General features: G+C 57.8%; 89 protein-coding genes, 3 tRNA genes and 3 pseudogenes (1 of these 95 running past the window's edge). 26 read left to right on the top strand and 69 right to left on the bottom strand.

Annotated features, from left to right (window positions below; translation table 11 throughout):
* From ATC04_RS10405 to ATC04_RS10415, 3 genes are all read right to left on the bottom strand, one after another.
* Positions 1-1,252, bottom strand: the 5' portion of a protein-coding gene (locus ATC04_RS10405) for a DUF222 domain-containing protein (RefSeq protein ID WP_060617016.1). The gene continues 665 nt to the left of window position 1, outside the view; the window shows 1,252 of its 1,917 coding nt (coding positions 1-1,252); it begins with the start codon at positions 1,250-1,252; its stop codon lies off the left edge, out of view.
* 68 nt (positions 1,253-1,320) lie between these two features.
* Positions 1,321-2,148, bottom strand: a complete 828-nt coding sequence (locus tag ATC04_RS10410) for a hypothetical protein (RefSeq protein ID WP_047118961.1) — start codon at positions 2,146-2,148, stop codon at positions 1,321-1,323.
* Complete coding sequence (locus ATC04_RS10415) at positions 2,141-2,971, bottom strand: hypothetical protein (RefSeq protein WP_047118960.1); 831 nt, start codon at positions 2,969-2,971, stop codon at positions 2,141-2,143. The genes ATC04_RS10410 and ATC04_RS10415 overlap by 8 nt, the downstream gene beginning before the upstream one ends.
* Positions 2,972-3,602: 631 nt before the next feature.
* Here ATC04_RS10415 and efeU point away from each other — a divergent pair.
* The 4 genes from efeU (at position 3,603) to ATC04_RS10435 (ending at position 8,297) form a co-directional block, all read left to right on the top strand.
* Positions 3,603-4,502: an iron uptake transporter permease EfeU gene (efeU, locus tag ATC04_RS10420; protein WP_047118959.1), complete on the top strand. Its 900-nt coding sequence runs from the start codon at positions 3,603-3,605 to the stop codon at positions 4,500-4,502.
* Between the two features lie 46 nt (positions 4,503-4,548).
* Positions 4,549-5,700 carry an iron uptake system protein EfeO gene (gene efeO, locus ATC04_RS10425; RefSeq protein WP_047118958.1) on the top strand — a complete coding sequence of 384 codons (1,152 nt, stop codon included), beginning with the start codon at positions 4,549-4,551 and terminating at the stop codon, positions 5,698-5,700.
* Positions 5,701-5,710: 10 nt separating this feature from the next.
* Entirely contained in the window at positions 5,711-6,976 is a 1,266-nt protein-coding gene (gene efeB, locus ATC04_RS10430) for an iron uptake transporter deferrochelatase/peroxidase subunit (RefSeq protein ID WP_047118957.1), read from the top strand.
* Positions 6,977-7,112: 136 nt separating this feature from the next.
* On the top strand, positions 7,113-8,297 hold the full coding sequence (locus ATC04_RS10435; protein WP_047118956.1) for a thiolase family protein: 1,185 nt from the start codon (positions 7,113-7,115) through the stop codon (positions 8,295-8,297).
* A gap of 3 nt (positions 8,298-8,300) precedes the next feature.
* On the opposite strand, the gene cls is transcribed toward ATC04_RS10435, so the two are convergent.
* The gene (cls, locus tag ATC04_RS10440) at positions 8,301-9,788 is read right to left on the bottom strand and encodes a cardiolipin synthase (protein WP_231735960.1); all 1,488 of its coding nucleotides are present in this window, start codon (positions 9,786-9,788) and stop codon (positions 8,301-8,303) included.
* Between the two features lie 586 nt (positions 9,789-10,374).
* On the opposite strand from cls, the gene ATC04_RS19335 reads away from it, so the two are divergent.
* The 3 genes from ATC04_RS19335 to ATC04_RS19875 all read left to right on the top strand — a co-directional run bounded on the left by ATC04_RS19335 (position 10,375) and on the right by ATC04_RS19875 (position 11,798).
* On the top strand, positions 10,375-10,548 hold the full coding sequence (locus tag ATC04_RS19335) for a hypothetical protein (RefSeq protein ID WP_157359285.1): 174 nt from the start codon (positions 10,375-10,377) through the stop codon (positions 10,546-10,548).
* A 21-nt stretch (positions 10,549-10,569) separates the two neighbouring features.
* Positions 10,570-11,148 carry a hypothetical protein gene (locus tag ATC04_RS10445; RefSeq protein ID WP_047118955.1) on the top strand — a complete coding sequence of 193 codons (579 nt, stop codon included), beginning with the start codon at positions 10,570-10,572 and terminating at the stop codon, positions 11,146-11,148.
* Between the two features lie 482 nt (positions 11,149-11,630).
* Positions 11,631-11,798, top strand: coding sequence for a hypothetical protein (locus tag ATC04_RS19875; RefSeq protein WP_157359286.1), 168 nt, complete (start codon positions 11,631-11,633; stop codon positions 11,796-11,798).
* Here the strand turns inward: ATC04_RS19875 and ATC04_RS10450 are convergent.
* The gene (locus ATC04_RS10450) at positions 11,795-12,664 is read right to left on the bottom strand and encodes a VOC family protein (RefSeq protein ID WP_047118954.1); all 870 of its coding nucleotides are present in this window, start codon (positions 12,662-12,664) and stop codon (positions 11,795-11,797) included. The genes ATC04_RS19875 and ATC04_RS10450 overlap by 4 nt on opposite strands.
* Positions 12,665-12,894: 230 nt before the next feature.
* Between ATC04_RS10450 and ATC04_RS10455 the strand changes: the two genes are divergently transcribed.
* Positions 12,895-14,604, top strand: a complete 1,710-nt coding sequence (locus ATC04_RS10455; protein WP_047118953.1) for an AMP-binding protein — start codon at positions 12,895-12,897, stop codon at positions 14,602-14,604.
* A 171-nt stretch (positions 14,605-14,775) separates the two neighbouring features.
* Positions 14,776-16,488, top strand: coding sequence for an AMP-binding protein (locus ATC04_RS10460; RefSeq protein ID WP_047118952.1), 1,713 nt, complete (start codon positions 14,776-14,778; stop codon positions 16,486-16,488).
* An 85-nt stretch (positions 16,489-16,573) separates the two neighbouring features.
* Here ATC04_RS10460 and ATC04_RS10465 read toward each other — a convergent pair whose 3' ends face one another.
* The 7 genes from ATC04_RS10465 to ATC04_RS10495 form a co-directional block, all read right to left on the bottom strand.
* On the bottom strand, positions 16,574-17,764 hold the full coding sequence (locus tag ATC04_RS10465; protein WP_060617017.1) for a hypothetical protein: 1,191 nt from the start codon (positions 17,762-17,764) through the stop codon (positions 16,574-16,576).
* 99 nt (positions 17,765-17,863) lie between these two features.
* Positions 17,864-19,090: a hypothetical protein gene (locus tag ATC04_RS10470; RefSeq protein WP_047118950.1), complete on the bottom strand. Its 1,227-nt coding sequence runs from the start codon at positions 19,088-19,090 to the stop codon at positions 17,864-17,866.
* Entirely contained in the window at positions 19,077-20,639 is a 1,563-nt protein-coding gene (ffh, locus tag ATC04_RS10475) for a signal recognition particle protein (RefSeq protein WP_047118949.1), read from the bottom strand. Before ffh ends, ATC04_RS10470 begins: the two co-directional genes overlap by 14 nt.
* Before the next feature lie 167 nt (positions 20,640-20,806).
* Complete coding sequence (locus tag ATC04_RS10480; protein ID WP_082123882.1) at positions 20,807-22,336, bottom strand: peptidoglycan DD-metalloendopeptidase family protein; 1,530 nt, start codon at positions 22,334-22,336, stop codon at positions 20,807-20,809.
* 242 nt (positions 22,337-22,578) lie between these two features.
* Positions 22,579-23,769, bottom strand: a complete 1,191-nt coding sequence (locus tag ATC04_RS10485) for an ammonium transporter (protein ID WP_353580009.1) — start codon at positions 23,767-23,769, stop codon at positions 22,579-22,581.
* 297 nt (positions 23,770-24,066) lie between these two features.
* Positions 24,067-24,381, bottom strand: a complete 315-nt coding sequence (locus ATC04_RS10490) for a hypothetical protein (RefSeq protein WP_052772345.1) — start codon at positions 24,379-24,381, stop codon at positions 24,067-24,069.
* A gap of 72 nt (positions 24,382-24,453) precedes the next feature.
* On the bottom strand, positions 24,454-24,663 hold the full coding sequence (locus ATC04_RS10495) for a hypothetical protein (protein WP_152666831.1): 210 nt from the start codon (positions 24,661-24,663) through the stop codon (positions 24,454-24,456).
* 108 nt (positions 24,664-24,771) lie between these two features.
* On the opposite strand from ATC04_RS10495, the gene ATC04_RS10500 reads away from it, so the two are divergent.
* On the top strand, positions 24,772-25,422 hold the full coding sequence (locus tag ATC04_RS10500) for a DNA-3-methyladenine glycosylase (RefSeq protein ID WP_047118946.1): 651 nt from the start codon (positions 24,772-24,774) through the stop codon (positions 25,420-25,422).
* Between the two features lie 27 nt (positions 25,423-25,449).
* Here the strand turns inward: ATC04_RS10500 and ATC04_RS20030 are convergent, their stop codons facing one another.
* From ATC04_RS20030 to ftsY, 3 genes are all read right to left on the bottom strand, one after another.
* Positions 25,450-26,898, bottom strand: a complete 1,449-nt coding sequence (locus ATC04_RS20030) for an acyltransferase family protein (protein ID WP_286158846.1) — start codon at positions 26,896-26,898, stop codon at positions 25,450-25,452.
* Positions 26,804-27,583: an acyltransferase gene (locus ATC04_RS10510; RefSeq protein WP_082123881.1), complete on the bottom strand. Its 780-nt coding sequence runs from the start codon at positions 27,581-27,583 to the stop codon at positions 26,804-26,806. Before ATC04_RS10510 ends, ATC04_RS20030 begins: the two co-directional genes overlap by 95 nt.
* A gap of 132 nt (positions 27,584-27,715) precedes the next feature.
* On the bottom strand, positions 27,716-28,906 hold the full coding sequence (ftsY, locus tag ATC04_RS10515; RefSeq protein WP_047118943.1) for a signal recognition particle-docking protein FtsY: 1,191 nt from the start codon (positions 28,904-28,906) through the stop codon (positions 27,716-27,718).
* Between the two features lie 168 nt (positions 28,907-29,074).
* On the opposite strand from ftsY, the gene ATC04_RS10520 reads away from it, so the two are divergent.
* A complete protein-coding gene (locus ATC04_RS10520) occupies positions 29,075-30,307 on the top strand; it encodes an MFS transporter (protein WP_197413530.1) in 1,233 nt (410 codons plus the stop codon).
* A 68-nt stretch (positions 30,308-30,375) separates the two neighbouring features.
* On the opposite strand, the gene ATC04_RS10525 is transcribed toward ATC04_RS10520, so the two are convergent.
* Positions 30,376-31,818: a glycosyltransferase gene (locus tag ATC04_RS10525; protein WP_082123880.1), complete on the bottom strand. Its 1,443-nt coding sequence runs from the start codon at positions 31,816-31,818 to the stop codon at positions 30,376-30,378.
* Between the two features lie 68 nt (positions 31,819-31,886).
* Complete coding sequence (gene smc, locus ATC04_RS10530; protein WP_047118942.1) at positions 31,887-35,456, bottom strand: chromosome segregation protein SMC; 3,570 nt, start codon at positions 35,454-35,456, stop codon at positions 31,887-31,889.
* Positions 35,457-35,640: 184 nt separating this feature from the next.
* Between smc and ATC04_RS10535 the strand changes: the two genes are divergently transcribed.
* A complete protein-coding gene (locus ATC04_RS10535) occupies positions 35,641-36,423 on the top strand; it encodes a serine hydrolase domain-containing protein (RefSeq protein WP_231735961.1) in 783 nt (260 codons plus the stop codon).
* A gap of 3 nt (positions 36,424-36,426) precedes the next feature.
* Here the strand turns inward: ATC04_RS10535 and mutM are convergent, their stop codons facing one another.
* Genes mutM through ATC04_RS18805 form a run of 4 tightly spaced genes read right to left on the bottom strand, consistent with a single transcriptional unit; the run spans position 36,427 to position 38,797 of the window.
* On the bottom strand, positions 36,427-37,356 hold the full coding sequence (gene mutM, locus ATC04_RS10540; protein WP_047118940.1) for a bifunctional DNA-formamidopyrimidine glycosylase/DNA-(apurinic or apyrimidinic site) lyase: 930 nt from the start codon (positions 37,354-37,356) through the stop codon (positions 36,427-36,429).
* An 11-nt stretch (positions 37,357-37,367) separates the two neighbouring features.
* Positions 37,368-38,066, bottom strand: a complete 699-nt coding sequence (gene rnc, locus ATC04_RS10545) for a ribonuclease III (protein WP_047118939.1) — start codon at positions 38,064-38,066, stop codon at positions 37,368-37,370.
* Between the two features lie 3 nt (positions 38,067-38,069).
* The gene (gene rpmF / locus ATC04_RS10550; protein ID WP_013348816.1) at positions 38,070-38,273 is read right to left on the bottom strand and encodes a 50S ribosomal protein L32; all 204 of its coding nucleotides are present in this window, start codon (positions 38,271-38,273) and stop codon (positions 38,070-38,072) included.
* A gap of 2 nt (positions 38,274-38,275) precedes the next feature.
* The gene (locus ATC04_RS18805) at positions 38,276-38,797 is read right to left on the bottom strand and encodes a DUF177 domain-containing protein (RefSeq protein ID WP_082123879.1); all 522 of its coding nucleotides are present in this window, start codon (positions 38,795-38,797) and stop codon (positions 38,276-38,278) included.
* A gap of 295 nt (positions 38,798-39,092) precedes the next feature.
* Here ATC04_RS18805 and ATC04_RS10560 point away from each other — a divergent pair, with 295 nt between their 5' ends.
* Together ATC04_RS10560 and ATC04_RS10565 are read left to right on the top strand one after the other, a co-directional pair.
* Positions 39,093-40,322 carry a CDP-glycerol glycerophosphotransferase family protein gene (locus ATC04_RS10560; RefSeq protein ID WP_047118937.1) on the top strand — a complete coding sequence of 410 codons (1,230 nt, stop codon included), beginning with the start codon at positions 39,093-39,095 and terminating at the stop codon, positions 40,320-40,322.
* Between the two features lie 313 nt (positions 40,323-40,635).
* A complete protein-coding gene (locus ATC04_RS10565; protein WP_047118936.1) occupies positions 40,636-40,824 on the top strand; it encodes a helix-turn-helix domain-containing protein in 189 nt (62 codons plus the stop codon).
* Positions 40,825-40,842: 18 nt separating this feature from the next.
* Here ATC04_RS10565 and ATC04_RS10570 read toward each other — a convergent pair whose 3' ends face one another.
* Together ATC04_RS10570 and ATC04_RS18810 are read right to left on the bottom strand one after the other, a co-directional pair.
* Positions 40,843-41,073 carry an ATP-binding protein gene (locus ATC04_RS10570; protein WP_047118935.1) on the bottom strand — a complete coding sequence of 77 codons (231 nt, stop codon included), beginning with the start codon at positions 41,071-41,073 and terminating at the stop codon, positions 40,843-40,845.
* A 16-nt stretch (positions 41,074-41,089) separates the two neighbouring features.
* Positions 41,090-41,318 (bottom strand): annotated as a pseudogene (locus ATC04_RS18810) (IS21 family transposase); the annotation flags it as partial.
* Between the two features lie 115 nt (positions 41,319-41,433).
* On the opposite strand from ATC04_RS18810, the gene istA reads away from it, so the two are divergent.
* Positions 41,434-42,261 carry an IS21 family transposase gene (gene istA, locus ATC04_RS10575; protein WP_052772342.1) on the top strand — a complete coding sequence of 276 codons (828 nt, stop codon included), beginning with the start codon at positions 41,434-41,436 and terminating at the stop codon, positions 42,259-42,261.
* Positions 42,262-42,627: 366 nt separating this feature from the next.
* On the opposite strand, the gene ATC04_RS18815 is transcribed toward istA, so the two are convergent.
* The 12 genes from ATC04_RS18815 to coaD form a co-directional block, all read right to left on the bottom strand.
* A complete protein-coding gene (locus ATC04_RS18815) occupies positions 42,628-43,764 on the bottom strand; it encodes a glycosyltransferase (protein ID WP_160309077.1) in 1,137 nt (378 codons plus the stop codon).
* Positions 43,765-43,796: 32 nt separating this feature from the next.
* Complete coding sequence (locus ATC04_RS18820; RefSeq protein WP_160309076.1) at positions 43,797-46,568, bottom strand: CDP-glycerol glycerophosphotransferase family protein; 2,772 nt, start codon at positions 46,566-46,568, stop codon at positions 43,797-43,799.
* A gap of 58 nt (positions 46,569-46,626) precedes the next feature.
* Entirely contained in the window at positions 46,627-47,088 is a 462-nt protein-coding gene (locus tag ATC04_RS10585) for an adenylyltransferase/cytidyltransferase family protein (protein WP_047118933.1), read from the bottom strand.
* 159 nt (positions 47,089-47,247) lie between these two features.
* Positions 47,248-48,582, bottom strand: coding sequence for a stealth conserved region 3 domain-containing protein (locus ATC04_RS10590; RefSeq protein ID WP_052772341.1), 1,335 nt, complete (start codon positions 48,580-48,582; stop codon positions 47,248-47,250).
* A 252-nt stretch (positions 48,583-48,834) separates the two neighbouring features.
* A complete protein-coding gene (locus ATC04_RS18825) occupies positions 48,835-49,725 on the bottom strand; it encodes a glycosyltransferase (protein ID WP_082123876.1) in 891 nt (296 codons plus the stop codon).
* Positions 49,726-49,763: 38 nt separating this feature from the next.
* Positions 49,764-50,585 carry a CDP-alcohol phosphatidyltransferase family protein gene (locus ATC04_RS10600; RefSeq protein ID WP_342352858.1) on the bottom strand — a complete coding sequence of 274 codons (822 nt, stop codon included), beginning with the start codon at positions 50,583-50,585 and terminating at the stop codon, positions 49,764-49,766.
* Positions 50,582-51,619 carry a glycosyltransferase family 2 protein gene (locus tag ATC04_RS10605; RefSeq protein WP_047118932.1) on the bottom strand — a complete coding sequence of 346 codons (1,038 nt, stop codon included), beginning with the start codon at positions 51,617-51,619 and terminating at the stop codon, positions 50,582-50,584. The genes ATC04_RS10600 and ATC04_RS10605 overlap by 4 nt, the downstream gene beginning before the upstream one ends.
* Positions 51,620-51,626: 7 nt before the next feature.
* The gene (locus ATC04_RS10610) at positions 51,627-52,346 is read right to left on the bottom strand and encodes an ABC transporter ATP-binding protein (RefSeq protein WP_047120699.1); all 720 of its coding nucleotides are present in this window, start codon (positions 52,344-52,346) and stop codon (positions 51,627-51,629) included.
* Between the two features lie 148 nt (positions 52,347-52,494).
* The gene (locus ATC04_RS10615; protein WP_047120698.1) at positions 52,495-53,343 is read right to left on the bottom strand and encodes an ABC transporter permease; all 849 of its coding nucleotides are present in this window, start codon (positions 53,341-53,343) and stop codon (positions 52,495-52,497) included.
* A gap of 141 nt (positions 53,344-53,484) precedes the next feature.
* Entirely contained in the window at positions 53,485-54,552 is a 1,068-nt protein-coding gene (locus tag ATC04_RS10620; protein WP_047118931.1) for an LCP family protein, read from the bottom strand.
* A 114-nt stretch (positions 54,553-54,666) separates the two neighbouring features.
* A complete protein-coding gene (gene galU / locus ATC04_RS10625; protein ID WP_047118930.1) occupies positions 54,667-55,566 on the bottom strand; it encodes a UTP--glucose-1-phosphate uridylyltransferase GalU in 900 nt (299 codons plus the stop codon).
* An 83-nt stretch (positions 55,567-55,649) separates the two neighbouring features.
* Positions 55,650-56,120: a pantetheine-phosphate adenylyltransferase gene (gene coaD, locus ATC04_RS10630; protein WP_047118929.1), complete on the bottom strand. Its 471-nt coding sequence runs from the start codon at positions 56,118-56,120 to the stop codon at positions 55,650-55,652.
* A gap of 112 nt (positions 56,121-56,232) precedes the next feature.
* Here coaD and ATC04_RS10635 point away from each other — a divergent pair, with 112 nt between their 5' ends.
* Positions 56,233-57,441 (top strand): aminotransferase class I/II-fold pyridoxal phosphate-dependent enzyme, encoded by a 1,209-nt coding sequence (locus ATC04_RS10635; protein WP_052772340.1) that lies wholly within the window; start codon positions 56,233-56,235, stop codon positions 57,439-57,441.
* A complete protein-coding gene (locus ATC04_RS10640) occupies positions 57,438-58,220 on the top strand; it encodes a fused MFS/spermidine synthase (protein WP_047118927.1) in 783 nt (260 codons plus the stop codon). The genes ATC04_RS10635 and ATC04_RS10640 overlap by 4 nt, the downstream gene beginning before the upstream one ends.
* On the opposite strand, the gene rsmD is transcribed toward ATC04_RS10640, so the two are convergent.
* Genes rsmD through ATC04_RS10660 form a run of 4 tightly spaced genes read right to left on the bottom strand, consistent with a single transcriptional unit; the run spans position 58,188 to position 63,027 of the window.
* Entirely contained in the window at positions 58,188-58,781 is a 594-nt protein-coding gene (gene rsmD / locus ATC04_RS10645; protein WP_047118926.1) for a 16S rRNA (guanine(966)-N(2))-methyltransferase RsmD, read from the bottom strand. The two genes, ATC04_RS10640 and rsmD, sit on opposite strands and share 33 nt — an antisense overlap.
* A gap of 18 nt (positions 58,782-58,799) precedes the next feature.
* On the bottom strand, positions 58,800-60,989 hold the full coding sequence (locus ATC04_RS10650; RefSeq protein WP_047118925.1) for an ATP-dependent DNA helicase RecG: 2,190 nt from the start codon (positions 60,987-60,989) through the stop codon (positions 58,800-58,802).
* The gene (locus ATC04_RS10655; RefSeq protein ID WP_052772339.1) at positions 60,979-61,947 is read right to left on the bottom strand and encodes a DAK2 domain-containing protein; all 969 of its coding nucleotides are present in this window, start codon (positions 61,945-61,947) and stop codon (positions 60,979-60,981) included. Before ATC04_RS10655 ends, ATC04_RS10650 begins: the two co-directional genes overlap by 11 nt.
* Positions 61,948-61,968: 21 nt before the next feature.
* Complete coding sequence (locus ATC04_RS10660; protein ID WP_047118924.1) at positions 61,969-63,027, bottom strand: LCP family protein; 1,059 nt, start codon at positions 63,025-63,027, stop codon at positions 61,969-61,971.
* 135 nt (positions 63,028-63,162) lie between these two features.
* Between ATC04_RS10660 and ATC04_RS10665 the strand changes: the two genes are divergently transcribed.
* Entirely contained in the window at positions 63,163-63,615 is a 453-nt protein-coding gene (locus ATC04_RS10665; RefSeq protein ID WP_047118923.1) for a DUF3515 domain-containing protein, read from the top strand.
* A gap of 109 nt (positions 63,616-63,724) precedes the next feature.
* Here the strand turns inward: ATC04_RS10665 and ATC04_RS10670 are convergent, their stop codons facing one another.
* The 6 genes from ATC04_RS10670 to leuC form a co-directional block, all read right to left on the bottom strand.
* A complete protein-coding gene (locus ATC04_RS10670; protein WP_047118922.1) occupies positions 63,725-64,837 on the bottom strand; it encodes a D-alanine--D-alanine ligase family protein in 1,113 nt (370 codons plus the stop codon).
* On the bottom strand, positions 64,837-65,871 hold the full coding sequence (locus tag ATC04_RS10675) for an NAD(P)H-dependent glycerol-3-phosphate dehydrogenase (RefSeq protein WP_286158847.1): 1,035 nt from the start codon (positions 65,869-65,871) through the stop codon (positions 64,837-64,839). The genes ATC04_RS10670 and ATC04_RS10675 overlap by 1 nt, the downstream gene beginning before the upstream one ends.
* A gap of 46 nt (positions 65,872-65,917) precedes the next feature.
* Entirely contained in the window at positions 65,918-66,682 is a 765-nt protein-coding gene (locus ATC04_RS10680; RefSeq protein WP_231735962.1) for a lysophospholipid acyltransferase family protein, read from the bottom strand.
* A gap of 13 nt (positions 66,683-66,695) precedes the next feature.
* Positions 66,696-68,015: a UDP-N-acetylglucosamine 1-carboxyvinyltransferase gene (gene murA, locus ATC04_RS10685; protein ID WP_047118921.1), complete on the bottom strand. Its 1,320-nt coding sequence runs from the start codon at positions 68,013-68,015 to the stop codon at positions 66,696-66,698.
* Between the two features lie 300 nt (positions 68,016-68,315).
* Positions 68,316-68,921 (bottom strand): 3-isopropylmalate dehydratase small subunit, encoded by a 606-nt coding sequence (gene leuD, locus ATC04_RS10690; protein ID WP_047118920.1) that lies wholly within the window; start codon positions 68,919-68,921, stop codon positions 68,316-68,318.
* Positions 68,922-68,935: 14 nt separating this feature from the next.
* Complete coding sequence (gene leuC / locus ATC04_RS10695) at positions 68,936-70,384, bottom strand: 3-isopropylmalate dehydratase large subunit (RefSeq protein ID WP_047118919.1); 1,449 nt, start codon at positions 70,382-70,384, stop codon at positions 68,936-68,938.
* A gap of 113 nt (positions 70,385-70,497) precedes the next feature.
* Here leuC and ATC04_RS18830 point away from each other — a divergent pair, with 113 nt between their 5' ends.
* Positions 70,498-71,223 carry an IclR family transcriptional regulator gene (locus ATC04_RS18830; protein WP_082124047.1) on the top strand — a complete coding sequence of 242 codons (726 nt, stop codon included), beginning with the start codon at positions 70,498-70,500 and terminating at the stop codon, positions 71,221-71,223.
* A 19-nt stretch (positions 71,224-71,242) separates the two neighbouring features.
* Here ATC04_RS18830 and thiL read toward each other — a convergent pair whose 3' ends face one another.
* The 12 genes from thiL to ATC04_RS10760 all read right to left on the bottom strand — a co-directional run bounded on the left by thiL (position 71,243) and on the right by ATC04_RS10760 (position 82,873).
* A complete protein-coding gene (gene thiL / locus ATC04_RS10705; RefSeq protein ID WP_052772338.1) occupies positions 71,243-72,274 on the bottom strand; it encodes a thiamine-phosphate kinase in 1,032 nt (343 codons plus the stop codon).
* Positions 72,275-72,280: 6 nt separating this feature from the next.
* On the bottom strand, positions 72,281-73,924 hold the full coding sequence (locus ATC04_RS10710) for a GTPase (protein WP_047118917.1): 1,644 nt from the start codon (positions 73,922-73,924) through the stop codon (positions 72,281-72,283).
* Positions 73,921-75,690: a dynamin family protein gene (locus ATC04_RS10715; protein WP_047118916.1), complete on the bottom strand. Its 1,770-nt coding sequence runs from the start codon at positions 75,688-75,690 to the stop codon at positions 73,921-73,923. The genes ATC04_RS10710 and ATC04_RS10715 overlap by 4 nt, the downstream gene beginning before the upstream one ends.
* Before the next feature lie 95 nt (positions 75,691-75,785).
* Positions 75,786-75,861: transfer RNA gene (locus tag ATC04_RS10720), tRNA-Glu, on the bottom strand.
* Positions 75,862-75,895: 34 nt separating this feature from the next.
* A tRNA-Glu gene (locus ATC04_RS10725) sits at positions 75,896-75,971 on the bottom strand.
* A gap of 49 nt (positions 75,972-76,020) precedes the next feature.
* A tRNA-Gln gene (locus ATC04_RS10730) sits at positions 76,021-76,092 on the bottom strand.
* Between the two features lie 109 nt (positions 76,093-76,201).
* Positions 76,202-76,966: an HAD family hydrolase gene (locus ATC04_RS10735; RefSeq protein WP_060617019.1), complete on the bottom strand. Its 765-nt coding sequence runs from the start codon at positions 76,964-76,966 to the stop codon at positions 76,202-76,204.
* 17 nt (positions 76,967-76,983) lie between these two features.
* Positions 76,984-78,489, bottom strand: a complete 1,506-nt coding sequence (gene gltX, locus ATC04_RS10740; RefSeq protein ID WP_047118914.1) for a glutamate--tRNA ligase — start codon at positions 78,487-78,489, stop codon at positions 76,984-76,986.
* Positions 78,490-78,650: 161 nt separating this feature from the next.
* The gene (locus ATC04_RS10745) at positions 78,651-79,415 is read right to left on the bottom strand and encodes a fumarylacetoacetate hydrolase family protein (protein ID WP_047118913.1); all 765 of its coding nucleotides are present in this window, start codon (positions 79,413-79,415) and stop codon (positions 78,651-78,653) included.
* A 47-nt stretch (positions 79,416-79,462) separates the two neighbouring features.
* Complete coding sequence (gene galE, locus ATC04_RS10750) at positions 79,463-80,530, bottom strand: UDP-glucose 4-epimerase GalE (RefSeq protein WP_047118912.1); 1,068 nt, start codon at positions 80,528-80,530, stop codon at positions 79,463-79,465.
* A gap of 75 nt (positions 80,531-80,605) precedes the next feature.
* The gene (locus tag ATC04_RS10755; RefSeq protein ID WP_047118911.1) at positions 80,606-81,700 is read right to left on the bottom strand and encodes a branched-chain amino acid aminotransferase; all 1,095 of its coding nucleotides are present in this window, start codon (positions 81,698-81,700) and stop codon (positions 80,606-80,608) included.
* Positions 81,701-81,814: 114 nt separating this feature from the next.
* Entirely contained in the window at positions 81,815-82,873 is a 1,059-nt protein-coding gene (locus tag ATC04_RS10760; protein ID WP_047118910.1) for a 3-isopropylmalate dehydrogenase, read from the bottom strand.
* Positions 82,874-83,075: 202 nt separating this feature from the next.
* On the opposite strand from ATC04_RS10760, the gene ATC04_RS10765 reads away from it, so the two are divergent.
* On the top strand, positions 83,076-84,296 hold the full coding sequence (locus ATC04_RS10765; protein WP_052772337.1) for a histidine kinase: 1,221 nt from the start codon (positions 83,076-83,078) through the stop codon (positions 84,294-84,296).
* Positions 84,297-84,302: 6 nt separating this feature from the next.
* Positions 84,303-84,995, top strand: coding sequence for a response regulator transcription factor (locus ATC04_RS10770; protein ID WP_047118909.1), 693 nt, complete (start codon positions 84,303-84,305; stop codon positions 84,993-84,995).
* 88 nt (positions 84,996-85,083) lie between these two features.
* Here ATC04_RS10770 and metG read toward each other — a convergent pair whose 3' ends face one another.
* From metG to ATC04_RS18835, 5 genes are all read right to left on the bottom strand, one after another.
* Positions 85,084-86,634: a methionine--tRNA ligase gene (gene metG, locus ATC04_RS10775; protein WP_047118908.1), complete on the bottom strand. Its 1,551-nt coding sequence runs from the start codon at positions 86,632-86,634 to the stop codon at positions 85,084-85,086.
* A 57-nt stretch (positions 86,635-86,691) separates the two neighbouring features.
* Complete coding sequence (locus ATC04_RS10780) at positions 86,692-87,702, bottom strand: NYN domain-containing protein (protein WP_047120692.1); 1,011 nt, start codon at positions 87,700-87,702, stop codon at positions 86,692-86,694.
* 413 nt (positions 87,703-88,115) lie between these two features.
* Positions 88,116-89,552, bottom strand: coding sequence for an IS1380 family transposase (locus ATC04_RS10785; protein WP_047118907.1), 1,437 nt, complete (start codon positions 89,550-89,552; stop codon positions 88,116-88,118).
* Between the two features lie 48 nt (positions 89,553-89,600).
* Positions 89,601-90,908 carry an ISL3 family transposase gene (locus ATC04_RS10790; RefSeq protein WP_047118906.1) on the bottom strand — a complete coding sequence of 436 codons (1,308 nt, stop codon included), beginning with the start codon at positions 90,906-90,908 and terminating at the stop codon, positions 89,601-89,603.
* 952 nt (positions 90,909-91,860) lie between these two features.
* The gene (locus tag ATC04_RS18835) at positions 91,861-94,578 is read right to left on the bottom strand and encodes a CDP-glycerol glycerophosphotransferase family protein (protein ID WP_152666827.1); all 2,718 of its coding nucleotides are present in this window, start codon (positions 94,576-94,578) and stop codon (positions 91,861-91,863) included.
* A 155-nt stretch (positions 94,579-94,733) separates the two neighbouring features.
* Here ATC04_RS18835 and ATC04_RS19345 point away from each other — a divergent pair, with 155 nt between their 5' ends.
* The gene (locus ATC04_RS19345) at positions 94,734-96,815 is read left to right on the top strand and encodes a hypothetical protein (protein ID WP_152666826.1); all 2,082 of its coding nucleotides are present in this window, start codon (positions 94,734-94,736) and stop codon (positions 96,813-96,815) included.
* A 44-nt stretch (positions 96,816-96,859) separates the two neighbouring features.
* On the top strand, positions 96,860-98,590 hold the full coding sequence (locus tag ATC04_RS19350) for a hypothetical protein (protein WP_152666825.1): 1,731 nt from the start codon (positions 96,860-96,862) through the stop codon (positions 98,588-98,590).
* A gap of 718 nt (positions 98,591-99,308) precedes the next feature.
* Here ATC04_RS19350 and ATC04_RS18840 read toward each other — a convergent pair.
* Positions 99,309-100,324, bottom strand: a pseudogene (locus ATC04_RS18840) (integrase core domain-containing protein); the annotation flags it as partial.
* A gap of 56 nt (positions 100,325-100,380) precedes the next feature.
* On the opposite strand from ATC04_RS18840, the gene ATC04_RS10810 reads away from it, so the two are divergent.
* Positions 100,381-101,591, top strand: a protein-coding gene (locus ATC04_RS10810) for an IS3 family transposase (RefSeq protein WP_152666824.1) whose coding sequence is annotated in 2 segments (ribosomal slippage) — positions 100,381-100,627 and positions 100,627-101,591 — 1,212 coding nt in all. Because the reading frame shifts where the segments join, the coding sequence is not laid out codon by codon here.
* A 36-nt stretch (positions 101,592-101,627) separates the two neighbouring features.
* Here ATC04_RS10810 and ATC04_RS10815 read toward each other — a convergent pair.
* The 4 genes and pseudogenes from ATC04_RS10815 to ATC04_RS10825 all read right to left on the bottom strand — a co-directional run.
* Positions 101,628-102,065: pseudogene (locus ATC04_RS10815) on the bottom strand (IS481 family transposase); the annotation flags it as partial.
* Positions 102,066-102,720: 655 nt separating this feature from the next.
* A complete protein-coding gene (locus tag ATC04_RS19355) occupies positions 102,721-105,162 on the bottom strand; it encodes an accessory Sec system protein Asp2 (RefSeq protein WP_152666823.1) in 2,442 nt (813 codons plus the stop codon).
* Between the two features lie 119 nt (positions 105,163-105,281).
* Entirely contained in the window at positions 105,282-106,880 is a 1,599-nt protein-coding gene (gene serA, locus ATC04_RS10820; RefSeq protein ID WP_047118901.1) for a phosphoglycerate dehydrogenase, read from the bottom strand.
* A 488-nt stretch (positions 106,881-107,368) separates the two neighbouring features.
* Positions 107,369-108,328: an IS481 family transposase gene (locus ATC04_RS10825; RefSeq protein ID WP_060617020.1), complete on the bottom strand. Its 960-nt coding sequence runs from the start codon at positions 108,326-108,328 to the stop codon at positions 107,369-107,371.
* Between the two features lie 592 nt (positions 108,329-108,920).
* Here ATC04_RS10825 and ATC04_RS10830 point away from each other — a divergent pair.
* Both ATC04_RS10830 and ATC04_RS10835 read left to right on the top strand, forming a co-directional pair.
* Positions 108,921-111,383 carry a right-handed parallel beta-helix repeat-containing protein gene (locus tag ATC04_RS10830; RefSeq protein ID WP_047118900.1) on the top strand — a complete coding sequence of 821 codons (2,463 nt, stop codon included), beginning with the start codon at positions 108,921-108,923 and terminating at the stop codon, positions 111,381-111,383.
* A gap of 30 nt (positions 111,384-111,413) precedes the next feature.
* Positions 111,414-112,589 (top strand): glycosyltransferase, encoded by a 1,176-nt coding sequence (locus tag ATC04_RS10835; protein WP_047118899.1) that lies wholly within the window; start codon positions 111,414-111,416, stop codon positions 112,587-112,589.
* Here ATC04_RS10835 and ATC04_RS10840 read toward each other — a convergent pair.
* On the bottom strand, positions 112,552-113,826 hold the full coding sequence (locus ATC04_RS10840) for an O-antigen ligase family protein (RefSeq protein WP_052772334.1): 1,275 nt from the start codon (positions 113,824-113,826) through the stop codon (positions 112,552-112,554). The two genes, ATC04_RS10835 and ATC04_RS10840, sit on opposite strands and share 38 nt — an antisense overlap.
* Positions 113,804-115,240, bottom strand: coding sequence for a polysaccharide biosynthesis tyrosine autokinase (locus ATC04_RS10845; RefSeq protein ID WP_082123871.1), 1,437 nt, complete (start codon positions 115,238-115,240; stop codon positions 113,804-113,806). Before ATC04_RS10845 ends, ATC04_RS10840 begins: the two co-directional genes overlap by 23 nt.
* Positions 115,241-115,343 lie beyond the last annotated feature (103 nt).

Consider the following 115,343-nt stretch of genomic DNA (forward strand, 5'->3'; position numbering starts at 1 on the left):
TTTCCGCACCCCCGGAATCCTGGCCGTGCTGGCCCTCGAAGGACCCCTGGGCGTGCTGGCTCTTCGAGGACTCCGGGGAATCGTGGCCCTCCGAGGAGCCCGGGGAGCTATCGCCGGCAGCTTGCCACGCGTCGAAACCGAGGAGGTTCTCCCGGCCTTCTTCCGCCGGGCGATGCCCGAACCCGGCATCAGGGCCGGCATCAGCACTGGTATCGAGGCCTGCCCAGTCGGGAGCCGGGGCATCCGAACTGAACAACGGATCGGTCTGCACCTCGCCCTGGTCCGCAGCCTCCGCAGCCGAGCGGTCGGGGTTCGAGGAACCAGGCCGGGCGGCCCGGGCGGCCCGGGCGGCCTTGCCGGCCTGCGTCCGCGGGTTATCGGCCTGCCCCATCAACGAGCGCAACTGCTCGGCCTGCTCCCCCGCCGCACGCAGGTCGTAGCAGTCCACCCCGGCCCGGGTGCCACGGAAGAAGATCCCGGTCTCCGGGGCCCGCTGCTTGCCGTGCTCGCGCCGGTAGTCGGAAATCAAGGTGGAAACCTGTTTCTCGCTGGTGGTGCGGTTCGGCTCGGCCAAGGCGGCGAGCACGTGCTCTTCCATGAGTGCCCCGTCGGCGTGCCGGGCGGTCGCCGGCAACGGAAGCCCCTCGAAGCAGGTGTCGGCCGGTTCGAACTTGTCCAGCGCCCGGGCCGCCTGCGCGATCCGGCGCGGGTCCACGGCCCCCGGCTCCTGGTACAGCCGGGCCAGCCCGGCCAGCCGCGGGGTCAGCGTGCCGCCGCCCATGGCGCGGCGGGCGATCAGCAGGTGCGCATCGTGCAGCCGGGACGCGGCCCCGTAGTAGTTCAACCCCAGCCAGGCCGCGGCGAAGTCCGCGGTGCTGGTGTAGTGGGCGCGGCCCGCGTACAGGCGCGGGGCCGTTGCCAGGTCCAGCTGCCGGTAGGCGTGCTGCGCCCCGGCTTGGCGCAGGGCGTCCAGCTCGTCGTCTTCGAGCAGGTGCGCGCCGGTGGATTCCAGATGGATCTGGCTGCGCAGCTGTTCGCGCTGGGTGTAGTGGAACAGCTGCTCGATCAGGTGGGCGTGGGCGGCGGCGACCCGAGGGTCCTCGATGCCGTGCAGGGCTTCGGAAAGCTTGGCCAGCAGGGCGCAGCACGAGGCCATGACCTCGAGCACCGCGGCGGCCGCGCCGCGCGGGATGCTCGTGGTGATGGCGTTGCGCAGGACCTGTAGTGCTGCGGCTAGCTGGTGGATACTCATGGCCCCAGCCTGCGCCGGGTCTACGGGTGGCGGGGGGAGCTGGTTGCGGGGTGTGGATAAACCTGAATCTAGTTCTCTGACAGCTGGTCCCCAGCTGCCCAGTCGTTGCTCCTCGAACGGACCAGCAGCCACGCAGCTACAAGCAGTAGCAGCCCGGAAATTCCCGTGGACAGGGCCACCACTGTCTCTGTGCCCGGGGTGGTGTCATGCGAGGAATAGAACGTGAGCAGCGGGGCGACGATGTAGCAGGCGAAGATGTACCCGTGGACATTGGTGCCCAGGGTGAAGAAGACCGCGAGGCTGAGTGCCGGACAGCGCCTGGCGCACAGCAGGCACAGACCGATCGCCGCAAAGAACCCCAGCGTCAACAGCGTGTCGGCGAGCGCCGTGCTTCCCGACTCGTGGGGCGGTGTCCCGTTGCGGAAGGTGAGCAGGGATTCGTAGCCGACGATCGCGCAACTGGCGGAAAGCAGCAGTCCCAGGATCAGCTGCAACGAACCGCGCCGGAAGCTTTGCCGCGGTCGCAGGGACAGCAGGCACATGGTCAGCAGCACCACCCCGGCAGCCTGCAGCAGCATTCCGATTCCGAAGGGTCCGCTGGTGCCGGGAATCATCAGGAAGGGTTCGGAGGCCAGGTAGTAGTCGTACAGGTGGTCTTCCATGGACAGGTCGCTGGGGTCGAGGCCCGCGGGAAATGTGATCCAGCGGGCATGGGCCGCTGACAGCTGGAACCAGCAGGAGGCAACGAAGAACAGCGCGGCACCCGAGGCGAAGATCACCGCGGCCCAGCTCTGTGGCGTAGCGGCGCTGGTTCCGCCTAGCCACCTCGGGGTGGATTTGAGGGCGGTCCAGCTCGATGCACGTAGCTGGCGCAGGTCGGTGGCGAACTCACTCATTGTTCCTGTCCCTTCCACTCAGTCTCTTTCGGATCAACTGCACGGCGGCCAGGAGCGCTGCGGCTCCCGCGGCGGCGCTGCCGATCGCCACGATGGTCTCAGTCCCGGGGGTTGCATCGTACGGGGCGTATCCGGTGATCGCCGGAGCAAAGAGCACGGCGATGGCCAGGTAGCCGATCGGGCTGGCGCACTGGGCGAACAGCATCGCGATCCCCACAGCCGGGACCCGCAGCCAGGCCATGATGCCCAGCGCCAGCAGCGCAGGAGACGTCAAGAAGACGATCGCAACCACCAGCCAGTCGGTGGCGGACGCCTCGCTGATCTGGCCGGTGGCCGCGATGCGCAGCGAATCGGCCCCGATCAAGGCGAATCCGGCGGCGACGGCAGCGCCGAGCAGCAGCTGGGCGCGGCGCACCGCGGCGCTGGCCCGCGGGCGCAGCATCAGCACGGCGGCCGTCAGGAAAGCCAAGCCGGCGGCCTGCAGCAGCATGCCGATGCCGAAGGGCAGGTGGGTGCCGGGCAACAGGATCACCGGGTCCGCGGCCAGGTAGTAGTCGAAACGGTTGTCCTCGATGGCGTAGTCCCCCACCCCCGCTGCGTGTGTGATCCAGCGGGAGTTGGAGGCAGCCAGCTGGAATCCGGAGGACACCAGCAGAAGCAGTCCGGAAGCCAGCGCGCAGCCGATAGCCGGGAGCGGGGCCCGGTGAATGCCGGAGGAGCTCGCCACGTGTTTTCCCGCCGCAGCCAGTGACCGCTGCAGGAGCTTCATCGCCGCGCCCACATCCGCCGCCAGCCCGCGGGCGTCCGCGGCGAAGTCACCCATGGCGGGCCTGCGCAGTGCAGAGCCCTACGCCGAAGGAGGCGAACAGCATCAGCGCGGCCGCCACAGGGTTGATCGGCAAGCGGATCGCCCTCCGAACGGTGTCCGGGCCGCCCGGTGTTGCGCCCGTTGCCGCGCGCCGCGGTTCGGTGTGCGCGGCGTAGTTCCCAGTTCACTCATGCGCAGAGATTAGCAAGCCGGAATATGAAGCAGAAAGAGGCGAGAATCACCGCACAAATCGCTGAAACTTCCATCGGGTACCGCTGGGTGGGACCGAAAGAAGCGAAATAAGGAAAATGACAGAAGAAGCTTTGCCTTTCTCCGGAGGCTGATGAAAGAAACTGCGGGTCAGCGGGCGGTGCTCGCCTTCTACTTGCTTTCACTGCGCCTGGCATCGCCACGCGGTGCGTCCAAAACGTTGATGACGACAGGTGAAGCGCAGCTGTTGAGCTAATGCGCTTGACGGCATTTCTGGGAAAGCTAATCTGCTCTGATCGTTTTTCGCAGGTAGTTGTTTAGGCTAACCTTAGACTGATCGACCTGTGGCCCGCATCGCAATCGCGGGTTCCGGCGGTCACCCGCGATCGACAAATACCCCTTCGCGGGAGCGCCAAGAAGATGAAGGCAGCACAAGATGATCGGAAACTACCTGATCGGTCTGCGCGAGGGACTGGAAGCGGTCCTGATCGTGGTCCTGCTGATCGCGTACCTGACCAAAACGAACCGCCGGCACCTGCTGCCGCGCATCTACGCCGGCGTGGGCGTCGCGGTCGCGGTGTCGCTGGGCTTCGGCGCGCTGCTGACCTTCGGCCCGAGCGGGCTGACCTTCCAGGCGCAGGAGATCATCGGCGGCACGCTGTCCATCTTGGCCGCGGGCCTGGTGACCTGGATGATCTTCTGGATGGCCAAGACCTCCAAGACGCTGAACAAGGACCTGCAGCAGCAGGTGGACAAGGCGGCCGACGGCCCGGCCTGGGGGCTGGTCATCGTCGGCGCGCTGTCGGTGGGCCGCGAGGGCCTGGAGACGGCGCTGTTCATCTGGGCCGCGGCGCGCACCAGCGACCAGACCTGGGAGCCGCTGCTCGGGGCGGGGCTGGGCATCGCCACCGCGATCCTGCTCGGTGTGCTGCTGCACCGCGGCATCGTGAAGATCCAGCTGTCCAAGTTCTTCGCCTACACCGGCGTGCTGCTGGTGGTGGTCGCCGCGGGCGTGCTCGCCTACGGCGTGCACGACCTGCAGGAAGCCGCCGTGCTGCCGGGCATCAACAACCTCGCCTTCGACCTCAGCGCGCAGCTGCCGCCCTCGGGCGTGGCAGCCACCTTGCTCCAGGGCATCTTCAACTTCACCCCGGCGATGACCGTGCTGCAGGTGGCCGCCTGGGCGCTCTACATCGTGCCGGTGATGTTCTTCTACCTGCGCGCCCTGCGCTCCGGGACCACGGCAGGCGCCAAGCCCGCGCCGAAGCCGGCGGCGACGCAGTCGTCCGCGCAGTCACCAGCGCAGTCACCAGCGCAGTCTCCGGAAAACGCCTGAGCGGCGCACCGCACCAACCATTCGCACTACCGAGGATCCACCACCCATGACCAAGTTCCTGGCACCCGCCGCCCTGCTCGCGCTCGGCGCCCTGGCCCTGACCGGCTGCACCGACAACAACGCCACCGCCAGCGCGGACGGCTCCATCGCCGTCACCGCGAGCGACGACGCCTGCACCCTGGCCACCGGCACCGCCGCCGGCGGCACCCTGAAGTTCTCCGTGAAGAACGAGGGCACCAAGGTCAACGAGTTCTACCTGCTGGCCGAGGACGGCCTGCGCATCGTGGGCGAGGTGGAGAACATCGGCCCCGGCGTGACCCGCGACCTGGTGGTCATGGCCCCCGAGGGCAGCTACTTCGCCGCCTGCAAGCCGGGCATGGTCGGCGATGGCATCCGTTCGCCGTTCACCGTGACCGCCGCGGCCGCCGGCCAGGAGGTCTCCGCGGACCGCGCCGCGCTGCAGCAGACCGCCGTGGTCCAGTACGCCGCCTACGTCAAGGACCAGTCGCAGCAGCTGCTGGCAGGCACCGAGGACTTCGCGGCGGCCTTCGCGGCCGGCGAGGAGGCCAAGGCGAAGGAGCTCTACCCGCAGGTGCGTATGCACTGGGAGCGCATCGAGCCGGTGGCCGAGTCCTTCGGCGACCTGGACCCGATCCTCGACGCCCGCGAGGCGGACCTTGAGGAGGGCCAGGAGTTCACCGGCTGGCACCGCGCGGAGAAGGATTTGTGGGCCCCGAAGGGCTACACCAAGATGAGCCAGGCGCAGCGCCAGCAGATCGCGGATGGGCTCGTAAAGCACACCACCGAGCTGGTCACGCGCGCCCAGGCGCTGGAGTTCACCCCAGACAAGCTGGCCAACGGCGCCAAGGAGCTGCTGGACGAGGTCGCCACCGGCAAGGTCACCGGCGAGGAGGAGGCCTTCTCCCACACCGACCTGTGGGACTTCCAGGCCAACCTGGAGGGCGCGAAGATCGCCTACGAGGACCTGGCCCCGCTGCTGGAGGGCACCGACGACGAGCTGGATGCGCAGCTGAAGGAGAACTTCGAGAAGCTGCAGGCGCAGCTGGACGCCTACCGCGTGGGCGAGGGCTTCAAGTACTACGATCAGCTGGGCACCGAGCAGGTGCAGGAGCTGGCCGCCGGGGTCGATGCCCTGTCCGAGCCGCTCTCCCGCCTGACCGCCGCGGTGGTCAAGTAGGGCGGGCACCATGGGCGAAGAGAAGAAGGCCGGGATCTCCCGGCGGCTGCTGCTCACCGGGGCCGGCGCCGGCGGCGCGGGCCTTGCCGTGGGCGCGCTGGCCACCGCGGCCTTCGGCGGGCAGCTGCCCGAGAAGCAGGCAACCGACACCATCGAGTTCTACGGCGAGCACCAGGCGGGCATCACCACCGAGGCCCAGGACCGCATGCACATCGTCGGCTTCGACGTGACCACGCAGGACCGCGGCAAGCTCGTCGCGCTGCTCAGGGACTGGACCGCGGCGATCGAGCAGATGGCCGCCGGGCAGCCGGTGGGCGGCGCCGACACCGGCTCCTACGACGCCCCGCCGGCGGACACCGGGGAGGCCGAGGGCCTGGGCGCCGCGCACCTGACGGTGACCGTGGGCTTCGGCCGCTCGCTGTTCGTCGACGAGCACGGCAAGCCGCGCTTCGGACTGGAGGGCAAGCTGCCCGAGGCGCTGATCGAGCTGCCGCATTTCTCCGGGGACATGGTGGAGGAACAGCGCAGCGGCGGGGACATCGTGGTGCAGGCCTGCGCCAACGACCCGCAGGTGGCGGTGCACGCGATCCGCAACCTCTCGCGGCTGGGCTTCGGCACGGTGCGGGTGCGCTTCAGCCAGATCGGCTTTGGCCGCACGGCCAAGACCACCCAGGCGCAGCAGACCCCGCGCAACCTGTTCGGCTTCAAGGACGGCACCGCCAACATCCTGGCCGAGGACGCCGACGCGCTGGCCAAGCACGTCTGGGTGGGCAAGGATTCGACCGACCAGCCGTGGATGGCCGGGGGCACCTACATGGTGGCCCGGCGCATCCGCATGCAGATCGAGACCTGGGACCGCTCCGCGCTGCGCGAGCAGGAGAACGTGGTGGGCCGCATCAAGTCCACCGGCGCTCCGCTGTCCGGCGGCGAGGAGTTCAGCGAGCCGGACTTCGCGATGGCCGGGTCGGCCGGGCCGATCATCCCGGTGGACTCCCACGTGGCGGTGCTGCATCCCAGCGCGCACAACGGGGCGCGGATGCTGCGCCGCGGCTTCAACTACACCGACGGCTCGGACGGGCTGGGCCGGCTGGACGCCGGCCTGTTCTTCATCGCCTTCGTGATCGACGCGCGCACGCACTTCGTGCCGCTGCAAAAGGCCATGAGCGCCAATGACGCGATGAACGAGTACCTGCGCCACACCTCCTCCGGGCTCTACGCGATCCCGCCGGGCATCCAACCCGGACAGTACCTGGGCCAGCAGCTCTTCGAGGGCTGAAGACCTGAGCAGGCTGCGGGCCCGCGCGATCTTTCCCCATGCGATCGCGCGGGCCCGCTGTTGCCTGCGCCGCGGCGTGCCTAGACTGGGTCGAACATCGGCAGGACGGAACAGCTGTTTCGAAGCGGAGGGTCCCATGAGCACGGTACTGCAGCAGCACAAGATCACCATCCTGGCCGGGGCGCGCACCGCGGTGGGCAGATTCAACGGCATGTACCGGGAGCTTGAATCCGCGCAGCTCGGCGCGGCGGCCGTCCGCGGCGCCCTGGAGCGCAGCGGGCTGGAGCCCGAGGCGGTGGACGAGGTCGTGATGGGCTGCATCGGCCAGGTGGGCCCGGAGTCCTACAACGCCCGGCGGGTGGCGCTGGGCGCCGGCCTGCCGCAGTCGACCACCGCGTTCAACGTGAACCGGTTGTGCGGCAGCGGGCTGCAGGCGGTGTTCAGCGCCGCCCAGTCGCTGGTGGTGGGCGCCAGCCAGGTTGCAGTGGCCGGCGGCAACGAGTCGATGACCACCCTGCCGTACCTCGACTACTCGGCCGGGCAGGCCCGCTCGCTGGCCCCGCGCACGCTGCGCCACGGCACCTTGGCCATGCTGACCGACCCGTTCAGCAACAAGCACATGGGCACCACCGCGGATGCGGTGGCCCGCAAGTACCAGGTGGGCCGGGCGGCGCAGGACGAGTTCGCGCTGCGCTCCCAGCAGCTGGCCGGCAGCCAGATCGCCCGCCAGGCCTTCGCGCAGGAGATCATCGAGCACAGCCTGGTAGGCGGCCAAGGCCGGGATGTCGACGAGCACCCGCGGCAGGGCGTGAGCCTGGATTCCCTGGCCGCGCTGACACCGGCCTTCTCCCCCGAGGGCACGGCCACCGCGGGCAATTCCTCGGGCGTGAACGACGGGGCGGCGGCGCTGGTGCTGGCCAAGGGCGAGTACGTGCGGGCGCACGGGCTGCCGGCGCTGGCCACGGTGGAGCATGTGGTGGTGACCGCCATGGATCCGGCCTACATGGGGTACGCCCCGACCTTCGCGCTGCGCAAGCTGTTCGCCGAGACCAAGCTGGGCCCGAAGGACATCGACGTGTTCGAGCTGAACGAGGCGTTCGCCGCGCAGGCGCTGGCGGTGATCCGCGACGCGCAGCTGGAGCCCTGCAAGGTCAACCCCTATGGCGGGGCCATCGCGCTGGGCCACCCGGTGGGCGCCACCGGCGCGATCCTCGCACTGCGCGCGGCGCTGGACCTGCAGCGCCGGGACCTGGAATACGCGGTGGTGACGCTGTGCATCGGCGGCGGGCAGGGCATCGCGGCGCTGCTGAAGCGGGCCTGAGGGCTACTGCAGGGCGGAGGTGAGCCGGGCCAGCGAGTCCAGGATCTTCTCGCGCCACGGCCGGCGCTTCCAGCGCTGCAGGTCGATGGGCAGGCTGAGCTCCCGGTAGCCGTCCTCGACCTTGCGCATCTCGGCGACGAACTGCGCCCCGCGCACCAGGAGCGAAACCTCCATGTTCAGGCTGAAGGAGCGCATGTCCATGTTGCTGGAGCCGATGACCGCGACCTCGTCGTCGATGGAAAAGTGCTTGGAGTGCAGCACGGTGGGCGAGGGGTACTGGTAGATCTTCACCCCGGCGGCCAGCAGGTCGGTGTAGTAGGAGCGCTGCGCGTGGTAGACCATCGCCTGGTCGGCGACCTCGGAGACGAACAGCTCCACCGCCAGCCCGCGGGAGGCGGCGGTGATGATGGCCTGCAAGGTGGCCTCGTCCGGGACGAAGTACGGGCTGGTGATGCTCACCCGGTGCCGGGCATTGTGGATCAGCGAGACGAAGAGCTTGAGGTTATTGTCGTTCTCGAAGCTCGGGCCGCTGGGGATCACCTGGGCGTCCAGCCCGTGCACGGTGCGCGACTGGTGGGCGCTGGGCGTTTCATGGTGGATGCTCGCCTCGCGCACCCGGTACTTCTCCCCTTCGAGCAGCTCGTCGGTTTCGCTGAACCAGTCGGTGATGAACACCGCGTCCAGCTCGCTGACGATCGGGCCTTCCAGCCGCACCATCAGTTCCTTCCAGTGCAGGCCGCGGCGCAGGTTCCCGGGCTTGAGGTAGGTCGAGTCGATCAGGTTCTGCGACCCGGTGAAGCCCACTTCCCCATCCACGATCAGCAGCTTGCGGTGGTTGCGCAGATCCGGACGCTGCCATTGGCCCTTCAGGGGCTTCAGCGGCAGCATGTGGTGCCATTGGATGCCCAGCCGGTCCAGCTCTTGGATGGTTTCCTTGCGCCGCGGCAGGGTCAGGGTGGCGACGTGGTCGAAGAGCACCCGCACCGCGACCCCGCGGGCGGCGGCGCGGCCCAGCGCGGCGATGAGCTCTCCGGTGGTCTGGTCGCTGACCAGGATGTAGAACTCCACGTGGATGAATGACTGCGCCTTCTCGACCGCGCGGACCATGGAGGCGATGGACTGCTCGTAGCCGCCGATCAGCGTGGCGGAGGTTCCCGAGACCATGCCCAGCGCGCCGAGCTTCTCGTTCATCGCCACGGTCGGACCCAGCCAGTCCGGGGAGTCGAACTGCGCCCGGTGCCCGCTGAGCCCGGAGGCGGCGTGCATCAGCTCGTTGACCTGCCGCTGCTTCTCCCGGCGGTGGCGCGGAAGCCGGCCGAAGCCGATCAGGAAGAAGGCGATGGCGCCCAGGTACGGGATGAAGATGATCGTCATGATCCAGGCGATGGCCGTGGTCGGCTTGCGCCGCGAGGAGATGACGATGGCAGCGGTCAGGCCGATGACCAGGTGCAGGATCAGGAAAACCACGCCAACTTCGTCAGCTGTATTCAATGCGCTGCCTCTCAGTTCCACGATGCGCAACCGGACAGGCCGCGGAAGGCCAACAGCGGCCCCGTACGAAATCCTATGTCTACGTGCGCGCTTTCCCGCAGATTACGCGCAACCGGAGGGTGTTCAACCTCTCAGCCGGTGCCTTGGCCTCTGAGAACCGCGTGATTGGCACATAGATATATTGAGGATGCAGATAACTTGAATAATGCCCGGTGCCCCGATCTTTGCGATCAGGACTCCGGGCAGCGATTTCTTCCGAACCGATTTCCACTCCAGCCGGTGTCCTATTTATCCACCGACCAGAGACAAGGCCCAATTCGCCCCTAGGATCAATATCGTCGCGGTACGCCACGATGACAATCAGACTTCAACATCTGTGGGGAGAGGCCATCATTTCCATCACCCGCCGGTTCACGGCCGCCTCGGCCGCCCTGCTCTGGGCCTTGCACTCAGCTCATGGTCCATATCGCCGTCGCAGCCTTCGCCGGACCCCTCGCCTGCAGCTTCCGCCTCGCCCACAACTTCCGCGTCTGCTTCGCCGACCAATTCCGTAGCGGCGAGCGCCACGGCGCAGGCCGCTGGGACAGTGAAGCACAAGGTGGGCAACGGGCATGTCGAACTTGAGGTGCCGGCGGACTGGAGACTTGTGGGGACCGGCGAATATTTCGAAGGCCAGATACACGAGGACCTCAAGTCGACCTACAGCACCCGCAATGCCAAGGGAGCGGAAATGGCGGTGCTGAGCACCGGCATCGAATAATATCCGCATGGCGAGCCGCCCATGACGCAGGTGCACAATGAGATCATCGATTTCAGCGACCAGGCAGTGAATGGCCAGTCGCATGTTTTCGCCACTTCCGAGGGCAGCACAGGGACCTCCATCAGCTTGGCTATGGGGAAGAAGAACCAGCTTGAATTCGCTAACGCCCTCCCATGGGTCTTCGGCCCTTCGCAGTCCAGCGGCGCCACCTTCTACCGGGTGATTGGCGACGCTGAGCGGCTCACCGGAGTTGACCCAGGCCCGACCGGGGCTGCCCGTGCCAAGGCCTACGCCCAGACCGAGGCGTACAGGGTACTGAAGGCAACCATGCTGTCGCTGAAGGAAACCAAGAAGTTCACGGCTCCGCCTTTGGGCGAAGCAAACTCGTGCGTCGGTGCGAAGTACACCTATGAACTAGGGAATTCCCAGCTCGGCCGCGACGAGCTGAAGGCTTTCCTGGAACGGCTGTTGCAGGAGCGCCCGAGCACGGGTGGTGTGGAGATCATCGGTTTTGGTGCCTGCATGCTGGCCGTGTTAAAGGAGCCCGGTTTTTGCCTGGTTGATTCGACCGAGGGACGTTTCGAATTCAGGGTGGAATAGCCCGGGCTCCCCGCCACCACCCCCGGGCGAAAATCCGTTCCAGTGGGCGTCGCCATGTCGCGCCGCATAGTCACCTGATCGAAGTCGCCAAGCTGCGAATCAATTCCGGCGAAACATCTTAAGGATTGCGACTGCACATGTTCAGATAGAACGCTTCGATGTATGCAGGGTGACTTGACAGGCGGAACATGAAATCGGCGGCATGGCCGCGGTATGCCTCTAGCACGCAGCGGCATTTGTTGAAGGGGGCGGGCATGCTTGCTTGGTGCCATTTAACGCGGATCCCCCTATCCCGAATTACCGCCATGCCTGCGCGAACGAGGGAAGCTGTCGACGAAGATCTGCCTTGCGGATTTCTTCTATTGCTTGACCAAGCATCTTCTGAAACCACAGGCCATGCCCGCAGCGGCGAAGTCCGTTTCGAAGCCCACGGATTCCCGGGTCGAGTCCAGCATTGGTTGCCTCGTCTCGGACTGTGCAGTATGCAGCGAACACAGCTGGATGGATCCGGAGCGCCGTTCGTGACTGCCGACAACAACCCGTCCTTCAAGCGTGGCTGGTACCTGCCTGAGAATGCACCCGGGCAGCGCTTCGCTGAGAGCGTTGCCCGGGTGGCTCGGATTCAAGCTGCGCGACAGGCTGGTGCCTAGCGCACGGCGACGCGCAGCTGGTTGTTCCACGGATCCTTGAACTGCAGCTCGGATCCGGTGTGATGGTTCTGCACACCCGCGAAGTCCAGGCGTTCGGCGATCTTGCCGATCTCGTCCTGGGTCGGGACGTTGATCAGCACCTCGCCCAGGCCCAGGGTGTCCTTGCGAGGTCCTGCGCCGCGGGAATTCCAGACGTTCATGGCCATGTGGTGGTGGTAGCCGCCGGCGGAGACGAACAGCGCCTGGTTGCCCAGCGCCGCGGTCTGGTCGAACCCCAGGGTCTGGACGTAGAACTGGTGGGCCGTCGCGACGTCGCCGACCTGCAGGTGGACGTGGCCTACCTCGGCGCCAGCCCGCTTCTGCCCGGCGACAGCTTCCTCGGTCAGGTGGGTGTTCAGGAAGTTGTTCGGGTCCAGGTAGATGGTGTCCATGGAGACCTGGTCTCCGGTCCAGGTCCAGGTGTCGCGCGGGCGGTCGAAGTAGAGCTCGATGCCGTTGCCTTCCGGATCGGTGAAGTAGAAGGCTTCGGAGACCAGATGGTCCGAGCTGCCCACGAAGCTGCTCTGGTTGTACTTCGCGGCGGACAGCACGGTGGCGGCCAAATCGGCTTGGGTCTTGAAGAGCAGGGCGGTGTGGAACAGGCCCGCTTCGCCGCGAGCCGGCAGCCGCAGCCCGGGGGCAGGCGTGAGCTGGACCAGGGTTTCGGCGCCGCGTCCAAGGCTGGTGCCGGCGGCGCTTTCCTTGAGCACTTCCAGACCCAGGGCCTGCTGGTAGTAGGTGCTCATGGCGTCCAGGTCGCCGACCTTGAGCTGCACGGCATTCATCGACAGTTGCGCGGAGAGCCTGTCTTCCTTCAGGGGTGCCATGGTCGGCGTCCTTTCTGCGGGCGGGTTGTCTTGCTTGATTCCAGAGTACGCCTCTTTAGTTGAAGCTTCAATCTTTTAATTCAAATGTGCCCCACATCCCAATTTTGTGGCCGCGGCACGACACCCCGGCAGCGGAAACCCTTCCCCTTTGATAGGACGTCAAAGTATATTAGCCAGTGACCGTCATCACAAAGGAAATGGGCGGCGAATCTGCGAGCTGGAGGATGCAAATGGGTGTGACTGAAGAATTCCGCACGGTACGGGATCAGCTGATCGCGTGGCGCGAGAACTACCAGCACGCCTGCGAGCATTTCTCCTGGCCGCGTTTCACCCATTTCAATTTCGGCTTCGACTGGTTCGACCAGGTTGCCGCCGACCCGCAGCGCGTCGACACCCCGGCACTGGTGATCACCGAGCTGGACGGCTCCTCGACCCGGCGCACCTGGCGCGAGCTGTCCGAGCGCTCGACCCAGCTGGCCCGCTGGCTCAGCGATTCCGGGGTGCGCCGCTCGGATTCCATCGCGGTGATGCTGGGCAACCAGGTGGAGCTGTGGGAAACCATGCTGGCAGGCATCAAGCTCGGCGCCATCCTGGTCCCCTGCACCACGCAGCTGACCCCTGCGGACCTCAGCGACCGCATCCAGCGCGGACACGTCACCTGGGTCATCACCAACGAAGCCGAGACCCCGAAGTTCGCCTCGCTGGAGGAGGACTTCACGCTGGTGCAGATCGGCGGCACCCCGGCCGAGGGAATCCTGTCCTATGCGGATTCATTCACCGCGCCAACGGAGTTCACCCTGGAATCCCCGACCCGCGCCGAAGAACCGCTGCTGCGCTACTTCACCTCGGGCACCACCTCGCGGGCGAAACTCGTGGAGCACACCCACGTGTCCTACCCGGTGGGGCACCTGAGCACCATGTTCTGGATCGGCCTGGAGCCAGGCGACGTGCACCTGAACGTCGCCTCCCCCGGCTGGGCCAAACACGCGTGGTCCAACCTGTTCACCCCGTGGATCGCCGAGGCGACGGTCTTCGTCTACAACTACGAGCGCTTCGACGCCGGAGCGCTGATGGAGCAGATGGCCCGCGAGAAGGTCACCAGCTTCTGCGCCCCGCCCACCGTCTGGCGGCTGCTGATCCAGGCGGACCTGACCCAGCTGGCAACTACCCCGGCCAAGCTCGTCTCGGCCGGCGAACCGCTGAACGCCGAGGTCATCGACCAGGTGCAGCGCGCCTGGGGCCAGGTGATCCGCGACGGTTTCGGGCAGACCGAAACCACCGTGCAGATCGCCAACCCGCCCGGCGAGCGGATCGTCATCGGCGCCATGGGCCGCCCGATGCCCGGCTACCAGGTGGTGCTGCGCGACCCGCTGACCGGGCAGGAATCGGACACCGGGGAGATCTGCCTGGTGACCGATCCGCGGCCGCTGGGGCTGATGAACGGCTATTTCGAGGACGAGGAGAAGACCGCGCAGGCATTCCACGGCGGGGTCTACCACACCGGGGACATTGCCGAGCGGGACGAGCACGGGGTGCTCACCTATGTGGGGCGGGCGGATGACGTATTCAAGTCCAGCGACTACAAGCTCAGCCCCTTCGAGCTGGAGTCGGTGCTGATCGAGCATCCGGGGGTCGGCGAGGCGGCGGTGGTTCCCGCGCCGGACGACCTGCGGCTGTCCGTGCCCAAGGCCTATGTGGTGCCGGCCGCCGGCTACACCGCCGGGGCTCAGCTGGCAGAGAGCATCCTTGCCTACTGCCGCGAGCACCTGGCCGCCTACAAGCGGATCCGCCGCCTGGAATTTGCGGAGCTGCCCAAAACCATCTCGGGCAAGATCCGCCGGGTGGAGCTGCGCCGGGCGGAGGAGGAACGCCACCGCGGCGGCACCGCGCCGGGCACCGAATACCGGGACACCGACTTCCCGGGATTGAAATCCAGATGACACCGGGAGTGCTGGCGGCAGGGTGTCGTATTGATCAATATTGCACGTGTTGCGCAAGTCGACCGCACAACCTGACGCAACAATTCGTCCAAAGTGAGCACCAGAGTATATTGATCAAGGAAACGTTCACCCTGTTCACCGTGCAGTCCAGCTGCCGCCGAAAGGACTCTGATGAGTAACACCGAGAAGTTCCGTGCGGCGCGCGACCTCCTCCTGGCCCACCGCGACGACTACGCCGGTGCGCGCAAGGCCTTCAGCTGGCCGCAGTTCGAGGACTTCAACTTCGCCTACGACTGGTTCGACGCGGTGGCCAAGGATCCGGCCCGCGCGGACACCCCGGCGCTGATCCTCACCGAGCCGGACGGCAGCAGCGCCCGCTACAGCTGGGCCGAGCTGTCGCGGCGCTCCACCCAGGTGGCGCGCTGGCTCTCGGAGAACGGGTTCAAGCGCCAGGACACCATGATCGTGATGCTCGGCAACGAGGTCGCGCTGTGGGAGATCATGCTCGCGGGCATGAAGCTGGGCGCCATCATCATCCCCTCCACCACGCAGCTGACCAGCGTGGACCTGGCCGACCGCATTGAACGCGGCAAGGCCAACTGGATCGTCACCAGCTACGAGCAGCTGCCCAAGCTTGAGCAGGTGCCCGGCGACTACACCACCGTCCAGGTCCGCGGCGAAGCACGTGAAGGCACCCTGCACTTCGACGACTCGCGCCAGGCCCCGGCGGACTTCGCGCTGGACACCCCGACGCGCGCGGACGAGACCTTGCTGCTCTACTTCACCTCCGGCACCACCTCGCAGGCCAAGCTGGTGCAGCACACCCACGTGTCCTACCCGGTGGGCCACCTGGCGACCATGTACTGGATCGGACTGGAACCGGGCGACGTGCACCTGAACGTCGCCTCCCCGGGCTGGGGCAAGCACGCGTGGTCCAACTTCTTCGGCCCGTGGATCGCCGAGGCCACGGTGTTCGTCTACAACTACGAGCGTTTCGACCCCAAGGCGCTGATGCACCAGATGGATGTCGAGAACGTCACCAGCTTCTGCGCCCCGCCCACCGTGTGGCGCTACCTCATCCAGGCCGACCTTTCGATGCTGCGCACTCCCCCGCGCAAGCTCGTCTCCGCCGGCGAGCCGCTGAACCGGGAGGTCATCGAGCAGGTGCGCAGCGCCTGGGGCCAGGTCATCCGCGACGGCTACGGGCAGACCGAAACCACCGTGCAGATCGCCAACCCACCGGGAGAGCCGGTCAAGGTGGGCGCCATGGGGCGCCCGATGCCCGGGTACGAGATCGAGCTGCGCAACCCGACCACCGGCCAGCTGGCGGAGGTCGGCGAGATCTGCCTGCGGCTGGACCCGCGGCCGGTGGGCCTGATGAAGGGCTACTTCGAGGACCCGGCGAAAACCGATCAGGCCACCCGAGGCGGGGTCTACCGCACCGGGGACATCGCCGAACGCGACGCCGAGGGTGTGCTGACCTATGTGGGGCGCGCGGACGACGTGTTCAAGTCCAGCGACTACAAGCTCAGCCCCTTCGAGCTGGAATCGGTGGTGCTGGAGCACCCGGCGGTCGCCGAGGCCGCCGTGGTCCCCTCCCCGGATCCGATGAAGCTGTCGGTCCCGAAGGTGTTCGTGGTGCTGGCGCCGGGCCATGAGCCGACCGCCGAAACCGCCGAAAGCATCCTGGGCTACTGCCGCGTGAACCTGGCCCCGTACAAGCGCATCCGCCGCCTGGAATTCTCCGAGCTGCCCAAAACCATCTCTGGCAAGATCCGCCGCGTGGAGCTGCGCCTGGCCGAAAGCGACCAGCACGCCAAGGGCCAGGTGCCGCCGAAGGAATACCGGGACACCGATTTCCCGTCGCTGAAGTCCCTGGGCTGAGCCCGGGACGACGCAAAACCCGAGGGGCTCGGACAGCCACGCTGTCCGAGCCCCTCGGGTTTTGAATGCGAAATTCGGGGTGCGGCTACTTGCCGCGCGCCTTCACCGCGCCCAGGATTCCCTTGCCCAGGTAGAACAGGCCGTCGGCGTACCAGGCGATCATCAGCAGGTTGCGCAGCGGCTTGGGTACCGAGGAAAGCTTGGAGCACTTGGCCAGCGCCAGGTGGGTCAGCGCCCCGGAGCCCAGCACCGCCAGGCTGGAGGTGATCAGCGCCTTCGGGCCCCAGCTGCTGCGGTAGAGCAGCTTGGCCAGGCCGCTGGCCTCGCGTTCGTGCTCGGCCAGGGCGGCCTTGATGGTCTTGACCGGGCCGCCGGTGGCGACCACGCGGATGTTCTCCGGCAGCGGCTTGCCCGTCAGGTAGTCCACGCTGCGCGGATCGAAGCCCAGCAGGGCCACGAAGCGCTTGAAGTTCTTCAGGCTGCCCGGCGCCTTGACCAGCGCGAGCGCCTCCTGCAGCTGTGGCTGGTCGCTGAGGAATTCGCCCAGGGTCTGGTCGTCCACCGCTTCCCAGCCCAGCAGCGAGAATTCCAGCTCGGCCAGCCGCTGCGCGGCCGGGCTGCCGGCTTCCGGCTCGATGATCGTGGTGCGTTCCAGATCCACGTGGTAGTGCACGGCCTTCGGGAAGAAGTCGCGCCGGGAGCCGGCGCCGGTGACCAGGGCGCTGAGCGTGTTCCCGTTGCGGGTCAGCGAGAGGAACGGGCGGTTTGAGCGCGCGATGGTCGCGGTGGACACCGGCTCGGCGGACATGGCCATCAGCCCGGTGCCGTGGTTCCACAAGGTGAGCACGTTCTCCTCCAGCCCGGAGGCGGCCACGAGCTCGGAGCCCTTGAGCTTGCGCCCGTGGACCAGCTCGGTGGTGGCCCCGTAGTCGCCCAGCAGGTCCTCTTCAGGGGTCGGGCCGTCGATTTCCTCGCCGTCCAGCAGCACGTAGTCGGCTTCGGTGGAGTTCTTCAGCTCGTGCACCAGCTTGGTGACCCGGGAGCCTTCGCGCAGCTTGCCCTTGGCGTCCACGCGGTAGAGCACCGCGTCGCGGGCCGGGCTGACCGTGGCGATCTGCGCGCAGACCTCGGTAGCGTGCTCGCGTTCAACGGTGCCGCCGACAAAGCCCAGCAGGCGCCGGTCGGCCAGGGCGGTGCGCACCACCTCGGCCGCCTCGGGCCTGTCGCCCAGGAAAATGAACTCGATGTTGAGGTAGCTGAACTCGCTGGAATCCACGAAGGTAAACCCCTTTGGGATGGGTGGGACTGGTGCTTAGCTTCAATCATAGGCGCGCGGCGGGCGCCCGCCGCGGATTTGCCCCGCCGCAGGCCGCCGCTAGCGCCGGCGCATACCCCGCACCCAGCGCACCGCGCCGAACACCACGTTGCCCGCGGCATCCACATAGCCGACCGCAAGGATTACGACAACCAGCCAAGCCGCCACCCAGGGCCGGTCCCAGTCGGTGCCGGCGAGCATCAGCGAGAAGACCAGCACCTCGATAAGGCCCCAGCACAGCTGCAGCCACGGTTTCCAGGACATCGAATTGAACCAGCGCGGGGTGGCACTGCTCTTGCGGGCTTCCATCGCCACGGCCCGGCCCAGGGCCTTGCCGAAGCCCATCGGTTGAATCAATCTCGAGCCCTCGGGCAAGCCGGCCTGGGAAAGGTACCGGGCCGCCTCGGGGTCGTGGCCGAAGGCGGCGAGCACCTGCTCAGCAGCCTGCTGGCTTCCGGCGCCGGTGAGCACGCGCTTGAGGATCTCGATATTCTCCGCCGAGACCTTCATGAAGGCCAGGTCGTCCAGTTCCGCGGGGTCGGTGGCGAAATAGTGGGTTTCCAGCACCTGCAGCTGCGCCCGGGCGGCGGTTCCGGCCGCGGGCTGCACGGCCGGTCCGGCGGCCACCGGCCAGATATGCACCCAGGCCGGTTCCCCAGAGAGCTTGGAGCTCTGCTGCGGGAACCAGAAGCTGGCCGTATAGCGCGGGCCGCAGCGGCTGATCATGACGGCCGGATACTGGTCAGCGCCGGGGTACCCGCCGACCAGGAACCCGTCATGCACGGCGATGGAGGTGCACTCGGGGTCCTCGGAGAGCAGCAGGTTCCACTCGGTCTTGGAGGCCGCGGCCAGCAGCTGCATGTCAGCCTCGGTCAGCGCCCCGGCAAGCAGCGTGCGCCCGGGCGGCATCTGCTCGAGGCGCTCATCCTGGATCGGTTCCCCGCTTTGGACCTCATAGTCGTCCTGGTCCGCGTACAGCGCACCGGTGCCGAGCTTCAGCGCCAGGGCGAAGTCCTCCACCTGCTGCCCCAACCGGGTGCTCCCGTCGGCGTTGGCCAGCAGGATCAGCCCCTCGGGATCCACCGCGATGCCGACCTCGATGAGCACCAGCCCGTTCCACGGCACTGCTTCGGAGACCAGGGAAATGACCTCCCGCTCCGCCAGGACGCGGCGCACCGTGCCTCCGGCATCCAGGCCTTCGGTGTCCTCGAAAATAAGAGTCAGGGCGGCGACCAGCGTTTCGGACTGGACGCCGCCCTGTGGCGACTCGTGGCTACTTCTTGCCAAGGTACTTCTCGAAGCCTGCCGGCAGGTTCAGGCTCGACGGGTCGAAGTCCTGGGCACCCTGGCCGAAGGCGGCGCCGGACGGCGCGGAGGCCTTCTTCTGCTGGGATTCCAGCTGGGCCTGCGCGGCCTTGGCAGGGTTGCCGTACTTGACCTGCTTCTTGCCCTTGCCTTTGGCCTTCGCCTTGCGGGCGGCGCCCTTGCCTGCACCCGGCATGCCCGGGATGCCGCCGCCGGCGGCCATCTTCTTCATCATCTTCTGGGCTTCGGCGAAGCGCTCAAGCATCTGGTTGACCTCGGAGACGGCGACACCCGAACCCTTGGCGATGCGGGCGCGGCGCGAGCCATTGATGATCTTCGGGGCCACACGCTCGTGCGGGGTCATCGAGCGGACGATGGCCTCCACGCGGTCGATCTGGCGTTCGTCGAACTGCTCCAGCTGCTGGCGGGAGATCTGCGCGCCGGGCATCATGCCCAGCAGCTTCTTCATGGAGCCCATCTTCTTGATCTGGGCCATCTGGGCGAGGAAGTCGTCCAGGGTGAAGTCTTCCTGGTCGGCGAACTTCTTCGCCATCCGCTCGGCTTCGCCCTTGTCCCAGTTCTTCTCGGCCTGCTCGATCAGGGTGAGCACGTCGCCCATGTCCAGGATGCGGCTGGCCATGCGGTCCGGGTGGAAGATCTCGAAGTCGTCCAGGTTCTCGCCGGTGGAGGCGAACATGACCGGCTTGCCGGTCACCGAGGCCACCGACAGGGCGGCGCCGCCGCGGGCGTCGCCGTCCAGCTTGGACAGCACCACGCCGGTGAAGTCCACGCCCTCGTGGAAGGCCTGAGCGGTGTTGACCGCGTCCTGGCCGATCATGGCGTCGATGACGAAGAGTACTTCGTCGGGGTTGATGGCGGCGCGGATGTTCGCGGCCTGGGCCATCATCTCGGTGTCGACACCCAGGCGGCCGGCGGTATCGACAATGACGATATCGTGCAGCTTGGCCTTGGCCTCCGCCACGCCGTCACGGGCAACGGCTACCGGATCACCGGTGGGGGTGTCGAATTCGGAGGAGACGCCCGGGTGCGGTGCATAGACCGGCACGCCGGCGCGTTCGCCGTTGATCTGCAGCTGCTTGACCGCGTTCGGGCGCTGCAGGTCGCAGGCCACCAGCATCGGGGTGTGGCCCTCGGACTTCAGGTGCTTGGCCAGCTTGCCGGCCAGGGTGGTCTTGCCGGCGCCCTGCAGGCCGGCGAGCATGATCACCGTGGGAGGGTTCTTGGCCAGGTTCAGCCGGCGGGTTTCGCCGCCGAGGATCGCCACGAGCTCCTCGTTGACGATCTTGACGACCTGCTGGCCCGGGTTCAGCGACTCGGAAACCTCGATGCCGAGCGCGCGTTCCTTCACCTGGGCCACGAAGGCGCGGACCACCGGGACGGCAACGTCAGCGTCCAGCAGGGCGCGACGGATTTCGCGGACGGTACCGTCGATGTCTGCCTCGGACAGGCGGCCCTTGCCGCGCAGGTTCTTGAAGGTTGCTGTCAGGCGATCGGAAAGTGAATTAAACACGTGCCGGGCACTTCTTTCGATAGGTCTTGTGGTGCGCAAACAAAATCGCACAGGACTCGACTACCAAGAATATCAACAATCCGCCCCATGGCTAACCGGCGGCGCACCCAACATCGTGTGATCTCGGATTTCCGGCGCTCGGAACCGCCGCAGCCCGCGGCCCGGGCTTATTCCCCGTCCACGCGGCCGGCAGTGGCAGCGTCTAATTCCGGTTGCACCGCGGCGACGGGCTCCATGGCCTTGGCCGTCGTGGCGGCGGGAGGTTCAGCCGCGGCGCTGCTGCCTGCGGACTCACTCGGCTCGCTGGCCGGCTTGGAGTCCGGCACCGGGGCCTTCGGCGTGCTCGGCGCCTTGGTGGAGCGCGGCGGGGTGCCCTCCTGCCCGGCCGGAGGCGTAGCAGGAACGGTCGGCGCAGCCGATTCGGTGGGCTTCACGCTGCCCGGCGGCGTGGCCGGCTGCGTCGGCTTCCCAGTCGCATCGGGTGTCGCCGTTTCGGTGGGCTTCGCCGGCTTGGTCGGCTTGGCCGGTTTGCTCGGCTTGGCTGGTTTGCTCGGCTTGGCGGACCCGGTGGGCTTCGGCGTAGGGCTGGCCGAAGGCTTGTCGCTGGCCTTCGGTGTGTCCTTGGAGGGTTTGTCCGTGGAAGGTTTGTCCTTGGACGGGGGCTTGCGGGTCGGCGAGGGGCTCGGCGTGGGAACCATCGGGGTGTCGTCCTCGGGCACCACGACATCCGGGTTGTTGTTGGTCTCCTTGGCCGGCTTCTGCTCCTTCGCGGGCGCCGAAGGCTTGCTGCCCTTGGGTGCGCTGTTGGCGCTGACCGTCAGCCGGCGGGAATCGACCATGGCCTGGGCCTGGCCCGGGTTCAGCGGCAGGTAGTTGCGCGGATCGTGCCAGCGGCCGTTGATAATGACCTCGAAGTGCACGTGGCAGCCGGTGGAGTTGCCGGTGGTTCCCGCGCGGGCAATCAGCTCTCCGCGCTTGACCCGCTGCCCCACCGCGGCGATGAGCACCGAATTGTGGCTGTAGCCGGTCTGCACGTTGTGCCCGTGGTCGATGGTGATGCGCTTGCCCGAGTGCCCGGCCCAGGAGGACACCGTGACGATGCCGTCCTCGCTGGCGTACACCGGGGATCCGCAGGCGATGGGATAGTCCTGGCCGATGTGGATCTGGTTGCCCGGGCCGGTGGGATTCGCGCGCCAGCCGTAGGGGCTGGAGATCCGCCGGGTCTTGACCGGGGGCATGAGTTCCAGCCCGCCGGGAAGCTGGCCGATCTGCCCTACCTCTCCGACCAGCAAGGTGGAGGCGTTTTCTGCGCTGATCCGCGCCCCGGGAACCTGGGTGCCGCCGACCAGCTGTTCCTGCTGCCCGGCGATAGCGCCGGGACGCTGCGCGTTCTTCATCATGGAGGACGGGCGCCCGTCGATGTCCAGGAGTTGGCCGGCGCCGCCGAATACCGCCAGCGGGGCATACGGGTCGACGTAGACTGCATCGGAGCTGATGTCCCAATCCATCAGCGCGCCGGACGAGGCTTCCATGCCCACGGCACGCGAATGATCCGGGCCCGCAATCAGCGGTGTGGCAAGCGTGCTGGAGATTCCCAGTGCCAGCACTAGGCTGGCCGCCCCGTACAGGGCGCGCTTTCTCTCGCGCGGTCTCCCCGGAATGGCCGGCTCGTGGTTTACCTGATGACGCCTTTTCATAATTTGCCAGTCCCCAAACTGCAAATCCAAAGTGGCTCCCAGCGTATCGAGTCTGGGCCCGCATAGCCAGAGTTTTCCGGGCCTGATTGCCCCAACGACGCGGCGGAGCCTGATCTCCAAGGTTTTTCCAACAAACTGAACCGCCGGTGGCTGCTTGGCCCACCGGCGGTTCCGTCCGGGTTCCGGTGTCCCGGAGCCCTGCCCCTGTGCAGTTGTGCCGGTGAATCACCAGCCCACCGCGGCTACTTGGTCATCAGCTGGTACCCGCTTTCGTTGTGCTCGGTGGCATCGATGCCGGCGATTTCAATCTCTGCCGGGACGCGCCATGGGCTGATCTTCTCGATGACCGTGGCGATCACCCAGGTCATGGCCGCGGAGAACACGATCACCACCAGCAGCGCCATGAACTGCGCAACCAGCTGGCCGGTTCCGCCGCCGTAGAACAGGCCGCCAGCGCTTTCGGCGGTCGGCATGGCGAAGAATCCGAGGAACAGGGTGCCGATGATGCCGGAAACCAGGTGCACACCCACCACGTCGAGCGAGTCGTCGTAGCCCAGCTTCCACTTGAGGTTCACGGCCCAGGCCGAGCCGGCGCCGGACAGGACGCCGAGCAGCATCGCGGCCCACGGTGCGATGTCCGCGCAGGACGGGGTGATGGCCACCAGGCCGGAGACCAGGCCGGAAGCGACGCCCAGCGAGCTCGGGCGGGCTCCGCGCAGCTTCTCCACCATGATCCAGCCCAGCACCGCGGCGCCCGGTGCGGCCAGGGTGTTGACCCAGATCAGTCCGGCCTGCTCGATGGTGGTGGCGGCGCCGGCGTTGAATCCGAACCAGCCGAACCATAGCAGTCCTGCGCCGAGCATGACCAGCGGGGTGTTGTGCGGCTGCGGGCGGTCGTGGAAGTTGTGGCGCTGGCCGAGCTTGAGGGCCAGGACCAGCGCTGCCACGCCGGCGTTGGTGTGGACCACGGCGCCGCCGGCGAAGTCGATGGCTTCGCCGAAGATCTTGCCCAGGAACCCGTCGGCGGAGAGCATGCCGCCGCCCCAGACCCAGAAGGCGACCGGCGCGTACACCAGGGTGACCCACAAGGGCACGAACATCAGCCACGGGGCGAAGCGCGAACGGTCGGCGATGGCTCCGGAGATGATGGCCACGGAAATCATCGCGAAGGTTCCGGCGAAGCCCGCCGCCAGCAGGCCCGACTCGGGGGTGGCGTGCAGGGCGAAGTCGCTGATCGGGTTGCCGATGATTCCGGCGATGGCCGGTTCGCCGGCGGAAACTGAGTACCCCCACAGCACCCAGACGATTGCGGTGATGGCCGCTGCGGAGAAGCTCATGAGCATCATGTTGACGACGCCGGTGGCACGGGTCATTCCCCCGTAGAACAGCCCCAGGGCCGGGGTCATCAGTAGAACGAGTGCTGCGGCGATCAAGATCCAAAGACTGGCGACATCCAGCTCCATCTAGTCCACATCCCCTCACGGTATTTGGTGTATCGGTGAATAATTCTGTGACTTAACCGGATTACTCGGCGTTCGTCTCGATACATAATTCTTGGCCAGCGATGTTTCGCCTGCCTCCACCGCTGGTTTCGAATGTGTGACAAACCGGGCCCGTGCGTAACGGTTTCTTTCCCGCTGTGTTACCGGGGTATTTCGAAAAACGCACCAAAGCAAAAACCGCGGCAGCCGGTGGACGGCTGCCGCGGTGGAGCGGTGAATTGCTGTGCGCTACAGGCGGGCGATCTTCACGACCTGCATTTCGGGCACGGTGGTCGACCCGCCGACCTGGGTATCGTAGGTCAGCGAGCCCGTCACCGTTGCGGTGACCTTGACGATGTCCTCGGCCACGACGTCGTCCAGGATGTCGCAGTTGGTCAGGCCGTCGCCGGCGTCGAAAATCGTGTTGTGCTCGTAGTCGTACTTGCCAACCTGTGCATGGCTGACGTTGGCGCGGAAGGTGCACGGACCGGTCGCCGAGTCGAACTGCGTGACCCGGGCGTAGATGATTACGTTCATGTCCAGGTAGGAGTCCGGCTTCTTCACGATCTGCGCCAGCTCACGGCCGGTGATCTTCTTGGCCTTGTTGGCCTTCGTCTTGGCTTCCTTTTCGTCTCCTTAGCGTTCGTTATTTGCGCTGCTCAGATCATCCGCCTGGGCCTGGGTCACCGTCAGCGTGGCTATGGTGTCGGGCAGGTGGGTCTCTAGCTCCGGCTTCTCAATGGTCACCGCAGCAGCCGAAACCTGCACGGCCTCATGAACTTCGGCGGACGCGCCGAAGCTGGCCGAAACTGCTGCGGCAGCAGAAAACGCGATTTTCTTCACCATGATCCCCAATCGTTCAAGTGCGTGTACCCCGAAACTTCCTGTCGTCAGGCCCTACTCGTTTAGGCAGAAATTGCCGAAAAAATCGGTTCGCACTGCAATACTGGAAGCATGGATCGTCAGTTCTTCGCCGCGGATGCGGTCGAGGTTGCGCCCCGGCTCCTTGGTGCGGTGCTCGGCCTAGACAGCCCCGAAGGTACAGTTCGCCTGCGCATCACCGAAGTCGAAGCCTATATGGGGTTGGGAAGCAGCGGGCGTTATGACCCGGGAAGCCACTCCAAGGACCGCAAGACGCCGCGCAACGCCTCCATGTTCCTGGATCCGGGGCATGCCTACGTCTATTTCAGTTACGGAATGCACTTCGCGCTGAATCTGGTGTGCTCGCCTGCCGGCATTGCCTCCGGTGTTCTGGTTCGCTCCGGGGAGATCATCGAGGGGCTTCAGCTCGCCAGGGAACGCAGACTGCACAAGCGGCCTGAAGGAACCAACCCTGCGACACTCGTGGAGCGCGACCTGGCGCGAGGCCCGGGAAACCTGGCCACGGCGTTGGGCATCACCCGTCCGCAGCACGACGGCCTGGATCTTCTCGCGGCGCCGTTCATCGTGGAGGAACCCATCGGGGTTCCGGATGCCATCGCCTGTGGACCGCGCGTGGGCGTCGCGGGCATCGCCGGCGGCCCGGAATTCCCGTGGAGATTCTGGATTCCGGGGAACAAGACCGTGTCAGCATTCAAGCCCGGGCGCAATGCGCCACGGGCTTGAATCTAGTTGCCACGAGCGAGGCGTACTCTAATCGGACACGAAAAGGTCAGGATTGGATAGTTTACTTTGTAGCTTTTGCTCCAGCATCGGGCTCAGTGCATGCGCGTAGGTATTGCTCAAGTGCGAGTGGTCCCAGAATGCAATCATTCCACCGATGATTCCATAGCAAGTTTCTTCACTACATAGGTAGTCGTTCATATCTACCAGCTTGACGCGATCATCAGCGCTCGACTTCGCAGCGTCAGCGAGTGGATCGGAGGGTAACCAGTCTTTTATGCTTCCACTACATTTGGACAGTTGCTCGATATTGTCCGCTGCACAGTCCGGAACGTTGTCCAGGGTCGCCCCTGGAAAGGGGGTGTCGGCGATTACGACGACTTCCGCTCCAGTTCGTGTCCACGAATCTAACGTTGCGCTGAATGCTCTACGGGAAGCATCCATTCCGGTTTCAGAACTGTACCCTTCTGGGGGCAATGACTGACGGCTTGATGCGATGATGAGGTCATAGCCTTGTGCGCTCAGCTGATCCAAAACCCACGGTTCGTAGTCTGCGCACCCCTCAGTCTTCCCCTCATTTTCGAACATTTGGCGTGTGCCATTAACGGCGCATCTGCTGATGAGATATGTGTCCAACGACCATCCGTGGCGCTCGGCCATTGATTCGACAGCCGGGAACCACTGAACGGCGTGGGAATTTCCCACCAAGGCGACTTTCAGGTCCCCCTCCCCATACCGACAAATCGGTCTATCCGCGAAGTTTTCCCCTTCACTAGCTAAACAATCATCGGCGTAAACTTTAGGCCTATCGTATTTTGCTGCCATGGGGGCGGGTGCCAAAGACTCGAATTGCTCGCCGACTCCTCCGCCGTTGGGACATTTTTCAGTGAGCGCATTGGGACCTACACAATCTCGTCCAAGAGATTCTTCTACGCGCTGAATCGAAGCGCTAATATCCATGGAATCCTTCATTACCTGACCGCTGGTCGTGTAGAGCCCTCCGGCAATGATCGACAGAACAGCAGAGCCAAGGACCAGGAATCTGGGTGCTGACATGCTCTTTGAGATATCAAGGAAAGTGCGGAACTTAGTTTCCACAAACACCTGGGTCCATACCGCCAGTGTCACAGTCACAGTCAAAGTCAGTAGCTTAACCATGATTCCAAAGTCGTTCACCGTATACGGCAAGAGAATTAGAAGGGGCCAATGCCACAGATAAATCGCATACGAATTATCACCCACGAGGCGCACGACTTTGTTGCCGAGCAGTGACTTAGGCGATGCAGAATGCTTGGCATGCGCAAGTATGAGCAGTGCTGTACCAGCGACTGGAAGAAGTGCGAGAGCACCTGGGAACGGCATTTCGCCTGTGAAGGTCAGCGCACTAATTACAATCGCACCCAGTCCAACCCAGGCGGCAACTGCGCTCAATACGTCTGATTTCGGAGCATGGGCACGTGAACCGAAGGCAGCTATCAAAGCGCCGGCAGCGAATTCCCATCCACGGGTGAAGGTAGAGAAATAGGCGACGCCTGAATCCGTAGCGGTACGCGTACACCGAATATCCCAGCGACGTCGCAAAAATGAAGGCAATGCCGGTAAGAGTAACCGGCTGGGTTTTCTTTCCCCAGCGGATGGCCAGAAGCACGAGCAAACCAATGAGGATCGGCCACACGAGGTAGAACTGTTCCTCGGTAGACAGCGACCAGAAGTGCTGGAAGGGACTCGGCGCGTCCGCTTCGGCTAGATAGTTAACCTTTGAGGTTGCGAGGAACCAGTTCTGGAAGTAGAACGTGGAGGCTATGGCTTGGAGACCCCAGTCTTGCCAGAGTGTTTCAGGCGCGAGAAGCCACACGCCAAGCAGGCTGACGAGAATCACCAGAAATGACGCAGGGAGAAGCCGCTTGACGCGGCGTATCCAGAATTGGCCGACATCCCGTATCCTTCGTGGTGGCTTGGTCAACAGGTGCGATGTGATGAGAAAACCGGAAATCACGAAGAAAACGTCAACGCCAATAAAGCCCCCGGGAAGGACCTTAGGCCAGAAGTGGTAGATGACCACGACTCCCACTGCCAGAGCTCGCAAGCCCTGTATATCGGCACGGAATACCGACTTTTTTCGACCTGGTACTGACAATCCGGCAATAGGTTGCACGCTGCTCACTGGTGGAACATTCTCCCCTGATTATCTACGGTAGTTCAAACTTCTTCGGGCTTCCGCCACCGGCATGTTGCTGGACATGCCACTGGCCAGCTGCTCCTGGAACATCCAGGAGCAACTGGCCAGAAACCGCGACTAGCCCTCAAGCAAAGCGTCGACGAACGCCTCGGGATCGAATGGAGCCAGATCATCCGGGCCTTCGCCCAGTCCAACCAGCTTGACCGGAACGCCGAGCTGGCGCTGGATCGCTACCACGATGCCGCCCTTGGCAGTGCCGTCCAGCTTGGTCAGCACGATGCCGGAAACGTTCACGACCTCGGAGAACACCTTGGCCTGCGAAAGGCCGTTCTGGCCAGTCGTCGCGTCGAGAACCAGCAGGACTTCGTCAACAGTTGCCTTCTTTTCGACGACCCGCTTGATCTTGCCCAGCTCGTCCATCAGCCCAACCTTGTTCTGCAGGCGGCCGGCAGTATCGATCATGACGATGTCGACTTCTTGGTCGATTCCAGCCGACACGGCTTCGAAAGCAACCGAAGCTGGGTCTGCACCGTCAATTTCCGAGCGAACGGTCGGCACGCCAACGCGGTCGCCCCAGGTTGCAAGCTGCTCCGCTGCCGCCGCGCGGAAGGTATCCGCCGCGCCGAGGAGCACGTCCTTGTCCTCCGCGACCAGCACGCGTGCCATCTTGCCGATGGTCGTCGTCTTGCCGACGCCGTTCACGCCCACCACCATGATGATGCTCGGACGGTCCGGATGAGGCTCCGGGAGGTACGTGCGGTCCAGGCTCGGATCAACGAGCTTGAGGAGTTCTTCGCGAAGCATTGCCTTGACCCGTTGCGGGTCTCGACTGCCCTCGACCTTGACCCGTTCGCGCAGTGCGTCGACGAGTTCCAGGGTTGGTTCGGTACCGAGGTCCGCCAGCAGCAGGGTTTCTTCGATCTCGTCCCAGACGTCCTCATCGATGGAGTCCTGGCTAAGCAGGGCCAGAAGGCCCTTGGAGAACATGTTGTTGGACTTGGTCAATCGTGCGCGCAGACGGGCTAGACGACCTTGGACAGGTTCAGGTACGTCTAGGGCTGGGGCAACGGGAGCCTCAGGCTCGACGACGCCAACCGGCGCATCTGTGCCATCCGTGGTGGCGACTGAGCCTTCAAGGGTGTCAGTTTCGCCTCCAGCAACGGTGGCGCTGGGAACGTCGTCAGCGTCGCGCTCAGTTGTGTATGGAGTCCTAGGCTTGCGGCCCTTGGCTACGAAGGCGGTGGCAACAATGCCCACCACTACAACGACCGCGACAATGATGATGGTAAGTAATAGCGAATCGGTCACGCTCTAAATCGTCTCATATCTTCGGCGTTTTGCCGTTTCCAGAGGCAAATTCGTCCATCCGACAGGCTCGGGTGGAAGGGCATAGAATGGCTTGTGGTCCCCGGACCCCTAATTCTTGACAGAAAGGCTGACCGCCTCAGGCAGGGCCCTGACATCGCGGCAATGACTATGGCATTTACACAGAAGGCACCGGCTCGCCCGCCCATTCCTGCCGAAATTCGAGTGCTGCTGGTTGCGGCATTCATCATTGCCCTGGGATTCGGCTTGATCGCGCCGATCCTCCCCCAGTACGCGGTGAGTTTCGATGTGGGAGCTGCGGCGGCAACTGTCATTGTCAGCATCTTCGCGTTCACCCGGTTGATCTTTGCACCGGTAGCTGGCGTACTTGTGGGGAAACTGGGTGAACCTCGCATCTATGTCACCGGCGTACTGCTGGTCGCGGTCTCCACATTGCTCTGTGCCGCGGTACAGGATTACACGCAGCTTCTGCTGGCCCGAGGCTTGGGTGGCTTCGGATCTACGATGTTCACCATTTCAGCGATGGCACTGATTGCCAGGCTTTCTCCCGACGAGTCGAGGGGAAGAATTTCTGGCCTGTACGCCGGATCATTCCTGCTTGGCAATGTGGCGGGGCCTGTGCTTGGAACAGTCTTGGCCCCGCTCGGCATGCGCTTGCCATTCGTGATTTACGGCGTGGCTTTGGTGATTGCCGCGGCAGTCGTCTACATGGCGTTGGGCCGCCGCCGCGACCTTGACGAGCAAGCCAACGATCCTGCTGCAGATGGACAGTCGATCGAAGTCGTCACCATGCGCCAGGCCATGGGATCCACAACCTACCGGGCAGCCCTGTTTTCAGGCTTCAGTTACGGATGGCTGGCCTTCGGCGTTCGAAACAGCATGATCCCGCTGTTCGCCCTTGCAGTTTTCGGCCAAGTACAAGGCCAGTCCGTCGCCGGGATCTCTCTTGCCATCTTTGCAGTGGGCAACGGCTGCGCTCTGTTGTTCGCCGGCAGGCTCACCGACCGCATCGGCAGGAAGGTTCCTGTGCTGCTGGGCATGAGCGTGCTCATTGTCAGCATCGGCGCGATGGGGATCTTTACCTCGTTCGCCGGCTTCATTATCTGTTCGGTGTTCGCCGGATTCGGTGCGGGAACCTTGGGCCCGGCCCAGCAAGCCTCGGTCGCGGATGTCATTGGTTCAGGTCGCAACGGCGGCAAGGCGCTTGCTGGTTTTCAAATGTGCACCGACTTGGGTTCTATTATCGGGCCGCTGATTGCCGGCGCAATGGCTGACTTCTGGAGCTACCAGTTGGCCTTTGGCCTTTCTGCCCTCGTAGGCCTCGTCGGCGTTCTTGCGTGGATCGTGGTTCCCCGCACCCCGAAGCCGGTCCCAGCCGTTTAGCATTGCAGATTCGGCAGTTTTTGGCAGCAGGTTTCTGATGCGCAAAGCCGCATCGCTTGCTGCTCCGGCTACAGCTTGGAACGACGACCGAAAACCTTGCCTACCCGGTTCATGACCCGCTGCAACGTTCCGGCTCTGAGCTGGCGGGCATCCACGCTGGCATACCCGTTTGCGGTGCGGTAAACCCGGGCCCCAAGGTGCGTCGTTTCCGGCACCCCGTGTGGGAATTCAATGCGCTTGAGGCGCCCATCGGCCAGCAGAATCGACAAATCAAGCAGCCCCTGCGCACCGTCCAAGGGCAACTTGGCAGCAATCAGCTGCTCGTCCGCCCCCTGGCTATCGCTGCAATGAAGCGAGATGCGCTGCTGTTCTTTGGTCTTGCGTTGTTCGGCGACAAAGCTTACGGGCTTCGAAACATAGTTCGGGACTCTCGCGCTGAATTTCAGGTAGCGCGCTTCAGCCTCAACGGATTCCAGGACTGGAGACCGTTCTTCATTGGCTTCCAAACGGGCAAGACGGATGAGTCCGTCATGGTCGGAGTTGAGAATACAAACGACTTTCTCCCTGCGAATTCCCTCGAATCGGTGGAGGTCATCAGGCAGGAACTCGGCAAGAAATTCCCGATGGGCTTGAATCCATCCTTTGCGCTTGGCTTCGCGGTACTTCAAGAAACGCTGGCCTCGGTAGACTTTGAGTCCTTTTCTTGAGAAGAGCCCTGCGACAAGATCCTTGGCGTAGTCCGAATCAGGAACATCTTCCATCAGCGTGGTCGCAATATGCGCCAGCGATGCCGTGTAGCTTGCAGGATCGATTGGAGCCATGCTGATGTTGGCTCCGTCAGAACGAGCCCTGATGTAGTAGTACTCGTAGTCGCCGAGAATGCTGTTGCGGTGCGCTGCACAATAAGCCTTGACCAAAGCCATTCCGTCTTCGAGGCGCACCTTGTCTTCACGGAACCGGATGTTATTGGCACGCAACAATTCAGCGCGGATCATCTTCTGCGGCATCAAGGTCTTAAGCATGTGTTCCAGCGGCGCATCAATGACCGTTTGCGCAAAGGTACTCCCCCCGCCCTTGCGCCCTCCGGCAGGAACCAGCCGTGGAGCCACGACGTCGGAGTCATGTGCAAGCGCAAAATCCCGCATGCGCGTTAATGTCTCGGCACCCAGCCAGTCATCGGAGTCGACGAAGAAAATGTATTCACCGTTGGCGCTGTCCATGCCCACGTTCCGGGGTTTGCCGGCCCATCCGCTGTTTTCTTGATGGATGACTGTGACGTGCTCGCGGCCGGCCGCGTACTCGTCCAGGACCTGCCCGCCATTGTCGGTGGAACCGTCGTCTACGAAAATCGCCTCGAACAACGAAGTGTCCAAGGTCTGGGCATCCAGAGAGCTCAGAAGGTCAGTCAGGTACGGCATCGCGTTGTAGACGGGCACAACGATGCTGACGAAAACCGACGTGCCGGATTCCCGCGTTGCAGATCCGGATTCGGCTGGAACCGAAGACACCATGTCAGAGCTCTTCTCAGGCTAGTAGGAAAGTCTCAGCACACTCTAGCCCACCAACTGGCTTATTTGCCTCAGGACGCACTGCGGTCCATCTTCTGGCTGATCACAGTGGAGACGCCATCCCCGCGCATGGTCACTCCGTACAAGGCATCAGCGACTTCCATCGTCTTCTTCTGGTGCGTGATCACGATCAACTGCGAGGATTCACGAAGCTCCTCGAAGATCGTGATGAGCCGTCCCAGATTCACATCATCGAGCGCGGCTTCGACCTCGTCCATGACGTAGAACGGCGAAGGACGGGCTTTGAAGATCGCCACCAGAAGCGCCACTGCGGTCAGCGAGCGTTCGCCACCTGATAGCAGAGACAGCCGCTTGATCTTCTTGCCTGCCGGACGGGCTTCAACCTCGATACCGGTCGTGAGCATGTTCTCGGGATCTGTCAGGACCAGCTGCCCTTCGCCCCCGGGGAACAGCCTGTCGAAGATCCTCTTGAACTGCACCGCGGTGTCGTTGTACGCCTCGGTGAAGACTCGCTCCACATGTGAATCCACGTCCTTGATGATCTGTTGCAGGTCGCCTCGCGACTTCTTCAGATCTTCAAGCTGTCCGGCAAGGAATTTATGCCGTTCCTCCAAGGCCGCGAATTCCTCCAGCGCCAGCGGGTTGACCTTGCCCAGCGCGGCAAGGTCACGTTCAGCTTTCTTGAGCCGTTTTTCCTGTTCGGCGCGGTCGAAGGGTTTCGTGCCGACCGCATTGCCGTCTTCATCCACATTGACTCGAAGCTCGGCCCACTTGTCATCGGGGTCTGACGTCTCGGGAATCAATTGATCAGGACCGAAATTCGCGATCAGGTGGTCGGGGGTGTACCCGAGTTCTTCCAGGGATTTCGTTTCCAGATTCTCGATCTTGATACGCAACTCGGCGCGGAGTATTTCGTCACGATGCACTGCATCGGCTAGCCGGGAGAGTTCGGCTGCGAGCTGCTCAGCCTCGGTCCGGTTGCTCGCCAGCAGTTCTTCAAGTTCGGATTTCTTGTCCGAAAGCTCGTCCCGTTGCTGGCCGGCCATCGTCAATGACAATTCAATGAATCGAAGCACGCGTTCGGAAGCCTGTTCCACGCGCTGTGCCTTCGCAGCTTGCGCCTTGCGCTCGGCGGCGCGATTCAGCGCCACTTCCCGATGGGTGCGTTCGGCGGCAGCGGTGCGGCGCAGGCCCTCGACCCGGGAGCGCAACGCGGTCACCCGCTCTTCGCTGCTTCGCAGCGCAAGCCTGGCCTCAAGTTCTTGCTGCCGTGCAGCTGCCGCGGCGTCCGCCAATGCAGCCCGCGTCGCCTCGTCGACGGGCTCGTCCTCGGAATCGGTCGACGCCATGTCCATGCGCTGGCTGATTTCCTCGTAGGATTCTTGTTCAATTTCAAGTTTTTCAATGGCAGCGTCAAGCCTGGATTGCAAGGATTTCTTCTCGGATTGCGCCGAACGAAGCTTGTGTCCCAGACGGGCCAGGTAGTTGGACAATTCCTCAATTGCCGCATCGGATTCGGCCAGCTGCCCCGAGGCTTCATCCCTGGCATGCTGTGCATCGGACAGCACCGGTGCACGCCGAGCCAGTTCGATTTCCAGTTGCGCTAGTTCCTCCTGGGCCTGGCTCAGCTCCGCTGACGTCTGCTCGACCAACGCTTGCTGGGCGATCAGCGAGGCGCCGGCTGAATCTCCAATGGAACTGCAAAGCCTGGAAAAAGTCACGCCTTCGAAGGTCGTGAGTTTGGCTTCCGGGTGCGCTTCGAAAATCTGCTGAGCAGCATCGAGGTCAGTGACGACGTAGTGGTGGGCGAAGATATTGTCCAGGAGATTCGAGAACTCGTCGGCAGAACTCACGATGTCCCGTGCCGCAATGGCCAGCTCGCCAAGGTCGGGGGTGGAGGCCATCGGGACATCTGCATGGACAAAGGATGCGTTGGCGGACTGGTCATCCGCCAGTTGCCTGACCAATGCGATCGCGTCGGCTGAGCGCCCCGCCACCAGGTGTTCCGCGCAGTCGCGCAGGATTGCGGCGACGGCCTGCTCATAACCCTCGGTGACCTTCAGCAGCTCCCCCAGCCGCCCGGCGAGCACGTCCGGAGATCGTTCGAGCAACTGAGCGGAACGGTCATCCGGCTTCGAATTCAGCTTTAGGGCGTCCAGTCGCGCGCGGAGGCCGGAAATCCGGACCGACAGTTCCTGCCGGCGCCGGCTATCCCGGTTCTGGTCTTCGGCTAAGCGGGTGAAGGAAGCTTCTGCTTTTTCAAACAGGTCGTTGAGCTGGTGCTCGCCGGCGAGCTGTTCGTCGAGTTCGGTGCTGACCGATTCGTGCGAGCGCGCGTCTGCCGCAAGATCCGCATCAAAGGACTGGACGTTGTCCCGCAGTCTGGAGATCTCCGCGCGCGTCACATCCACACGGCTGCGTGCCGATGCCACCTGCGAGGCAAGTCGTGACATTCCCTCGCGACGGTCAGCGGCCGCGCGCAGCATGGCGGCCATGCGCTGCTGTTCTGCACGCGATTGTTCTTCGGCCTGCTCTTTGGCTTCGATGGCTTCGGCCAGGATTTCGTGGCGGTCTTCGACTGCCTCGACCAGCTCCTCGAGTTCCTCGCTCAATCGTTCCGCTTGGGCTTCAAGCCGTTCCGGATCACGGCTCGAATCGAAATGCGTTTGATTGCTTTCAAGCAGTTTTCCCCGTTCGCGCGCCAACGCGGTCAGCGAGCGAAAACGCTCGGCCTGCGTGGTGAGCGCAACCCAGGTCTCCTGCATCAGGGCGAGCCGGGGCGTGAGAATCTCGCTCCGCTCGGAAAGTTCGGCGATCTGGCGGCGGACGCGCTCAAGCCGCGAGGTGACGTCCTGCTGCTGTGCCTGGATCTTGGATTCGTCGCTGATGTCCTGGGCAAGCTTGTTGTTCAGCGACACCAGGTCATCGGCCAGCAGGCGAGCCCTGGCATCACGCACGTCCAGCTGGACGGTCTGCGCTCGGCGGGCAATCTTCGCCTGGCGGCCCAGGGGCGCCAGTTGTCGGCGGACCTCGGAGTTCAGGTCTTCCAACCGGTCCATGTTGCCCTGCATGGCCTGCAACTTGCGCAGGGTCTTTTCCTTGCGCCGCCGGTGCTTGAGCACCCCGGCGGCTTCCTCGATGAAGCCCCGGCGGTCTTCGGCGGTGGCATGGAGGATTCTGTCCAGCTGGCCTTGGCCGACGATGACATGCATTTCACGGCCCAGCCCGGAGTCGGACAGGAGTTCTTGGATGTCCAGCAACCTGCACGAGCTTCCGTTGATTGCGTATTCGGAGCCGCCTGCACGGAACAGGGTTCGTGAAATGGTCACTTCGGCGTAGTCAATGGGAAGCTGTCCATCGGTGTTGTCGATGGTGAGCGAGACATGGGCACGTCCCAGCGGCGGACGCCCTGACGTTCCGGCGAAGATGACATCTTCCATCTTGCCGCCGCGCAGCGTTTTGGCCCCCTGCTCGCCCATAACCCATGACAGGGCATCAACGACATTGGATTTGCCCGAACCGTTGGGTCCGACAACAGCCGTAACGCCAGGCTCGAACTCAAAAGTGGTCGCCGAAGCAAAAGACTTGAATCCGCGAACGGTAAGAGTCTTCAGATGCACAGCGTGAAATTCCTAAGTTCGGCCCGATATCGATAGTGTTAGTCATGGACGCGCAGACCATGTTCTCCGAGATGATTCTATCGAAACGACTCAGTGAATACCGGTTTCTGCTCGCCTTTGAGCTCAGCAAAAACGAGGGGTAGATCATTTCGTGGACGTCTTATCAGAGATCGAAAACTGGCCGGTGGACAACGCAGTGTCTGTTGTCATCGATGGGCTGGGTTCAATTGCTGGCCAGCATGGCGACCTTGACAAGGTCTATGCCTTGGCTTCGGTCACCAAGTTGCTGAGCTCGTATGCATTCCTGATTGCCTTGGAAGAAGGAGCGATCAACCTGGAAGATCCTGCCGGGCCTGAAGGATCTACCGTCCACCACTTGCTGGCTCATACCGCTGGGTACGACTTCGATTCAGATGTCGTCCGTTTCGCGGTGGGCGCCAAACGCGGGTACTCCAACTACGGTTTCGAAAAATTGGCCGAACACCTGTGGCAGGAAACAGAAATCAACTTTGCCGACTACGCGCAGGAGGCGGTTTTCGCTCCGCTCGGCATGAATTCCACCAAAATCGCGGGAAGCTGCGCAAAGGATGGTCGGTCCAGCGCGGCGGATCTTGCTAAATTCGCGGCCGAGCTCCTGAACCCGACACTCGTTACTCCAGAGACCCTGTCCGATGCAACCCGGGTCCATTTTGATGGCTTGGCTGGCATCCTGCCCGGGTATGGACGGCAGAACCCGAATGACTGGGGTCTGGGATTCGAGCTTCGTTCTTCGAAGAATCCGCACTGGACCGGAGCGTCGCATCCTGCCCAGACCTTTGGGCATTTCGGCCAATCGGGAACGTTCCTCTGGGTGGATCCCGTAGACCGTCTGGCCTGCGTGACCCTCACAGACCGCAATTTCGGACCGTGGGCGGCGGATGCGTGGGCAGGCTATAACGAGCGTGTGCTCAAGGCCTACGCAGCCTAAAACTTATCTGGGGATTCGCCGCGGCCGCGGTTGGCATACAGGGCAGCTGTAAGAGGACCGCCCCATGAAGGGGTCGCGGCGGATCAAGGACTGGCGTCCTTGCTCTAGGCACCGAAGGCATGGTTCCCCTTCTCTCCCATAGGCATTCAGGGATCGGGAGAAGTAGCCGCTGGCGCCGTTGACGTTGACGTAGAGCGAGTCGAAGCTCGTCCCGCCAGCTTCCAGCGCACGGGTCATCACGTCAATCAGCGCCTCATTCAGAAGCGTTACCTCGAAGCGGCGGATGGTGGCAGTGTTTCGCAGGCCGGAAAGCCCGACGGCCCAGAGCGCCTCGTCGGCATAGATGTTTCCAACGCCCGAGATGACTTCTTGGTCAAGGATTGCGCGTTTGAGCTGAGTCGTCTTTTTGCGCAGGGAGGTATAGAGATCTTCCGCGCTTCGCACCGGATCCAGTACGTCTCGTGCAATATGGGCGGCGGCCTGCGGGATGAATTTGCTCATGCTGCCCGCACCGCCAGGGCCGCCATCAGAGGTTGCCGCCAGCGGCGACAGGAACATGCCGCCGAATATCCTCTGGTCGACGAATCGCAGCTCGGCGGGCGCGTCAGGCATGTCGCTGAGGGTCAGTCTAACCTTGAGGTGCTTTTCATCGGGAGCGGCAGGCTCTTCGACGAGAAGTTGCCCGCTCATCCCGAGATGGGCCATCAATGCCGCTGGTTCCGGGAGTCCGTCAAGCTCCATCCACAGGAATTTTCCACGTCGGGCGACGGTACTTACTGTGCAACCAGTCAGGGAATGTTCGAAATCGAGTGGGCCGTCGTGGTGCCGGCGGACCGAACGTGGGTCCAGGACCTGCACCGATTCAATTCGGCGGCCCCGAACCCACTTGTCCAGTCCGACACGGACTACTTCAACTTCAGGTAATTCCGGCAATGAAACCGACCTTAGCTTCGTGGAATCTGTTCGCCAGGGTGCAGTTGCAGCCAAGAGTTGCGAGCAGCTTCCTGCTCCGCCTCCTTCTTCGACGGGCCGTGGCCGCTGCCGTAAGGCTCGTCAGAGATTACAAGCGTTGCTTCATAGGTGCGTGCATGGTCAGGACCGGATCCGGTCACTTGATAGCGCATGTCACCAAGTTTCTTGGCTGCGACTTCTTCCTGGATGACAGTTTTCCAGTCAGTCGCCGCGCCAAGAAGGCGAACGTCTTCCAGCAAAGGCGTCACGAACCGAAGGACCAACGCACGAGCTGCATCCATTCCCTGATCCAGATACGTGGCGCCGATCAAGGCTTCCATGGTGTCTGCAAGAATTGAAGCCTTATTGGCACCGTTGGATTGAGCTTCACCGCGTCCGAGGAAGATGTGCTCCCCTACTCCTAGGTCCCGGGCAATGATGGCCAAGGCACGGGTGCTGACAATTGCGGCGCGGCGCTTGGCCAGGTCGCCTTCGGGAAGATCCGGATACTTCTTGTAGAGGTATTCGGCAACCGAAAAACCGAGGATGGAGTCGCCAAGAAATTCGACGCGCTCGTTGGTTGGTATTCCACCGTTCTCGTACGAATACGAACGATGGGTCAGGGCAAGACGAAGCGTCTCGGAATCGATGTCGATTCCGAGACGCTTCATCAGTTCTTCTTTTGAAGACATGTCTTAGACGTCTGCGACCTTGCGACCCTTGTACTCAAGGAACAGCTCGGTACCGGCCGAGTCGGTGACAACCTTTGCCTGGTGAGGCAGGCTGTAAGTTACGCGACCGTTTTCAACGGTCTTCACCAGGTTAGGCGCGGTAGCCTTCCACTGAGAACGGCGTGCACGAGTATTCGCACGGGACATCTTCCGCTTTGGAACAGCCACGACTACTTCTCTTCTCTCTTGTCTGACGTATTATCGGGTGCCACATCTTCTGCGGCAATGTCGGCCAGCTGCGCAAGCGCTGCCCAACGCGGGTCCAGTACCTCATGGTGATGTTCGGGTTCATCATTGAGATTCACTCCGCATTCACTGCAGAGACCCAAACAATCCTCCCGGCAAACCGGCTGGAATGGCAGTGCGGTCCCAATTGCGCTCCGCACTACCGGGTCGATGTCAATCAAGTCGCCAACGACCCAGTACTGATCCACTTCATCATCGTCTTCGAATTCTTCGCTGCCTTCATAGCAGAAGAGCTCTTGAATATCAGCCGCGAAATCGTACTCGATGGGCTCCAGGCAACGTCCACATTCCCCCGCAATCTGTGCGGTAGCGGTACCCGATACCAGAATCCCCTCATGTACGGCCTCAAGGCGAAGATCTAAGTCGAGCTCAGATCCTCCACGAATACCGATGAGTGCATTTCCCACATCCGTGGGTGCCGGAACCTGCTCGCTAAGAATTTTCATCGAGCCAGGCGAACGGCCGAGCTCCTTGGCTGATACAACCAAAGGCGAGTTGCGATCGACTTCGCCATGTGACGATCGATCAGAACGCTTATCGCTAATGATGACTCCTATAGAACATAGTCCGACATCTCATCATAACGTGCCGAGTGCCCATTGCCCAAAATCGAGGCTGTGATTCAAATGTGTTCTAGTTCGCACTAGGGTTCCATCAGGCGTTTATCAGCTTTCTCCTACCAGAAGCGCATAGAATTTACATCAGTTAAGTCTTTGATTCCCCCAGACAGAAGGTACTTCATTGAATCTGGTCTCCGCGACGAAAACGCTCGCTCGATTCGCGACCAAAAAACTGGAAACTCGTCGCGCATATGCGGAAGTGCACTCCAATCCATCGGTCTACCTTGCGCAGCCTAGTGGCAACCGTCGATACAGGGCAGCCCTATATTTCGCAGACTCAATGGTCAATGCATATCAGGCACGCCAGTGGTACGAACCGCTACGTCAGCTCGCTCAGAAGATGCCGCTGGTTATCATCGTCAGGAACCCAAAGACTGCGATTGCCCTGGGCAAGGAGAGCCCCTTGCCGGTTTTCTACGCCAAGACTATTGGTGATATCGAGAACTTGCTGGCCAGCCAACAGATTGATGCAGTCTTCTACGTCAATCAGAACATCCGCAATTTCCAAATGATGCGATTCAACAGTCCGGCACATGTCTTCATCTGCCATGGTGAAAGCGAAAAGGCTTACATGTGGTCGAACCAGATGAAGGCTTACGACTACGTATTCTCCGCCGGCGTGGCGGCTCAGGAGCGGCTCGCCAAGAATCTGACTCGTTACAACGTTGCTGAACGAACACGCTTGGTAGGACGTCCGCAGATTGATGTTGATTATCCCGCGCCGATTTCGGTTAATCCTGAACTTCCTACAGTTCTCTACGCACCCACCTGGGAAGGCGATCGTCCGTCTATGCGGTACGGAAGTGTACAGAGTCATGGTGTTGCATTGATAGAAAGCCTCATTAAGGATGGCGGATTCAACGTCATCTTCCGTCCGCATCCACGGAGCGGCATCAATGATTCGGGTTATGGCGCTGCGCTGAACAAGATCCAAACCCGGTTGACCGAGGCCAACGCGGATAGTGCGGGTACCCTGTTTTACGACGAGTCTCCGCAGTGGGGCTGGCAATGGGCGATGTCCGATATCTGCGTCACCGATATTTCAGCGGTTGCCTATGATTTCTTGGCTACGGGAAAACCCCTGTTGATCACTAAACCATTGAGTGCCGAAGCAAGTGTCGATGATTCCCCTGCGCTATTGCGGGTCCCCTCATTGATTTCAAATAATGCAGCCAATGGGCCAACGGTGATTCGCGAACGCCTGGCTCAGACCGATGATTCATATGCCGATCTGGTTGAGCACTATTTCGGGGACACGTCGAAGAATGCAAGCATGAATCGGTTCCTCAATGCATCTGTGGAGATCATTGACGAATCGCATTCTCTCAATGAAAAATCCGGGCGGGCTTAATGACCCGTTCTAGATGGCTCTAGCAACAGGTGCAGAACACTTAATTTTCGGGAGTCGTACAGGCTGACTAGCGTCAAAGCGGTGACCACAGTGCTGAGCAGACCAATCACTTAGTCTCAGGCGCATGCTAAGAATTGCAACATAGTTTAGGTGCTGTTTAGCAGAAGTATATGGTAGTACCTGTACGCGTATCGGATGGGCGTAGCGGATAGCACTGACGTAACGATCGGATAGCACTTAGCCGGATTCGACGCCAAGATGATCCTGACACCCACGACACCGATGTCGTGGCCGTCGAAAGGAATCATCCATCATGGCTGATTACCGCAAAATCATGCTCCTGCTCTTGCAGGGGCGTTCCTACCGGCAGGTTCAAAAACTGCTGAATTGTTCACCGCGAACGATCTCTAAAGCCCGTCAAGTCATTGACGAGCAGGAATTTAGTACGCTGGAACAGCTCAAGGACATAAGCGACGAAATACTGATTATTCGAAGCTTCTAGAACCACCAGTATCACGGTTCAGAGCCATCGAATATTGCGGTTCAGAGCCATCCAATATTCTTGTTCAGAGCCACCGTCCGAGTACGCCTCACGCATGTTGAATTCACCGGTCTCAACCCAGATCGTGTTGTGGACGATGTGGTCCATGATCGCATCTGCCATCGTGTCGGCTCCGAGCCGAGCGAGCCAGTCCGATTGTTTGTACTGCGTGCAGAGAATGGTCGAGGCAGCATCGCTCCTACGCTCCATGAGCTCGAAGATGAACCGCGTGGATCCCCTGGTGGGCGTATTCGCTGCGGCCGGAGAAGCGGAGTTGGTAGACCTTCTCTTCAGCGAGGTCTTTGACTACGTCCCAGCTGCGTGAGGTGGTGTCGGCGGCGTTGAGGACTTCGGCGACGCTATTGCGGGAGACGCCTTGGGTGGACGCGATGACACGTCCTGAGAAACCTTCGGCGAAGCTGGAGAATTCGCTTCTCTTTGATCTTTCGTACCATTGAAAATGGCTCCTTCCACCACACCGGCTGTTGCCTGGTCGGAAGAGTTTATGCAGGGTGGCTCTAAAGGAGAATACCCGGTGGCTCTGAACGAGAATAACGGCTTTTCCGTCTGGTGGCGCTGAAGCGCAATATTGGTGGCTCTCAACGAGTCAAATATTCAATACTGGAGCAATGCTTCACCGATGGGCGCAAAGCTGTCTCCACCAGTTACGTTACGATTGATATCGACGCAGTGATCAAAGCCCGAATCGGGAGGAAGAAACCCCCGCTAAAAGTGCTCTGGGCCCGCTACCTGCGCACCGAAGCCACCGGCACGCAGCGGCACTATCAATACGAACGGTTCTGCCAACTCGTCGCGGAACAAGTCCAGCAAAGAAACCTGACCAGTCCGATCGCTCACGAGCCAGGACACACCATGCAGGTGGACTGGGCCGGCACCAAAATGCAGATCGTCGACCCGATCACCGGCCGGGCCACGAAAGTCTCGATCTTCGTGGCCACCTTGCCCTACTCGGGTCTGCTCTTCGCCTACGGGTATCTGGATGAGAAGCTCGGCTCGTGGTGCGATGCGCACCGCAGGGCTTTTGAACATGCGCAAGGCGTTGCCCAAGTGATCATCCCAGACAACGCCTCGACAGCCTCCAACACGGTCAGCCGTTACGAGAACGTACGGGAGGTAAATCAATCCTACTCAGTTTTCCTTGAGCATTATCAGACGGCGGCGGTCCCGACGGAACCGTACCGGCCGCAGCACAAAGGCAACGTGGAATCCGGGGTGCAGTTGGTGACGAACTGGATCATCCACTACCTCGATGACCAACGGTTCGAGTCCATGGACGACCTGAACGACGCCGGCGCCGAACGCGTTGAATGGCTCAATGAGCGCACCCCGTTCCGTGGCGAGCCACGCTCCCGCAGGCAGTGGTTCGCATCAGGATGAGTTCTTCGCCATTGGGGATCAAGAGCGGTGCAAGTCACGGCAGGAGCGCGCAAATACTCCATTCCCGCGGCGGGACGCAGCCACTGGTTGGTTATACACATATCCGCAAAATAGAAGTACCTCCAAGCGCTTTACTGTCCCGGTGAACTGATCGCCACACCAGTTGATGCGGCGACCAGTCGAGCGCATCACAAAATATCCCCAACATCAAAGTGCCACTGGAAAAGTGCAGACATGGCACCGTGGTGCCTAGACTTTCGGCACGGATACCAAACACTGAAACGCAATGGAACGCGCAACCTGTAACACAAGGTTGTTGGTACATAATTGCCTGAATTGATGTGCCCATTCCAACATTCAATAAGGCTAACGTTGCAAGTCGTTGAAAAGTGTTATCCACTTGGACGATATCGCCGATGGCAAATATTGCTGTGCGTGCATTCGGCCGCGATCCGAGTATTGAGCTAGAGTTTCTGGCTCTAAGGCCAGTTTCTCCATTGAAGCCGCAAATTCGGATACATTATTCTGCCTAACAACAATCCCCGATTCGGAGTCGATAATTAAATCTCGAATCCCGGGAGCGCAATCGAATGAAATTGTTGGTACACCAGCAAGTGAGGCCTCAACAATTGCAATTGGTAAACCTTCATATTGGGAAGAAAGCAAATGAACTTTGGAAGAAGAAAGTACTTCACCAACCATGTCCGTTTTACCCATCAGACGAATACGTGGTAATTTGAGATCATCAATCATCTCTTGCAGACTAGCCCCAAGCGGACCTTCCCCATAAAGCTCAACCTTCCAATCGGGCAAATTCGAGTAAACCGATTCCCAAGCTTTTACAACGTAGTGCAATGATTTTTGTTTGTCATAGCGCCCTAGAGTAACGAATGTATTTTCACGCTCCTGGACCACCGTCGAAGGATCGGCAACCGGGTTCGGAAGCCAGGACACGTTATTCAGACCAGCCCTCGTGAATAGTGCTGCATCGTCTGCAGTCAAACACACAAAACGATCAACATCTTTGTAGTTCTTTAACACTCGACGCAAGTCGCCAGTTTGGACGCACATTTCATAAGAACCATGGTATTGTCCGATAACCCGAGGAAGGGAACGGTCAAGCGGATCGTACCCGGCCTCAATCAGATGCTCCATACCAAATACTTGCGTACACAGGATCACGGTTTCGGGACCCCATTCGACCAACTTTTTGGATAGCTTTCGACATCCATTCGACCGAAGTTCGTGACGGCGAGCATTTCGGCGCCGTCTAAAGGGGTTCAAGCGATCACGACGACGATTCAGTGTCCAATTCTCTGGCGCATGTTCATCCCATAGACAATCCACGAGCATTTCTGCCGGTCGATTAACTTCAACAAGCTCATCTTTTGGAGTCGGATTAACTCCAATGATTTCAACCAAAAAACCGCGTCTTAAAAACTCAGATGAAACTCGTTCGATGAAACGTGATACTCCGCCAAGCCTATCAACCTGATTAGACATGAGAACAACTCTTTTAAAAGGTAAGTTCACTATTATCCCCATACCCGCTCAACCGTACGATCCGCAGAATCCCCGTCTTCAAACCCTGCGAAGCGCTGCGAAAATTTATGCCGTTCATCTTTGTCGAGATCAACTGTCAATCTTTCCAAAACAGCCTTATGAAGCGACTGCTGATCCTTGACAATCAAACCAGGAGAGAATTCTTCTAGTGAAAAATAGGTTCCACGTTCGTCATTAACATAATTTTCGTAGTCGTAGGCGTATATAAGAATCGGGCGATCCAACGTGCAGTAATCAAACATCACACTTGAGTAATCGGTGATAAGTAGGTCCGAAACAGCAAAAAGCGACGAAATGTCATCAATTCCAGAAACATCGACAATTTTTCCCGCAAATTTAGGGTGGATTGAAATCTTATTCAGATAGTGCGCCCTAATTAAAAGAATGCAATCATCACCCAAATCATCTATCCAGCCTTCCAGGTCCAACTCAAGCTTTATCGCGCGCTTAGAATTCCGGCTATTTGCCCTAAATGTTGGAGCATAAAGAACTATTTTTCTATCACGCGGCAACCCCAGCATGATGCGAAAGTTGTCGGCCATTGAATTGTCCAATTTAGCTAGGATATCGTTTCGGGGCGACCCATACTTCAACAATTCATTCTTGTATCCGAATGCAGGAACGAAGGTGGTTTCAAAGTATGGATTCGGTACTGTCAGGTAGTCCCAATAGCTCGCCTTTTTAACGAGCTCTCGCTTTTTAGCCATTGACGCATCAGCAAAATCAGGCTCGTCCAAACCCATGCGCTTCAGCGGAATGCCGTGCCAAAGTTGAAGGTATATCTGCGACTTCCGTTTTACGAAATACGAGGGTAAAGACTGATTATCAACTAAGTATCGGGAGCGGGCTAACGCATATAAGTATTTCGCAGAATGACGAGTAACTGAATTGTAATCACCGTCAATGATTTTGCTTTGCGCAATTGACCAATTTTGCTTGTGGTTCGGGTAATGGCTCGCGAGTGTAGAGGAAATTACCCCAGGACTATCCGAGGTCGAAGTACCCATATGGGATTCGAACAGAGTTGAATCCGAGTCAAGAGGCAGCATCCTCAGGAGCGAATAAATTGTTTTCCATCTTAAGGAGTTAGTTTTAACCGGCCGATCAAAAACGGAGTCTTTGATAACACGATATTTCGAAACTGGGGAAATAATTCGGCGAACCAAAATCCGCTTCGTTCCAGATTTTAATCGCCTCACTCCCATTGTTCCATCGACAGTACGGTAAACTCTATAGCGATATGCTTCGATCCTATTGATCAAACCTCGATTAAATAGCCTTTTTTTAGGTATTTTTATTGAAGTAGGTATAACCAGATGACCTTCTCGCGAAGTTAACTGATTCGAAATTCTTGGACGTATTCCAATTTTATCGACATCTACCGCCGGCCAATTGGCGGGGACCGTGATTAATGCGTCCCAAAGCACCCATTGGCCGTCATAAACGACATTTTCGCATTTGAGAATTTTTGAAAATTTATTCTTCCCGCGAGAAAATATCCGCAAAGAGAGATTAGGGCTACTTAGGGCTGAAAGCTTTGCACCTGGATCAAAAGTTCGCCCTCTGACGGATAGTATTCCGCTGTTCACCTGAATTTCACGAACTTCGTGATACCACTCAACTTGGAACCACGGAGTGCTTTCAACATCGCTCTTGTCTACTGAAAGCAACGCACCACAGAGTGGTTCAGTTGACAGCTCATTAGTGGATTCAGAATGCCACCTGTAAGTCGACGACTCAACATCTGGCTCAAGGGGTGGTATCCAAGTAGCTCTTTTATTAATCATCGTGAAAGCATCGCGAACTATATCCGGACGAAGCATTAGTGCGGCGCCATACAGGAAACGCTCTGGGACGTCCAATTGCGCGTACGCCTCCGGGCTGACCTTCAAAAGGAAGGGCTTTAGGACTTTAAGAATCTCCAAGGCCAGCTCATCGTCGTGGGACACGATATCGTTCAAATACAATCGAGCATCATGGCGAAGAATTTTTAATTGAAGCCTACTAAATAAACCCGGGTTTTTCGAACAATCCACAGCCTTTTCAACGCGCGTCAACGCTTCAAGCCTGTAAATAAGATTCTTTATTGAGTCTCTTTGATTTGTTATAGATTTACGGACTTCATTCGGATATATATTCCAAACATAAGCCGACTGCGGGATCACGGAAATACCAGAGGCGTTCATGAATGCCTTGGCGGAAAATACTAGATCTTCATAATGAATATCCGTAGGGAATTGGATCGAATTTTTTCTAAGGAATTCTACTTTATAGAGCTTTGCGACTACGATGGTATCGATGCTTAGCTCAGGATTATCTTCGATAGACTCATAGTATTCACGGGAAACGTAGAGTTTGTCGTGCCATCCTTTCCAGCGTTGCGCTTCGATTTCGAATCTCCGCGTTCGAGCCATCACGATGTCCGCATCGCTGGTTTCGGCCTCATGAAGAAGATTCTTGCACGCATGACGGTCTAAAGTATCGTCGCTGTCTAAGAAGAGTACATAATCTCCTCGTGCTTCTTCAAGACCCCTGCTTCGGGGGCCACCTACACCACCTGAATTGACGTCGAGCGATAAGAACCGGCCACGGGGGTCTTGTTCGACGATTGACCTAGCAGTCTCTGCGCTTCCATCTGTAGAGCAATCATCGACAAGTAGGAGCTCGATGTTCTTGTGTGTCTGACCGTACACTGAACGTACAGCGTCAATTACATGCTCGCCGTCATTGAAGTGAGCGAGCACGATTGTAATGTCAGGACTATGGGACATACTTATTTCCGGATCTTTCTCATACTAATCGTTAGCTCAGTTCTTTCACGATCTGACTTAGCGTATCCAAGGTGTTTTTCAACGACTCGACGTGCCGTTCATCAAACTCACTGAGCACCCGTTTCATTTCAGTTGTGGAAATTCCAGCAGTTCGCGGCAGGTAGACGACTTCGACCTCATCGCCCAGGTCATCGAACTTACCTTTCCAGTCTTCGCCGATGCCGAAGACCTTGACATCGTACTTCGCGATATCCAGACGCTTCTGTTCCCAATTTTCTTCCGGGATGGCCAAGTCAACGTACTTGATGGATTCTACGATCTCCCGACGCTGCTCGAACGGCACAACAGGCTTTTTACCCTTGATGGCGTTGAACTCATCGGTCGAAACGCCGACGATCAATCGGTCGCCCTTTTCCTTCAGACGCTTGAGGATATTCAGGTGTCCGATGTGGAACAAGTCGAACGTGCCATAGGTCAATACAGTTTTCGGCATAAGGTCCTCCTACGTATTACAGCCCAATCTTCACTCGATGACTGGCTCAATTTTACAAGTTACATTCTCGTGCCGTCGCCCACACGCCGCGATTCCCTCCGAAGTGACGGATTCGAGGTTCAATTACGCATGGCCAAGCCCAACGTGCTGCATCAGCTGTCAGTTTTCGAATGACGACTTGTACGGGAACAACGAATTGAGAACGCGTTTGGCCATCCTGCCCCGCAATTCCTTTTCGGAAACCGTTGCTACTTCGTTCAGGCAGAACATCTGCTTGCCTGAACCTACCAGCAGCCTGTAGAGGTTCAATGCCAAATGGTCGCCACCGAGATCAACATATGCATAGTCAATTTCGGCGGGCACGCCAAGTCCTTCGGCGGCCGCGATGTAGTGCGCTAGAGATGACGGAACAGAGATGTCATCTACGTGACGGAACTTATGCCTGGCAGTGGCATTGACCGCGCTCGGGAAGTACTCTCGGATCTTGTCATGGATCAGCAAACGTTGCGGATGAGCGACGTGCCGGAATTTCAACGCAGTCGTGCGGCCATACTTGTCAAAAATAAGATCTGCGTTCCGTTGAGCCGCTTGGTTGACTGCCAATCGGGGATTCGATGCTTCGGAATAGTGTTTGTTGGCCAGGGCGTATTTCACATCACCGCTAGCAGTGAAAAAGGTATTTTGCGACAGCGGACGGCCGAAGAAAATATCGTCATTTACGTAGAGGAAATGCTCGGAGAGGCCCTCAATCTTGGAGATCTGGGTCTCGATTGCATGGGAGTTAAAGGTCGGCAAGCAGTCTTCGCTATTGTCGAAGATGTCCCGATGATCAACCAATTTGATCTTGCTATTATCTTGGCGCAGCCATTCTGGAACTTGGCCAGCGGTGACCAGAAAGATGTTCCGAACCCACGGCAGGTTCATTTCCAGCGATCGAAGGGAGTACTTCAGCTCGTCTCGGGACGTGTATCTCGCGAGATCGCGGCTACTCTCGTGGGCCCCGTTTGCGGGAACCAGTTCCTTGTAACGGCGGTAGGAGGTTTGCCAATCGGCGTCTGCAGCGTCTACCCATGTGTAGACTACATCGATGGGTTCCGTAAAATCTTGAACATCCGGAACTTGCGGTTTGCCATCGGAATAGACAACCCAAATTGCGCCTAGCCCAGCGTGTCGGTCGTCGCGCAGGGTGCCGCCGAATTCCTTCGGGGCGATCACGCTCCAAGCCTCGATCGCTCCATAGCCCACTGCGTCATGCTTTACTTTGACAAGACTAAATCCGTGCTTTTCGAATGCATCCGACAAAATTGCCCAGGAGCTGCCATCGACCGTAGTCGCCTGACGTACGGCATCATCTGCGTAGGCCAAGCCCAAGAATTCAGCAAGATGCCGTGTCGAAACGGTATTTTCAGTATGGATCTGCCGAATATTCAGAGAACTGCATGCCGTGGTTTTCGTACGCCAATCAAGGATCCGCTGCCAGAAGGAGCTAGGCATCGTGCGAGCCAGCTGACCTTTCCATCCACGAATTCCCAAAATAAACACACCATCCACCCGCGCTGGGCACTCGAGAAGTACGCACTAGACATGCGTTGTACTTGACTATTTTACATTCAGTTCACTTATTGTATAAAAATGCCAGTTAAGCTCACTTGAAGATACCGTATTCCGCCACTTAGGCGCACTGATACTGCCGGAATTTCCAGCTGGGGCCATCGGAAAACTTTGAACAACAATACCTAAATCTGGCTAGAGCACGGGTGGGCGACCGGCAAGAGTCATACGTAGCAGAGTGCGCCACTTCAACTTCGCACGTGGTTCCCTGTACCAAGGGCTCCCTTTCCATCCCGCACGCCATCCATCAACATACTGCCGGACAGCACCCGGGCTTTTTCTGAGCCTCAGGCATTCAAGCAGCATCCAAGCGGTCGGATAGATCCACATGAACGGCGCTGGCAGGTTTCTGCGCGCCAACCAAACGCGATTTCTCGCATTCAATCTGTAGAATTCGTCGTGCCGCCTCGGATCAACAACTGGATGTCCGATTCGCATGTCCCCCGCATACCAGACATAGCGGCCAGTATCCCAGATTCGCCAGGCAAGCTCAATACCTTCATGGGCATACCAAAAACCACCAGCCCAGCCACCGGTCTGGTCGAATATTTCCCGTGGGGCAACTAAGCATGTCTCGCCAACGTGAAAAACCTTGCTGGGTTCAACGGCCGTTCGCTTCTTGAGCCGGGGAATCCAGCGTCTTGGGTTCTGGTCTTCATGGTCTGGATCTGTGATTCGAGGCTGCAACAGCCCCATCTGTGGGTACTGTTCGAATCGCCGAACTGCGGTAATCAGAAAATCATCGTCGAGGAACCAGGAATCATCATCAAGAAAACAGAGGTACTCACCGCTTACCTTCGAAACGCCTGCGTTGCGCCCTGCAGGAATTCCCAGATTCTCTGGAAGGAATAACGTACCGAACTGCTCTGGGATGCCAACCGGATCCCAGCCGTTTCCCACGACGACAGCGTCAATTTCGACAGATGTCTGTGCCAGCAGGGACTCTAGCGCGCGTCGGAGCTCAATCGGTCGATTCCCCATCGTCAGTACTACGACACCGACCGCCGGTATATTCCGTTGTGACATGTCCCTCTGCTTAACGAACTGTGTTGAAAATGGACCGTTTAGGCTTTGAGCCTAGACGAGACCATGTTGGAAAGAAAATGACCGACATTCACGAGTATGCAAGCCGGCAACAGGATCCAGATCATCCACTTTTCAGCGCTGCCAGGTGAACCCAGCACCGCGGAAATGACGGAGCACAGGAGAATAATCAGGCTGAGCTCAACTGCATGCAGGAGTTTGTGGAATGGCAGGAAGCGCGCCAGGGAACGCAGTCGGCCGATCACCGTGGTAGTCGGTACGGCACGGGCAGCAGCGGTATCCGGAAGCTTGCCCAGACCTGCCATGCCGCGCGCAGCATGGACCATTAATGACTGGGATCGGTTGAGCACCAAGAGAACCGACAGGCACGCGGCCATAAAGAGGGTTGGCCAGGCTTGGCCAGCGCTTGCAGGATCGCCAGAAAGTTCATTGAATACACGGAAGCCAAGCGCAATGGGAATCAGCGCTTCGGTCGTGTGGTGCCCGACCATGTCGATAAAGATTCCGCGCGGCGATTGCGACGCCCGCCAGCGGGCAACCTCGCCGTCCGAGCAGTCGAAGTAAAGCTGAACTTGCGAGAGCACGACGGCCAGCAAAGGGCCCCAGATCCCTGGAATCAGCAATGCCAGCGACATGCACCATCCAGCAAGGATCATCAGTCCGGTGACTCCGTTGGCGGTGATTCGCGTTCGGACCAATACTGCCGTCAGATAGATCGAGATATGGCGAAGGTACAGTTCCGCTGTCCAGTGCTCAGCGTTCTTTCGTGCCCGAACTTCAGGGGGCTGGCACACTGCACGCAGTTGATCCAAGGTTGGACTTTTTGGACGTTCAACCATCATTTAACTCGACCTCGGTCCAAGGTGCCAGCCGCTCCAAAGACCCTGCCCTTCACATAGCCTGCTGCCCAGGGCAAATGGATGCTTTTAAAAGCGACGGATGCAAGAAGCTTTTCGCCGAGGTTCTCAGCATTGGACGCAATACCAGCGGCAACCGTGGCTCCTGCGTAAACCGCCGGTGCGGCCTGGAGCAGATTCAATCCTGCTCGGGCAGTCTTGGGCAACTTTCCCTTGACGAACGGGGCAGCGAGCGTCGCTGCAAGTCCTGCGGTGACGCCAAGGAGCAATAGTGGCGGCAAATCGTGACGCAGTGACTTGCCTTCAGGGTAGCGCCTGGCAATTTCGCCACGCCATGTGCCCGAAGCATATGACTGGCGAATCAGCGCCTTGAAATTATCGCGTGGGTAGTAGCCGACCTTGAGCTCTGGATCGAACCAGACCTTGTAGCCTGCCTGGCGGATCCGCATGCACAGTTCCCAGTCCTGGGCTCGCCACATGTCTTCGTTGTACAGGCCGACCTTGTCGAAAACTTCACGTCGGAAGATTCCGAGGTAAGCGGATTCAGCTTCGCCCTCGGGGGCGCCTGAGTGGTACGCAGGGCCCCCGAATCCGAATTTCGAATGATAAGCGGCAGCAATCGCCCGTTGTATTGGCGTTCTGCCCTTGGCATCCATGAGTCCACCGACATCGTGAGCTCCGACGCGAAACAGGGTCTCGACACCACGACGGGTGTACTCGGGCGGAAGCTCGCTATGCGCATCAACCCTCATAATAATTGGGTGTGATGACTTGCCGATGGCAAGATTCAGCGCGTTGGGAGTCCGGCCTTTGGGATTATCGACGAGGATAATACGGGAGTCTTCGGACGCCAGCTGTTCCGCAACCGCGTTGGTTGTATCGCTGCTTGGCCCCAATGCAAGAACTAGTTCTTTGTCGCCCTCGTATTCTTGCGAGAGGATCGATTGAACAGCCTCACGCAGATATTCGGCTTCGTTCAGTACCGGCATGACGTATGAAACGCCAGGAAAGTCAGTCATCTGTCACTTACTTCTTGTGCTGTTGATACGCCTTGATGACCGTGTCCGGGTCGCCGTCCATCTTCTGGACACCCTTCTCAATCCAGATGCATCGGTTGCAAGTTTCCTTGATGGAATTCATGGAGTGCGATACCAGGAATACTGTTCCGGCGTTTTCTCGGATCTCACGGATCTTGGCTTCGCTGCGCTTGCGGAATTTGGCATCACCGACTGCCAATGCCTCATCGACAATGAGAATGTCATGCTGCTTGGATGCCGCAATTGCGAACTTCAAACGAGCGGCCATACCTGACGAGTAGGTGCGCATGGGCAGATCAATGAACTCTTCGAGCTCGGCGAATTTCGTGATTTCATCACGCATGGTTTCGACCTCTTGACGGTTGTAGCCGAGAGCCAAGCCGCCAAGGGTAATGTTCTTGTCGCCCGAAAGATCGGGAATCAGCGCCGCGCCGACTCCCAGCAAGCTCGGCCTCGAGCGGGCGTAAACGGCCCCTGAGGCAGGAGGCGTAAGCCCAGTGATGGCTCGCAACAAGGTCGACTTGCCGGATCCGTTGGAACCGATGATGCCGATCGATTCGTTCTCGTACGCGACGAAGGAGACACCCTTGAGTGCATGGACGGTCCGAACTCCACGCATCTTTGGCTGCAGCAATCGCCTCGCCCCTGCAGTGCCCACGGCCTTGCCGCTGGAGAATACCTGGTACTTCACGTGGAGGTTGTCCACCATGACCACAGGCTGACGCGTTTCATCGATGGTGAGTGTGGAGGACTTGATATCTTCGGGCTTGACTACATCAATGAATGACGTGTCATCGGAGAAAATCGGAGCAGGTTCGTACTCCGGATGAAGCCCGGGATTTATTAGATCGTCAAAACTAATTGGCACGGCCGTAAAGCTCCTCAGCCTTCCAGAAGTAAATGAGTCCGAAGCCAAGCGCCAGCAGCGCCCAGACGGAAACCACGATCCAGGCGAAAGGATCGTAGGTGGCATCGTTCATGATCATTGCGCGAGCGATTTGCAGCGTCTGATACAACGGGTGGAAATCGAAGATCCTCACGAGCCAAGGCCAGTGGTTCAAGATACGGTCGACACTGAAGAGTACGCCCGAAGTATAAAAGAGCATGCGGGTAATCAGCGGCAGGATCTGGGTGAAATCTCGAATGTGCACGGTGATTCGAGCACAGATCAGGGCAATGCCCATGTTGAACACACTGAAGATCATGAGCAACGGGATAATGACAAGCCACGTCCACTTGGGTGTTGTGCCGAGGATCATCGCGTAGATGAACATGACCACGACCATGGGCATCAAGGTCAAGAGATTCTGCGTGACCTGGGCGACTGGCAATGTCAGTCGGGGGAAGGACAATGATTGAACCAGGGCTTGGTTACCGGTGATCGACTTCGCGCCGCCGTTCATTGAACTCGTGAAGAACTCGAAAAGGAAGACTCCGATGACGACGAAAACCGGGAAGTCAGGTCCTTTGCTATCTCCCTGCAGGACACCGAAAATAACGCCATACATGATCGCGTTCATCGTCGGCTTGAGTACGACCCAGATCATGCCCAGACGATTCTGCTGGTTCTGCTTCTGAACACGAGCCTTGGCTAGCTCGTATATGAACTCACGCCGTTCCCAGGTCTGCTTCAGGTAGCTGGCCAACGTTGGGCGGGCACCCACACGGTGCAAGCCAAACTTGTCGGCTTCCTCTGCCACTGTCATGTGTGAATTGTCCTCATTGTCTTCGACCAACTTCTTCATGCTTTACAAGCACAGATGTTCAAAGTCTAGTAGATCGGGTCAGGTTTTCGACGATTTTCCCAGCCAAGAGCGGGCAACTGTAGCGCCGATCACTTGTTCAATCTATTCCTGGGGCGGATTTTCCTTAAGGTACTCGTCCATTGTGTCGGTCTTCAGTGCTTCCCGGATTTGTTGGATAGCCTGCTCGCTTGCGAGCTCAATGGATTGACCATCCGCGCTGGTGGAGCTGCCAGCAGTTGGCATCGTGAACATTGCAAGATTGTCCGTATCGACGTTCTTGAGCTGCATGCCCAAACCGACCAGCGTCGCAGCATCGAAGCTACTGTCGAAGGTCAAATAGGGCGAAACCTTGTCAACAATGTCGTAAAGCTTGACGGGATTGGCAAGTGTGTCGGCAGACAACATTTGGTTTGCGGCAGCAGCTATGAATTTCCGCTGGTTGGCGACACGCTGGTAATCGCCGTTGGTGAATGACTTGCGTTCTCGAACGAACCGTAAGGCCCGATCCCCTTCCAGATTAATCTCCCCTTTCGGGTAGAAGTAATCGGTATCGTGCGCGGTGAAAGGGATGTCGTTCTGAACCGTCACACCACCAAGGGCAGTGGACAATTCTTTGAATCCGTCAAAGTCGATCATGGCTACATGATCAACTTTGGTGTCGAAAAGGCCTTCCATGGTCTGCACCAGGAGTGGAATACCACCGAGCGAAACGGCGGCGTTGAGTTTGTTCTTCCCATAGCCCGGAATGTCCACGTACATATCGCGAACCGCGGACATGATGTAAATCTGGGACCGGTCCTCCGGGATATGCACCAGCATCATGGAATCGCTACGCTGGCTAACAGCCCCGTCCAAGGCAGCTGATTGGTCGGAGTCATCATCTGCATGGTCAACACCGACCAAAAGGATGTTCATTGATCCGTCGTCCGGGTCTTTGACCGGCCGGGCGTCCTCTTGCTCCTGAGTGAAGTTCAGTGCGACGGTATTGGTTTTCGAGTTAAAAGCATGTTGCAGGTTGAAGAGATAATATCCTGCGCCCAAAGCCGCGACTAGAAGGACAGACAGTGTCGACAGAACAATGGTTCGTACGCGCTTCTTCTTGCGTCTCGCAGCACCAAATTGCGCACTGCGCGAGATAAGGCTGTCCTGATTGGCATCGTTTGAGTTCATTTCTACCCCACCGAGAAATATCCGTCGAAGCCAACGGACCTTCCAGGTGACTTCGTGCAATCAAAAAGACTACCCAAGATAAATGTGATTATCCTGAGTAGTCTTTCGTCAATTCTAGTCATCCAACTCTGCGACAAATTCCTTTAGCCAGGTTCTCAAACCCTTGCCCAAGTCTTCGTGATCTACCGCGAGTGTAATGTTTGCCTGCAGATAGCTCAGCTTGTCGCCGGTGTCATAACGGCGACCCCGGAATACGACAGCATGGACGCCGGCGCCTTCGCCTTCAGCGCTTGCAAGAACCTGAAGTGCATCAGTCAACTGAATCTCGTTACCACGGCCAGGTGCAGTATGCTCCAGAATCTCAAATACACGAGGATGTAGTAGGTAGCGGCCAATAACCGCAAGGTTGCTGGGTGCGTCCTCTACTGCTGGCTTCTCGACAAGACCGTTGACCGCGACGAAATTCTCACCATCTACGGACGAAACATCAGCGCAACCGTATGCACTGATTTGATCCGGGGCTACCTCCATGAGTGCAATGACGGATCCACCCGTCTTCTGTTGCACTTCAGCCATGACAGAAAGAAGCTCGTCACGCTCGTCGATAAGGTCATCGCCAAGAAGTACGGCAAACGGTTCATTGCCTACATGCTGCTTTGCGCAAAGGACTGCGTGACCTAGCCCCTTCGGGTCGCCCTGCCTGACATAGTGGATATCACCCAAATGTGTCGCTTCATGAATGGCATCAAGTTTCTTCTTGTCACCTTTCGCTTCCAACGAATACTCGAGCGACGGAACACGGTCAAAGTGATCTTCCAACGCGCGCTTATTGCGCCCTGTAATCATGAGCAGGTCAGTAAACCCTGCTTTAGCTGCTTCGGCGACCACGTATTGAATCGCTGGCTTGTCAACGACAGGAAGCATTTCCTTCGGCATAGCTTTGGTGGCTGGCAGAAACCTTGTCCCGAGCCCTGCAGCCGGAATCACGGCCTTGGTGATTTGACGATGAGTCATTTGTGGGGCGACCTATCAGAAGAAACGGGTAGTATTACAGATCAACAATCATATATCTACAGACTGGAAATACAAATTTCAGATCATTTCCTTTGCAACCGTTTCATCACGGCACGCGGGAAATATTCAGCAACATCGCCACCCAACGTCTGCACTTCCTTGAGAAGAGATGAAGAAAGATGGGTGAATCGAGTATCAGCCTGTAGGAACACGGTTTCGACGCCCGTCAAGTGACGGTTCATCGTTGCCATGGGAATTTCATATGCATAGTCAACCGTGCTTCGAAGGCCCTTGACGATTGCTTCGGCTCCCTGTTCCTTACAGAAGTCGGCAAGCAGTCCCTGGCCCATGGGAAGAGCTGAGACGCCACGGAGACCGCCGACCGTCTCCTCGACGATGGCGACACGTTCCTCTTCGCTGAATCGGTAATTTTTTGAGTAATTCGTCGATACCGCAACGATCACTTCATCAAAAAGGCTGGCGGCACGAGCGATGATTTCAACATGACCATTGTGAATCGGGTCAAAGGATCCTGGGCAAACGGCTCTACGCATATGTTGAATGTATCAAGAAGTACCGGCCAAAACGTGAATTGCCGATAAACCCAAGTAACGAAGTGACGTTTCGAATACCCGACCGCTCCTGCCCCCGATCCATAATAGGTTTATGAGCAACGATTTCACCCCTTGGCAGCGAACAGCACACGGCGCGAACCTCTTGGATACGACAGGCGCGCCGGGGGTGACGATCTTTGAAGAAATCACCGGACTAGCGAACAAGCACAATGCGCTGAATCTCGGTCAGGGTTTTCCGGATGCTGAAGGGCCGGAAGCCATTCGCCAAATCGCGCTGGATTCGATCGCTGAAGGAGCAAACCAATACGCTCCTGGTTCTGGAATACCAGCCCTCCGCCACGCCATTGCCGACCATCAAAGACGGTTTTATGGTCTCGATCTGGATCCGGAAACCCAGGTGGTCGTCACCACTGGAGCAACGGAGGCGATTGCTGCCGCGATTCTCGCCTTCGTTGGCCCTGGGGACGAGGTTGTCACGTTCGAGCCCTACTATGACTCATATGCGGCCATGATTGGGCTAGCGAACGCCAAACACAATGTGGTCCAGCTGGAATTGCCAGACTTTCAACCAGATCTGGCCAAGCTCCGCGCCGCGGTAACCGACAATACGCGGATGATTATCCTGAACAATCCGCACAACCCAACCGGTTCGGTGTTTGGCGACGACGTATTGAATGAGATCATTGCGCTGGCTCATAAGCATGACTGCATCATCCTTTCCGATGAAGTCTACGAGCACCTGACGTTCGGGCTTAGCCATGTTCCGGTCTCCACCTTGCCCGACGGATTCGAACGGACGATCACGATCTCTTCAGCGGGCAAGTCATTCTCGTTTACCGGATGGAAAGTGGGTTGGGCTACCGGGCCCGAGAAGCTGATCACCGGCGTCAGAACAGTTAAGCAGTTTCTCACCTATTCGTCGGGGCCGGCGTTTCAACCAGCCGTGGCACAGGCGTTGTCGCTTCCAGACAACTTCTTCCAACAGTTTGCCGCCTCACTGAGTCACACTTGCGGGCTTCTGGCCGACAGCTTGGAAGAGTCGGGAATCCCTGTTTTCCGCCCCAGGGGAACGTATTTTCTTGTGGCCGATGTAAGTCAGCTGGGTTATCAAGACGCAACTGACTTAGCTCGGCTGCTCCCCGAGCGACTAGGAGTAGCAGCAATACCAATGTCTGTTTTTGTACATCCGGAAAATCGACAGGCTTACTCGTCTTTGCTGCGGTTCGCATTCTGCAAGAAGGAAAGCGTGATCATTGAAGCGGCCCATCGTCTGCGCGGCTTGTCGGAGCTGGCCCGATGACTGGTGCGATTCAGAAGCGTTGGCTCGGATTCGTCCAAGAGCATGCAACAATCTACGATGACGACCTCGTACCCGGAGCAAAGATCCTAGCGATTGGCGGAGCGGAACAATCCCATGTGAACCTCGCCCACCCGGAAGAAATTTTCTATGAATATCTTGCCAGGATCGCGAATCACCTCAGGGTACTTCGAGAGCCGAGCGAACCGCTGCGGATGCTCCACTTGGGCGCCGGGGCGCTTACCCTCGCCCGCTGGGCCAGCGTAGTCTTTCCAACAAGTACGCACGTGGCCGTCGACATCGAGCGGGAGCTTCTCGATTTCGTGTTGACGCAGCTCCCGCTGCCGGTAAATTGTTCCCTCGAAACAATTGTCGCCGACGCTCGCGAGGTCCTGGCCAATCAGCTCGACGGCCAGAAATTCGATGTCATAATTGTCGATATTTTCAGCGGCCCGGAAGCCCCGGAGCATCTAACCGTTCCCGAGTACTACTCGGAGCTGTTCGCGGCGCTTAACGACCAGGGGCTGTTGTTCATCAACATTGGTGACGATCCGCCACTGGCGTTCACGGATCGGCAGGTAGCAGCGGCCCAACAAAGCTTTGCCTTTGTCATGTTGAGTTCCTCGCCTGAAATGTTTAGCAGGCGATACCCCGGAAACTCGATACTGACTGCATCCAAACAGCGTTTGGATGAGTCAAGCATCGCTCAATGCCAAGCGGCGGGACCCTTCCCGTCGGAGATCAAGCACTCACTCGGGCTGGACGGGTTCGGCAAACCATAGGTGCGTCTCCCCGTACTTCTTGTCGGCGAACAGCTGAACCATTTCAGGCCATACCGGTTCAGGAGACCGGCTGGAACGTTCAACGATAACTGTCGCATCATCGGCAAGCACCCGGGAAACTTTGTACAGCGTAGTTTCAAGCTCAGCTTCGGTCAAAGGATAGGGCGGGTCCAGAAAGACCACGTCGAAGGTTTTTCGAGGTGTCCGTGTTGGTTCGTCAAAGTAGCCATCAAGAACAGAATCGACGGATCCGCGCTGTACTGATGCCGTTTCGCTCTTCAGGACCTTGTTGACCAAGGTTGCGTTCTGCTGGCACACGGACACGGCCTTGGGCGCTTTTTCGACGAGAGTCACTTGCCGGGCTCCCCTGCTCGCAGCTTCCAGCCCCAAGGCGCCGGATCCGGAGAACAGGTCAAGAACACGAGCTCCCTGCAGTATCTCCCAGCTCTCCAGCCGCGAGAATAGTGCTTCCTTCACCCTGTCGGTGGTCGGGCGCGTAGCGTCGCCGGGAACTGACTTCAGCGGGTTGCCGCCGGCCGCGCCGGCAATGATTCGGCTCATCGTTCTTGTAGCTTTCAGTTAGTTCTTGTTCAGGAATTCGCGGGTAGATTCGTCAACCCAATTCTTGGTCGCCGCCAGCAGCGCCGGATACTTTTCGTGCCATGACGGCATACCCATTAAGATCCGGACATCATCCCTGGCCTTTTCAATCAAGGCCCGGTCCTTGATGATGCTCAGTTCGCGAAGGGTGGATTGGCTTCCGGACTGCTGGACACCCAGGATATTTCCTTCCTTGCGTTCCGCGAGGTCTGCTTCGGCCAGTTCGAAACCATCGAGGGTGGATTCAATGACCCGCAGCCGATTTACCGACGGATGATCCGCATCCAGCCATGTTGACAGCAGGCACGTACCGGGCAGGCCGCCACGGCCTACACGGCCACGCAGCTGGTGCAGCTGCGAAATTCCGAAACGTTCGGCGTCCATGATCACCATCAGCGTCGCGTTGTGCACGTCCACGCCCACCTCGATGACCGTCGTTGAAACGAGGACGTCGATGTCTCCCGAGGCGAACGCGTCCATGATCCCCTGCTTGTCCTCGGAATCCAGCTGCGAATGCAATCCCTGAACCGTGATCGAGTTGAACTCGGGCAAGCCGCCGAGCAATTCAAGCATCTTCTCGACACTCATCGACTGCGCAGAGGTATCCTCGTAGGTTGCCAGCAAGACGCCTTGCTCGCCAGCTGAATCACTGATGCGCGGACAGACAACATAGACTTGGTGGCCCTTCGCGACTTCTTCGCTGATACGCGTGTACAGGCGGTTCCTGTAGCCCGTGAGCTGCATCGGAACGATGTGGGTTGAAATCGGCGCCCTGCCAACGGGAAGATGCTTGATCGTTGAGGTCTCCAAGTCGCCGAACACCGTCATGGCGACAGTACGGGGAATTGGGGTCGCCGTCATGACCAGCGTGTGGGGTACCGAATCGTTGCCCTTGGCCCGCAGGGCATCGCGCTGCTCGACCCCGAACCGGTGTTGTTCGTCGATAACGACCAGGCCGAGTTCCGCGAACCTCACCTGTTCGCCCAGCAGTGCGTGGGTGCCGACAATCAGGCCGGTTTCACCGCTGGCGATCCCCAACAGTGCTTCCCGGCGCTGGGCGGTTTTCGCAGAACCTGTCAGCAGTGCAACACCAGTTCCTTCCCCTTCGCCGAAGAGCCCAGGCTCGGCCAGCGTGCCGAGCATCTTGGATATCGAAGCGTAGTGCTGTGCCGCCAGGACCTCGGTGGGTGCCAGCAACGCGGCCTGTCCGCCCGCGTCGATGACTTGGAGGATCGCGCGGAGCGCAACCACAGTTTTACCCGAGCCCACCTCGCCTTGCAGCAAACGGTGCATCGGGTGGTTGAGCTCTAGATCTTGGCTGATCTCATGCCCGACCTGCTGCTGGTCCTCGGTCAGGACGAATGGCAGCTGTGCATCGAACTTGTCGGCCAGCCCACCGGTGCGGCGGGGCCTTGCGATGGCGTGCTGGGTGCCTATCTGGCGGTTTCGTTCGGCAAGCGAGAGCTGAAGCAGGAATGCTTCTTCGAAGGCAAAACGTTGGCGGGCAACGTAAGCGTTCTTCAGCTCGCGTGGAGAATGGCGGTTGGCATAGGCCTGGTGCCGCAGGGGGTAATGGTGGGCATCCAATAGCTCTTGCGGAAGAAACTCCGGGAGATTCTCTTCCGTCATCTGCTCAATGAGGTGTGCCATCAGGTCACGGATCTTCTTGTTCGGCATTTTGGCCGAGGCCGGATAGATCGGGATGGGTCGAGGATCCGCCTGGGACGCCTCATCGAGCACTGCGTAGTCCGGCTGGTTCAGCTGAAGGTGGTCCTGATACCAACCGACTTTGCCGCTGAACATGGCAATGGTTCCGACCAGCAAATCCGTGCGGGCTTGATAACCGTTGAAGAACGTCATCTTCAGCTGCTGGCCGGCGTCGCCTAGCTCATCACTGACGGTGACTTCGAAGATGAATCCCTTGCGCGAGTGCATTTGACGCTGACTGATGTTGACGACTTGCGCCACCACCGTGACATGTTCATCAAAGGGAAGCTCCGCGATGGGTGTCAGTTCCCCTACTTCGACGTACCGCCGAGGAAAATGCCGGATAAACTCCCCTACCGTGCCGTAGCCGAACGCTTTTTCCAAAGCAGTTGCGTTCTTGGCGCCGAGCATCTTGGACAGCGGCGAGTTCTCGAAATCTTGAATCGTAGTTTCAGCCGTCATGAATACAAAGATCGGTCACACTGATGTTTACCGGGTTGCCCTGTTGTCGAATGAGGTCCAAGGCCGCTTCGGGATCCTCCACGTGCACATGCACCCGCCATCGGTAGGTGTCTTCTTCAAGCTGGTTCACCGGGGACATGATTACCGAATTACCCAAAGCATCCAGTTGGCCGCGAAGTGTTGCCGCGCCCAAGGCATCCAGCGTTACCGTGCACATGACTTCCACACCCTCGATTTCCTCGAAATCGAAATGCACATGCGGATCTTGAACGCTGTAGCCGTGGAATCCCTCGTAATCGTCGAACTCCGTGCGTTCGTTTCGGATGGCGGCGCAAAGCTCGTCGACGATAACCAACATGCCGACAGCTCCTGCGTCGACAACACCGGCTTTGACCAAGCTTGGCAGGGTGCTTTCCGTGCCCTTCACAGCCAATCTGGCGGCTTGCGTCATTTGCGTCAGCAAGGTGTCCAACGCGGCACGGCTGTCTTTGTCGACCTTCAGGTGCATCAGCGTGGATGCCGCTGCCAAGGCCAGTGCATTGATCACGGAAAGCATGGTGCCTTCCACTGGCTCGCTCAGCGCCGACCAGGAACGAACCTTCGCCCGTTCAAGTCCCAGTGCCAGCAATGGTGCTGTCAGCCGTTCCTGTCCCTGCCACGGCTCGCTCAGTCCGCTGAGGAAGACTGCCAGCAAGGTTCCCGAGTTGCCGCGCGCGGACTCCATGGCGGCGCGCGCGGCAACTTCTAGGAATCCTCCAATGTCATCGCTTTCCAATTTGCTGACGGCATCATGACCGGCACGTGCGGTCAGATACAGGTTGCTCCCCGTGTCACCGTCGGCAACTGGAAAAACGTTGATGGCATTGAGCCGATCTGAATGATTGCCCAGGCTCTTGACACTGCGCGCAAGCCAATGGCGAATTGCGCGAACCGAAGTATCAAGTTTCTGGGTGGTCATAAAGAGTGGTTCCTTCAATGGTTACTGAGACAGGTCAGTAGATGCTACGAATTCGTCAACCGTATCGTTCTGGAGTGCTTCTCCAAACTTGTTAATCGTATCCATATCTGGGATGACAATCGACTGTCCATCGGCCGAACGGCCAGGACCGTTGTTTGGCAGGGTGAAGAATTCCATATCGCTGGTGCTGATATTGATCATCGACGAAGCGATTTCGACAACCTTGCCCGCATCCAGCGTGTCGTCAACGGCCACGAATGGTGCGAATTCGCTGACCACATTTTGAATCTTCGCCGGGTTCGTCAGAGTGTCCTTCGACAAGATCTGACCAAGCAGCGCCTTGACGAACAGCTGCTGGTTCTTGACACGGCGGTAGTCGCTGCCGCCCGGACCGGTGAACGCCTTGCGCTCGCGTACGAAGGCCAGGGCTTCTTCACCGTTGAGCTTCTGCACGCCTTCCGGGAAGTAGAAGTTCTTATTGTGAATTGGACGGAAAGCAATCGGGTTGTTGATAGTCACGCCGCCAACAGCGTCGGTCAGTCCCTTGAATCCTTCAAAGTCAACGGAAGCTACGTGGTCAATTCGAACGCCGAAAAGGCCTTCCAGAGTTTCAACGGCCTTCGCTACGCCACCGTTCGCAAATGCACGGTTAATCTTGGCTTCACCGATGCCGGGAAGATCCAACCAGGTGTCACGCATAATTGACGTCACGAAAACACCTGAACGATCCGACGGGATATGCACAAGCATCATGGTGTCGGAACGACCACCATTGGGCAACGTGGCAAAATCATCGTCCTGCTCGTCGCTGTCGCGTTGCGCACGGGTATCGCTGCCCAGAAGCAGGATATTCAACGCATTCTCGGATTCCTTCTTGACTTCCGGACGGGTTTCCTCTGCAGGGAAGGCGTTTTCAAGCTTCTGGCTGTTGTCATCGAATGTACGTCCGAGATTCCAGGCGTATCCACCAGCGACAAGTGCGGCGATGACCACCAACGACAGGATGCTCAGAAGGACTACTCGCCCGGTTCGCTTCTTTTTCTTCGTGCGCGAACGCGTTGGCTGTTCTTCGAATGACATATGCTACCTTTCACAGATTCAACTCAATACATCTTATCTTTCAGATTCGCACGGTACGCTTACAACGTGTCCAAAATCAGTCTGAACCCGGAACCGTCACCAAAACTTAATCGAAAATTTGGTCGAACCGCGACGTTGATCGCCACATTGGCTTTCGTCGCCCCAGGTCTGGCCGCATGTGAATCTGTTGCATCCGTTGATGCTGCTCCCGACGCTGCCAATCCGCTGTGCGCCGAAATGATGGTGGCACTTCCAGAAGTCGTGGGCGACGCCAAGCGTCGCCCAACCTCGTCCCAGGCAACCTCAGCGTGGGGCGACCCATCTCAGGTGGTTTTGCGGTGCGGTGTCGACGTCCCCGGCCCGACAACTGATCCGTGCGTGTCGGTTAATGATGTCGATTGGATCGCTCACGAAGGCAACGACGGGATTTGGACTCTGACCACCTACGGTCGTACTCCCGCAACGGAGATCATTATGGACCCCCAGGTCATCCCATCGAGCACGGTTCTGGCTACGCTGTCTGACGCGGCTTCGCGCATTCCCGCAGAGAAACAGTGCGTCAGCATTCAGAAGGACGAGCAGCTCTAGTAGGAATCCGGGGGCCGAGCCGGAAATCTGAAAATTATTCACGAAAAAGCGTCTTGCTCTAACCCATTTTCGCAGAGGTTAAAGCAAGACGCTTTTCATCTCAGGCCGCTTAGCGCAGACCGATCCTGCGTTCGCTGGCCAGCGCAATCAGCTCGTCAATCAACTCACGGTAGTCGATGCCCGTTTTGGCCCACATTTGCGGGTACATGCTGGACGGGGTGAACCCGGGCATCGTGTTGATTTCATTGATAATCCACTCGCCCTCGGGAGTGTAGAAGAAATCAACTCGCGAGAGGCCTTCGGCGTCAATGGCGTCAAAGGCCTTGACCGCAAGTTCCCGAATCTGCATCGTGGCTTCGTCACTGAGTTGGGCGGGGCAGCTTAGTTTCGCTGCGGCACCGTCAACGTATTTCGCCTCGAAATCGTAGAACGTGTGCCCGTTGTCGGCAACCGAAATCTCTCCCGGCAGCGACGCGCGTGACGGAGTTGAGCCGCGGCCTTCCAGGACGCCGCATTCGATCTCTCGGCCGATAATTCCCTGCTCCACGATGACCTTGGGGTCTTCGCGGCGCGCAACCTCGATGGCGTCCCTCAGCTCCGAAGGGACATCGACCTTGGTGATTCCGACCGACGAACCGGCACGGGCTGGCTTGACGAACAACGGGTACTCCAGGCGCTCACAACGCTGGAGTGCCGAGTCGCTGTCTCGCAGCCATTGTTTGTTGGTAATGACTTCGTACGGGCCGACTTTGAATCCGGCGCTTTCGAAAACTACCTTCATGAAATGCTTGTCCATGCCCATGGCGCTTGCGGCAATACCGGAACCAACATATGAGACTCCGGCCATTTCAAGCATGCCCTGGATCGAACCGTCTTCGCCGAACGGGCCGTGCAGCAACGGGAAGACGACGTCGATTTCACCTAGCTCGGAAACAACCGATTTCGACAGGGACATCAACGACGTCTTGTTCGGGTCGGTTGAGAGCTGCACCGGATTGTCGACATCAGAGATCTCCGGCAAGGAACCGGTGTTGAGAGCCCAGTCCTGCGGATCTTCGGTCAGGAGCGTCCATTCGCCCTGACGCGTGATGCCCACCGGCACAACGTCGAAGCGTTCCCTGTCGATTGCGTGCATCACGCCGGCGGCGGTGACACAAGATACCGAATGCTCGGAGGAGCGGCCACCGAACAGGAGCAGAACCCGTGGTTTGCGTTCAGTCATTACTGCAGTTCTCCTTCAGACTTCAATTCGCGAGCCAGCAGACGCTCCGCCATGTTTTCAACACTCAGCGTGCCTTCAAGCACCATGACGACAGCCTCGGTAATAGGCATGTCAACACCGTGTGTTCGGGAAAGATCGAATACTGCTCGGGCAGATTTGATGCCCTCGGCAGTCTGCGACATGCGATCATTGACCTCGTCGAGGAAGAGGCCCTGCCCCAGAAGGCGCCCGGCAGTATTGTTGCGCGACAGCGAGGACGAGCATGTAGCCACCAGATCACCCAAGCCGGAAAGGCCGGCCAGCGTGTCCAGACGTCCTCCCAATGCCAAGACCAGTCGAGTCGTTTCCGCCAGACCGCGGGTGATGACGGTGGACTTGGTGTTGTCCCCCATGCCCATGCCGTCGCACATGCCCACGGCCAACGCGATGATGTTCTTCACGATGCCTCCGAGCTCCACACCCAGCACGTCATCGTTGGTGTAGGGGCGGAAGTACGGAGCCGAGCACAGCTGGGCGATCCAATTGGCCGTCTGTTCGTCGGTGCAGGCTACGACGGAAGCAGTGGGTTGCTCGCGAGCGATCTCCATAGCCAAGTTCGGACCGGACAAGACCGCAATGCGGTTCTCCGGCAATTCGGCGACTTCTGCGATCACCTGGCTCATACGTAAATCCGTGCCGCGTTCCAGCCCCTTCATTAGCGACAGAACTACTGCGTCCGGCTCGATGAGGTCCTTGAACCCGTCCAGTTCTGCCCGCAACGACTGGGAAGGGATCGCCAGCACCACTAGGTCCGCCCCGCAGAGGACTACCTGGCGGTCGGAGGATGCGGAAATGTTCTGCGGAAGCTTTGTGTCGCGCAGATAGCGGGAGTTGGTGTGGCGATCGTTGATCTCATGCGCAGCATCGTCCCGGCGAGCCCAGATTTGAACCGAAATGCCCTGCTCGGCCACGGCGTCTGCCATCACCTTTGCGAAAGTGGTTCCCCAGCTTCCGGCGCCCATGACGGCGATCTTGCGTGGTAAAGGCTTGGTCACGATTCTTCTTTCGACGTTGCTGATGTGTATTTACTTGTCTGTGTATTTACTTGTCCGGGTTCTCAAAGCTGCGACCGGTCCGGGCCTGCCCATGCTCGCTGGGATCCCACGGCTTTTCCGGCGGAGTTTCGCCTCGAATTTCCGCCTGAAGCTCGGTAATCGACGCCATGATGCGTTCGGTAGCTTCTTCAAGGACTTTGCGAGTACGCGGCCCGTTGCGCAAATCGTCGAGGTCTACCGGCTGGCCAACCGATACCGTCACGTGCTTGCGGGGAAACAGGTACATCTTCTTGGAGTAACGCGGCAGCAACTCTTGGTCTCCCCAGTGGGCCATGGGGATAACTGGGGCACCGGTCTGCAGGGCCAGACGGGCGGCACCTGTTCGCCCCACCATAGGCCACAGGTTGGGATCACGGGTCAGGGTGCCTTCGGGGTAGATCACCACGACGCCCCCGGCGTCCAGGACCTTTTTCGAGGCCTTCAACGAGTCGCCGGCCCCGGCAGCACTTCGCGCTACTGGAATCTGGCCGGTTTCACGAAGGATCCATCCGAGCACTGGCGGCTTGAACAGCGATTCCTTGGCCATCCAGCGAGGCAGGCGGCCATGGCTGTACACGGCATGCCCGACAACCAGCGGGTCAATCTCAGTCAAATGATTCGGGCACAGGATATATCCGCCCTGTGGAAGGTTTTCAAAGCCCTTCCAGGTCTTGCCCATCAGGGAGTTCATCAGCGGGCGGACGATATTACCCAGAACATTGAAAATACGCTTGGTACGCGGGCTTTCGCCGGGAGCCTGGATTTTAACCACGGACCGGTATCCTCTATTCGCTCAGTTCAACATTGGCGCCAAGTGCAGTGAGCTTGTCCATGAAGTGCTCGTAGCCTCGGTTGATCAGCTCAATACCGGTGACCTTGCTGGTTCCCTCGGCGGCCAAGGCCGCAATGAGGTGGGAGAAACCTCCGCGAAGGTCCGGAACGTCGATTTCCGCACCAACCAGCTTGGCAGGTCCGACTACCACTGCCGAGTGCTTGAAATTGCGGTGGCCGAAGCGGCACGGGGTGGAACCCAGGCAGTCGGTGTGCACCTGGACGGTAGCGCCCATATGCACCAGTGCATCGGTGAATCCGAAGCGGTTTTCGTACACGGTCTCGTGGATGACCGAAACGCCGCTGGCCTGCGTCAGTGCGACCACCAGTGGCTGCTGCCAGTCGGTCATGAAGCCGGGGTGGACATCCGTTTCGAGGATCAACGGGTTCAGGTCGCCACCGGGGTGGTAGAAGCGGATGCCGTTGGCCTTGACCTCGAACTCGCCGCCGATCTGGCGGTAGACGTGAAGGAAAGCTGTCAGGTCCCGTTGCTGGGCGTCCTGGACGAAGATATCGCCCTTGGTCACCAGCGCTGCGGAAGCCCACGAGGCTGCCTCGTTGCGGTCAGGCAGCGCGGTGTGCTCGTAGCCATTGAGCTTGTCGACGCCCTGGATGCGGATCACGCGGTCGCGGTGCACGGAAATGATGGCGCCCATTTTCTGCAACAGCGAGATCAGATCCAAGATTTCCGGCTCAATGGCGGCATTGCTGACCTCGGTGACACCCTTGGCGCGAACGGCAGAAAGCAGCACCTGCTCGGTGGTGCCGACGCTCGGGTACTTCAGGTGGAGCTTCGCACCCTTGAGGCCCAGCGGTGCAGAGATCCGGATCCCATCGGTGGCCTTGTCCACGACCGCGCCGAATTCACGCAGTACTTCGAGATGGAAATCAATGGGACGGTCGCCGATACGGCATCCGCCGAGGTCCGGGATGAATGCTTCGCCCAGCGAGTGGATCAGCGGGCCGCAGAAAAGAATCGGGATGCGCGAATCGCCGGCGTGGGCATCGATTGCCTGGTTCGAGGCCGACTTGGCCTGGCTCGGGTCCATGGTGAGGTCGCCGGTTTCCGGATCCTGCTCGACCTTGACCCCGTGGATCTCCAGCAGGCTGCGAACGACGGTAACATCCTTGATCTCTGGCACATTGCGGAGCACCGAAGGCGTATCGCCAAGCAGCGCCGCCACCATGGCCTTGGGAACCAGGTTCTTAGCTCCGCCGACTCGTACGGTGCCCACTAGTGGCACACCGCCATGGATCGTCAGGATCTTACCCATGTATGAAATACCTCATCGCGTAGTCGTTATTGCCTGCTCCAGCCTGCGGGCCGTGAACTAGCAGGACTAAGTAAGCATACCGCCTAAGACAGCATGAAATGGGACCGATAGTCGCGTGGCGTGGGTATTGTGAGGATGCTTTCAGCCTTTGAATTCAAGGAATACACCGGAGGAACATGCAAACATGAAACGGCCCGTTCGCATTCAGCACAATACATTGAACTGAATGCGAACGGGCCGTCCGGGGAACCATGGCAGAGCGTCAAGATCAGCTTGATGCCCCAGCCAAGATGCTGCCGTTTAGTCGGCGAATCGTGCTGGAAGCGTCTTCGGCTTATGCGAAGGACGTGCAGCCTCGAATTCGGTGATGTCCTCTTCATGCTGGAGGGTCAGGCCGATGTCATCCAGGCCTTCCATCAAACGCCACCTCGTGTAGTCGTCAATCTGGAATGGCGCGGAAATCGATCCGCACTGGACCGTGCGGGATTCCAGATCAACCGTGACCTGGGTGCCCGGGTTGTTCTCCAGTTCCTTCCAGATCAATTCGATGTCGCTCTGGGCTACCTCGGCAGCTACCAGCCCCTGCTTCCCGGAGTTGCCGCGGAAGATATCCGCGAAACGAGCCGAAATGACTGCCTTGAACCCGTAGTCCTTCAGCGCCCAGACTGCGTGCTCGCGAGACGAACCGGTGCCGAAGTCGGGGCCGGCCACAAGAACCGAGCCTTCGTTGAATGGCTCCTGATTCAGGATGAAGTTCTCGTCGCGGCGCCAACCGGCGAACAAGGCATCCTCGAATCCGGTGCGGGTGATGCGCTTGAGATAGACGGCAGGGATGATCTGGTCAGTGTCGACGTTGCTCTGACGCAGTGGTACACCGATTCCGGTGTGGCTAACAATCTTTTCCATGACGGTGATCCTTCCTAGACCGCTACCGGAGTGTTGACGAGGTCGCTCGGCGAGGACAGCGTGCCGCGGATTGCCGTTGCGGCGGCTACCAGCGGGGAGACAAGGTGGGTGCGTCCGCCCTTGCCCTGGCGTCCTTCGAAGTTTCGATTCGAGGTCGAGGCGCAGCGCTCGCCTTCTGTGAGCTGGTCGGGGTTCATGCCCAGGCACATGGAGCATCCGGCAAAACGCCATTCGGCGCCGAAGTCCTTGAAGATCTGGTCCAAGCCCTCGGCTTCAGCCTCCAAGCGGACGCGGGCCGAGCCAGGGACAACAATCATGCGGACGTTGGGGTCCTTTTCCTTGCCCTTGATCACCACGGCGGCCGCCCTCAGATCCTCCATGCGGGAGTTGGTGCAAGAGCCCAGGAAGACGGTATCAACACGGATTTCCTTCATGGGAGTTCCGCCGGTCAGACCCATGTACTCCAATGCGCGTTCGCAGGCCTTGCGGTCGTTTTCGTCCTCGAAGTCTTCCGGAGTTGGCACCGAGGCTGAGAGCGACACACCTTGGCCCGGGTTGGTTCCCCAGGTGACAAAAGGTTCCAGTTCATCCGCGTCCAGGAAGACCTCTGCATCAAACTGGGCCCCCTCGTCCGAATGCAGCTGCTTCCACTCCGCAACGGCGGCGTCCCAGTCTTCGCCCCGCGGGGCGTGGGGACGTCCATTGACGTAATCAAACGTGGTCTGGTCCGGAGCGATCATGCCGGCCCGGGCGCCTGCCTCGATGGACATGTTGCAGATGGTCATGCGCGCGTCCATGGACAAGGCACGGATGGCGGAGCCTCGGTATTCGAGGACGTAGCCCTGACCGCCTCCGGTGCCGATCTTGGCGATGACCGCAAGGATAATGTCCTTGGCAGTGACGCCCGGCTTCAAGGTGCCTTCGACGTTGATCGCCATGGTCTTGAACGGCTTCAGGCTCAGGGACTGGGTTGCCATCACGTGCTCGACCTCGGAGGTACCGATGCCGAAGGCCAATGCGCCAAACGCGCCATGGGTCGACGTGTGGGAGTCGCCGCAGACCACCGTCATACCCGGCTGGGTCAGTCCCAGCTGCGGACCAACGACGTGGACGATACCTTGTTCCTTGTCGCCAAGGGAGTGCAGGCGCACGCCGAACTCCTTGCAGTTTTCCCGCAGGGTGTTGATCTGGGTCCGGCTCGTCAGGTCGGCGATGGGCTTGTCGATGTCAAGCGTGGGCGTGTTGTGATCTTCCGTGGCAATGGTCTGATCAGGCCGGCGAAGCTGGCGGCCGGCCAGACGCAGTCCTTCGAATGCCTGCGGAGAGGTCACCTCGTGCAGCAAGTGCAGATCGATGTAAATAAGATCCGGCTGGCGGGCTTCGCCTTCACCGGTTCCACGGCGCACAACATGCGCATTCCAGACCTTCTCGGCCAGTGTCTGTGGCGACTGCGTGGCAGACATGCGACACACTCCTCAAGCTACGTTCATTTGATATCTCAACTTTGACACTTCACAGAAGAACATTTCCAGTATGCGGACTTGAATCTCAAATGCTGAGACGGGAGAATCGAGATATGACAACAGGTAGCGGCGTAGGCGTACTCGATAAGGCAGCCGCCATTCTCAATGCATTGGAGAATGGCCCAACCACGCTCTCACAACTGGTGGAGCTGACCCAGATTTCCAGGCCAACCGTCCATCGAATTGCGCAGTCGCTGGCCCATCATGGACTCGTCGGAAGGGACCTGCACGGGCGTTTCGAACTGGGTAGCCGCTTGGTCGAACTTGCCAGCGCCGCCGGTGAAGACCGCTTGGTCAGCGCCGCTGGACCCATCCTCCTCAAGCTCCGGGACCAAACTGGTGAGAGCACGCAGGTCTTCCGCAAGCAGGGAGACTTCCGTGTTTGCATCGCCAGTGCGGAACGCCCGGTGGGTCTGCGCGATACCATCCCCGTGGGCACCCAGCTCTCCATGAAAGCTGGATCCGCTGCGCAGGTGCTTTTGGCTTGGGAGGACAATGAGCGAATGATCGATGGCCTGCATCATGCACGGTTCACGCCAACAATTCTTGCCGGCGTGCGCCGGCGCGGGTGGGCGCAGTCGCTGGGCGAACGCGAACCCGGGGTTGCTTCGGTATCAGCGCCAATCCGGGGCCAGTCCGGTCGTGTCATTGCCGCGTTGTCGATGTCCGGTCCTATTGAACGTCTGACCCGCCAGCCGGGAAAGATCTACCATGAAGCCGTAGTTGCCGCAGCGAACGAGCTGTCTGAATTGCTCCGGGTTCAGGCTGAACGCCCCTGAACCGAGAGCTGGTCTCGATTCAGCGCTTCATGGCCTCGGAAAAATGGTCGAATCCGCGGGCTCCGTTGACGATCTGCCCATCGATTTTCACCAGGGTACGGCGGCCGGTCTGCGCACTGACGTCGCCGATGACGGTGAATTCTTCAGGAATCGAGGCACCTTTCGGGAACACCGCGAGCAGTCCGAAGTCTTCTCCGCCTTCAAGGACCCACAGCATCGGATCCGCACCCAACAGCACTGCCGCAGGCTCCAAGCGAGCAGCGAAGTGCTTCAGCGAGTCGACGTTCAGGTTAAGGTTGACGCCGCTGGCCTTGGCCAGACGCGAAGCATCCCGGATCAGTCCATCGGAGATGTCCATCATGGCGCTCGCGCCGGCTTCGGCCGCCCGGGGACCCGATTCCAACGGCGGGGTTGGTTTGCACTGGGAATTCACGATCCTGCGGACCGAACGGTTCCACGTCTGCCATTGCGTGCTGCCATCGAGTACCGCCAGTCCAGCGCCGGCCGATCCCAGACGTCCCGCGATGGCTATGCGGTCCCCCGGTGTGGCGCCGCTCCTGAGCACCTTGCCGTGCTCGCACTCTCCGATGACGGTAGTAGTCACTGATATTTCGGCAGCCTTGCCCAGATCTCCGCCAATCACCGCGAGACGGCCCGCACCGAGCCCTTGAACTGCAGCGGAGATGCCCCTGGAGAATTCCTTGACCCATTCAATGCTGGTGCTTTCAGGCAGGGACAGGGAGATGACGGCGCCTGTCGGGACGCCTCCCATGGCATTGATGTCTGAAACATTTTGGGCGATCGACTTCCACCCGATGTCGAAGGCCTTGTGTTCGAAACCGCTGTCCCAGTACAACCGGAAGTCCTGATTCTCGACAAGAGTGTCGACGGACACCACAACTTCCGAACCGGAAACGGCTAGGGCTCCGGCGTCGTCGCCTGGGCCCAGGGGTGCCTGTTTGGAGTCCAGGAGAGGCAGCATGGCGTCAAGGATTCCCTGCTCCCCTAGGTCGCCGACGGTCGGGAGCTTGCTAGCTTGGTGATTCGTCACTGAGTATTAATCGGCTTTCTTCGCGGCCTGGTTGATGAGATCCGCATAGCTGTTGAACTGGTCCAGGTGTGCAGCGACAGGATCCACAATGTGCTGGCGGACAACGCCCGCAACGGAGCGCTCAAGGTTCCGGTGAACATGCTTTCTCTTCATCTTAGCGACCATTCGATTGACAAATGAACCGGCGATGCCGAGGACAATACCGAGCAGTAACCCGACCAGGAGCATCAGGGTGGGAATGGGAAAACCTTCGACCATCGGAGGCTCCGGAACAGCGAACTGAAGATACCCCGCCACGGCAAGGGCACCGAGCCACAGGGCGCCGCCCAAGGCAACAATAATCGACGCCCATTGCAGAACCTTCGTCAACGGCCACCACCAGGATTTCTTGTCAATCGCTAGGTCTGTGGTGGCTATGGCCACGTCAATATCCTGGTCCAACTCGTCAAGGTGATCCGTGGTACTTGCCCTGAGCTCTTCCGACCAACCCACCGGCATCCCGTCCGTAGCCTTGGACAGGTAGGTGTTGACCGACTGCTTGATAGTGGCAGATTGCGCCACAGACAGCGGGGGCCGCGAGGTCAGGGCCAGTTCCGGATGCTCGTGGTTTCGCCCGAGGTTCATCCTCTTCAATGGGTCGTTTTTGAAGCGGATCACCCAGCTCGTCAACGGCCAGCCGGTGTGCGAGGAAGCGCGAAGCAGGTAGGAGCGCTCAGCCGCGTCCGCGATTAGGTCCACCCCGTGGGCAGCGGCGATTCCCTGTTCCAGCTCGTCTTGGTCGAGCTTCCCAGGCAGGTTGACCTGTTCCACGCCGAGTTCGGCAACGAGTCGATGTATGACCTGGTCGACATCGGCCTTGAGCCGTCGAATCGACAGGGCCTTGTTTTCCGCGAGTTTGGCGATCCGCGTTCTTAATGCATCGATGCCTTCGCCGGTTCGCGATGAAGCCGGAAGGATTTCCAGTCCCCGGAATCCGTCCTGGGCAAGAAGTCCCGTCAAGGATTTCTGGATTGCCGCTCGATCGGAAGCCGCGATGAGGTCTATCTGGTTCAGTACCACCAGCAAGTTCCCCTCATGGGATCCCAAACCATCAAGATAGCCTTGATGGATGGAGGCATCAGCGTACTTCTGCGGATCCAGCACCCACACCATGACGTCCACCTGCCCGGACAGTCTTTCCACAATTTCATGGTGCTCCAGTGCCGTTGAGTCCATGTCCGGAAGATCCAGGAGGATCAGGCCTCCGCTCGGGGTCGTTCCGCGCGGCGCTGTGGTGGCTCCGAACATCGAGTCGACGACGTGCCAATCATCAACTTCCAGCCAATCAAGCAGTTCTCCGGAACCTTCCGGGTTCCAGATCGCCGCGATGGTTTTCGTTGTAGTCGGACGAATGACTCCGGTCCGGGCGAGCTGTGCTCCCGCCAATTCGTTGAAGAGACTTGATTTGCCGGAACCCGTAGCTCCGAAGAGCCCGATGACCACATGGTCGGAGGACAGTTGGCGACGGGCTTCGGCGCGCGACATAACCAGTGCTGCGAAATCAACAGTTTGCGGGTCGAGGTACGATTCTCCAAGCTTCATCGCCTCGGAAAGCGAATCGATCTGACCCGACAGACTGGCTTGAGCCCTGAGTACCTTGCGCTCGCTCATACGTGGTGGCCTTTCTGGCCCTGAGCGTGAATAAACTCAGCCAGGCCTTCCAATTCTTCGGGTTGCTGGCAGGACCTGATGACGTTTCGGTAAACGTCTGCGTTGGCATTGATCAACTCGCGTGCGCGTTCTTCGAGCATGCCGCTGGCCCTTGCCGCCATCCGCCGCACGGCGTCCTCACCAAAAATGGCTTCCAGCAGTTTTTGGCCGACTACAGCAGATCCCCCGGCGATACCGAGCTCCAGTCCGGTTAGCCCCGCCGTCGATGCGAAAACGACAACCATGAGGACGACTGCAATGCCATTCACTCCGAATGCCGCCATGCGGGCAGTCTTTCGCTTCCCCGCACCCTCTTCACGAATCATGGTGAGAATGTCATTCTGCCATTCGCGCACGCTGCGGCTTGCCAACTCGCTGAGATCCGCGGGCAGTCTGGGTGTCGGCAGTGCGCGGCTGAGTTCCTGCCCAATGGGGGTGGTACGCCAGACCCGGTCGAGGTTGTCGGCGGCCTCGGTAATTTCTGCGACGAATATTGCGTGCAGGCCCGTTTCAATCGCCTGTTCAACCCTGTTGCTTGCCAGCGGTCGCCCGGAGAAAAATGAACCAATACGGTCGCGGATGCGGCCTACGCTTCCTTCAATTCCACGCAGCAGTTCTCCTGCACCGACGAAATCCTGCCATCTAGCCAAGATCTCTCCGCGGAGCAGGGTTCCATCCTTCAGCGCCGATTTCACCACGTCCATGGCTTGGTCGAAACGCTGGTCTACGCCGAGGAGCAGTTCCTGCAGTTGCGCTTCCTGGTCCTTGAGTTCCGCGTAGAGCTCGTTCACGTCCGCAACGGACCGCCTAAGTGCACCGTCAAGGGTTTGTAAGGCGATGCGTTTGCGTTCCTGGGCATCTCCGGCCAGCGAGTCAAGCCAGTTCGAAATTGGTTGCGTCAGCGCTTGGGGCAATAATTTTTGCTGGTCAAGCTCCATTTCTTGAATCACGTGAACGGCCGAAGATCCCAGTCCCCTATCTCTGAGCAGTCGTTCTAAATCAGGAAGAATTTCGGTTTGCGCACCCGCGGGCACACGATTGAGCACGATGCTGACAGTGATGTTCCGGGCCCCAGCTTCCGTGAGCAGGTCCCAAGGCAACGCATCCGCATACCGGTTGGCAGTCGTGACGAATATCCAAAGGTCCGCTGCATTCAAAAGCTGCGCTGCCAGAGCACGATTTTCGTCCGAAATGGAATCGATGTCCGGCGCGTCAATAATGGCAATCCCGGAGGGGACTTTCGCGTGTGGAGCGAGTTGCACTGCCTGCGCTTTTGCGTTGGCGTCATCCGGTTGATTCCCGGAATACGACAACCTTCTCAGCGCGGGGAGGATTCGTCGATCTTCAAACCACGACGCATCGGACGGGTTGTACGCGAGCACCGGAACGCGGGTTGTCGGGCGGACGGCACCCGAGGCGCTGATGGTCTCGCCAAGCAGCGAATTCACCAGAGTGGATTTCCCTGCACCGGTGGAACCGCCCACGACAATGAGCAGTGGTGCGTGGAGGTTTTCCAGCCGAGGCACTAGGTAGTCGGCGATCTGGTGAATCGTCTTGGTTCTGAGTATTTCGCTGGGCAGCGTCGGATTGGATGCGGAAAGTAGAAAGGTGAGCCCATCTAGTACGGAGCTCAACGATGCAAGCTGCCTGATGGTGGATAGCGCATAGCCTGAACCCTCAGGGGTAGCTGCGCTGCCCGCCGAGCGGGATTCCGAATTTGCCTCCATGTGACCATCTTGCCCTATGAAAGGACGTTATTTGAAACATATCGGGCAGATTTGGGTGGATATACAACAAGCCACAGATTTACCTGTGGCTTGTGTGGTGACCCCAACGGGATTCGAACCCGTGTTGCCGCCGTGAGAGGGCGGAGTACTAGGCCACTATACGATGGGGCCGTATATTCCCTTGCGGGAGACCTGAGAATAAGCTTGGTGACCCCAACGGGATTCGAACCCGTGTTGCCGCCGTGAGAGGGCGGAGTACTAGGCCGCTATACGATGGGGCCGTATGCCAAGAATTTCTCCTTAGCTCATCAAATGTTTTTTGATGAAGCGCTGGGATACCAGGACTCGAACCTAGAATGACGGAACCAGAAACCGTTGTGTTGCCAATTACACCATATCCCAATGTGACTTGGGCTTTCAGACTGAATTGATAATTCAATTCCCACTGATCGCTTCAGCACGAGATATAACTATACCGACGTTCCGGGATCAATACAAATCGACGATTCCCCTAGGAATCGGCGACAAAACTGTCGAAGCCTGCACCGATTAACTCCGCCAAGCCCCAGAGATCACGGATTCGAAGTCCGAGGAAATCCTCATGAAAAGCCTCGCGGTCCAGCAGTACTGCTGGGAGTCCCGCATTGCGTGCTCCTTCGTAGTCATTGACCGGGTTGTCCCCCACGTAAAGCGTCTGCTGCGGATGGATACCAAGCTGCTGGCAGCCTGCCAGAAACGGTGCAGGCGCAGGTTTCGGCGCGCCGGCCGTATCGGATCCAACAACCACAGCGAATCCTTCAAGACCAGCGATTTCCAACTTGGCCCGCTGGTACGACTCAAGGTTATTGCTAACGGCACCGAAGGGAATGCCCATGGCTCGGAGCTGATCCAAATGGGGCACGACATCTTCAAACGGGCGCCAATAGCTACGCACCGTCTTCTCATAGGTCTCGGCCCACGCTTGGTATAGCTCCCCTGCCGGCGCTTCGGCATTCACGAGCCCCAGGGAGAATCGCAAGCGAATTTCCCTTTGCTCCAGGAAAGTCAGTTCACCTGCCATGTAGCGTTCGTAGGCTCCGGCCTTGTCATCGGCAAAAGCTGCGGCAACGACGCTTGCTTCCGAAGCATCTACGTGTCTGAGCTCTTCGGTTGTAAGCTCCAGGAAAGCTGCAATAGCGGCTGCTCGAAGGTCTACCAGAGTGTCATCAATGTCAAAAAGTACGCCCTGGATGGATCTGTTGGCAGATCCAGCCAAGGCGTTAGGTACTTCGTTCACGAAATTAGCGTTTCCTGTTACCGCGAGGCGCCGAAGGTACGCATACGGTTCAAGCTCGACTCCCGGCCGAGGATCTCCATGGATTCGAACAATGGAGGTGAGACGCGCTTGCCGGAAACGGCAACTCGCGCAGGACCGAATGCCTGGCGTGGCTTCAGCTCCATCTCATCAACCAGCTTGGTCCGCAGTGCATTCTGGATCTCTTCTGCGTTCCAGTTCTTCACGCCTTCCAAAGCTTCAATCGAGGCACTGACAACGTCGCCGAGGTTTGCCGGCATACCCTTGAGCGCCTTTTCCTCGACGACAATCTCGTCATCATTCTTGAAGAGGAATTCGAGCATGTCTGCCGCTTCGCCCAGAAGAGTGATGCGCTCCTGTACCAGAGGTGCGGCCTGGTCGAGGATCTCGTTTTCACGGTTGGTCAGCTCTTCACCTACGAGGCCGGCAGCCTGAAGGTAGGGAACCAAGCGATTGCGGAAGTCCTCTGGTTCCAGCATGCGAACGTGGGTGCCGTTGATGGCTTCGGCCTTCTTCACGTCGAAACGTGCAGGATTCGACAGCACGTCGGTCACGTCAAAAGCCTTGACGAGTTCTTCGCTGCTGAAAATGTCCTGATCCGCGCTCAACGACCAGCCAAGCAGTGCCAGGTAGTTCAACAAGCCCTCGGGAATAAAGCCATTCTCGCGGTGAAGGAACAGGCTCGATTCAGGATCGCGCTTGGAAAGCTTCTTGTTGCCCTGGCCCATCACGTACGGCAGGTGCCCGAATCGTGGCATGTACTTGGCAACGCCTACATCATGCAGCAGCGCGTAGAGGACAACCTGACGCGGCGTGGAGGACAGCAGATCCTCGCCGCGCAGCACGTGAGTCACTCCCATCAGCGCGTCATCCACCGGATTAACCAGCGTATACAGTGGCTGGCCATTGGCGCGAACCACTACGTAGTCAGGCACGCTCCCCTGCTTGAAAGTGATCTCTCCACGAACCAGGTCGGTGAAGGTAACATCCTCGTCCGGCATGCGTACGCGAAGTACCGGTTCGCGGCCTTCGGCCTTGAACGCAGCGATCTGCTCTGCCGTCAGTTCACGGTCGAAGTTGTCGTAACCCAGCTTTGGGTCGCGGCCGGCGGCCTTGTGACGCGCTTCGACTTCTTCCGGCGTCGAGTAGGACTCGTAGAGGTGTCCGGCCTCGCGAAGTTTGGCAATGACATCCTGGTAGATGTCGCCGCGCTGCGACTGGCGGTACGGCTCATGCGGACCGCCCACGTTGACGCCTTCATCCCAATCGATGCCCAGCCAGTCCAGTGCATCCAGAACCTGGTTGAAGCTTTCCTCGGAATCGCGCTTCGCGTCGGTATCCTCAATACGGAAAATCATCTTGCCACCGGTGTGGCGGGCGTAGGCCCAGTTGAACAGAGCCGTACGAATCATGCCTACGTGTGGAGTGCCGGTAGGCGATGGGCAGAAACGGACGCGAACGGGAGTATCTTCGGTCACGGGTGGAATCAGCGAAAGATCAGTCATGATGGTTCTATTCTAAACCTTCGGGCCAACTTGCCGAATTCCATACGCGAGGGCTCCCAGTCACATTCGTGACCGGGAGCCAGTGCGGTACCACCAAAATGATGATGGCAAGATGGTGGCTTTTCCAGTTTCAAGGAAAAACCACATTTACTCAAAACACGTTATCGACGGAAAACCGACCTCAGTGTTCCAAGTCCCTCAAGTTCGATCTCAACGATGTCGCCGGCGTTGACAAGCCCCACGCCTGCAGGGGTGCCTGTCATGATCACATCGCCGGGAAGCAAGGTGAATGCTTCGGAAGCACGTGCAACAAGTTCGGAAACAGGCCAAATCATGTCCCGCGTGGAACCGTCCTGGCGGACCTCACCATTCAGGCGCGTGGTGATCGCTACGTCGTCCGGGTCTTCCAGTTCGGTTTCGATCCATGGGCCGAGCGGGCACGAGCCGTCGAATCCCTTGGCCCGGGCCCACTGCGGGTCGGTCCGCTGGGCATCTCTGGCAGTGAGGTCGTTGGCGATCGTGTATCCGAAGATGACATCGCCGGCCTTTTCTGCTGGCACATCCTTGCAGATGCGTCCGATGACGACCGCAAGCTCGCCTTCGAAGGAAACCTCCTGTGAAAATGCAGGAAGGGTGACCGGCTCTCCGTGTCCAACGACTGAGGTATTCGGCTTCAGGAACATCAATGGTTCCGGCGGCACCTTGTTGCCGAGCTCCTCAGCGTGTTCGCTGTAGGTGCGGCCGAATCCGACGACTTTGGATCGGGGAATAATTGGCGCCACCAGTCGAACGTCGTCCAGCTGGTGGACAGCACCCGTGGTCTTAATGCCCTGAAAGAACGGGTCCCCCGCAAGTGCATGAATATTTTCTCCATCGACGACACCGTAAAGAGGGTCGCCATCAACTACAAATCGAGCAATGCGCATTTCTAAACCCTAACTTGCTCTGACCGTGCCATGCACGCTGTGGCAGCTTACTTTCCGTTGATAAATGCGTTCAGTTCTTCTTCGGTCATTTCGCGGAACTCTAGGTCCGGGAATCCTGTCGGATTGTGGCTTTGCCAACGCCACATGTCACCCACCATCTGTTCCAGCCCACGCTCGGCCTTCCACCCTAGATCAAGACGGGCTTTCTCCGCATCGGCGTAATTTTCGGCGACATCACCAGCGCGGCGTTCCACGATCTCGTAGGGCACCGGCCGCTTCGAAATTCGTACGAACGCTTCAATGACTTCCAGCACGCTCGAACCAGAGCCCGTACCCAAGTTCCAAACATGCGCGCCCTTGGCCTGCTGCAGGTAGTTCAGGGCCGAGAGGTGCCCGGCGGCCAGATCCAATACGTGGATGTAGTCCCGGACGCCGGTTCCATCAACAGTGGGATAATCGCCGCCGAAGACGTTGACCTTTTCACGAACTCCTACGGCAACCTGAGCTACGAATGGCATGAGATTATTGGGGATGCCCTGTGGATCTTCGCCGATCTCTCCGGATTCGTGCGCGCCTACAGGATTGAAATACCGCAAATTTGCGATGGACCAACGTGGGTCCGAGGTCGCCAATTCCTCGAGCATTTCTTCGATGTGGAGCTTCGTGCGCCCGTACGGATTAGTAGCGCTACGAGGCGTTGACTCGACTAGCGGCAAGGCCGTCGACTCGCCATAGACAGTGGCAGATGAGCTGAAAACGAGTGTCCTGCAGGCAACAGATTCCATGGCATCCAAGAGATTCAGGGTGCCAGTGACGTTGTTCCGGTAGTAGCGAAGGGGCTGGGATACAGACTCCCCTACGGCCTTCAACCCAGCAAAATGGATCACTGCATCTGGCCGCAGGGCTTCGAAAATGGAGTCCACAGCAGAAGCATCAAGCAAATCAATGTTGTGAAGCTCTGGTGCCCGCCCTGCTAACTTCGTAACTCGACGAATCGACTCCGGTGATGAATTGCTGAAGTTGTCGATAATGGAAACGCGGTATCCTTCCTGCAAAAGCAGAAGGACGGTATGCGAGCCAATATATCCAGCTCCACCGGTAACCAAAACGTGCATGCCGAAGTCCTCACTTAAAACGAATTAGCTGTGCAATAAACATTGCACAGCCAATTCTACGTTTATCTTCCGCTATTAGACCAAACGCTCCAGCCATCCATGGCGGTCCTCAACCGTTCCACGCTGGATGCCAAGCAGTTCTTCGCGGATCGACATGGTGACATCGCCAGCCTTGGCGTCTTCGTCACCGATGAGCTCGGCGCCGTTCTTCAGAACACCGATCGGGGTGATCACGGCAGCGGTACCGCACGCGAAGACTTCAGTGATCTCGCCGCTGACAACGCCTTCACGCCATTCATCAAGAGTGATTCGGCGTTCCTCGACTTCCATTCCCCGGTCCTTGGCAAGCTGGATTACGGACGAGCGTGTAACGCCTTCGAGGATGGTTCCGGTCAGTGCAGGGGTGACCAGCTTGTTGTCTTTGGTAACGAAGAACACGTTCATTCCGCCAAGTTCTTCTACCGCATTGCCATTGAACGGATCAAGGAACAGAACCTGCTTGCAGCCATTGTCTTCAGCTTCAAGCTGGGCGACGAGTGATGCCGCGTAGTTTCCACCGCACTTGGCGGAACCGGTTCCGCCTCGGCCGGCACGCGCATAGTTTTGGGATACCCAGATGGCGACGGGCTTCAGTTCTCCACCGAAATAGTTGCCTGCCGGCGATGCGATGACCCGGTAGGAAACTTCGCGTGCTGCGCGAACTCCCAGGAATGCCTCGGTGGCAATCATGAACGGGCGAAGGTAGAGCGCCTCGCCATCACCTGTAGGTACCCAGTCGATGTCGGATGCCACGAGCTTTCGCAACGACTCGACAAATACTTCTTCGTCAAGCTGCGGCAGGGCGAGACGTGCCGCCGACTTGTTCAGTCGCGCAGCGTTTGCATGGGGGCGGAACGTCCAAACTGATCCGTCTTCATGACGGTAGGCCTTCAGGCCTTCAAAGATTTCCTGGCCGTAGTGAAGCACGGAGGCCGCAGGATCCATTGCGATGGGGCCGTACGGTTCGATGCGAGCGTCATGCCAGATACCGCCATGGCCTTCACCGTTGGCCGACCAGTCAATGACTGCGGTGTGGTCGGTGAAGAAGTCCCCGAAGCCCGGGTCGGCAAGAACCTTGGCGCGGTCCTCGGCGCTCTTGCGGTTCGTTGAGAGATTTTCGGTGAATTCCATCTAACCTTGGACTTCCTAATTCATATACGAGCAACGGGTGTCCCACAAAGTTGCGGAACACCCGTTTGTGGATTGGCTACCGGATACATCCGTACCGGGAACTTCCCTTTTAGCTTATGCCAGCAGGGCTACAATTGCATCGCCAATTTCGCTGGTGGTGCGGCGATCGGTCAATTCCTGACGTGAAATGATCTCCTTTTCAACCGCCTGCTCAACAGCCTTCGATTCTTCAGACAGTCCCAAATGATCAAGCATCAAGGCAACGGACAGAATCGCTGCAGTCGGGTCGGCCTTCTGCTGGCCGGCAATGTCTGGAGCGGAGCCATGTACCGGCTCGAACATCGACGGGTAGGTTCGCGACATATTGATGTTGCCGCTGGCCGACAAGCCGATGCCACCAGTAATTGCTCCGGCCTGGTCTGTCAAAATATCGCCGAAAAGGTTGTCAGTGACGATGACGTCGAAGCGGGCAGGGTCGGTGGTCAGGAAGATGGTCGCGGCATCAACATGCAGGTAGTCGTGCGTTACCTCGGGGAACTCCTTCGCCACTGCTTCGACAGTCCGACGCCACAGGTGACCGGCATGAACCAACACATTGTGCTTGTGAACCAAAGTCACGTGCCTGCGCTCCCGGCGCGAAGCTCGCACAAACGCATCACGAACGACACGCTCCACGCCAAACGCGGTATTCACGGATACTTCAGTGGCGATCTCGTGCGAAGTGCCCGTACGGACAGACCCGCCGTTGCCCACATACGGGCCTTCGGTACCTTCGCGCACCACTATGAAATCGATGTTCCCCGGGTTGGCCAGAGGGCTTTCAACGCCAGGATAAAGCTTCGACGGACGCAAGTTCACGTAGTGATCCAGCGAAAAGCGCAGCTTCAGCAGCATTTCACGCTCAATCAGCCCGGAAGGAATACGAGTATCGCCAGGAGCGGCACCTACCGCGCCGAACAAGATGGCGTCGTGCTTCTTGAGGTTCTCCAGCGTCTCCTCGGGCAGGGTTTCACCGGTTTCGAGCCAATGCTCGGCACCCAGCTTGTAGTTGGTCAGATTGACCTCGTTCTCGCCGCCGTTGGTGACGAAGTTCAAGACCTTGACGGCCTCTGCGACGACTTCTGGTCCAATGCCATCCCCAGGAATGACTGCAATTTCAAAAACTTTTCCCATGGGTCCTAGCCTATCGAACAGAGTCCAACATGTGAGAGCTCATCTCAAATTATGAGAAACTGTGAAATCTCGACTCTAAAATCTCAAACTCCAGGATGAGGTTCCCCTATGCACTGAGCACTAAAATAAGATGATGCGTGCTATTTCCCTCAGATCAGAGGTCATGCGCATTCGGCACTTTTCTCGAACTTCAGAGGCGTAGTTGATTTTTTCAAACCCGCATCGCCGCATTGATCGGTGGATTCGCGAGAATTCCGGCAAAGTTGATTTTGCAACGGGATTGGCTTTCACGCTGCTATGTCTTCTGCTGACGGCGACCATCGGCTTCAGCAGTTCCTTGCTCATGACTCTTTCGCTCGTAGCCATCTCCTTGATGCAAACAGCGCCTCTCATGATGCGCCGCGCCAGACCATGGCTCGCGACGCTGATTATCACGTTCGGACATCTGCTGCAGCTGGCCTTCGGCGGATTGGTGCTGCCCTCCCAGCTGTCGGTTCCGATCATGGTGTACACGATGGCTGTCTATGGAAAGCGCTGGCAATCTTTTACCACTTTGGGGTTCGGACTGCTGGGAGCACTACTCGCGACCTTGAGCATGTTCAACAGCGGTAGCTCACCGACCGGTGGATTCACGTTCATCAGTTTCGACACAATGATCTCGTTCGTTGGCCTGGCCCTTGTGGTCACCGTGTCTTGGACCTTCGGCGACCTTGCCCGCAACCGGCGACTGACCATGAAAGCATTGCAGGACCACGCGGATCGACTCGAAAAAGAGCGAATCATCGAACGCGACCTGGCTGCCGCCGATGAACGAAATCACATTGCACGTGAAATGCATGACATCGTCGCGCATTCTTTGTCCGTAATTATCACTCAGGCGGACGGCGCCCGCTACGCCGCCGTCAACGATCCGGAAATAGCGATCACCACCCTGAAAACCGTCTCCGATACTGGTCGTGCGTCTCTCCGTGAAATGCGCCGCCTACTGGGTGTCTTGCGCAAGGATGAAGAGGTTGAGAACCGCCCGTTGCCGGCCTTGGCCAATATTCCGGATCTTATCCAGAACGCTGAAACTGCCGGGCTGAAAGTTCAATTCAGTTACTCAGGCTCACCACGAAAAGAACTGCCAGCTGGCGCAGAGCTAACCGCCTATCGAAGCGTGCAGGAGGCACTCACAAACGTAGTTAAGCATGCAGGGCCGAACACCGCCGCCTCGGTACAACTAAATTGGACATCTCGGGGATTGATCCTCGTTATTGAAGACAATGGCCGCGGTGCCGGCTCCTTGACCTTCGAGGGGCAAGGCTACGGTTTGCAAGGTATGAGCGAGCGCGTTGCACTATACGATGGAACCTGCAAGGCCTCTCCGCGAACCGGCGGAGGATTCATAGTTTCTGTATTCATTCCCTACTCGGAGGACTAACGCTCGATGACGTCAGGCACCACAATCAAGGTAGCGCTTGTTGATGATCAGTTGCTGGTACGCAGTGGATTCCGAATGTTGATCAATTCCCAGCCGGATATGGAAGTAATCGCCGAAGCAGGCAACGGACGTGAAGCACTCGCAACACCATCCTTGCAGCAAGCGGATGTCATCTTGATGGACGTGCGGATGCCGGAAATGGATGGGATACAGACCACCGAGCGCCTACTGGATCCGGCAAAAAAAGCTGCGGACGGGCCCAAGGTAATTGTCCTGACCACTTTCGACATGGACGAGTATGCGCTGAGTGCCATCCAAGCCGGTGCCAGTGGTTTTCTTCTCAAGGACGCTCCTCCGGAGGAGCTACTCGAATCGGTACGAACGGTCAACCGCGGAGACGCAGTCATCGCGCCTTCTACTACACGGCGTTTGCTGAACCATATGGCTCCCATCTTGAAACGATCTGTCGCGCAGGCCGACAACTCCCTTATGTCAGCGGTGGAGTCGCTCACCCCACGCGAAAGTGAAGTCTTTGGACTCATTGCAGAGGGCCAGTCCAATCCTGAAATTGCTGAACGGCTTTTCCTGTCCGAAGCTACCGTTAAGACCCATGTGGGCCATATCTTGGCAAAACTTGGTGCACGGGATCGAGTTCAGGCAGTGGTCATCGCCTATCAAACCGGCGTGGCCAGCCCATAAAACGGAAACAAGTGAAAAGCGGCTGCGGCACTATTCCTATCGATTGATAGGAGTGGTGCCGCAGCCGCTTTAGCTCAATGAACGAAACTTACTTCTCTTCCTCATAGCGAGGGAACACCGGGGTCGGGGCCGGTAGTTCGGTTCCGGGAACCAATGCAGTTCCGTAGTTTTCAAAATTGCGGGCTGAACCTTCGCCCACCGCGAGCACATTGAGCAGGCAAGTCATGGCTTGCGGAAGCACCGGCTGGAGCAGAATAGCGACTTGGCGGACAATCTCGATTGTCACGTAGAGTACGGTCTCCATGCGTGCTGGATCCGTCTTCTTCAGCTTCCAAGGTTCCTGCTCTGCGAAGTACGCGTTGGTATCTCCAAGAACATGCCAGACGGCCTCAAGAGCTCGACTGAATTCCTGGCGGTCGTAGGCCTCCCGGTTGATTTCCAACAGCTTCGCGGCGGACTCAAGAATCTCGGTATCAGCCGCCAGCAATTCTCTGGGAGTTGGAACCAGTCCCCCGCAGTTCTTGGCTACCATCGACAGCGAACGCTGGGCAAGATTACCGAAGTTGTTCGCCAAGTCACCATTTATGCGAGCCACGATGGTTTCGTGGTTGTAGTTTCCGTCGGCACCAAATGGTACTTCACGCAAGAAGAAGTACCGAACCTGGTCCAAGCCATATCGGGTAACAAAATCCTCAGGAGAAACGGTGTTGCCCAACGACTTGGACATCTTGACACCGTTGTTATGCAGGAAGCCGTGGATCATGACTCGCTTGGGAACCGGCAGCTTCGCGGACATCAGGAACGCAGGCCAGTAAATGGCGTGGAATCGCGAGATGTCCTTGCCGATCACGTGAACGTCCGCTGGCCAGTACTTCTGGAAGGAGGCCGACTCGACATCCGGGAAGCCAACACCGGTCAAGTAGTTCGTCAAGGCATCCACCCACACGTACATAACGTGCTTCTCGTTGCCCGGCACCGGGATTCCCCAGTCAAAAGTGGTGCGCGAAATTGATAGATCAGTCAGGCCGCCTTCAACAAAACGAACAACTTCATTGAAACGGGAACGAGGTGCGCCAAAGTCAGGATTCTCTTCGTAGTATGCCAAGAGCTTGTCCTGGTACTTGGAGAGCCTGAAGAAATATGATTCTTCTTCGGTCCAGGTAACTTCAGTGTCAGTTTCCGTAGCGTAGCGAATCCCGTCGTCTCGCACATCGGTCTGCTCTTCGGTGTAGAACGCCTCGTCCCGCACTGAGTACCAGCCGGCATACTTATCCAGGTAGATGTCGCCGTTCGCTTCCATGCGGCGCCACAACTCCTGTGCAGCTGCATGATGGTCTGCGTCAGAGGTGCGGATAAAACGGTCATAGCTCGTGCCAAGCTCATCGTTCATCGCTTGGAAGGCATCGGAATTTCGCTGCGCAAGCTGGGCAGGGGTGATCCCTTCCTTTTCCGCGGTCTGCATCATCTTCTGGCCATGTTCATCTGTGCCAGTCATGAAGAAGACATCGAAGCCATCCAAACGCTTGAAGCGTGCCAAGGTATCGGTTGCCACTACTTCATAGGCATGTCCGATGTGTGGAGTGCCGTTCGGGTATGAGATTGCAGTTGTTGCGTAAAAGGGTTTCTGCTGAGAAGTCACGATCTAAATTTACCTTAGTCCCGCCGGGAAAGGTGAGTATGCGCCCTTCGACGAACGTCACATCAACCGATCAAGGTACTCCCAAAACGCACTACGTAGCACACGCCGAATCTTCTGCTGGTCCGTCGTCCACTCCCCTAGAACCTGCGCGCAGTCTTTCAGTAAAGTCCGGTCAATTTCCAACGGAAGTTGAGGTTTGTCAGCTAGGAGTTCGAGAACTTCTGCTTGGGTAGTTACCGCCAGCCAAGATTCTGCTACCCTGCCGCCAATTTCTTCGGCTGTAGCAAGCTCATTTTGCTCGTAGGCCGCGTTTCCTTGATAGCCCTGGCCGCCAGTGCCACTGGAATAAACAATTTCTACACGTGTCATAGGTTCTGCCGAATCCTGCTGCACGGCTTTTTGCGCCATAATCGCCGGCGTGGGCACGGAAGGTCTAGCCTCGGAGTTACCGTGAACTGGACTGGGAGCAGCCTTAGCAATTAGCGCCGATTTTTCTGAATGTGCTTGGTCCCACTCGATGACTCGGGTAAATGCTGAATCTAGAAGTTGGTCTGGGATGGTCTCAATCGCATCAGCGGTGAGCGCGAGATGTTCAGCTACTGAGGCCACGCCCAAGCGACTTTCTGGTTTGTTGACACCGAGGAGCACAACCTTCATCCCGAGATCCTGTGCTTCTTCGACAGCCTCCGCCAGGTCGTCATCTCCAGACACGAGATAAGCAATTGAAGCTGCCCGTGTTCGTGCGACTCCGACGAGGTCTAAGGCGAGTCTCAAATCAACGCCTTTTTGTTCGCCATTGTATGAAATGCGCCCCAACCGAACTTTGACCCCGGAAATTAGCCCGATTCTCTTATGTTGTTCGGTAAACAACCCGTCTTTCGAAGCGTCATACCAGTAAACTCGCAAATTGCTCAGGCCCGAATTCTTCTTAACGGACTGGACGATTCCCCGGATCAAGGATTCATAGTGAGTTGTGAATGCAGATCTCAATGTCGTCCCGGCGGCTCGATGCCCGCCAAGAGACAGTAAAAACCCGGCGTCGATAAAGATTGCAGTTTGGCTTGGCATAGTCAGATCGTACGGCAAAACCACGAGAACCATTTGGTCTGGTAGATCAGTGCAGTCGAATACTGTCGACGGAAGTTGAAAACTGGGCATCAACGGAACTCGTAAAGTGAACACTCTCAGATGTTTTGCAGAAGCATATGGCAGCACCTGTGTATCGAATGCAGGATAGCGATTGAAAGTTCTCCTGTTCTTGCAACTGGGTGTGAATCCGGTACCAACTAACCAACTAACCCGACTGTTTCATCGTTCAGCGCAATGACCTCCGAGTTCCCGAAGATCCGGGGCTCAGCGGTCATTCTGCGTTCCGGGCACGCTCGACCCGGCTCGGGAGCGCCAGCCTTCGGGCGTCGAGGTCCACATCCTCGAAATACTGTTCATTCAATAGGTCGTGATCAAAATAGGTGTCTCACGGTTCAGGCCGTCAGATGACCTTGCCTCCACCGGTGACGCAACTGGTTGCATGTGCGGCTCATCAGGCCCAAAAGCCTGGATTCCGGGGCATGGGCCGGAATCAGCAATCGTGTTCGCCTCCCGCTGCTGATCAATTTCCCGGCCATACTGAACAGGCGGTACCGCCACCGCTTCAGATCCCACACTCCAGCCTCATGCGAGGCCGGCAACAGGACCAGTTGCATCCATGCCAGCAGATTCGTCGCCAACGCGGCAATCAGCGACCACGCCTGATTCGCCGCGAAAGACCAGTACGGCAGCTTGCCCAACCCGGCATGCTTTAAGGATTTGATCCTGTTCTCGCACCGTCCGCGGGCCCGGTGCCGCCGATCCAATTCAGGAATCACATAGTAAGGACTGTTCGTCAAGAACGCGGTGATCCTATTGCCTTCCGCGTCGAAGAGCGAGGCTTTCGCCCCGGAATGCAAAGGTTCTGCCCGTACGTAAATCCTCGTGCCCGGCGGGTAGTCCTTCAGGTTCATGATCTTCGTGGCGTCCACGACCCACACATCCCGCAGAGGTTTGCCCTGTTGGTCTATGGCTGGTTCCCAGTACTTCTTCTCGCTGATCCAACCGATCTGTCGTTCCTTGATCACCGGCAGAGAATATGAGGTGGAGAACTGGATGCCCAACGCATCAAGGTGGTTGAGGAATTCACGGGAGGCACCGGCGGAATCGGTGCGCACCAATAGCTTTTCACCAACCAGAGCGCCGTCCTTGTCGTAGAAATCATCAGGCAGTACTGCCAGGGCTTGGGACAGGGCTTCGATGTGATCCTTCGCGCTGTTTGCTCCTTTGTTGCCTGAGCGTAGGAGGATCGCGAGGGTTTCCCCGGTCCCATTGCCGGTGCCGTAGTCCGCGGTGACGATCATCGGCGCGAAGCCGTATCCGCCTTTGTAGGTTCCGGTAGCACCTTGTTTATCGGAATGTTTCTGGATGAGGGTGGCATCGATATCCAGGATTAGCGGGTTGCGTTTGGTGGCACGCTTGGCTGGGTTCCTTGGGCCTGCGGCAGCCCAGAGCTTCGTGCGCAGGCTCCGGCTCATGGTTTGGTAGCCGTGGGTGAAGGCTTCGGGCATGTCCTTGATTCTGTTCATGAACCGAGACACCGTTGCCTCGGAAGCGACGGGTCCGAACACCCCGGGGTTGGTGCGCAGCAGATCGACGTCGCAGGCTTGTTCCCCGCCGGCGGCGAGCATGAGGGTCAGATCTGCGAGGATTTTTCCTGGCCGGTGGGTCGCGGTGGTCGGGACGAATTGGGAGAACCGGTTCTCGCACAAGGCACGGAAATCCATAGCGTTCAGGAAGCCGCTCAGGACACTCAAGCCGGCGTGGGAGATCAGTTGTTGGCCGGTGAGTTCGGTGCGTGGGGCGGGGTAAGTCAGGGTAGACTGGTTCATCGAAAAGGTGACCCTTGATTTTGGTTAAATTGGAGCTTAGACGGCTCTTCAGGATTCAGAGTGTAAACGTGGCCTGAACCCGCCGGTCTCCAGCAATGACCGTGCGATATAGTGCGTCAGATTCCTGAACCCCAACGCGATACCCCGTAAATGCTCCAGTCTCCCATTTAAGGCCTCGGTGGGGCCGTTCGAGCTACCCACGTGATCGAAGTAGGCCAGGATGTCATTCTTGCGTCGCTTCAGGGTGGTGCCTAGCCGCTTCAGTTCCGGCAGCCCCGCAGGAACCTTGGCAGCGATCTCGTCAATCAGCGTCGATAACGCCCATTTGCCGACCTCGACTTTTGGCTGCCGATAGGCATCGACCATCCGCTGATACACGCTCCACACCAGCTGCACCGGCTCATACGCCGGCTCGGTGAACAGGTCCTCCAGCTTGGCTTTCTGCTTCTCGATCGCCAGATCCAATCCCACGGTCAGTGTCCTGCGAGCCTTGTAGAGCGGGTCGTCTTTCAACCCGCGCCGTCCGTGCTGCTCGCGTTGCACCCGCTGCCGGGTGCGATCCAACGCGTCCGATCCGAGCTTGACCACATGAAATGGGTCCAGCACCTGAACCGCCTCAGGAAGTTCCTCGACGGCCGCGGTTTTGAAGCCGGTGAACCCGTCCATCGCGACCACTTCAATGCCCTGCTTCCACTGGTCCTCGCGTTCGGTCAGCCAGGTCTTGAATACCGCCTTGGACCGGCCCGGGATCATGTCCAGCAGGCGGGCGGTGCCGGTGCCGTCGCGGACCGCGGTCAGGTCCACGATCACCGTCACGTATTTGTCTCCGGTGCGGGTATGCCGCCAGACATGCTCGTCGACACCGAGGACCTTGACCCCGTCAAACCGGGACGAATCGCTGATCAGGACCCGTTGGCCTTCGGCCAGCACCGCGTCATTGGCGGTATTCCACGACACGCCCAGAGATTCGGCGATGCGGGAGACGGACAGGTGCTGGCAGACCAGCCCGTTCAGGGCCCAGGCCAGCCCGGTGCGACTGATCTTCTGGCGTGGTGCCACCGCCTTGGAGAGGTCCTCGCGCCACACGTGCCGGCAGGAGGAGCATCGGTAGCGGCGGTGCCTGATGACCAAGACGGTGGGCCGCCACCCGAACGGTGCGTGGGCGAGCCGGCGGGTGACCGTATCGCGTGGGGCGCCTTCGGATCCGCAGCGGGTGCACCACGGATCCGGTGCGGTCACGCGGCAGAGGATTTCGGCTTTCGCCGCGGTGAGGTGCTGACCGATCGCGGTGAGGCCCAAGCCGTCGAGGCGGGTGAAGGTCGTGAGATCCTGTGCGGTAAAGGTAGACTCGTGCACTGTCGAGGTCTTTCGAAGAAGGTTGTGTGGTAACTTCCATTCTTCGCGAAGGCCTCGACTTTTTGCTGCATTAGTGCCACGCCGGGGATCCGGGGTGTTGGGTTCAGCTGGTTACACCCTTATTTCTGAAGAGCCGCTTAGACACCCCTATTTTCCCAAGTTGTGGTCACCTTTTCTTGTTAATGACAAGTCTCCGTCATGAAACCGCTGGGCTAATCGGACTCGCGGTCCCCACTAACCGTATTTAGCCATACCTCTGCTAAACACAACGGTCAGGTCAGCCCATTACGAAAGAGTCCCAGACACTACCGTGTATCCGGAACGGCACTACTAGGTCGTCGGAACGGCGCTACCCACTGATGCTATTTGGCACCAGCCGCTGCGGCGTGAGGCCGGCAGCGGTCATGGTGCGCTTGGCCGTCGCGACGTCGCGATGCAAGCATCCCACCGAAGCGGTGATCTCGCCAAAGTTTCTGCCCTTGGCCAGCAAGGACAGTCGGGCACGTGAGCTGCTCTGCTGGACCCACACCTCACCAGAGGATGTCCGGCTTTGGGAGTGTTGTTGCGGCCACAGCCTGAGCATTACGCACCCGAAGCGCAATAAAGCGGCCGTAAACCTCGTTGATGAAGTTCCAATCGGCTCGGAACTTTATGGTACCGGTGCAAGCGCTAAGGGTGGGCAGTTCGTCCGCCGTGGTTGGATGAAGATCATCTGTTAGAAGCTGAATTGAAGGGTGCCTGGCCTTCGAACACGCCCGAGCCAGACACCCTGCAGAACACATTGGAAACCTAAAACAATAAACAAGTCGCCTGTTTCTAACGGGCGATCATCCAAAGATCAAAGAATATCATTAGATTTCGCTCATTAAATCAACCACCCAGAGTGAAGGGTAAAATAACATTCGAAAATTAATCCAAATTAACCTACACCGATTACAGGGAACATCGTATATTACTTTAAATCAAGCATTGCCTTCACGAGTCGTTCGCTATTGTTCGCATCAGAATAAGGGAAAGTCTCTTTGGCGCGTTTACTGTAAATATCCATGAAGTTTACGTCCTCAAAAGAATTGCGGATCTGCGTAACAGTATCCGAAGGACTCACAGTAACTGGGCCAAATCCGTCACGTTCATATTCAAAATACCCTTTCCTAAAATTATGCCCTCCCCCAAACATAGTCTCAGGATCAAATTGGAAGTAGACTACAGGAATATCAATATTTGCAGCGTCAAAGGCAACTGAAGAATAGTCAGTAACAAAAATACAAGACTGGATCAAAAGGTTCTGAAAACCATAGACTGCCGTATCCATAACTTCAACGTGCTCTGGAATATTCAGATGCTGAATAAGCTCTGAAAATGCTGGGTGCGCAATAAAACCAATTCTCTTATTGTGCATTTTCGCAAGGTCGCGTAATTCAGGGCTATTGAGAACTTGCAACCAATTTTGCCCAAAGTCTGAATCATTAAATGCTCGACTCTTTTGTTCTGGCATATCGAGCTTCACAAGTTCGTCGCGAAGGTACTGCCTCCATGTCGGCATGATAAGAATAAGATCACCTTCCTCGTCCCGATTCGAAATCAACTCGTGCAGCCGATCAAATCGAGGAAAACCCGTCAATAACGCTTGATCACTTTTGATCGTGTACGGTGAATTCTTTCCAGCAATCGAATCATATTCTGCGAAAGTTGCACAAACAATTCCATCCAGTTTTTTCGGATTGAGCCAGCGAGAAAGGTCATCTTTCGTCACACCATGCTGCAAGAAGATAAAACGTGACTTTGTGAGATCAAATTTGTGGCGCGAAATCGGATACATTACTTCCGCGACAGCATCGGATGAGAATCGGAAATCAGCATTCAGCAATGCCAAAACCGATTCATCGGACCCATACTCAATTAATCTAAAGCCTTCCGCATTTAATCGGTCCCAGTCTGGGGATTCACGCTTCAGCAAAAAGAACGAATTGATATCAGGTCGCTTGGAATACAAATAGCGATAAAAATGCTCACCATTATCATCGGCTCTCATCGGCCGATCCATCACGATCCAAGCGTTGTGGTACTTACTCCGGACAGACTGGGTTGACGACAAACTTATCAACTGCTTCGCTTGGAGTGATGATTTTACACTTAGAGATGAAGCCCGAGATTTCGAAACCACGTTGCTCACAGCGCGTGCTGAAACTCTGAACGGATTATCGGATAAGGCAAGGCTTTCAACCTCAAGCCTAGTTCCGATATATCGCAATTTTCGTGAAAGTAAAGAATATTTTCGAGTCATTGACCCGACGAAAGGTACTCGTCCCGAAACTCGATCAAGCGAGGAATTAACAAAATGCTTTGGTTTCTCCTTGGGCGCCAGCGAATACTTATTCGTCGTCGATTCTGGTTCAGATACCTTAGTTACTGCACGTTCGATCCTAGCAGCTCGACCATCCACGAAGATTTTAGTTCTTCCAGGCATCCCAATTCTGAAATTCCGTTCAGTCATCATTGGTACCCCAAAATATGAGTGCACTGTAAAGTTGTCACTAGACGGGATTGCTTTCAGACCATCTACGTATATTTCCAGATTTGGTTCGTCACCGAAGGTTAAAATGCAATATTGGTTACTGCCATCTGTCTTATCTGGCCCCCATTGCACGACCCTGTTGTTCAACGCATAGTCACGCTTAAAGAATCCCAGCAATGTTTGACGCATCGTCCACCACATAGGATTAACAGTAAAATCCCTAATAGTGTCAGCATCAATTAGGTCAAAAATTTGCATCAAAAGAGCAAGAAACTCGTCCCTGAGGTTCCCAGATATCCAGGCGGTTTTGGAATGTTGTTTAGTTTCTTCCTTGAAATACCAAACCAAATCATATAGAACCATATTCTGAGCCCATTTTGGAACATACCCGTATTCAGACTTGACTGATAACAGCATATCCAGATATCCAAATTCAAGCACCGTTGAATACCGGCTTTCAATTGACCAGCTTGACTGAACAAGCGAGGACTGATCTGGTCGCTTCCTGTAGAAATACTTGGCGTCAGCGACTAATCCCACAACAGGATCTGCACTCTTAGCGAGGTATCGCCCAAGTAAATGCGCGTCTTCGAAAGTAGGCTCGATTCTTGGGTCATACGTCAGTTGGTTGTCTCTGAGGCGCGATGTCCGAAGCACGGCAGTTGCGCCTAGCTGGATGCAACTCGGTTCAGTGTTGAGAGACACCAGCCGGCTGCCTTTTTTGAATCTGTATCCCAAAGGATGAGTATCATAGGCGCGGCCAGTCGACCCATTAAGCACCATTACTCTCGTAACCAGCATGTCTGCGACACTATTAATATCACGGGAGATAAAATCTTGAATTGCCGAGAAGTAAGAACGATCTAGGATGTCATCGGGATCTACTACAGTGACCCAGTCGCCGGAAACAAGTTCAAGAGCTGCTTTTCGGGCAGCACCAGCACCCTGATTGTTTTGCCTGAGAATTTTCACATTGTTTTTGCCACGCGCCCATGCTTCAACGATTCGCAGACTGTTATCAGTTGACCCATCATCGACAAAGACATACTCGACAAGACTCGAGTCGATTGTCTGCCTATCAAAGGACACCAGGGTGGCATGAACGAATTCCTCAACATTATACACTGCTACAACCACGCTAAGCAATGGTTTCATGGAGCCGGTCCCCTCAAGCTTAAAATTTATATAGACTATCAATTAGGCTATCTGGAAGACTCCATGTGCTCCAAACTGGCCAGATGTCCACAGGCGTGTAACAGCCCGAAACTCAATCCTAGTATTCAATCTTCGATCAGAAAAGGTACACAGGTATGAAGCCCGACCTTAGCCAACTAAGAAGTCTCACGACTGAGGGAATAGGACTACTTCCGCCAGATGAGCGACAAGCTGCTTTAAAGGGCTGGCTGCTACAGCTAACTGCCTTGGAGAACGATGGCTTTCCTGACGAAGCACTGTCAGTTGCCCTGCATCTAATCGGCCTAGAACCCCAAGCGCTGGGCGACCAACCTGAATTCGTGTCACTGTTGAGTTCCGGCATCCGCCTGTCTTGCCTACTTTCACGTGGAAGCGAAAGTGCTCGACTCGTCGGAATGCTAGACTCGGTCCTTACGAGATACCCTAGGAGTGTCACAAATTTCGAATTGCGGCACCTAGAAAACTACATTCCACTATCAGAGCTTCATCACTTCAGTTCATATAGCGATCCGCATCATAATAAAATTGCGAACGTAATAGAACATCAGATTATTGATTTAGCAGAAGATCTTTTCGAAGAAACAGATCAAGATATTATTTTGTCAAAAATTAGTTCTCTTGTTGCGATAATCGCTCAGCAAAAAACAGAGTACGATCAAATAAATTGTAAAAATTTGATTTATGCCAATGTGGCACTACGCATCCCCATAACTTCTGACTCTGTTTTTCAAATCATGAACAGTCTTGCAGATGAGATATTACATTTATCTTGCTGGTCCCCCGCTATGCGAGTTGTGAATGAGTCCGAATCACAGTATTGCAGAAATAGATCAGTTGGCCTGAACGTTTCGGATGAATTCGTTGGTGCTCTGGATGGAACAGCAGCGAGTCTTTCAAGCGTACTCATAAAATACTCGACAAGTAAAATTGGATTCAAATCTTCGACGCAGATTGCACAAATTCTCAGAAACAAATTCACCTCGCAAATCTTCTTAACAAATCTACCCCAATTTTCCTCTTATATAGAAAATGTATTGAGCGTTTTGGTCACACTCGGGATAACAAATAGTGACCTGAAAAGCCTTCATTCAGAGGATAACTTTGTCGAACTGCGCCCTTCGAATTTCGCTTTATCTCTTAAATCTGTAGCAAGAGGTGACTTTCAGAATGCAGTCGTTCTTCTGGAGCTTACATATGATTCTGAAGACTTATTAAGGCCACCATTTGAACCGAGGACTATGTATTCGTTGGTTGACGCTTTGACAAATATTGCACTACAGAATATTCCTGATAGTAAGTTTGAATTTTCTTCACTTAGCAAGTCTATTGAATTAGCTCTGCCAGGTACGAGATCCTTGCTGCCACAGATCCTTCTTCCAGGATTCTGCTCACTGAACGTCCTCGACGATTTGCACGAAATTTCCTTTGAAGACGAAGATTATTCTGCAATTAGCGCTACCTACATACGCGGAAAATCGTGTTTAAGAGACATACATAAGCGATACGGCTCTCGAAACTTCATGTTTATAACATTGAGTATTGCTCTACTTAGAATAGAATCTCAATATATTCCACGAGAAGCAGTTAAAAGAATAAGATCACTTTTCAACCTATTTAAACTCGTTAAATACCGTAACGAAAAGGTGCTAACAACTGTCAATAAGCTATATATAAGTTTACTTGAAAAGCTAGGCGAAGAAGAGCGAGTTACTGAAGCTTCAAACGCGTTCGCTCAATTTTCGTTAGACCGAAACTTACTTAGTGAATTCGTTTGGGCGCGTACGCGCTACTTGCATTCAACTGCAAACAGACGTATATCGGGCAAGGAGGTGATCAAGATTACTGATGCAACGCTCCAGCTAGTTCAAGAAACACGACTAAATGATCTACCCGTTGATTCTCAAGTCGAATTTCGTTTCTCGATACTAAGAAATTTGTTTGCTCAAGAGCGTTTCCAAGAAGCTGAACGGCTTGCTCTGATGTCTTCGGATATTGTCGCCAAGTCTGGCAATCGTGATTACGTTCGAATAATCAATACATACCTTGCAGTCATTGAAAACAAACTGAACCAATTTTCCGAAGAAAGTGCTGCTTGGCGGATTCTTGAGCAAAATCAAGCCGATCGGGCTAATTCATTCTATGCACTGCAAGCGTCCCGAGCGTATGTTCACGATTCCGATGAAGTTTTACGGGATTGATAAATCATGCTTAATAAATTTGACTTGAGAGAGAATGATTCACGTTGGTAAAAGGTGTTTTCGATTATGGTGATATTAAGCTCGAATATAGACTTCGTTATCCGAGCAAAGATCGTCGTCATTTAATCGTTGTTTTCTCTGGTGGGTTTGTGGGTGGCTATGATTTTGGCGGCGAGAGCTTTACTCGCTTAAACTGCGCCATATTGTGGATTCGAGACGAACTCAACACATACTACATTCAGCATGAGGGCAACACCGAATACCAGGTCGCTGTGCAAAGCCTCATTAGTCGAACTATGCAAGAACTTTTCCTAGATAAGTCCGACGTGACTTTTTTAGGTTTGTCTAAGGGTGGCACCGGAGCGCTTTTTCACGGTCTAAAGTATGATTTTAATAATATCGTCGTTTCTGTACCTCGGATATATCCGGCGCGAGGAAATATCGAGTCGAGGCCTGAAATTGTACGTGGGCTTGTCGGATCTGATTCCCTGGACGCCATCAAAGAATTCGATTGCCTTCTTCCTAATTTACTAAAGACTGCAGGTAAACAGAAAAATATTTATCTTTTTTCATCCACAGAGGACGCTCAGTATCAAACGGATATACTGCCTACTATTGAGTATTTTAGAGAATTCGAAAACTTTAATTTCGTTCTGACATCTAGTCCAAATGTTCAACGCCATGAGGATGTGTCCCTATATAATATTCCCATAATTTCTGCTGTAATTTCAATGCTGATCGACGGAATCGTTCCGAGATACGGCGAAGTAGCCAATGGTGCGTTTAGTCAAATTTCATCCAAAAGACAACAACCTACACTGTCATATTTAGACGGCTCACCAGTTGCGATTTTGGACGAGGCGCAGATTGACGCGCGTGGACTGTATTTGTCGGGGCGTGGATTCCTGCTTAATTTCGATGCTTCAGATTACGGCTCAGTGAAACGAACATTGATATTGCGTTCGTCTAAGAACAGTATTCGCTTCCCTTTAGGAAGCCTTATGGATCGTCGTAATAATAGAGACTTCAATCAAGGCACCGGGCATGATTATTCCGCCGGAAGTTTTGCGTCCAAGGGTAACATGCCTACTAACTTAGAAGAACTCCCCTACGGATTCTACGAATTCTCTATGGAGATCCTCCAGGCTGGAGTCAAGAAGACTGTTTATGATTTTGAAGGTCGGAGTCGTAATGAACTCTTTACAGACTTCGAAGCAGTCTACCATTTAAGATTTCATGATAAGAAGATGTCCCTGACAAAGATTCCTTTCGGCGATACTAGAAGATTTGGTGCTGCTGCAGAAATAGACTTTTTCCGGATCAATAAGAACAAGCTTGAGATCTCTGGAAAATGTTTGGTAGATAATGTGGACTATTCTCAATGGTCTGATGTCCAATACCAGTTGGCTTTCCGTTCAGATCAACATTCTGAGCAGAGTCGCGTAGTGAATCTGGCTAAACGTCGTTCGACACAGCGCGGTCAGCATTTTCGCGCTCCTAATGTAGTTAATTTCACGACTCCAAAAAGTTCTGCGATTACTATTGAGAAGCTTGTTCCAGGATCTTACGATCTTTATCTGATTGCTATGATCAAGGATTCTCCGATAGTATTTAATTTAGAATACCGCGTTCTAAGCTCGTCGAATGGTGAAACCATTTGTAGTTCAAATTCTGTTAGTGATTTTCGTCGATTAATAAATCGGCCTCTAAATGAGGAGAACCTCAGAGCATTGAAGAATATTATAAAACGATTTAAAAAGACTCTACGCAGATAATTTTTTAGGCGCCGAATTCTCCTTATTAGTCTCTCGGGTGCTCCGTTATGGCACTGGAATGTCTAGGTTTTTAGACGATAAATGCCTGCTACGCAATAGCTCTGAACGTCTTCGATATTGACCCAAATGTTCCTTAGTACCCGGGTGCCAAATACATTTTGTCGGTACCCGGATTCCGGTCTGTCCTGTCTCAGCACTTTGTGGACCCCCTCTCGGTCAGGCTGTAAGTGAGTCACCAAGACTTCCCGCCACTGGCCAGAAGGAAACCCCATGAGCACCGTCGGTGTCACCCGCGAAGAAATCAGGGAATACGTCCACCAATACAACCTCCAGCCCCACGGCACCCGCACCGCCTGGTGGGGCTCCCCGCAATTAGTGGACACGTGACCTGCCTCACGCAGCTAGCGCGAGCACAGCTCCACACTCTTTGCTAAATACGGTAGTGGGTACCACGAGTCCGACTAGTCGGTACCCGGATTCCGGTCTGTCCTGTCTCAGCACTTTGTGGACACACGATCTCATGAGATCGTGCACACGATGTCTCACCACTTCGTAGACGCTGTTTAGCAGAGGTATTTGGTAGCACCTGTGCGCGTATCGGATGTGTAATCTCGTCACTTCGTAGACACTGAAACTCATGGCTTCGTGGACAACCGATCTCATGACTTTGTACACAGCTACCGGCGGTTCCCATTCGGGAGCCGCCGGCAACGGCTGACTACCGGTAATCGAAGACCTCGGGCATGTCTTCTTCCCGCGCTTCGTACTGGGCCTGGTATTCGGCGGCCTTCCGGCTCCACTGCTTGGTTGGGTGCGCCAGGTGAATTCCTCTGATCGAGTACGAGGACACAAACCGCTGATGAACACGCAATGCCACCATGGGCAAGGGGAAGCTCAACACGACTTCTGCGGTATCGGGGTCCGACAAGATGAATTCGTCATCGGTGATGGTTCTCAGGAACTGTCGGTCGGCGTAGGTCTGAGGCAGTGAGATCTGCTTGCCCCGATAATATGCTTGGCAGTTGTCTTTATTGACCCGAACCAGTAACTGATGGCTTTCCCGATCCGTGGCAGGTTCGTGCTGCTCCGTGAGCTTCTCCAGGATGTCCCCGGTTTTCGAAACGACAAGGTCAGCGCGATTCACCGCGGAGCTGCCGACGCGGCGCTTCATCAGGTACTCAGCCGCCTTGGCTTCCAGCACCACCATCGGTATCGGCTCGGTGGCCGGTGTGTGCTCCAGCAGCTCCCAAGCCTTCTGCGGGGTTGCCTGATTCAAGGCCTGATGTGGGCGGCGCTGGTTGTAATGCTCACGGTAACGGCGGAGCAGTCTCTGCACGTCAGCAAGATTGTGGGGTTTTTGGTTTGGAGGAACCGTTGAAGGGTCTGGTGCGAGCGTTCATTCTTGCCCTGAGTCGTCGGCCTGCCCGGTAGTCCTGTGATCGGCATGCTTCCTTGAGAAGCTAGATAGGCTTCCACGATGTCGATGGTTCCACCGCGAAGCTGGTTGAACGCCTTGGAATTATCGCTGAGGACTTCCTTGGGCGGGCCGTATTCATTGACGGCGTGGGTGAGCACGTGTTGCGCATCGCCGCTGTTCTCGTGCCGTGCGTACGCGCTGGAACCCACATCGAATCGCGTCGCATCATCGATGAGCTGGTAGACGGTCACCACCTGATCGGAGAGCGTTTTGAACTCGAATGCGTCGAGTTGCCACAGGGCCATAGCGGTGGAGCGTACGAAGGTGAGCTGTCATGATGTTGTGAGACACGCGTTCGTAGGAGAATGAGTGCATGACCAAACGTCAGAAGTTCACCCCGGAATTCCGCGCCGAAGCGGTCGAATTGGTGATCTCGTCCCAGAAGAGCCTCATCGAGGTCGCAGCATCCTTAGGCATCAACGAAGGAACCCTGGGCAACTGGGTCCGCGCCTATCGCGCTGAGCACCCTGAAGCGGAAACCGAAGAACGAAGCCCGGTGGAGTGGGCTCAATACGAGAAACTGCGCAAGGAACTGCTGGAGGTGAAACGGGAGAACGAATTTTTAAAAGATGTCAGCGCCTATTTCGCGTCAAACAGCAAGAAATAAGCGCAATCTTCGACTTCATCAAATCCCATACCGGCCAGTATCCGGTGAAGTGGATGTGCCAGAAACTCAGCGTTTCCAGAGCTACTTACTATCGGTGGCTGAACCCCTCCGAACAGCTGAGCGAAGCCAAAGTTTTGCGGGCGCACCGGACGAAACTGGTTCAGGACGAATACGAGGCGTCCAATCAGGTTGCTGGCGCCGGCCAGTTGGTGAACTTGATCCGCAATAACCAGGACGAAGAGATTCCGAAATCCACAATCCTGTCGATCATGAAAGACCTGGGTATCCAGGCTAAGCGGATGAGCGCGTTCAAGACCACGACTGTGCGTGATCATCAGGCTCGGACGGCACATATCAAGAACCATATGGTCGATAAGCTCGGCCGGCGCGACTTCCGTTCCTCGCGTCCTGGGGCGAAGTTGGTTGGCGACATTACTTACCTGCGAACCGGGGAGGGCTGGTTGTATCTGGCGACGGTGATCGATTTGTACTCGCGTCAGATCGTGGGTTGGTCGATGGCGGAGAACATGCAAACGCAGTTAGTCATCGACGCGATGGAAATGGCTGTATCCCGGGGTTTCATCCGTCCTGGCAGCGTTTTCCACTCAGACCGAGGCACACAGTACACCTCGGATGCGTTCCAGGGGTGGTGCGCCGGGCAGGGGGTTCGGCAGTCGATGGGCCGCACCGGGGTGTGTTGGGATAATGCCGTCGCCGAGTCGACCTTCTCGACGATCAAGAACGAAATGTTCCATCACCGGGCGTTCACCAGTAGGGTGGCGGCGCGGACCGCGGTGATGGAGTACATCGAGGTTTGGTACAACCGGAAACGGCCTCATACGGCCAATGGAGGGGTCAGTCCCCAGACAGTGCTGGACTCGTATTGGGAAAGGAATTCTTTGGCCCTTGCGGCTTGAGGGTATTTAGGAAAAATCAAAGATTGTGTCTCAGAAACTTGACCAGCTCAAGGGGACGTAGGAGGATTTAGGGCGCTTGCGCGGGCTGCGTTCAACATGACCGACACTGGCCAGCAACCTGGCAATGGTCGCTACGGATGGGATTTGTCCGCCAGGAAAATCATCCTGGATAGTTGCTTCGTAGTGGATGGTTTTCGGTCCGTAGTCCCAGCCGTCTTTTTTGAGTTCTTTACGGATCCTGACCAGTTCGTTGATCACTGCGGGACCATAGCGTCTGGAAGGTTGCCTTGGTGCTCTGGAGCGCGGGTGGAGCGCGCCGGCTGATTCTTGGGTGGCACGTTCGCGGATGCGGTAGAAGATGCTGCGCGAGATTTTCTGGGTCTTGCAGAATTCGCTGATGGTCAGGGCTTCGGGCTGTGTCGGATCGAAGCTGATGATCATCGCGCGCAGGCGTGGAGAAAGTGCGTTAGGCATGCACATGAGCGTGCCAGAAAGTCACGTTGTAAATGTCCACGAAGAGGTGAGACATCATGTCCACGATGTCATGAGATCGTATGTCCACAAAGTGATGAGACAGGACATACAAAGTCATGAGATCGGTTGTCCACGAAGTGCTGAGTTTCAGTGTCCACGATGTTGCGAGATTACACACCCGTTCGATACACAGGTGCTACCAAATACCTCTGCTAAACATACCGGGCAGCGATTCAAGCGAATGAAGAGCTGATGCCAGAGGTCTTCGAACACTAACGAGCGTCTTTGGCGCAACTACCAACAGCTGAGAGCCTGCTGCTGGTAGTTGTGCACAAAGCATTGAGATCCACTGTCCACGAAGTAGTGAGTTTCAGTGTCTACGAAGTGACGAGATTTCACACCGACTGGCCGGACTTGACGTACCAGCTAGGCGTATTTGGCACCGGGATGCCGGGGATTTTCAATTGCGGGTAGATCGACCATGTTAAGAGTCCTGAGGTTCTAAACGGAGCTTACTTGTTTCGGGCCGGTGTCACACAACTGACTGCTACTCGTCGGAAAAACTCAAGTAACGAATCTAGGCAGTTCAATCCAATAAACAGTAGACCTTTTCGTAAAGTTCGGTTCTAACTCAAAGGATAAAGCCATGGATCTGTCAAGCACCTATGTCGTCGAATACCGTAAGTTCAAATGAATGCGTTTTAGTCTTATCGGGATAGTATTTCTCATATAGTTCTGCAGCTAAATCATGATAAAAGCCTGATTCAAAATGCACAGGTCCTAAACCCCAAGGATGCACTGGATCTGCGAGGGTCGATGGTCTAGATAGTTCAATGACGGCAGGATTGAGGACACTGACAAAGATTCGTTCCAGCATATCCCAACGGTTATTCTGAGTATCAACTGATTCGGCGTTAAACTCACCAAATTCTGTAAGACCAAGCCACTGTCTGGCATTTCTGCAAGAATTTAAAATAATAGTCGAATCGGGAATATTTAATTTGATCCAATTGCGTAGCTTCACGCAGGTTTGCTCAAAAACCTTAAAATAGTCATCTTCATTAACCAGTGGAGAAATCCTAGGGTATCCATCCAAGGAACTAAAGTTGGCTGAAGAACCTATCTTCCACATGTTTTCAGTAATTAACGAATCCCCTAAATCGATGACATCGAATCTTGCATCTGCGAAAAGGTCGAATAAAACAAACGACGGTTTTGATTCACTTATGGTAGTCAAAAATTCTTTATTAAGATCTTTTTTGGTAATCGATAGATCATGTTCGTTTAAATCACCGAAAGTGGAGCTAGGTATAGATGAGGGGTTGGCCATCATCGACATTATCGACATTTGATAGAAACTATCGATCAAATCGGCATAGTTTCGCCATCCTGGATTTAATGAAGAGTTAAAGATATCCCGAGAAACGCACGATCCAACAACTGCAACTGAAACTTTATCATGGGTCTCAGCAAATGAGACTCTCAAGTTTCCGAGCATCTTACTGAAAATAATTCCACCACTAAAATCTGCGACTAATTGAATATTATATTCCCCTACTGTTACGGAAGAAATATCGATACCGCTATAGCCTGGTGTAGCAAAATAGGCTTTGGATTGATCAAGGTAAATGTCACCGCTTAGAGCACACGCATCGTCTCTGTTTGCGGAAGCCAATTTGAACAAGAATGTCCTATTGTCTTCGATATTTACCAGGCGTAGATAATAACTTATTGAACGCCAAGTTCCGAATTGGAATCCAGTAGGAATAAAATATCCTTGTAGATAGATCTTTGATTGATCTACGGCCATCGATTCTAGCTTGAAGTAAGTATTCATTCTGCTTTTGATTGCAAATGAATCTTTTATCAAGACGAACTTCACACCAGATTGCACAATGCGAAAAGTCGCATCTCTTTCGATAAAATTCTTCGGTGAAATACCTGAAGCGAAGTCCGAGATTGTTCCATTGTAGTCTTCCGCAACCGTCTCTACTTCTATATCATATCTTCCATCCGGCAGCGATTTCAGGTCTATACCTAAGTGGCGCATCGTTGCGAATCTGGCGTGAGAATAGTCGACGTACTTGCCAGAAAACTGGCGGCTGCTCAGCAATCTATCCTTATCTTGACCGAGCCTGACAGTGAACTCATCCTGTTTTGATTTCAACTTCAGGTTGTAAGAGATTTCTCCATAACGAGATACACTTTTATTTCGAAAGAAGCCGAATCCTTCAATATACAGTTTTGAATCAGAAACAGAAATTTTCGATATTTCTCCTGTAGGAATTGGCTCGATATTTGGTAAACCTAAAACTGCATTATTCGGTGCGCTAAATGATTTGCTTCCATTTAGTACTTGCCCAAATGCTGGATAGATTCCCTCTGACAAAAAATTGAGGACCGACAATATTAGTGGAATGTTATATCGGGTAACCTCATCGTGCTGTGACACCAAAGGAGTTTCCGAAGTAACAAGGTTAAAGTTTGTGTATTTCTCAAATAAGTGCAAGTTGGGAATTATTTCAGTTTCATACTGAATGTCAGATGGTGAGGTGAATAGATAGATATTTTTATTTATATCTTCATCACCATTCATGATATTTGAAATAATATTTTCATATTTTTTATAGATTGCACCATCTTTACCGCCGAACATTGCATCACATTCAGAAGCCCAGTTGTCTCTGACGTATTTTGAAATATTGAATTGTGGTACGGATGTAACTATATTTTGATATCCAAATTTGACACCATAGTACAGTGCCGCTGAACCACCTTTGGAGAATCCGGCCAACGTGCATTGTTTTTTATCTAGGCCAAGAGATTGAAGTTTCTGCATAATGAATTCGTTGATATCGTGCGATATATCTTCTCCTCCATTTGCCAGCATGTAATAAGAATACTTCTTGTTGAATGTGTCATCAATCCAAATGATATGCGAGGGGAACGTATTAAGTATTCCTCCACCGAAATCAAAAGTTCCATGCTTTCGAAAACCAGAGAACACGACCACTAAGTGATTGCGATCGCTCTTTGCTTCTTGCTGACGAAAACCAATTCTGGTAGTTCCAACTTGTTGATACGAAATTTCCGACATGAGTAGACTCCTAGTTAAGAAACCTGTACCCCAAGTCTACTGACTCAGGGTACAGGAGAAGACCAGATCTAGAACTAGTTAAGTTGCAGATCGAAGTTTATCCATGATTGTTTAGCTGATTAGTTGTCGCTCAAATCTATTTCTCGCGCTACGCTTGCACCAATTGCTGCGCCAACCACGTCTAGGACCCCATTCGGCAATGCTGAATCAATACTGATTACAGCCAGCGCCTCAGCACGATTCTCGTCGCGCGAAACCTGCATACCGGCGATGTTGATGCCTTGCTCGCCTAATACGTTGCCCAAAGAACCCACGATGCCAGGTCGGTCAGAGTAGCGGACAACAATCATGTGATCGGAGATTGGGATCTCGATTTCATGACCGTTAATACCCACGAGCTTTTCAATTTGCTTCGGGCCGGTCAAGGTTCCAGCTACCGCCAACTGCGCACCTTCGTTGCTTGAGCCCTTGATGGTCAACTGGTTACGGTATTCAGGCGAATCTGTGGTCTTGATTAGACGGGTAGCCACGCCGCGCTGTTCGGCAAGTACCGGGGCGTTTACATAGGAGACCTGGTCGGAGACAACATCCATGAAGACACCCTTAAGTGCCGACAGTTCCAGTGCCTTGACATCTAGTTCGGCAATTTCACCGGCGACTACCACGTCGATGCTGGTCAAGGAACCGGTGGTGAGTGCGTTGAAAATGCGGCCAAGTTTTTCGATCAGCGGGATGCCCGGGCGGACATTCTCGTCGATGACACCGCCTGCGACGTTCACTGCGTCCGGTACGAGTTCACCGGCCAGAGCCAGCCGTACAGACTTGGCGACCGATACGCCGGCCTTCTCCTGGGCTTCGTCGGTCGATGCGCCCAGGTGCGGGGTGACGGTGACGTTTTCGAATTCAAAGAACGGCAGATTGGTGCTCGGTTCGCTGACGAATACGTCAATGCCGGCACCGGCAATTTCTTCGTTCTTCAACGCTTCATATAACGCGTCCTCGTCCACAAGTCCGCCGCGGGCTACGTTCACCACGTAGGCGGTGTTCTTCATCTTGGCGAAGGCATCCTTGCCGAGCATGCCCAGGGTCTCTGGGGTCTTCGGCATGTGGATGGTGATGAAGTCTGCCTGTTCCAGCAGCTCGTCAAGGGTCACCAGAGTTACACCAAGCTGAGATGCGCGTGCTGGAGTCACGTACGGGTCGTAGGCGATGATGTCCATGCCAAAGCCCTGCAGGCGGGCTGCAACCAGTGCTCCGATGCGGCCAAGGCCGATGATTCCTGCCTTCTTTTCGAACAGTTCCACGCCGGTGAACGAGCTACGCTTCCAGGCACCGCTCTTCAGCGACGCGTTGGCTGCCGGGATTCGGCGAGCCAGCGATACGATGTGCCCGACCGTGAGTTCGGCTGCCGAGATAATGTTCGAGGTAGGCGCGTTGACGACCATGACGCCAGCCTGAGTAGCCGACTTGATATCCACGTTGTCCAGGCCGACACCTGCACGGGCAATGACTTTCAAGTTCTTGGCTGCCGCGATAGCCTCGGCATCAACCTGGGTGGCCGAGCGGACGAGAATAGCATCAACGTCGGCGATAGCTTCGAGCAGCTGGGAGCGGTCTGCTCCGTCGGTCTGACGAATTTCAAAGTCGGGACCGAGTGCCGCGACGGTTGCAGGCGAGAGCTGTTCGGCCAGAAGTACGATTGGTTTGTTGTCAGACACGGGTGTGGCACCTTTGCGATTTCATTGGGCTGGTGGCTTGCATGGAGGCCTCCGCAAGAGAACTCCGTTAATCAGACTAACCCCTCAGATGCTCCGTTTAGCCTTGAATTCCCGCATGTTACGCACCGAAAGACGCACTTTGTGAAAATTTTCACGAGCGACTAGGGTGAAGTTGGACAACCAATAATTCCTTCCATCCAACGTGCCGCCGTGCTGTTCAATTACGCTAAAAGGACTCAACCGGGATCCTGATTCCGCATTGCATTGCATGGAGAGCGACTCCAGTGTGGCTCGCGAGTGATACGAGCTCACAATGCCCGGCAATGAGTCTCTGCGCCGCCATATCCTGCGCGAACCTATCAGGACGCACGGACACCGCCTGAATACTTAGCCCGGGATGCTCGGAATATCAAGTACCGACAGCTTCTCGGCCGAGGCAACATGTCTGGTGCTGGCCCACCTGAAGTTGGCAATCAGGCCTAGCTGTATTACCCACGGAGGTTGAGAACACGATCAGCCGGCGCCAGACCCTTCAGTGCAGTATGTCCTCGACGGTAGTTGTAATAGTCTAACCACCCCTGGAACGCGGCAACCCGCTCGGCCTCCGTGCGGTACGGCCTGGCATACGCCCATTCCTCCAGCATCGTCCGGTTGAACCGCTCCACCTTCCCGTTGGTCTGCGGCCGATACGGGCGCGTGCGCCGGTGCTTCACCGCTGCCCCCAGCGCGTCCCTGAACACGTGGGACCGGTAACACGCCCCGTTATCGGTGAGCACCTGACGCACCGTGATGCCCAGCGAGGCGAAGTAGGCGTTGGCCCGTTCCCAGAACCCGGCCGCGGTTTCCTTCTTCTCATCGGTCAGGATTTCGGTATAGGCCAGGCGCGAGTGGTCATCCACCGCGTTGTGCAGGTAGGCGTAGCCGGGCCTCCGGTTGGCGGCGGTCCGGGTTTTGTTCCGCTTCCCGGCCGCCCGGCCCAGTGCTTGGTGGCCGCCGCCGTCGGGGATCCGCCCGAGTTTCTTGATGTCCACGTGGATCATGTCTCCGGGCGCCTTGTGCTCGTAGCGGCGGATGCACCGGCCGGTAGCCCGGTCCTGGAAGGACAGGCGGGAGCACCCGTACCGGGAGAGGACCTTGTGCACGGTGGAAGGGTGGATGCCCAGGTGGTAGCCGATGCGGGCCGGTCCCCAGCGGCGGTTCACGCGCAGGGCGATGATCCGTCGTTCGGTGCGGGTGCAGGTGCGGTGCGGGCTGGTGTGTGGCTGGCTGGAGCGGTCGTGCATGCCTGCTGCGCCGTGCTCGCGGTAGCGGGTGGCCCAGCGGTTGGCGGTGCCGGTGGAGACTTGGAAGCGTTCAGCGGCGCGGCGCAGGGACCAGCCGTGCTCGACTATGCAGTGGGCGAGCAGGGTGCGGCCTTTGGGCGTGAGGGTGGCGTTAGGATGGGACATGGAGAAGACCTCTGGGTTGTCGTGAATGTTGTCGCAAACACCACTTCACTCAGGGGTCTTCTCTTTGTCACTTTGCCACGCCGTGTGTTCTTAACCTATGTGGGTATTACACCTAGCTCACGAAACATGCAATCCTGTCACTCGACAGTGGCCCATTGTGTCGGGGCTCATCGCCCACTCGCCAACCGCCCGCTGGCCCCCAAAAATTTCCAAGGTACCCCCAATGCCAAAGCTAGAAATGACCAGGGCGTGTCGCGTAATCGTCACGGAAACTGCGACTCGGACCACTATTTACTTGCAATGTTGCGCACGAACACGAGTGACGATCGACACAAAGCAAGTGAATTTCAAGGCAAACAGGCGTGGATTTCATAGGACATGCAAACTTCTTCAACCACGCCCGGCTAGGTATTCGTTACTAAAACGTTATCTATTAAAGAATACCTGAGCGTAAATTGAGGGCAGCTTGAGCTTTTTATTCTTGTTAGCTTCGAATAGTGGCTTTTGCTGAATACCGACAAATCCCCCAAATTGTTGTCGGACCCGTTTATGAGGCCACGAGTCCCCATCCCCTGTACAAGGAGAAGACTTTTTGTCTGCCTCGAAAGCCATCGCTTCAAAGCCACGCGCACTGAACAAGCTCACCGCCATTGCCGCTGCCGCCGCCCTCGTGGGCGCTGGACTGACCTACTCCGCTCCTGATGCATCTGCAGCCCAGGCCACTGCCTCGGATAGCTTCACCCGCACCGTAGCCAAGGGCTGGGGTTCCGCCACTTCCGGCGGCGCCTACAGCTCCTGGAGCTCCAGCGGCGTAGCCATGTCCGTTGCCAGCGGCAAGGCTAAGATTTCCGGCATGACCGCCAAGAAGTCCGCCGTTGCCACCCTGAAGAACGTCAGCGCCGCCGATGGGACTGCTTCGGGCGATTTCTCCTTCTCCAGCCTGCCGGGCACCGGAGCCAACACCTACACCGGACTGGAAACCCGCCGCCAGGCCGATGGCTCGGTCTACCGCGGCCGCCTGATCGTGGGCTCCGGAGGAACCGCCAAGCTCGACATCTCCCGCGTCAACGCCGGCAAGGAAGCCGGTCTGGGCTCGTACACCCTTCCATTCAAGGTCAAAGCCAACCAGGCCGTGCGTGTGGAGTTCAAGGCCACCGGCACCACCACGGTCGACCTGTCGATGCGCGCCTGGGTTGTCGGCCAGTCCGCCCCGGGATGGCAGCTGAAGAAGTCCGACAGCAGCAGCTCGCGCCTGGCCAAGGCCGGCAACTTCGGTTTCTGGACCTATGCTTCGGCCAAGCACACCAGCAAGACCAACATCTCGGTCGACAACCTGAAGCTGGCCAAGGCCACCGCGACCGCCACTACTCCCCCGACTCCGCCAACCAAGCCGGTTGATCCGGTTGCTCCGGTCACCAACCCGAAGCGCGGCACCGCGACCGTCGGCTCGGCTTCCTACGCCGTCCCGTCCAACGCCATCTACGTTGCCCCGTCTTCCTCGGGTGCGCAATCGGGCACCAAGTCGAAACCATACACCTCGCTGCAGAAGGCCATTGATGCCGCCGCCGATGGCCAGACCATCGTGCTGCGCGCCGGCACCTACCACCAGAGCGCCAAGGTTCCCATGGGCAAGGACAAGCTGACCATCCAGAATTACCCGGGCGAAAAGGTCTGGATGGATGGCACCAAGAAGGTCACCAACTGGAAGAAGTCCGGCAGCACCTGGGCCTCGGCCGGCTGGACCCCGTCCTTCTCCAACAAGCTGCTCGGCGTCGCCAACAACTCGCGTTTCGTTGATTCGAAGTACTCGATGGCCGCCCACCCGGACATGCTGTTCATCAACGGCGCTCCGCAGAAGCAGGTTTCCTCCGCCTCGAAGGTTGTCCCAGGCACCTTCGCCGTGGACTACGCCACCGACCGCTTGGTCATGGGCACCGACCCGACCGGCAAGACCGTGACCGCCAGCGCGCTGGGCCAGGCCCTGACCGTAATCGGCGAGAACGTCACCGTGCAGGGCTTCGGCATCCGCGGCTACGCCACCGCCTACGACGGCGAACGCGCAGCCCTGCAGATGCAGAACGTGGGCGCCACCGTGCGCAACATGCACATCCAGAACAACGCCATGACCGGTCTGGCCATCCAGAACAACAACTCCGTCGTGGACAACGTGACCTCCACCGGCAACGGCATGCTGGGCATCGCGGTCAACGCGGCCTACAACTCGAAGTTCACCGACATTGTCGCCTCGGGCAACAATATCGAGCACTTCAAGTCCCAGCCGGTCTCCGGCGGCATGAAGATCACCCGTTCCCGCGGCATCACCGTGGACAACGTCGAGGTGAACAAGAACGACGGCATGGGCCTGTGGCTGGACGAGTCGGTGTACAACTTCACCGTGACCAACGTTCAGGCGAACAACAACACCGATGCAGGCATCGAGGCCGAGCTGTCCGAAAAGGGCATCATCGCCAACAACGAAGCGCTGAACAACAAGACCGGCATCCTGATCTTCGACACCGGCAACGTCAAGATCTACAACAACGACCTGGGCGGCAACTCGCTGATGGGCCTGCAGCTCTCCCAGGATGAGCGCCGACAGAACAACAAGAAGTTCGCCGGCCAAGATCCACGCCAGCCGTTCCCTGACAACACCACCCCATGGCTGACCCGCAACATCGAGGTCTCCAACAACGTCTTCGACAAGTCGGGTTCCTTCCAGTTCTACGCGCTGGACAAGGCCACCAACATTCCGGTGGACAAGATGAACGTCGACATCAAGGGCAACCTGTTCACCGCCCGCCAGGGCACCTCCACGGCCACCATGGTCGCGTGGGGCGGCAGCGACAACAAGCAGCTCAGCCGCTACGAAACCCCAGCGGCCCTGGCCAAGGCCAAGGACTCGACCTGGAAGAACAACCAGACCAGCACCGCCCAGACCCTGTCCGGCATGACTGCTGACCGCGCCAAGGCTGCCAGCGTAGCCGTGCCACTGCCTGCGGACGTTGCCAAGGCTGTCGGCAGCGCCACCGGCACCAAGGTGGTCGGCCAACACTAATCGGCGTGTGAGACGTGCCATGATGGTTCTATGAACCATCAAGAGCCAGGCACCATCCTCGTTGCACACCCCAGCCCCGAGCTGTACGGATCGGACCGCGTTCTCATTGAGAGCGTGGCCGGCCTGGCAGCCCGGGGCTTTCGTGTTGTCGCAACCCTTCCGAAAACCGGGCCGCTGGCTCCGGTGCTGGAAGCGGCCGGCGCTCAGGTCGATCTCATGGACGTGCCGGTGCTGCGCAAGTCGCTGCTGCGCCCGCGGGCTTTCGCCCGTTTCGTGAAAGACAGCGCGCAGGCGCTGGCCCAGGGCTACAAGCTGCTGGGCCGGCACCGGCCCGCCGCCGTGGTGGTCAATACCGCGACGATCCCGCTATGGATCCTCACGGCAAAACTCCGGCGTATTCCGGTGCTGCTGCATGTCCATGAGTCCGAGCGCAATGCGCCCCGCGTACTCCGGTTGGCCTTGGCCCTGCCCGGCACCCTGTGCCGCAAAGTGGTGCTCAACAGCGACTACAGCACCGAATCGCTCACCCAGGTCGCCCCATGGCTCAAGGGCAAATCCACCGTCATCTACAACGGAGTCCCGGGCCCGGAGTCCGCCGCAGCGCCGCGCCCAGCCTTGGACGGACCTGTACGGGTGCTTTTCGTCGGCCGCCTGTCCGAACGCAAGGGCGCCCATGTGGCGCTGGATGCGCTGAAGTTGCTGCAGGAACAAGGGCTGGACATCCAGTTGGACCTACTCGGTGCGGTGTTCGAAGGCTACGAATGGTTTGAACAAAAGCTTCGTGAGCAGGCCGCAGCGCTCCCCGACCCGTCACGGGTCAATTTCCTGGGCTTCGACAACCCGGTCTGGCCGCACTACGCGGCCTGCGACATCGCCATCGTCCCGTCCACCGTGGACGAGCCCTTCGGGAATACCGCGGTGGAAGCGGTGCTGGCGCACCGTCCTGTCGTGGTTTCCCGCATCGGAGGATTGCCGGAGGCGGTGCGCGGGCTGGACAGCGCAGTGCTGGTGGACCCGGATGACGCCGCGGCCCTGGCCGACGGGATCAGCTCCATCATCGGCAACTGGGAGGAATTCCGCCGCCGTTCCGCCGCGGACCGCCAGGAAGCCGCCCGGCGCTACGACCCGCAAACCTATGGCAGCTCCTTCGCGGACCAGGTACAGGGAATCATTCCCGGCTCGGCTCCCGTTCCGAGCGCAAGCTGAACATCAGGCCCACCGCCAGGCCGAGCGTGGGCACCGCCGAATAGAACGGGCTGAACATCAGGTTCCACAGGGAGTACACGGCCAGGAACAGCACCAGCGCACTGGCTTCCCGCGCGGCGACCGCGTGCAGGATCCACAGCACGCACCCAGCGCCCAAGGCCAGGGCGAACACCAAACCGGGGATCCCCATGGTCACCCACAGGTCAGCCGCGGTGGAATGCAGCTCGAACTGGTGCCCGAACATGAATCGTTCAACGTAGCCGTTGTCAGGGTTGTAGCCGATGCTTGCCATGCCCTGCTTGGCGACCATGATGTCGCTCAGCTGCGGATCAACCCCCAGCCCGTAGCCCATGGGCTGGTTCGCCATCAGGCTCAAGGTGGCCATCAGCTCGGGACGTCCGCCCAGCAGCAGGGAGCCTGACATCTGAAGCTGCATGGCCGAACGCTCGGCGGCCGCCTCGCCCAGCATGCCCTCCAGAGCCATGGACGTTCCCACGTTGTACAGGGCGACAACCACCAGCCCCAGCGCCGCGAAGGAACGCACCATGCTGTTGCGCACGCTGCGCCCGCGCGGCAGCACCTGCCATCCCACCAGCGCGGCAACGATGAGCAGGGTTCCGAACATCGAGCGCGAGTCATTCAGCAGTGACATGGCGGCGAATACCGCCAGCATGAGCAGGTCAGCCAGGCGCCCGGCGGCGCGGCTGCGTGCCAGGATGCCGGCGGCCAAGGACAATCCGATGACTGTCAACGGCGTCGCCAGCGCGTATTTCCAGAAATTCCCGGCAGCCAGTCCCCCGGTGGAGATGCTGCTGAGCATGCCCAGGCCGTAGACGAGGCCGAGCACCCACACCGGGAAGATCCGACGCGCCCACAGCAGCACCATCACGGTGACAACGAATCCCAGGAACAGCGCCAGCGCGCCAAGCAGCGTGGAAGCCACCACTTCATGGCTTTGCGAGCTGAAGGCGGCCAGCCATAATCCGCTGATCACGCAGACCACCGCGCCGGCGGCGAACCAGTTCCCTGCGCGGTAGCGCCTGAATTCCATGATCCACAACGGCAGCAGCGCCGCGGCGAACAGGTACCCGATGGTCGCGTTGTAGTCCAGGATCTCCCGGTTGCCCAGCAGCAGGACGCTGAACAGCATCAGCGCGCCGGTGATCTGGCGTCCCGGATACCCTTCATCCCACCGGGCGACCCGCAGGCCGTCCTTAGTGATGTGCCGCTGAGTCATGGACGTCGCGCTCTGGAGCCTCGGGCAGCTGCATGCGGCGCGGGTTGCCCACCGGCTTGACCCGGCGGCCCTTGGCTGCGGACGTGTCGTTGTAGCTGTAGTGCTCGGCCCGGACCCCGACGCGCACGCGGTTCAGCACGATGCCGCAGATGGTGGCCTTGACGCCTTCCAACGCGTTCAGCGCGGTACGCAGGTGGCGTACCTTGGTGGAACCCGCCCGCGTGACCAGCAGCGTGCCGTCCACGTGGCGCACCAGCGCCAGCGTGTCGGACACCGGCAGCAGCGGGGCCGAATCCACCAGGACAAAATCGAAGTTTCCGGCGCTGGCCGCGAGAATCTCCGCCATGGCCATGCTGCTGAGCAGCTCGGCCGGGTTCGGCGCGGTGCGCCCCGCAGGCATGACGTGGATCGGGCCCCACTGGACGATTGCCGCGTCCAGGCGGGCGTTGCCGCTGAGCACCGTGGTCAGCCCGAACTGCCCGTCGATGCCGCAGACCGTGGCCACGGTGGGGCGGCGCAGATCCGCGTCGATCACCAGCACGCGCTTGCGTGTTTCGGCCAGTGCCACGGCCAGGTTCAACGTCAGCGTACTCTTGCCTTCGGCAGGCAGCGCAGAGGTCACGGCAACCGACCGGACCGGATTATCAGGGCTGAGGAATTCGAGGTTCGCGGCAAGCCGGCGGTAGGCCTCTGACACCGTGTCGTGCGGAGCGGTACGCATGACCACTCCGGTGCCCTTCTTGTCCCGGCGCGGCACCTGGCCCAGCGTCGGGTAAGGGGTGAGCCGCTGGAGATCCTGGTCGGTGCGCACCCGGGTATCGATCAGTGAGCGCAGCAGTGCGTAGAGAATACCGAGCAGCAGTCCGGCGCCCAGTCCGCTGGCGGCCAGCAGCTTGGTGTTCGGAGCGCTCGGGAATTGCGGCGGCGCGGCCTTGGCCACCGGCTTCATGTCGATGGCCGGCTGTCCCGAAGCCTGCTTTGGGGCAAGGCCCTGGACCTGCACCGTCAGTTCGTCGGCCACTGCGTTGGCCAGGTCCGCCGAGGCGCTGGCATCCCCCGCGGACGCCTTGATGTTGATGAGCACCGTGTTCAACGGCGTGTCCACGTCAATGCGTTTGGCCAGCGACGTGGCGGTGTCGTCCAATCCGAGCTTCTGGATTACCGGGTCCAGCACCACCGGCATCGTTGCCAGCTGGGCATAGGACTGCATCAGGTTCTGGGTGAAGTTGCTTCCCTGAACCAGTTCGCTGGTGTTCTCCCCCGAGCTTGCCGACACGAACACGCTGGAGCCTGCCGTGTATGTAGGCGGTGATATTTTTCCGTATCCGTAGCCCAGCGCGCCCCCCAGCACTGCCAAGACCAAGATCAGAATCCAATGGCGTCTAAGCGCCAAAAGGTACTGCGGCAATTCCATTGCATCGTCCCCCAATTTCAGATGTCTTGCCCCGATGCTACCGCGAACATCCGCTAGTGTGGCACCGAGGGGAAGAATATCTCCACGTGTCGATCAAATATTT

This window comes from Arthrobacter sp. YC-RL1, assembly GCF_001454985.1.
GTDB classification, from domain to species: Bacteria; Actinomycetota; Actinomycetes; order Actinomycetales; family Micrococcaceae; genus Glutamicibacter; species Glutamicibacter soli.

Bases quoted from the DNA above. Each gene is read 5' to 3' on its own strand.
- ATC04_RS10650 (WP_047118925.1), bottom strand. From the start codon at position 60,989: ATGACGGCTGAAACTACGATTCAAGATTTCGAGAACTCGCCGCTGTCC.
- ATC04_RS10785 (WP_047118907.1), bottom strand. From the start codon at position 89,552: ATGAACCAGTCTACCCTGACTTACCCCGCCCCACGCACCGAACTCACC.
- efeB (WP_047118957.1), top strand. From the start codon at position 5,711: ATGGGCGAAGAGAAGAAGGCCGGGATCTCCCGGCGGCTGCTGCTCACC.
- rnc (WP_047118939.1), bottom strand. From the start codon at position 38,066: ATGTCTTCAAAAGAAGAACTGATGAAGCGTCTCGGAATCGACATCGAT.
- ATC04_RS10835 (WP_047118899.1), top strand. From the start codon at position 111,414: ATGAACCATCAAGAGCCAGGCACCATCCTCGTTGCACACCCCAGCCCC.
- ATC04_RS18815 (WP_160309077.1), bottom strand. From the start codon at position 43,764: ATGTCTAATCAGGTTGATAGGCTTGGCGGAGTATCACGTTTCATCGAA.
- leuC (WP_047118919.1), bottom strand. From the start codon at position 70,384: ATGTCTGCCACGCAGTCGCCACAGACACTGGCCGAGAAGGTCTGGAAT.
- efeU (WP_047118959.1), top strand. From the start codon at position 3,603: ATGATCGGAAACTACCTGATCGGTCTGCGCGAGGGACTGGAAGCGGTC.
- ATC04_RS10590 (WP_052772341.1), bottom strand. From the start codon at position 48,582: ATGCCTAGCTCCTTCTGGCAGCGGATCCTTGATTGGCGTACGAAAACC.
- coaD (WP_047118929.1), bottom strand. From the start codon at position 56,120: ATGCGTAGAGCCGTTTGCCCAGGATCCTTTGACCCGATTCACAATGGT.
- ATC04_RS10640 (WP_047118927.1), top strand. From the start codon at position 57,438: ATGACTGGTGCGATTCAGAAGCGTTGGCTCGGATTCGTCCAAGAGCAT.
- efeO (WP_047118958.1), top strand. From the start codon at position 4,549: ATGACCAAGTTCCTGGCACCCGCCGCCCTGCTCGCGCTCGGCGCCCTG.
- ATC04_RS10845 (WP_082123871.1), bottom strand. From the start codon at position 115,240: ATGGAATTGCCGCAGTACCTTTTGGCGCTTAGACGCCATTGGATTCTG.
- ATC04_RS10620 (WP_047118931.1), bottom strand. From the start codon at position 54,552: ATGAACTCAAACGATGCCAATCAGGACAGCCTTATCTCGCGCAGTGCG.
- galE (WP_047118912.1), bottom strand. From the start codon at position 80,530: ATGCACGTTTTGGTTACCGGTGGAGCTGGATATATTGGCTCGCATACC.
- ATC04_RS10525 (WP_082123880.1), bottom strand. From the start codon at position 31,818: ATGGTGTCTTCGGTTCCAGCCGAATCCGGATCTGCAACGCGGGAATCC.
- ATC04_RS10770 (WP_047118909.1), top strand. From the start codon at position 84,303: ATGACGTCAGGCACCACAATCAAGGTAGCGCTTGTTGATGATCAGTTG.
- ATC04_RS10760 (WP_047118910.1), bottom strand. From the start codon at position 82,873: ATGGGAAAAGTTTTTGAAATTGCAGTCATTCCTGGGGATGGCATTGGA.
- ATC04_RS19875 (WP_157359286.1), top strand. From the start codon at position 11,631: ATGCAGCGAACACAGCTGGATGGATCCGGAGCGCCGTTCGTGACTGCC.
- ATC04_RS10610 (WP_047120699.1), bottom strand. From the start codon at position 52,346: ATGGTGGACAACCTCCACGTGAAGTACCAGGTATTCTCCAGCGGCAAG.
- leuD (WP_047118920.1), bottom strand. From the start codon at position 68,921: ATGGAAAAGATTGTTAGCCACACCGGAATCGGTGTACCACTGCGTCAG.
- ATC04_RS10660 (WP_047118924.1), bottom strand. From the start codon at position 63,027: ATGTCATTCGAAGAACAGCCAACGCGTTCGCGCACGAAGAAAAAGAAG.
- ATC04_RS10410 (WP_047118961.1), bottom strand. From the start codon at position 2,148: ATGAGTGAGTTCGCCACCGACCTGCGCCAGCTACGTGCATCGAGCTGG.
- ATC04_RS10715 (WP_047118916.1), bottom strand. From the start codon at position 75,690: ATGGAGGCAAATTCGGAATCCCGCTCGGCGGGCAGCGCAGCTACCCCT.
- ATC04_RS10500 (WP_047118946.1), top strand. From the start codon at position 24,772: ATGGATCGTCAGTTCTTCGCCGCGGATGCGGTCGAGGTTGCGCCCCGG.
- ATC04_RS10570 (WP_047118935.1), bottom strand. From the start codon at position 41,073: ATGGAGCGTAGGAGCGATGCTGCCTCGACCATTCTCTGCACGCAGTAC.
- ATC04_RS10780 (WP_047120692.1), bottom strand. From the start codon at position 87,702: ATGCCAAGCCAAACTGCAATCTTTATCGACGCCGGGTTTTTACTGTCT.
- gltX (WP_047118914.1), bottom strand. From the start codon at position 78,489: ATGACTGATCTTTCGCTGATTCCACCCGTGACCGAAGATACTCCCGTT.
- ATC04_RS10605 (WP_047118932.1), bottom strand. From the start codon at position 51,619: ATGACTGACTTTCCTGGCGTTTCATACGTCATGCCGGTACTGAACGAA.
- ATC04_RS10615 (WP_047120698.1), bottom strand. From the start codon at position 53,343: ATGACAGTGGCAGAGGAAGCCGACAAGTTTGGCTTGCACCGTGTGGGT.
- ATC04_RS10670 (WP_047118922.1), bottom strand. From the start codon at position 64,837: ATGACTGAACGCAAACCACGGGTTCTGCTCCTGTTCGGTGGCCGCTCC.
- ATC04_RS10840 (WP_052772334.1), bottom strand. From the start codon at position 113,826: ATGACTCAGCGGCACATCACTAAGGACGGCCTGCGGGTCGCCCGGTGG.
- ATC04_RS10745 (WP_047118913.1), bottom strand. From the start codon at position 79,415: ATGCGCATTGCTCGATTTGTAGTTGATGGCGACCCTCTTTACGGTGTC.
- murA (WP_047118921.1), bottom strand. From the start codon at position 68,015: ATGGGTAAGATCCTGACGATCCATGGCGGTGTGCCACTAGTGGGCACC.
- ATC04_RS18835 (WP_152666827.1), bottom strand. From the start codon at position 94,578: ATGAAACCATTGCTTAGCGTGGTTGTAGCAGTGTATAATGTTGAGGAA.
- ATC04_RS10455 (WP_047118953.1), top strand. From the start codon at position 12,895: ATGGGTGTGACTGAAGAATTCCGCACGGTACGGGATCAGCTGATCGCG.
- ATC04_RS18830 (WP_082124047.1), top strand. From the start codon at position 70,498: ATGACAACAGGTAGCGGCGTAGGCGTACTCGATAAGGCAGCCGCCATT.
- ATC04_RS10635 (WP_052772340.1), top strand. From the start codon at position 56,233: ATGAGCAACGATTTCACCCCTTGGCAGCGAACAGCACACGGCGCGAAC.
- ATC04_RS10710 (WP_047118917.1), bottom strand. From the start codon at position 73,924: ATGAGCGAGCGCAAGGTACTCAGGGCTCAAGCCAGTCTGTCGGGTCAG.
- ATC04_RS10825 (WP_060617020.1), bottom strand. From the start codon at position 108,328: ATGTCCCATCCTAACGCCACCCTCACGCCCAAAGGCCGCACCCTGCTC.
- ATC04_RS10445 (WP_047118955.1), top strand. From the start codon at position 10,570: ATGACGCAGGTGCACAATGAGATCATCGATTTCAGCGACCAGGCAGTG.
- ATC04_RS19345 (WP_152666826.1), top strand. From the start codon at position 94,734: ATGAAGCCCGACCTTAGCCAACTAAGAAGTCTCACGACTGAGGGAATA.
- ATC04_RS10495 (WP_152666831.1), bottom strand. From the start codon at position 24,663: ATGGTGAAGAAAATCGCGTTTTCTGCTGCCGCAGCAGTTTCGGCCAGC.
- ATC04_RS10480 (WP_082123882.1), bottom strand. From the start codon at position 22,336: ATGAAAAGGCGTCATCAGGTAAACCACGAGCCGGCCATTCCGGGGAGA.
- ATC04_RS10655 (WP_052772339.1), bottom strand. From the start codon at position 61,947: ATGACCACCCAGAAACTTGATACTTCGGTTCGCGCAATTCGCCATTGG.
- ATC04_RS18805 (WP_082123879.1), bottom strand. From the start codon at position 38,797: ATGAAAATTCTTAGCGAGCAGGTTCCGGCACCCACGGATGTGGGAAAT.
- ATC04_RS10450 (WP_047118954.1), bottom strand. From the start codon at position 12,664: ATGGCACCCCTGAAGGAAGACAGGCTCTCCGCGCAACTGTCGATGAAT.
- ATC04_RS10460 (WP_047118952.1), top strand. From the start codon at position 14,776: ATGAGTAACACCGAGAAGTTCCGTGCGGCGCGCGACCTCCTCCTGGCC.
- galU (WP_047118930.1), bottom strand. From the start codon at position 55,566: ATGACTCATCGTCAAATCACCAAGGCCGTGATTCCGGCTGCAGGGCTC.
- ATC04_RS10435 (WP_047118956.1), top strand. From the start codon at position 7,113: ATGAGCACGGTACTGCAGCAGCACAAGATCACCATCCTGGCCGGGGCG.
- ATC04_RS10415 (WP_047118960.1), bottom strand. From the start codon at position 2,971: ATGGGTGACTTCGCCGCGGACGCCCGCGGGCTGGCGGCGGATGTGGGC.
- ATC04_RS10585 (WP_047118933.1), bottom strand. From the start codon at position 47,088: ATGCCGAAAACTGTATTGACCTATGGCACGTTCGACTTGTTCCACATC.
- ATC04_RS18825 (WP_082123876.1), bottom strand. From the start codon at position 49,725: ATGTCACAACGGAATATACCGGCGGTCGGTGTCGTAGTACTGACGATG.
- ATC04_RS10600 (WP_342352858.1), bottom strand. From the start codon at position 50,585: ATGATGGTTGAACGTCCAAAAAGTCCAACCTTGGATCAACTGCGTGCA.
- ATC04_RS10520 (WP_197413530.1), top strand. From the start codon at position 29,075: ATGGCATTTACACAGAAGGCACCGGCTCGCCCGCCCATTCCTGCCGAA.
- ATC04_RS19355 (WP_152666823.1), bottom strand. From the start codon at position 105,162: ATGTCGGAAATTTCGTATCAACAAGTTGGAACTACCAGAATTGGTTTT.
- rsmD (WP_047118926.1), bottom strand. From the start codon at position 58,781: ATGAGCCGAATCATTGCCGGCGCGGCCGGCGGCAACCCGCTGAAGTCA.
- ATC04_RS10565 (WP_047118936.1), top strand. From the start codon at position 40,636: ATGGCTGATTACCGCAAAATCATGCTCCTGCTCTTGCAGGGGCGTTCC.
- ATC04_RS10755 (WP_047118911.1), bottom strand. From the start codon at position 81,700: ATGGAATTCACCGAAAATCTCTCAACGAACCGCAAGAGCGCCGAGGAC.